The organism is Pseudomonas sp. 31 R 17 (genome assembly GCF_900004915.1).
Lineage (GTDB): Bacteria > Pseudomonadota > Gammaproteobacteria > Pseudomonadales > Pseudomonadaceae > Aquipseudomonas > Aquipseudomonas orientalis_A.
The window spans coordinates 233,539-320,801 of record NZ_CVTN01000079.1; the positions used below are offsets into that span (position 1 = coordinate 233,539).

The window sequence follows — 87,263 nt, forward strand, 5'->3', positions numbered from 1 at the left end:
GGGGCGGCTAACCCGGCGTCCTGCCGGGTTACCCACGGATTCAAGCCTGCGTTCGGCCAGCGTGGTTTAACGGGGCGCCTGAGATCAAGATCAAGATCAAGAGCGGCTCGCTTCGCATCGTGGTTACGGTTGGGCGATACAGAGTTGTGTAGATACCTATAGAGTTGTGTAGATACCTATGCCCCGATGAGGGAGTGCCAGTGAACGCATTTACAGCTGACACACTGCAATCGGGGGCAAGCTCCCTCCCATAGTTGGATCTCCGGTGTTTTCGAGTCCTTTGCTCAGAAGGCAAACGTCCCATCAAATACCGGCTTGTCATCCAGCGCCAACACGCCGCTGGCAAAGATCAGGTCCAGGTGGTGACTGCCTTTCTGCCCGCCGCCCAGGCCCAGATGCAACCCGCAATGGCGTTCTTCAAAGCCCGCATTGCGCGCGTACAAATCCTTCACGCCTTCATTGGTGCCGATGCCCAGTTCTTCCACGCGGCGGTTGGAGGGGTTGGCGTTGAGGTACTTGTTGAAGTCATCCACCAACCCCGGCACGTCGCTGGCCACGCTGCAGATGGTGGAGTTCTCGATCCACAGTTCCAGGGGTGACTCCAGCACGCCGTATTTACGCGCAAAGGGGATGGTGCTGAGGAACGTCCCGACAAACCGCACTTGCCCGTTGATGGCCTCGCTGTGGGTGGCGATCTCGCCAGGGGCCAGGTCGTGGTTGCCGACGCCGTTGATATTGGTCCACTTCTTGATGCTGCTCATCGGTGCTTCCAGGCGTGAGCCGTGCTTGTCGGTGAAGCTCAGCACGGTGGCCTCGGACATGCGCCGGATCAAGGTGGCGTTGAGGTCGGCTATGCGCTGCGGTTCGACGCTGAAGGTGTCGTAGAAGTAGTCGCCATAATCCTTGAACAACAGCGACTTTTTCCAATGTTCGGCCATCACGCCCTGCAATGCGCGGATAAAATCCGGGCCTTCGGCTCGGGGGTTGGGCAGGGTCGAGGAATCGTAGAGAAACAGGTACAGGTCGCAGGCTTCGATGGCCTGGGCCAGGGATTCACTGGCGCTCAGGTCCAGGCGCTGCACCTGGAAATTGAAACGGGCGGCGCTGCCGTGGGTGATTGCCTGGGCGATGGCGTCGTAGCGTTCGGTATGGCCCAGCAGCACGGTAGGGCGGCTCAGGCCCTGGAGGGCCGGGTGATGAGCGAGGTAGTAAAGAAAGTGTTCGACGGCGCGGGCCTTGTCCATGACGGGAGTCCTTCGGTGCCTTGGGTAAGGGGGCAGGTGCCGTGCACGGCACCTGCCGTATGCCTGCCGGGTGTTAGAACGGCCACATCGCGGTGCCAAATGGCACAACGGCGTCGGCTTGCATCATTTCAACGGCGGCCTCATGGGTCGGCGCTTCAAACCAATCGTCGAGTTGCAGTTCGGTTTCCAGGTCTTTTTCCAGTGCTTGCATGGTGTATCTCCTAGATGACGTTGTTTGAGAACGGCTTGCCAACGGGCTTCGCGGGCAAGTGCAGAGAACCTAGGAGAGAGTGTTTCAAAATGCAAAATATTTATTGACACGGTTTCATTTGGACTTTTTCTTCGGTTTTTTTGAAGAGATTTTTTATCGAGAAAAAACAGTTGATTGGCTGAACCGATTCTTCAGTCAGGTCTGACCGACAATTTTCCGTAGACCGCCTCCTGAGCGTGGCCGTAAAGACAATGTTCCGCACCGTAACGTCAGGTTTACGCCGATGGTCGCGTAACGCTGGGTAGAAAATCCCTGTAAGGAATACCTGACAGATTGCCGAGTGCGCGTTGGTGGTGCGTGCCGAACCTGTCGAGCGGTGTACAATGCGCCGCGTTTTACTGTGACCCCCCTTTGCGTAACCACGCAAAAGGCCAAGACCCAGGGTTTACCTTCCCTGATCACTCCGCCTGGCCACGAGCCAGACGGGTTCGATTTCGTCACAGATAAAAACAAACAGGTGACGCATGACCGTTAGAAAGACGCTGTACTCCTGGTACCTGCGCTGGGGTTTGAGCGGCGCTGCTTGAGGCGGTAATTCAAGGCAGCAACCTGCATTCAACATTCTCAAACCTTGCGTGAGACTCTTTTCATGAGTGGACCCCATTCCTCTTCAGGCGAGCTGAAACGCGGCCTGAAAAATCGGCATATCCAGTTGATCGCCCTCGGTGGCGCCATCGGCACCGGCCTGTTCCTCGGCTCGGCCGGGGTGCTCAAGTCCGCCGGCCCGTCGATGATCCTGGGCTATGCCATCTGCGGCTTTATCGCCTTCATGATCATGCGCCAGCTCGGTGAAATGATCGTCGAAGAGCCGGTCGCCGGCTCCTTCAGCCATTTCGCCCATAAATACTGGGGCGGGTTTGCCGGCTTCCTGTCGGGCTGGAACTGCTGGATCCTGTACATCCTGGTGGGCATGTCGGAGCTGACGGCCGTCGGTAAATACGTGCACTTCTGGTGGCCGCAGATTCCGACCTGGGCCTCGGCGGCGGCCTTCTTCGTGCTGATCAACCTGATCAACCTGGCCAATGTCAAAGTCTTCGGTGAGGCCGAGTTCTGGTTTGCGATCATCAAGGTGGTGGCGATTGTCGGCATGATCGCCCTGGGCAGCTATCTGCTGGTCAGCGGCAGCGGCGGGCCACAGGCATCGGTGACCAACCTGTGGGAGCACGGCGGCTTCTTCCCCCATGGCGTGGGTGGGTTGGTGATGGCCATGGCGATTATCATGTTCTCCTTCGGCGGCCTGGAAATGCTCGGGTTTACCGCTGCCGAAGCCGACCAGCCACGCACGGTGATCCCCAAGGCCATCAATCAGGTGATCTACCGCATCCTGATTTTCTACATCGGTGCCCTGGTGGTGCTGTTGTCGCTGATCCCGTGGGACAGCCTGCTGGCCACCCTTAACGCCTCCGGCGATCCCTACAGTGGCAGCCCGTTCGTCCAGGTGTTCTCGATGCTGGGCAGTAAAACGGCCGCGCATATCCTCAACTTCGTGGTGTTGACCGCAGCGCTGTCGGTGTACAACAGCGGCACCTACTGCAACAGCCGCATGTTGCTGGGCATGGCCGAGCAGGGCGATGCGCCCAGGGCCCTGGCGAAGATCGACAAGCGCGGCGTACCGGTGCGTTCGATCCTCGCGTCGGCCGCAGTGACCCTGGTGGCGGTGCTGATGAACTACTTCATCCCGCAGCATGCGCTGGAGTTGCTGATGTCGCTGGTGGTGGCCACGTTGGTGATCAACTGGGCGATGATCAGTTATTCCCACTTCAAGTTCCGCCAGCACATGGACCGTACCGGCCAGGTGCCGTTGTTCAAGGCGCTGTGGTATCCCTACGGCAACTTTATCTGCCTGGCGTTCGTGGTGTTTATCCTGGCGATCATGCTGATGATTCCGGGGATCCAGGTGTCGGTGTATGCGATCCCGGTCTGGGTGGCGTTCATGGGGGTGTGCTACTGGATCAAGAACAAGCGCAAGGCGCAAGCGGCCTTGGGCACAGCAGGGACGGTTCTGGAGTAGGACGGTTCCGGTAAATGGAAAACCCGGCCGTGTGCCGGGTTTTTTGTGGGCGCGGGCAGGTTAGACTCCACCCCCCGTTTTTATCGATCCTTGCCCGGAGGCCCTATGCAGCACACCGAGATTGACGGCGGCGCCCTGCAGCGCGACGCGCTGGAAGACCTGATCGAGCAGCACCGCAGCCCTTTGCGCTTGCTCGGCGTCGACCTGAGTGGTGCCGATCTGTCGCGCATGCAATTGGACCACTGGGTGTTTGAGCGGTGCATTCTGACTCAGACGTCCTTCCTCGGTTCGCGCCTGGAAGGCACGCAATGGAAAAGCTGCCGGGCCGGCCACGCCATCTTCGAGGCTGCGAACCTGTTGGAAGCGCAGTTCAGCAGTTGCGACCTGAATAACACGCGCTGGCAGCGCAGCAAGCTGTCCCAGGCGAATTTCACCCAGTGCAAGCTGACCGGCGCCAACTTCACCCATTGCGCGTCCCTCGGCCTGAGCTTCAGCGAAAGCCTGCTCAACAGCGCCTTTTTGTCCGGGTTGTCGTTTACCCGAACCCTGCTTAACAACCTGGATTTTTCCGATAGCGATTTGTCGGATGCCGACTTTCGCAAGGCAGAGCTGGTGGATTGCAGCCTGGCCCATGCCCGTATCAACGGTGCCAATTTTGCCGGTGCCGACCTGCGCGGTGCAGATTTGAGCGGCTTTCGTCTCAATGATGCCAAACTGTTCAAAGGCGCCGTGATTTCCAAAGCCCAGGCGTCGATGTTGTTGTCTGAGTTGGGCTTGTCCGTTGCCTAGGGTTTTTGATTGATGCTGGTAATTTCCAACAATGTGCACCTGCCTGACGCCGAAATCGAACTGACCGCCGTTCGCGCCCAGGGCGCCGGCGGGCAGAACGTCAACAAGGTGTCGAGTGCGGTGCACCTGCGCTTTGACATTCCGGCGTCGTCGTTGCCGCAGTTCTACAAGGAGCGCCTGCTGGCGCTGCGTGACAGCCGCATCACCAGCGAGGGCGTGCTGGTGCTCAAGGCCCAGCAATACCGGACCCAGGAACAGAACCGTGCGGATGCGCTGGAGCGTCTGGTGGAATTGATCCTCAGCGCCACCAAGGTCGAAAAGAAGCGCCGGCCGACCAAACCCACCCTGGGTTCAAAGAAGCGCCGGCTGGAGTCAAAAACCAAGCGCGGCAGCATCAAGGCCGGGCGTGGCAAGGTCGACTTTTAAGCGTCGCGAGACTCGCGGGCCTGAGGTGCCTGGCGATACAGATAGAGGCTCAGCAACAAGCCACCGCAGGCGGCGAGGGCGGCGAAGAGGAAGATCGACGCAAAGCCGAAACCTGCCGCGACGGCGCCGGCCAGTGGGCCGGTGATCCCCAGTGACAGGTCAATGAACAACGAATAAGCGCCCACCGCCGCACCACGGCTGGAGGCCGGCACCAGGTTGACGGCCTCAACGCCCAGCGCCGGAAACACCAGGGAAAAACCGAAGCCGCTCAAGGCCGCGCCGGCCAGCGCCCAGGGAGCATCCGGCGCCAGCCACAGCAACAGCAGCCCCAGTATCTCAACCGACAGGCAGGCGATTGCCACGCGGAAACCGCCGATCCGGTTGATCAGATTGCCGAACAGCAGGCGCGCGCCGATAAAACTGGCACCGAACAGGCTCAGAGCCCATACCGCGTTGTCCCAGTGCTGGGTGGTGTAATACAGGGTGATAAAGGTGGCAATGGTGCCAAAGCCGATGGAGCCCAACGCCAATGCGCACCCATGGGGCAGCACGCGGCCCAGCACATTCATGAACGGCAGGCGTACACCGGCCACAATGGGTGCCGCTTCTTTGTTCCACGCCAACAGCACGCCCACAAGCGCCAGCACAATGATGCTGACGCCCATGCTCCACAGGCCGAACCGGCTGACCAGCAGCACGCCCAGCGGTGCCCCGACGGCCAGCGCGCCATAGCTGGCGATGCCGTTCCACGAGATGACCTTGGCGGTATTCGCCGCACCGACACGCCCTATGCCCCAACCAATCGCACCGGAACCCACCAGGCTTTCAGCGCTGCCCAGCACCAGTCGACCGATCAGCAGACAACCGAGACTGAAGGCCGGCAGGCTGGAAAAACCGGCGGCGAGCAACATGAACACGCCGCTCAAGCCGCAACCGACCAGACCGATGAGCACCGCGCGCTTACTGCCCAGGTTATCGATGATTTTGCCTGCATACGGACGGCTCAGCAGGGTCGCCAGGTATTGCACGCTGATCACCAGCCCGGCGATAACCGCGCCATAGCCCAGTTGGCTATGCACATAGCCCGGCAACACCGCCAGGGGGATGCCGATGTTCAGGTAGCCGATAAAGGTGAACAGCACGATGGAAACGACTTGCAGCGTGACCGCCATGGGTCGCTGGGTATCTTGCATGGGAGAGGTCCACTGTCGCAGCAGGTAAAGATAGGCTGCTAATGATACCGGTGGTTTGGTTCGCGCAGGGCGCTAAAGCGCAAAAACCTCAGCGCAGGAACGCTTCAGGCTTGCTCAGGGGCCAGCAATTGGGTGGTGACCAGGGCGGCCAGGGCGTTTTCCTGGGTGCCGAAGCGCTTGAGCAACACGGCTTGTTTGTCCGCGCTAAGGCGGTTCCAGACCTCGACCATCTGCAGGGCAGCGTCGAGTACGGCGGTATCCGGGGTATCGGTCATTTTTACAGGGGTCTCGAATGATTCAGGCAGTGTGGAAAGCGCTCAAAGCTGCGCTTTCCACACGGTCTGGTACGGCGTCAGTCCTGGCTTTCGCTGTCGACTGGTTTTGCTTCTTTGGCTTCGGGCCGTGTGTCGCTGGCCTGTTGCGGTGCTGGCTGCTCTGTAGGCTGCAGGCTTGGGAAGGGGAGATTAGGTATCTCGTGCATCGTCGTCGCTCCTCGCAAGGTCTGTTTCAATCGCAGGTGATTGCGCGCTCTCAAAAAGCCTTGGCAGGATACAGCACTATAAATGACAAATAGACTTTTATATCGACCGTGCCTAGAACGCCACTTTGCCCAGGATCATGTCGCGATACATCACAAAATCACCGAGCAGGCTGTAAAACGGGTGCTGGAAGGTGGCCGGACGGTTCTTCTCGAAGAAGAAATGGCCGATCCAGGCGAAGCTGTAGCCGGCGATCGGCACGGCCAGCAACAGGCCTGGCGAGCCTCGGCCAATGGCATAGGCCAGGATGCCGATCACCAGCGTAGTGCCGATAAAATGCAGGCGCCGGCAGGTGCTGTTGCCGTGCTCCGCCAGGTAGTACGGGTAAAACTCGGCGAAGCTGTTGAATCGCTTGACGTTTTCCACGGTGACAAGCCCTCTGATTGTTGTGCGGCCCAACAGATGTTCGGCGGGGAGCTTATTTGAGTCTAGAGTGATCAGTGGTGACAGCCAGTGACAATAGATGCCACTTTAGTATCCTTGGCCTCCTGGCTACCGTTTAAGCCTGCCAGCACAAGAAGACGCCATGAGCGAACGAACAACGTCTGCAAGCTGGGCGATGGGGATAGTCAAGGCCCTGGAAATGGACGGCCTGGATTGCCGGGCCCTGTTCAAACAACTGGGATTGGACTATGCCGATCTCAGTAACCCCGACGCGCGTTTTGCGCAGGATGCCATGACCCGTTTATGGCAGCGCGCAGTGGAGTTATCGGGCAACCCGGCCATTGGCCTGAACATGGGCAAAGTGGCGCGTCCGGCCTCGTTTCATGTCGCCGGTTATGCCTTGATGTCCAGCAACACCCTGGCCGACGGCTTCAGGCGCCTGGTACGTTACCAGCGCATCATCGCCGAAAGCGCCGACTTGAGTTTCCGCCTGCTACCCGAGGGCTACGCGCTGATCCTGACGGTGCACGGCGACCACCTGCCGCCCACCCGGCAAAGCGCCGAGGCCTCGCTGGCCAGTGCGTTGGCGCTGTGCGGTTGGCTCACAGGACGAACCCTGCAACCGCATAAGGTGATGCTGCAGGGCGATCAACCGGTCGATCTGGCGCCCTACAAAGAGGTGTTCCATGCGCCGCTGGAATTCAATGCGCCGTATGACGCGCTGATTTTCGAGCAGGCCGACATGGATGCGCCATTGCCCACGGCCAACGAGGCCATGGCGCAGTTGCACGATCGTTTTGCCGGTGAATACCTGGCGCGCTTTTCCGAAAGCCGTGTGACCCACAAGGCACGGCAGGTATTGTGCCGCCTGCTGCCCCAGGGCGAACCCAAGCGCGAAGTGGTGGCGCAGACGTTGCATCTGTCCCAGCGTACCTTGCAGCGGCGTTTGCAGGAGGAGGGCACCCGCTTCCAGGCCCTGCTTGACGACACCCGCCGTGAGCTGGCCGAGCAATACCTGGCGCAGCCGAGCATGACCTTGCTGGAAATCGCCTACCTGTTGGGGTTCGCCGACCCCAGCAACTTCTTTCGCGCGTTTCGCCGCTGGTTCGACGCCACGCCCGGCGAATACCGGGCGCGGTTGCAGCAGACGTCGACCGTCAGTGACGCCAGAACGCCGGAATACAGAGCACAAACACCGTAATGATTTCCAGCCGTCCCAACAGCATGCCCAGCGACAGAATCCACTTGGCCGCATCCGGCAGGCTGGCGAAGTTGCCGGCCGGGCCGATGGTTTCACCCAGGCCCGGCCCGACGCCGGATACGGTACTGGCCGCGCCGGTCAGCGCGGTCATCCAGTCCAGGCCCAGCAGTGACAGGGCCAGCGCGATGGCGCAAATGGTGATGGCGAAGAAAAACGAAAAGGTCAGGATCGACCGCACGATTTCCTCGTCGAGACGATGACCGTTGTACTTCTGTTTGATCACCGCGCGCGGGTGAATCAACTGGTTCAGGTTGGCCTTGAGCAGGATATAGGCGACCTGGAAGCGGAAGATCTTGATCCCGCCGGCGGTAGAGCCCGAACAGCCGCCGATAAAGCCCAGGTAGAAGAACAGCATCAGTGAGAAGTTGCCCCAGAGGCTGTAGTCCCCCAGCGCAAAACCGGTGGTGGTCACCACCGAGGTGACGTTCAGCGCCACGTGGCGCAGGGCATCCAGCCAGTGCAGGTTGGTGGTCCACCAATACCAGGTGCCGAGCACCAGCCAGGTCACCACCAGCAGACCGAGCAAACCCTGTACCTGCTGGTCCCTGAGCAGCGCGCGACGGTTGCCGCGCAAGGTCGCCACGTACAGGGTGAACGGCAGGCTGCCCAGGATCATCACCACCACCGCCACCCAGTGCACCGCCGGTTGCTTCCAGTGCGCCAGGGATTCATCGGAGGTGGAAAACCCGCCGGTGGAAATCGCCGACATGGCGTGGTTGATCGCATCGAACAGCCCCATCCCGGCCCACCAGAACGCCAGGCTGCCAAGGATGGTGATGCCCACATACGCCGCCACGATCAACCGCGCGACCATATGGGAGCGCGGCATGACCTTTTCCGAACGGTCCGACGACTCGGTCTGGAACAGGCGCATGCCACCGATGCGCAGCAGCGGCAGGATCGCCACCGCCATGCCGATAAACCCGATACCGCCGAGCCAGTGCAACAGCGAGCGCCACATCAGGATGCCCGGCGACATGTTGTCCAGCCCGCTCAACACCGTGGACCCGGTGGCCGTGATGCCGGACATGCTTTCAAAAAACGAGTCGGTGTAGCTGATGTGCTGAGTCAGCAGGAACGGCAGCGCGGCGAAGACGCACACCACGACCCAGCTGGTGACGGTCAGCAGGTACATGTCCCGGGGGCGCAGGTGCACATGCTCCGGGCGCCCGGGAATCACCAGGGCCAGGCCGGCGATAAAGGTGATCATGCTGGCCCACAGGAACGAGGGCAGGTCGCTGGTGCGTTCGAAGATCACCAGGGTGGCCATGGGCACGACCATGGCGATCGCAAGCGTGATCAGGAAGATGCCGATGATGAAACCGATGATGCGCAGGGTCGGCAACGCCATGAAATTCGCTCGGGTGGTTTGGGCAGAGGCGCCATTCTACCTGCGGTGGAGGTCTTGTAAACCAAGGGCTGGGGCAACCTGTGGGAGGAGGCTTGCCCTGATACCGATCAGTTAGCGCAGAGCCCCTGTGGGAGGGGGCTTGCCCCCGATGGCGGCCTCAGGACCGACCAGGATGTTGGATCGATCCCGGTCCAGATGTGGGAGGGGGCTTGCTCCCGATGGTGGCCTCAGGACCGACCAGGACGTTGGATCGATCCCGGTCCAGATGTGGGAGGGGGCTTGCTCCCGATGGCGGCCTCAGGACCGACCAGGATGTTGGATCGATCCCGGTCCAGATGTGGGAGGGGGCTTGCTCCCGATGGCGGCCTCAGGACCGACCAGGATGTTGGATCGATCGCGGTCCAAATGTGGGAGGGGGCTTGCTCCCGATGGCGGCCTCAGGACCGACCAGGATGTTGGATCGATCCCGGTCCAGATGTGGGAGGGGGCTTGCCCCCGATGGCGGCCTCAGGACCGACCAGGATGTTGGATCAGATCGCGTACATATCCGTTTCTGCGGTCATGGCCACTTAGGGTTCCGCCCTGACGGCGGGTCACTTTGGAAAAGCCCCAAAGTAACCAAAGGGCTCTTGCCCCACCACTCGGCACCTCGCTTAGGCTCGGTGTGCCCGAACGCAGGCTTGAATCCGTGGGCCGCCGCCACGCGCCATCCATGGCGCGGGGCGGCTAACCCGGCGTCCTGCCGGGTTACCCACGGATTCAAGCCTGCGTTCGGCCAGCGTGGTTTAACGGGGCGCCTGAGATCAAGATCAAAAGCCAGATCAAGATCACGAGCGACTCGCTTCGCATCGTGGTTACGGATACCTATGCCCCGATAGCAGAGTGTCAGTCGGTCAATTCTTGGCTGATACACCGCTATCGGGGGCAAGCCCCCTCCCACAGGGGATCTGCGGTGTTTGAAACAGGTATGAAAAAGGCGACCCGAAGGTCGCCTCGTTCAACTGCGCCTTGATCAGAACTCGTGATCGGCGCTGTCCGGGTTCAGGTCGCTGATGCCCAGCTTGCCGGCGGCGGCTTCGATCGAACCGGTCTGCTTGACCAGCGCAGCGATGGCGTCACGCACGATCTGGTTGCCTGCATCGTTACCGGCTGCGATCAACTGGTCGTAGTGCTCGCCTTTGTCGGCGTGGTCGACCATCACCTGGATCTTCGCTTCGGTCGCCGCCAGGTCAGCCTTGAGGGCGGCATCGGCTGCCGGGTCGGCTTTGGCGACCAGGGACGACAGGCTCGGGCCGGTCAGCTTGTTGCCGTCGACGCGGGTGTACTCGCCCAGGTAGACGTTGCGGATGCCTTTGGCGTCATAGAAGTGCGAGTAGTGGGTGTTGTCGCTGAAGCAGTCCTGCTCGTCTTCCGGCGAGTTGGCCTCCAGGGATACCTTCATGCGTTCGCCGGCCAACTCGCCAAGCGACAGGCTGCCCATGCCGAACAACATCTTGCGCAGGCCGTCGGTAGCCGGTTCCGACTCCAGGGTGGCGCGGTAGTTGTCTTCGACGTTGGGCTTCCAGTTGCCGACCATTTCCTGCAGGTCGCTGACCAGCAGTTGGGTCACGGCACGCAGGTAGGTGCGACGACGCTCGTTATGGCCGCCGGTTGCACCGTCACCGGTCATGTAGTCCGAGGCCGGACGGTTGCCCGCGCCTGGGCCGGTGCCGTTGAGGTCCTGGCCCCAGAGCAGGAATTCGATGGCGTGATAGCCGGTGGCGACGTTCGCTTCGGAGCCGCCCAGCTCATTGAGGCTGGCGAGTTTTTCCGGGGTGATCTCCTTGACGTCGACCTTGTCTTCGCCGACCTGGATTTCGTTGTTGGCGATGATATTGGCGCTGGCGCCCGGGTTACCCAGTGCGTGTTCGTAGGATTTGTCGACGTAGTCGATCAGCCCCTCGTCCAGGGGCCAGGCGTTCACCTGGCCTTCCCAGTCGTCGATGATGGTGTTGCCGAAGCGGAACACTTCACTCTGCAGGTAAGGCACGCGCGCGGCAATCCAGGCGGTACGGGCTGCCTTGAGCGTGTCATCGTTAGGGTTGGCCAGGAAGGTGTCGATGGCGGTCTGCAGGGTTTTCGCGGTGGACTCGGCGTCGCTGTACACCGCAAATACCATGTCGGCGTAATGCGCGACCACGGCCTTGGCGGCGGCTTCGTCGACCTGGCCTGCAGGCGTGGCAGCCGCTGGAGCGGTAGTGCTGGCAGCGGCAGGCGCCTGAGGCGCGGCGGCCTTGTCTTTACCTTCGCCGCAACCGGCGAGAGAAATAGCAATGGCCAGCAGACTGGCGGTGGCCAGGGGCATACGAATCATGGCGAACATCCTGCTTCGGTTGTTGATGGGGCGCGCGGGGGGGCGCAAAAGCTGCGACATAATGCGAAAGATTTGCATTTTGTGTAAAGGCTTATACGCGGGAAATATTTGGTATCGTTCTGCCCGCTCAAAGAATCGCCGCGTTATCGCGTTCCGATTGCTTCAGGAAAGCCGCCAACTCCCGGGCCTGCAGCGGTTTGCTGTAGTGGTAGCCCTGGCCTTCATGGCAACCCTCGGAGATGATGTAGGCCTCTTGCTCGGCGGTCTCCACGCCCTCGGCAATCACCTGCATGCCCAGGCTTTTGCCCAGTTGGATGATCGCTCGCACGATGGTCGCGTCGTCGTCATCGTCCAGCAGGTCCTGGACGAAGCTCTTGTCGATCTTGATCTTGTCCAGCGGCAGGCTTTTGAGGTAGCTCAGGGATGAGTAACCGGTGCCGAAGTCATCGATGGCGATCAGCGCCCCCGAACGGCGCAGGCTCAACAGGTGCTGGGCGGCGGTGCTGATGTCTTCCATCAGGCCGGTTTCGGTGACTTCCAGCTCCAGGCTGCGCGGCGGCAGGCGGTAAATCTGCATCAGGTTGTTGACCACGCGCGGCAACTCGGTGTGGTGCAGTTGCACCGTGGACAGGTTGACCGCCATGCGCAGTTCGGTGAAGCCCAGGTCATGCCATTCGCGCAGTTGGCGGCACGCCTGATCCAGCACCCATTCACCGATGGGAATGATGGTGCCGTTCTGTTCCGCCAACGGGATGAACAGGTCCGGTGGAACCAGCCCGTGTTCCGGGTGCTGCCAGCGAATCAGCGCTTCGACACCGACCACACGGTGATCGCGGTAACTGATCTGCGGTTGATACACCAGGTGAAACTGGTCACGGCTCAGGGCATCGCGCAGGTCTTTCTCCAGCTCGCGGCGCCGACGCATTTCGCTGTCGACGCTGGCGATGTAGAACTGGTAGCGATTGCGCGAGCGGCTTTTGGCCAGGGTCATGGTCTGTTCGGCTTTTTGCAGCAGTTTCTCCGTGCTGTCGCCATCTTCCGGGAACAGGGTGATGCCGATGGTGGCGCGCAGGCGAATCTGGTCCTGATCCAGGGCAAACTCCGCTTCCAGGTCATCCAGAATACTTTGCGCCAGTTCCGCCGCTTCGTAGGGCTGGTCGATATCGGCTTGCACCAGGGCGAACTGGTCGCCCCCCAGGCGGGCCAGCGCGCCCAGGCGCCCACTGTGGGCGCGCAGACGATCGGCCAGGGCCAGCAGCAGTTTGTCGCCATTCTGATAGGTGAACTGCTCGTTGACGCTCTTGAAGTCATCCAGCCCCACGCACAACACCGCTACGCGACGCTGGCGCCGGCCGGCATCGGTGAGGATCCGGTCCAATTGCTCCTGCAGCTTCTGGCGGTTCGGCAGGCCGGTGAGAAAATCATACTGGGCCATGCGCAACAGGCTGGACTCGGCCTCGTGGCGCAGATGGGTATTGCGTTCGATGGATTCGAGCAACTGGTTGGCGGTGTTTATCCACAGCCCCAACTCGTCGCGCTCATGGCCCTTGATCTGCGGGATCTTGTGCTCGCTGGGCCGGTCCGGGTTGATCGACGTCAAGTGCCCGATAATCCGCGACAGCGGTTTGGTCAGCAGCCAGTGATACACCAGGTACAGCACCAGCCCCATGGCCAGGGCGCGCAGCACCCCGGAAATAAAGATGATCACCGAACTGACCAGGAAGCCTTCGCCGTAGGTGGCGGTGTCGAGGGTAATGCTCAGGTCGCCGTAATACTCGCTGTAGGGGCCCTTGCCTACCAGCGGGGTGGTAAAGGTGCGTTCCTGCCCAAGAATCAGGTCGGTCAACCAGCGGCTGGAAGAAGGCTGCAAGGTGCGGCTTTTTTCCGCGAGCATGGTCTCGTTGGGATGACCGATGGATGCGATGCGTACGGCGTCATCCTGAAACAAGCCTTCGATCACCTGCATGCCCATTTCGCGGTCCAGGCTGTAGACGGCCTGGGTCGAGGGGTCGCGAAACATGTCGAGGATACGTTGGGCATCGCCGGCTACGGCCTGGCGCGTCTTGTAGGCATCGAAAACGATCTGCGCCACGCTCAGCGCCACGCCCACGATCAGTGCCGAGAGCAAGACAACCCGTAGCAACTTCACCGACAAGCTGTTTTTGAGTTCCAGCTTCAAAGGGGCATTCCTTGTCTCATGCGGGTGGCCTTCAATATGCCATGAGTATTGGCAATCTGGGGAGGGCAGTCAAAGGAACATTGGAGCTGCAGGCACCTTCAAGGCTGGAGGGGAGAAAAAAGCAAAAAAACGGCGGATGTGCTCCGCCGTCTGATTGTTCGACCAACGTGCCGCGTGCCAATGGTTGGCATCGCGGGCGCAGTTATCAACTCACTGAAAAGTCAATCTTTGACGGCGCCGGTGGCATGTTGTCCTCGCCGGGGCGCTCTGGTGCTTTCGCGGCACCTTCGTCGCCACCACCACCTGCACCACCGGCAAGACCTTTCATGAGGCCGCTGATGAGTTGCATCGCCATCTGCCCGCCTGCTTTTCCGATTTCTTCCATCTTTTTTCTCCAGAAGAGCGCGAGAGGGTTATTCCTCTCACTCACTGCGTGGCAATTTCTCTTCTGCGAGTTCCACCAGGACCAGTAGCTTGCTGCTTGTTAGCGCCCATGAAAAAGCCCGGCAATGGCCGGGCTTTTTCTACTGCAAGCGTTGCTTAGGCAGTGAAGGTCTTGCCTTCGAACTGCTCAGCCACGAACTTCCAGTTGACCAGGTTCCAGAACGCTTCCACATACTTTGGACGCACGTTGCGGTAGTCGATGTAGTAGGCGTGTTCCCAGACATCGCAGGTCAGCAGCGGGGTGTCGCCGTTGGTCAGCGGGTTGCCGGCGCCGATGGTGCTGGCCAGGGCCAGGGAACCGTCAGCCTTTTTCACCAGCCAGCCCCAGCCGGAACCGAAGGTGCCGACCGACGTCTTGGTGAACTCTTCCTTGAACTTGTCGAACGAACCGAACGCAGCGTTGATGGCTTCAGCCAGAGCGCCGGTAGGTTGGCCGCCGGCGTTTGGCGCCAGGCAGTTCCAGTAGAAGGTGTGGTTCCAGACCTGAGCGGCGTTGTTGAAGATACCGCCCGAAGAAGACTTGACGATTTCTTCCAGGGTCTTGCCTTCGAACTCGGTGCCTGGCACCAGGTTGTTCAGGTTCACGACATAGGTGTTGTGGTGCTTGTCGTGGTGATACTCCAGGGTTTCCTTGGAGATGTGCGGCTGCAGGGCATCGTGTGCGTAGGGCAGCGGCGGCAATTCGAAAGCCATGATGATTCTCCTAATCAGGTCAGTTGCGGTGAGCGCAAGGCCGATCACGGGCGGCCAAACAAGCGCCGGCGAGTCTGTACTCTTTGCGGCGCAAGTCCGGGATCATAGCACCGGGGGTGCGGCAAAACCACGCAACAACTGTGTGGGATAGAGGTTCCAGAGCCTTTTGGAATAAGTTCATGGCGCGCTGATCAGTTGGTAGGCCACGGTGAACATCATCACGGCCACCAGCAGGTCGAGCAGACGCCAGGTAGCCGGGCGCGCCAGCCACGGCGCCAACCACGCTGCGCCAAGGGCGAGGGTGGTAAACCACAGGAACGACGCACTGGCCGCGCCGGCGACGTAGGCCCCCGGCTCCGTTTGTTGCGCGCCCAGTGAGCCGATCAGCAGCACGGTATCCAGATAAACGTGGGGATTGAGCAGGGTCACCGCCAGCGCGCTCAACAGCACGGCGCGCAATGAGCGGGTCTTGAGGCTGGCGTCCTGATCCAGACGTTGTGTCGAACAGGCCCTGCGCAGCGCGCACGCGCCGTACCACAGCAGAAACGCCGCGCCGCCCCAGCGCGCCACCCCAAGCAGTATCGGGCTCTGCGCCAGCACGGTGGCCAAGCCGAATACCCCGGCCGCAACCAGCAGCGCATCGCAGATCACACACAGGGCGGCGACCGGCAAGTGATGTTCGCGGCGCAGGCTTTGCGCCAGGACGAACGCATTCTGCGTGCCGATTGCCATGATCAGTCCCAGGGCCACCAGCAACCCGTTCATATAGCTTTGCCACATAGCGCCAATCCTCAAGTCATGCTCAAACGATGCTGGCTAGGGTGGCGGTCGAGCCTGTATAAGAAAAACCAATATTGCTGATCGCTCATTAGGAAAACTGATGTTCGACTATAAATTGCTTTCCGCTTTGGCGGCCGTGGTGGAGCAGGCCGGCTTCGAGCGCGGCGCACAGGTGCTGGGGCTGTCGCAGTCGGCCGTGTCCCAGCGCATCAAGTTGCTGGAGGCGCGCGTCGGCCAGCCGGTACTGGTGCGCGCGACGCCGCCGACGCCCACCGATATCGGCCGACGCCTGCTTAACCATGTGCAGCAGGTGCGCCTGCTGGAGCGCGACCTGCAAAGCCAGGTGCCGGCGTTGGACGAAGAGGGCATGCCCGAGCGCCTGCGCATTGCGCTGAATGCCGACAGCCTCGCCACCTGGTGGGCGCTGGCGGTCAGCGATTTCTGCAGCGAACAGCACCTGCTGCTGGACCTGGTGGTGGAAGACCAGACCGTGGGCCTCAAACGCATGCGTGCTGGTGAAGTGGCGGCCTGTATCTGCGCCAGCGAGCGCCCGGTTGCCGGCGCCCGCAGCCTGGCCCTTGGCGCCATGCGTTACCGCGCATTGGCCAGCCCCGCGTTTATAACGCGGCACTTCCCGGCCGGGGTACAGGCCGACCAACTGGCCGGTACCCCGGCGCTCGTATTCGGTCCGGATGATTTCCTGCAACACCGTTATCTGGCTTCGCTGGGGGTGAACGGCGGTTTCGAGCACCATTTATGCCCGTCATCCGAAGGTTTTATCCGCCTGATGGAAGCTGGCCTCGGCTGGGGCCTGGTGCCCGAATTGCAGGTGCGCGACGCGCTGGAAAAAGGCCTGCTGGTCGAATTACTGCCAGATAAGCCCATCGATGTGCCGCTGTACTGGCATCATTGGCGCAGTGGCGGGCACCTGTTGGGCCTGTTGACCGAGCATCTGGCCCGGGTCTGTGGGCAATGGTTGGTGCCGTTGAAGTGATGGCGTGCGTCAAGGCAACAGCGATGAAAAACGAAAGAACATGGGGTAGTGCATGAAAATTCTGGTCACCGGCGCAAGCGGCTTCATCGGCGGGCGCTTTGCGCGTTTCGCCCTGGAGCAGGGCCTGGACGTGCGGGTCAACGGGCGACGGGCCGAGGGTGTCGAGCACCTGGTACGACGCGGTGCCGAGTTTATCCAGGGTGATCTGAACGATGCCGACCTGGTGCGCACCCTGTGCCGTGACGTCGAGGCCGTGGTGCACTGTGCCGGTGCGGTCGGGCTGTGGGGCAAGTATCAGGATTTCCATCAAGGCAATGTGCTGGTCACCGAGAACGTCGTCGAAGCGTGCCTCAAGCAGCGCGTCGGACGCTTGGTGCACCTGTCCTCGCCCTCCATCTACTTCGATGGGCGCGACCACCTGGGGCTGACCGAAGAGCAAGTCCCCAAGCGCTTCAGGCATCCCTATGCCGCGACCAAATACCTGGCGGAGCAGAAGGTGTTCGGCGCCCAGGAATTCGGCCTCGAGGTGCTGGCCCTGCGCCCGCGTTTCGTCACCGGTGCCGGTGACATGAGCATCTTCCCGCGCCTGTTGAAGATGCAGCGCAAGAACCGCCTGGCCATCGTCGGTGACGGCCTTAACAAGGTCGACTTCACCAGCGTGCACAATCTCAACGAGGCGCTGCTCAGCAGCTTGCTGGCTCCCGGTTCCGCACTGGGCAGGGCCTACAACATCAGCAACGGCACGCCGGTACCGGTGTGGGACGTGGTCAACTATGTGATGCGACAAATGGACATGCCTCAGGTCACGCGCTACCGCTCCTATGGCGTGTCCTACAGTGTGGCGGCCTTGAACGAGGCGTTCTGTGCGCTGTGGCCGGGGCGGCCGGAACCGTCGTTGACGCGCCTGGGCATGCAGGTCATGAACAAGGATTTCACCCTCGACATCAGCCGGGCGCGGCATTATCTCGATTACGAGCCCAAGGTCAGTCTGTGGAGCGCCCTCGACGAGTTCTGCCTGTGGTGGAAAGCCCAGGCTCCGGGCCACTCATAAGCCACAACCTGCAACATATCGGGAACCGAGTGGCGCAGCGCTTGTTGACCCATGCACCGGGAGCACGGTTTATACTCCCGCCGCTCGGCCCCTCGGTCGGCCATCTTATTGATTCAGGATAGATTCATGCGTAACGATGCTAAAGACGATTTCGACAACGTTCCCAGCCTGCGGGCCGATACCGGGGACGATGATGATTTCGTGCCGACAGCCGCCACCTCGGTGCGCTCGCGCACGACGCCTGTGGTCAAGGTGAAAAGGGCCAGCAACGGTCCGTTGTGGGCGTTGGTCGGCGCGTTGCTGATCGCCTTTGCGGGCCTGGCCTGGTGGAGCTTCCAGCAGATTTCCCTGATGGGCCAGCAACTGGTCGCCACCCAGGAAAGCTTTGCGCGTATCAGCGAAGAAGCGGCGGGGCGCCTGCAGGATATTTCCGGCAAGGTCGTGGCCAGCGAGGCCAATGTGAACAACGGCAGCGAAGCCCTGAAAGTGCAGATCAAACAGCTGGAAACCCAGTTGCTTGAGCAGGGCAGGCAACAAGTGGGTGTGGCCGGCCAGGCCACCGAACTGGATCAGCGGCTGGCGCAGATGAGCGCCAGCACCGCCGAACTGACGAGCGCCAATGCCAAGTTGCAGGGCCAGGTCCAGGCGCTGACCGATGCCGTTGCCACGCTCAAGGCGGCCCAGGGCGAGATCAAGGATCTGGCCAATGAGGTGGCGGCCCTGAAGAAACAAGGCAATCCGGCTGCCGCCATCGCCCGACTCGAGCAGGACGTGCTGGTGCTCAAGAGTGCACAGGAAAACCAGCCCGCCAACACCGATGCGCCGACCAATAAAGAGTTCGACGTATTCCGCATCCAGACCACGCGCAATATCACCACATTGCAGAGCCAGGTGCAGAATTTGAACCAGCGCCTCAACGCGCCGGCGGCGGCCACACCACTGGGTCAATGACCCGTTCTGTGGACTGTGAATGCAATCAAACTGTGGGAGGGGGCTTGCCCCCGAATGCGGTGTGTCAGTCACCAAAATATTGTCTGACTCACCGCTATCGGGGGCAAGCCCCCTCCCACATTTGAACTGTATTAGTCAGGTAAATCGCTGTCGCTCGCAGCTTTGTCACCGCCCGGTGACATTTATTGTCCCCTTCGTTACTTGCCACTCCCGCGCCCTTGTTTAGACTCCGGTCACCCCACAAAAAACAATAAGGGCCCCCCATGACCATGCAACCACTGCCTCCCAGCAGTTGGCTGAACGCGCCTGCCCATCACGCCTGGCTCGCGGCCGAAGGCCAGCGCCTGTTGACCTTTGCCAAGGCGTCGCGCCTGCCGGACGGCTTCGGCAATCTGGATGACACTGGCCAACTGCCGGCCGGCGCCCGCGCCGAAACCATGAACACCGCCCGCATGACCCACAGCTTCGCCATGGCCCACGCCATGGGGTTGCCGGGTTATGCCGATTTGGTGGCTCACGGCGTGGCGGCCCTGAGCGGCCCGTTGCACGATAGCGAACACGGTGGCTGGTTCGCTACGGCCGATGCCCTGGATGGCAATACCGGCAAGGCCGCTTACCTGCATGCCTTCGTGGCCCTGGCCGCCAGCTCTGCCGTAGTGGCCGGTGCACCCGGCGCGCAGACCCTGTTGAACGATGCGGTGCATATCATCGACCAGTTCTTTTGGAGCGAGGAGGAGGGCGCCATGCTCGAATCCTTTGCCCGGGACTGGAGCGGCGTCGAAGCCTATCGCGGTGCCAACAGCAACATGCACGCCACCGAAGCCTTTCTCGCCCTGGCCGATGTCACGGGCGACACGCGCTGGCTGGACCGCGCGTTGCGGATCGTCGAACGTATCATCCATGCTCACGCCGCCGGTAATCGCTTCATGGTGATCGAGCACTTCGATACCCAGTGGAACCCGCTGCCCGGTTACAACGAAGACAACCCCGCCGACGGTTTCCGTCCCTATGGCATCACCCCCGGCCACGGCTTCGAATGGGCGCGGCTGGTGCTGCACCTGGAAGCGGCGCGGCTGGCCGCCGGGTTGGTCACGCCGCAGTGGTTGCTGACCGATGCCCAAGGGCTGTTTGCCAGTGCCTGCGAGTATGCCTGGGCGGTGGATGGCGCGCCGGGCATTGTCTACACCCTGGACTGGAACCAGCGCCCGGTCGTTCGCGAACGCCTGCACTGGACCCATGCCGAAGCCGGCGCAGCTGCCCAGGCGCTGCTCAAACGCACCGGCCAATTGCATTACGAGACCTGGTACCGGCGGTTCTGGGAGTTTTGCGAAACCCACTTCATCGACCGGCTCCAGGGCAGTTGGCACCACGAACTCAACCCACACAACCAACCCAGCAGCAAAATCTGGGGCGGCAAGCCGGACCTGTACCATGCCTGGCAAGCGGTCGTGCTGCCTGCATTACCCTTGGCACCCAGCCTGGCCAGTGCATTGGGCAGCGGATGCTATGTCACCAGCTGGTGACATTTGTGCGTCCCTTTGTTACCTGCGCCGGGAAAATCCCTGTTTAAACTCCGTGCAGCGCAAGCTCTAGACTTGCATGCATAACAACAAGAAAAGGTACTCAGATGAATGCGATTAATCGCCTCGCCGTTGCTATTTCCATGGCCTCGTTGTTTCCCCTCAGTGCATTTGCCGCCGACTCCAAAGGCACGATTGAAGTAGTGCATTGGTGGACGTCGGGCGGTGAAAAGGCGGCAGTGGATGTCCTGAAGGCCCAAGTTGAGAAAGACGGCTTCACCTGGAAAGACGGCGCAGTCGCAGGTGGCGGTGGCGCCACGGCCATGACCGTGCTGAAAAGCCGCGCGGTAGCCGGCAACCCGCCAGGCGTTGCCCAGATCAAGGGCCCCGACATCCAGGAATGGGCGTCCACCGGCCTGCTCGACACCGACGCGCTCAAAGACGTCGCCAAAGAAGAAAAGTGGGACTCCCTGCTCGACAAGAAAGTCTCCGACACCGTCAAGTACGAAGGTGACTACGTGGCCGTTCCGGTCAACATCCACCGCGTGAACTGGCTGTGGATCAACCCGGAAGTCTTCAAGAAAGCCGGTATCACCAAGAACCCGACCACCCTCGAAGAATTCTATGCCGCCGGCGACAAGCTGAAAGCGGCGGGTTTCATCGCGCTTGCTCACGGCGGCCAGCCTTGGCAGGACAGCACCGTGTTCGAAGCGGTGGTCCTCTCGGTCATGGGTGCCGATGGCTACAAGAAAGCCCTGGTCGACCTGGATAACGCTGCGCTGACCGGCCCGGAAATGGTCAAGTCGCTGACTGAGCTGAAAAAGGTCGCGACCTATATGGACGTCGACGGCAAAGGTCAGGACTGGAACCTGGAAGCCGGGAAAGTCATCAACGGCAAGGCCGGCATGCAGATCATGGGTGACTGGGCCAAGTCCGAATGGACCGCCGCCAAGAAAGTCGCCGGCAAGGACTACGAGTGCGTAGCCTTCCCGGGCACCGACAAGGCCTTCACCTACAACATCGACTCCCTGGCCGTGTTCAAGCAGAAAGACAAAGGCACCGCTGCCGGTCAGCAGGACATTGCCAAAGTCGCGCTGGGTGAAAACTTCCAGAAAATCTTCAGCATCAACAAGGGTTCGATCCCGGTGCGCACTGACATGCTCACTCAAATGGATAAACTGGGCTTCGACTCCTGCGCCCAGGCCGCCGCCAAGGACTTCCTGGCCGACGCCAAGACCGGCGGACTGCAGCCAAGCATGGCGCACAGCATGGCCACCAACCTGGCGGTGCAAGGCGCGTTCTTTGACGTGGTGACCAACTACATCAACGACCCGAAAGCCGACCCGGCCGACACGGCCAAGAAATTGGGCGCTGCGATCAAGTCGGCCAAGTAACGCTGCTGCTATCTGTAGGAGCGAGCTCGCTCGCGAAAAACTCAAGGTCACCGCGTTCATCCTCTATGCACGCGCTATCGTTGAAGTCCTTTGCGAACACGCTCGCTCCTGCAGGGTTCGGTTCACCTGTCAGTCCTTTTTCCCTGTACTGGATTTTCCCATGAGTTCTGTTGCTGTGTTCAGCAAGGCCTCGCCGTTCGATGCATTGCAGCGCTGGCTCCCCAAACTGGTGCTGGCGCCGAGCATGTTCATCGTGCTGGTGGGCTTCTACGGCTACATCCTGTGGACGTTCGTGTTGTCGTTCACCACCTCCACGTTTCTGCCCAACTACAAGTGGGCGGGCCTGGCGCAATACGAGCGCTTGTTCGACAACGACCGTTGGTGGGTGGCGAGCAAGAACCTGGCCGTGTTCGGCGGGATGTTCATCGGCATCACCCTGGTGATCGGTGTGACGCTGGCGATTTTCCTCGACCAGAAAATCCGCCGCGAAGGTTTCATTCGCACGATCTACCTGTACCCGATGGCGCTCTCGATGATCGTCACCGGTACTGCGTGGAAATGGCTGCTCAACCCGGGCATGGGCCTGGACAAATTATTGCGCGACTGGGGCTGGGAAGGCTTCCGTCTCGACTGGCTGATCGACCCCGATCGCGTGGTCTACTGCCTGGTGATCGCCGCTGTGTGGCAAGCCTCGGGCTTTATCATGGCGATGTTCCTGGCGGGCCTGCGTGGCGTTGATCAGTCAATCATCCGCGCCGCGCAGATCGACGGCGCGAGCCTGCCGCGCATCTACTGGAGCGTGGTGCTGCCAAGCCTGCGCCCGGTGTTTTTCAGTGCGGTGATGATCCTGGCGCACATTGCGATCAAGAGCTTCGACCTGGTGGCGGCGATGACGGCCGGCGGCCCGGGCTATTCGTCCGACCTGCCTGCCATGTTCATGTACTCGTTTACCTTCAGCCGCGGCCAGATGGGCATGGGCTCGGCCAGTGCAATCCTGATGCTCGGTGCGATCCTCGCGATCATCGTGCCGTACCTGTATTCCGAGCTGAGGACCAAGCGTAATGACTAGTCTCGCCGCTAAACCTGCCATCAGCCTGAGTCGCATCGCGATCTACGCGGTGCTGATCCTCGCGGTGCTGCTGTACCTGGTGCCGCTGGTGGTGATGCTGCTCACCAGCTTCAAGACCCCGGAAGACATCAGCACCGGCAACCTGCTGAGCTGGCCAACCGTGGTCAGTGGCATCGGCTGGGTCAAGGCCTGGGGCACCGTGGACGGCTACTTCTGGAACTCGATCAAGATCACCGTGCCGGCTGTGCTGATCTCCACGGCCATCGGCGCGTTGAACGGCTACGTACTGTCGTTCTGGCGCTTCCGGGGTTCGCAGTTGTTCTTCGGCCTGTTGCTGTTCGGCTGCTTCCTGCCGTTCCAGACGGTGCTGCTGCCGGCCTCGTTCACCCTCGGCAAGATGGGCATGGCCAATACCACCACGGGCCTGGTGTTTGTGCATGTGGTCTACGGCCTGGCGTTTACCACGCTGTTCTTTCGTAACTACTACGTGAGCATTCCGGATGCGCTGATCAAGGCGGCCCGCCTGGACGGTGCCGGTTTCTTCACCATCTTCCGTCAGATCATTCTGCCGATGTCGACGCCGATCATCATGGTCTGCCTGATCTGGCAGTTCACCCAGATCTGGAACGACTTCCTGTTCGGCGTGGTGTTTTCCAGCGGCGACTCCCAGCCCATCACGGTGGCGCTGAACAACCTGGTCAACACCAGCACCGGGGCCAAGGAATATAACGTGGATATGGCGGCGGCGATGATCGCCGGGCTGCCGACCCTGCTGGTCTATGTGATCGCAGGCAAGTATTTCGTGCGCGGCCTCACGGCCGGCGCGGTCAAGGGGTAATCATGGCTACGCTTGAACTTCGCAATGTAAACAAGACCTATGGTGCCGGCCTGCCCGACACCTTGAAGAACATCGAACTGTCGATCAAGGAAGGCGAATTCCTGATCCTGGTCGGCCCTTCGGGTTGCGGCAAGTCCACCTTGATGAACTGCATCGCGGGCCTTGAGACCATCTCCGGCGGGGCCATCATGATCGGTGATCAGGATGTGAGCGGCATGAGCCCCAAGGACCGTGACATCGCCATGGTGTTCCAGTCCTACGCGCTGTACCCGACCATGAGCGTGCGCGAGAACATCGAGTTCGGCCTGAAGATTCGCAAGATGCCCCAGGCCGACATCGACACCGAAGTGGCACGCGTGGCCAAGCTGCTGCAGATCGAGCACCTGCTCAACCGCAAGCCGGGCCAGCTCTCCGGCGGTCAGCAACAGCGCGTGGCCATGGGCCGGGCGTTGGCGCGCCGGCCGAAGATCTACCTGTTCGACGAGCCGCTGTCGAACCTCGACGCCAAGCTGCGCGTCGAGATGCGTACCGAAATGAAGCTGATGCACCAGCGCCTGAAAACCACCACCGTCTACGTGACCCACGACCAGATCGAAGCGATGACCCTGGGCGACAAAGTGGCGGTGATGAAGGACGGAATCATCCAGCAATTCGGTACGCCGAAGGAAATTTACAACGATCCTGCTAACCTGTTTGTGGCAAGCTTTATCGGTTCACCACCAATGAACTTCGTTCCCATGCGCCTAAAACGCCAGAACGGTGGTCTGGTGGCGGTGCTCGACAGCGGCCAGGCCCGTTGCGAGCTGGCGCTGAACATGAATGACGCAGGTCTGGAAGATCGCGATGTGATCCTGGGCCTGCGCCCGGAGCAGATCGTGCTGGCGGCGGGCGAGGGCAATGGCGCGTCGAGTATTCGCGCCGAAGTCCAGGTGACCGAGCCGACCGGCCCGGACACCCTGGTGTTCGTGCAGCTCAACGACACCAAAGTCTGCTGCCGTCTGGCACCGGACGTGGCACCGCAGGTGGGCGAGACCCTGACCCTGCAGTTCGACCCGGCCAAGGTGTTGCTGTTCGACGCCAAGACCGGTGAGCGATTGGGTACCGCAGCTGCATCGCCGGCACAGGGGCATGCTGGCAACGTGACCCAGTTCAAGGGCCGTTGAAGCATTTGTAGGAGCGAGCTTGCTCGCGAAGGTCGTTAACGATGACGCAGCGCTCCTGGTTTAGCGTGGCGCTCTCGGGTTTTTCGCGAGCAAGCTCGCTCCTGCAGTACTGTGATTAATGGTTAACTTGTTGTTTTAGCTAAAAAATGTAACCCGCGTTAGATAAAAACAGTTTAATAACAATAAAGACGAGGATGTAGGGATGAAAAAGCAACACAACAACACTCGGCTGTTCTGCCAACTGTCAGCAGCAGCAGCCCTTGTATTGTCCGCCAATGCGATGGCGGCCGATGCGTTCAGCGCCGATTCCAAGTGGATGACCGGCGATTGGGGCGGCGAGCGTACCAAGCTGATCGAGCAAGGTATCGACATCAAGGCCGATTACGTAGGGGAAATGGGCTACAACGCCCACGGTGGCTACAACGACGACAAGACCGGTCGATACTCCGACCAGTTCGGTCTGGGCGTAGCGCTGGACCTGCAAAAGCTGTGGGGCTGGGATAACACCCAGGCCAAGATCCAGTTCACCAACCGTAATGGCCAGAACATCTCCAATGACCGCATCGGCGACCCGCGTGCCGGCACCTTGAGTTCGTCCCAGGAAGTGTACGGCCGTGGCCACATGGTGCGCCTGACCCAGTTCTGGGTTCAGCACCAGATGTTCGACAACAAGCTGGACGTGAAACTCGGTTACTTTGGCGAAGGCGAAGACTTCAACACCTTCCCGTGCGACTTCCAGAACCTGTCGTTCTGTGGCTCCCAGGTCGGCAACTATGTAAACACCTGGTACAACTGGCCGGTCGCCCAGGCCGCGATCCGCGTGAAGTACAACATTACGCCTGAGCTGTATGCGCAGATTGGTGCCTACAACCAGAACCCATCGCAGTTGGAGCACGGCAACGGCTTCAAACTCAGCGGCAGCGGTACCAAGGGTACTGTGATTCCGGTGGAATTGGTCTGGTCGCCGAAGGTCAACAACCTGCCGGGCGAATACCGCGTGGGTTACTACAAGAGCGCGGCCGATGCTCCGGATGTACGTGAAGACGTCAACGGCAACGATGCGGTCCTCACTGGCGCAAACTTGCGCACCCGCAGCAGCAAGAAAGGCTACTGGTTCGTTGCCCAACAGCAACTCACCACGCATAACGGCGACGCTACCCGTGGCCTGAACATTGCGGCCAACGCGACCTTCCACGACAAGGAAACCAACCTGGTCGACAACTACCAGTCGTTGATGCTGGTGTACAAGGGCCCATTCGACGCACGTCCAAAAGATGACGTCGGCATTGGCGTCGCGCGCCTGCACGTCAACGATGACGTGAAGAAGAACTCGGAGCTGCTCAATGCCGCCAATGGCATCAGCGACTACGACAATCCGCTGTACACGCCGATTCGCGAGACTGAGTACAACGTCGAACTGAACTACGGTTTCCACGTTACCAACTGGCTGACCGTGCGTCCTAACTTGCAGTACGTCGTCCAGCCGGGCGGCGTGGACAAAGTCGACAACGCGCTGGTAGCGGGCCTGAAGATTCAGTCTACGTTCTAACGCGGTTGCGATAAGCTCCTTCTCTCTGTGCGCATTTTGCGGGTAGCCATGGCTATCCGCTTTTTTTTGGGTGGCACTGTGATATTCGGAACCTGTGCACATGCATGAGCAACCGCTGCAACGCTTTTTCAAGTCCCTGCGCGAGCGCCCGGTGTTCGCCTGGGAGCGCTTTCAGATGCGCGATGTGTTGGTGATCGACCACCCGTTGTGCCAGGCGGTATTCAGTCGTCAGGGCGCGCAACTGCTGCACTTTCAGCCCACCGGCCAGAAACCCTGGCTGTGGTGTGCGGCCAAATGGCCGCAAGTCGGCGCGATACGCGGCGGCGTACCGGTCTGCTGGCCGTGGTATGGCCGTCATCCCAGCGAAAACGCCTGGCCTTCCCACGGCTGGGCGCGCTTGATCGACTGGAAACTGCTCGACAGCAGCACCGATGACGATGGCGTGCGCCTGCATTGGCAGTTGCAGTTGTGCGACTGGCAGGTGGACCTGCACGCGCAATTGGGCGACACCCTGGAACTGCGCCTGAGCACCGAGCATCAGGACGAGCTGCCGTGCCAGTTGAGCCATGCTTTGCATGCTTATTGGCGTATTGGTCACGTTGACGAGGTAGCGCTGTCTGGGCTCGACGGCGCGCAGGGTTATGACCAGCTCAATCGCCAGGTTTGCCAGCAGGAAGGTGAGTTGCGCGTCGATGGCGGGTGCCAGCGGGTGTTCCAGCACGAGGGCGAATTGCAGCTCAAGGACCATGCCTGGCAGCGTGAACTGTGCATCGATACCGGCGACAGCGCCGACACGGTGGTGTGGCACCCCGGTAGCCGGCCGCTATTGGGCGTGAGTTTTAACGAAGCGTCAGGATTTGTGTGCGTGGAGTCGGCGATGGCCGGGGCGAGCCTGGCGCCGGGGGAGCGGGCGCATTTGAGTCTGCAGGCCAGGGCAGGGGTCTAGTGGTGTGGCTGATGGCCTCATCGGGGGCAAGCCCCCTCCCACTTTTGAATGGGTTCACAAATCATATGTGGGAGGGGGCTTGCCCCCGATGAGGCCAGTAAAGCCAACACAGATGCCGGCTTAGTTGAACTCATCCCCCACCGGATACCGGCTGTCATTCAAGCTCTCTTTGATCTTGCGCAAGTGCGGCTGGAAATCCACGCCACGGCGCAAGGTCATGCCGGTCGCCAGCACATCCAGCACCGTCAGCTGAATGATCCGCGACGTCATCGGCATGTAGATGTCGGTGTCTTCCGGCAACGGAATGTTCAGGCTCACGGTACTGGCCTTGGCCAGCGGTGAGTTCTCGGCCGTCACCCCCAGCACCGACGCGCCGTTTTCCCGCGCGATACGCGCCACTTCCACCAACTCGCGGGTACGCCCGGTGTAGGAAATGATCACGAACAACTCACCCGTGTGGGCGACCGAGGCGATCATGCGTTGCATCAGCACGTCGGCGTGGGCGGTCACCGCCAGGTTGAAACGGAAGAATTTGTGCAGTGCGTCCATCGCCACCGGTGCCGAGGCGCCGAGGCCGAAAAAGTGGATCTGCCGCGCCTGGATCAACAAGTCCACGGCCTTGCTGATCAGGGCCGGGTCCAGGGCCTGGCAGGCGCTGTCCAGGGAGGCGATGGCGCTGCCAAAGATCTTCTGGGTGTAGGCCTCGGGGTTATCATCGGCTTCCACGGCGCGGCTGACATAGGCCGCGCCGCTGGCCAGACTTTGCGCCAGCTGCAATTTAAGTTCAGGGTAACCGCTGACGCCGAACGAACGGCAGAAACGGTTGACCGTCGGTTCACTGACCGAGGCGGCCTGGGCGAGGGCGGCGATCGAGAAGCGGGTGGCCTGCTGCGGGTTGAGCAGGATGACCTCGGCGACTTTTTTCTCGGCCTTGTTCAATTCTTCGAGGCGGTTCCGGATCTGTTCCAGAAGATTTCGCACGCGGTCCATTCAGTCTTTCCTTCGGGCGACGATGCAAATAAAAAGGCGGTAACCAATCGATGAGTGGCTTCTCGCGGTGGCCTATCCTACTGAGGGTAGCGGAACACCACCACTCGCAATGCGTATTGGCGGAAAATGTTGTGGTTATTACTACATTTTTCCTTGAGTGATGCCTTGAAAAAAGGTATTTGTAGCTTAACTTGATAAAAGAACAAACATCATGCCTTCGATAACCGTAGAACCCTGCACCTTTGCCCTGTTTGGCGCCTTGGGTGATCTGGCGCTGCGCAAGTTATTTCCTGCTCTCTATCAACTCGATGGCGCCGGCCTGCTGCACGATGACACGCGCATCCTGGCCCTGGCCCGCGAAGCCGGGTCCGAGCAGCAGCACATGGCCCATATCGAACAAGAACTGCGCAAATACGTCGGCAAGGAACTCGACGAAGCCGTGGCCCAGCGTTTCCTGGCGCGCCTGGCGTATGTGCATGTCGACTTCATGAAGGCTGACGACTACGTCGGCCTTGCCGAAAAGGTCGGTAGCGAACAGCGCCTCATCGCCTACTTCGCCACTCCGGCTGCCGTCTATGGCGCGATCTGCGAGAACCTGTCGAAGGTCGGCCTGGCGGAAAACACCCGTGTGGTGCTGGAAAAACCGATTGGTTCGGACCTGGAATCCTCACGCAAGGTCAACGACGCCGTCGCGCAGTTTTTCCCGGAAAACCGCACCTATCGCATCGACCACTACCTGGGTAAAGAGACGGTACAGAACCTGATCGCCCTGCGTTTCGCCAACAGCCTGTTCGAAACCCAGTGGAACCAGAACTACATTTCCCACGTGGAAATCACCGTGGCCGAGCAGGTCGGCATCGAAGGCCGTTGGGGCTACTTCGACAAGGCCGGCCAACTGCGCGACATGATCCAGAACCACCTGCTGCAGTTGCTCTGCCTGATCGCCATGGACCCGCCGGCCGACCTGTCCGCCGACAGCATCCGTGACGAGAAGGTCAAGGTGCTCAAGGCCCTGGCGCCGATCAGCCCGGAAGGCCTGACCACTCAGGTGGTGCGCGGCCAGTACATCGCCGGCTACAGCGCCGGTAAAGCCGTGCCGGGCTACCTGGAAGAAGAGAATTCCAACACCCAGAGCGACACCGAGACCTTCGTTGCCCTGCGCGCCGATATCCGTAACTGGCGTTGGGCCGGGGTGCCGTTCTACCTGCGCACCGGCAAGCGCATGCCGCAAAAGCTGTCGCAGATCGTCATCCACTTCAAGGAACCGTCCCACTATATTTTCGCCCCCGAGCAGCGCTTGCAGATCAGCAACAAGCTGATCATCCGTCTGCAGCCGGACGAAGGTATCTCCTTGCGCGTGATGACCAAGGAGCAGGGCCTGGACAAGGGCATGCAACTGCGCAGCGGTCCGCTGCAACTGAATTTTTCCGACACCTATCGCAGCGCACGCATCCCCGATGCCTACGAGCGTTTGCTGTTGGAAGTGATGCGCGGCAATCAGAACCTGTTTGTTCGCAAAGATGAAATCGAAGCCGCGTGGAAGTGGTGTGACCAGTTGATCGCCGGGTGGAAAAAATCCGGTGATGCGCCCAAGCCGTACGCGGCGGGTTCCTGGGGGCCGATGAGCTCGATTGCACTGATCACGCGGGATGGGAGGTCGTGGTATGGCGATATCTGAATTGAAACTGCCTCAGGGCGTCACTGCCCATGAGTACCGCACGCCCGTGCTGTTGGCGGACGGCCTGGCCCATGACGTGGCCGAGCAACTGCGCGCGGCCATCAGCGCGCGTGGCGCGGCGACGTTGGTCGTGTCCGGCGGCCGCAGCCCCGTGGCGTTCCTCCAGAACCTGGCCAGGCAGGTCCTGGACTGGTCCAAAGTCACCATCACCCTGGCCGACGAGCGCTGGGTGCCGGTGGAACACGCCGACAGCAACGCCGGCCTGTTAAAGCAGCACCTGTTGCAAGGCCCTGCGGTCGAGGCCCGGTTCCTCAGCCTGTACAGCGCTGCCGCCAACCTGGAAGACGCTGCCGAGCAGGCCGATCGCCTGCTGGCCGAGTTGCCGGCGATCGATGTGCTGGTGCTGGGCATGGGCGATGACGGCCACACCGCTTCGCTGTTTCCCGACAGCCCGAACCTTGCCCAGGCCTTGCAGGCCGACGGTACCCGCCGTTGCTGGCCGATGCTGGCGCCGACCGTGCCGCACCAGCGCCTGACCATGAGTCGCGCATTGCTGGCGACGGCCCACTACACCGTACTGTCGATTTCCGGCAGTTCGAAGTTGACCACCTTGAGCGCCGCGCTGGCCGGTGACGATGTCGCCGCCATGCCGATTCGCGCGTTTTTGCAACCTACATTAGAGATTTACTGGTGCCCATGAGCCAAGGATCAGCCGCTATGAAAAGCCCTCAACCGACCGTGTCCATGGCGGATAAAGTTGCCCTGATCGACAGCCTCTGCGCCAAGGCGCGGATCCTGCCGGTGATCACCATCGCCCGTGAACAGGACATCCTGCCGCTGGCCGATGCCCTGGCCGCCGGTGGCCTGACCGCATTGGAAGTGACCCTGCGTTCCGAGTTCGGGCTCAAGGCTATCCAGGTGCTGCGCGAGCAGCGCCCTGAACTGTGCACCGGTGCCGGCACTGTGCTGGACCGTCATATGCTCGAAGCGGCAGAAGTGGCCGGCTCGCAGTTTATCGTCACCCCCGGCATCACCCGCGACCTGCTGGAAGCTTCGGTACACAGCCCGATCCCGCTGCTGCCCGGCATCAGCAATGCGTCCGGCATCATGGAAGGCTATAGCCTGGGGTATCGCCGCTTCAAGCTTTTCCCGGCCGAGGTCAGCGGCGGTGTGGCGGCGATCAAGGCCTTGGGTGGCCCGTTCGTTGAAGTGAAATTCTGCCCGACCGGCGGCGTCGGCCCGGCCAACATCAAAAACTACATGGCGTTGAAAAACGTCATGTGCGTGGGCGGTAGCTGGATGCTTGATCCCGAGTGGGTCAGGAATGGCGACTGGGCGCGCATCCAGGAAGTCACCGCCGAGGCGCTGGCGCTGCTGGATTGATCTGATTTATCGAATCGTTGTTGCTGTGCTTAACGGCATTTTTGCGGTGCACTTGGTCGGTGTACCGCTTTTTTTTGCCTGTAGATCCAGGCCACCACACATTCCAATGTGGGAGGGGGCTTGCCCCCGATGGGCCGACCAGGATGTTGTGTCGATCCTGACCCAAGTGTGGGAGGGGGCTTGCCCCCGATGACGGCCTCAGAGCCGACCAGGATGTTGTGTCGATCCTGACTCAAATGTGGGAGGGGGCTTGCCCCCGATGGCGGCCTCTGGGCCGACCAGATGTTGGATCAGATCGAGTACATATCCGTTTCTGCGGTAACGGCTGCTAACGGTTCCGCTTTTACAGCGGCTCACTTTTGAAAAGCGCAAAAGTAAGCAAAACGCTCTTGCCCCACCACTCGGCACCTCGCCTGGGCTCGGTGTGCCCTCTCTCCGGCTTGAATCCGTGGGCCACGGATTCAAGCCTGCGTTCGGCCAGCGTGGTTTAACGGGGCACCTGAGATCAAGATCAAAAGCCAGATCAAGAGCGACTCGCTTCGCATCGTGGTTACGGTTGGCGCTACAGAGTTGTGTGGATACCTATGGCCATCGGGGGCAAGCCCCCTCCCACATTTTAATCTGCGTTTAGTTGGGTAATTGCGTGGACCAACACATCGATGTCCGCAGTGGTAGTCACCAACCCCGGCGTCACTCGAATACAGGTGCCAAACGCCGCGCCTGAGCGGGTCGTGGTGAACACGTCATGCTCCTTCAGCATGCGGTCAACCATCACCTGCTGATCGCGGCCGATGAACTTGAATGCGGTAATCGCGCAATACAGCCTCGGATCATCCGGGGTCAGCACCTCAATGCCCGGCAACTCGCGCACCTGGCTCACCCACATGTCCCGCAGATAGTTGACCCGTGCACCCTTGGCCGCCGCGCCGCCCAGTTCCCGATGTTCTTCAAGCACCAGTGGCAAGCTCATCAATGCCGGAAAGTTCGGTGTGCTGTAGGACGTACGTGCCCGCACATCCGTGGCGGGGTAGTGGAATTCGCCCATGTCCGGGTCGATATCCGGCAGGCGTTCGGGGGCAATGTAGAGAAAGCCCAGGGTCAGCGGCGCGCCGATCCATTTGTGCAGGTTGAAGCCGGCGAATTGAATGCCCAGTTCGCCAAGGTCGAAATCGATCTGGCCCAGGGCGTGGGCGCCGTCGAGGATCACGTCGACCCCCTGATCACGTGCAGCCCTGGCAATCGCCGCCACCGGCATCACCAGGCCGGTACGGTGGGTGACATGGGTCAGCGCCATCAGCTTCAGGCGCGGGTATTGATCGAAGGTGTCGCGATAGGTCTGCACCAGGCTGTCGAAACTGGCCGGGTGGGCGTGGGAAATTTCGATCACTTCGACACCGCGCACGCCGGCCAGCCAGCGCATCGCACCTTTGACCGTGTCGTACTCCAGATCACTGATCAGCACCTGGTCGCCCGGTTGCAGGCGGTTGTAGTTGCGGATCAGCGACTGCAAGGCTTCGGTAGCGTTACGGGTGAAGGCCACCGAGTCGGAGTCTGCATTGATCAACGCGGCCAGTTGGCGGCGAATCTGGTTATTTTCCCCTTGCTCGAAGCGCTGACGCACATACACCGAGTTGCTGCGGTTGATAAACGCCACGTGCTCCAGGTACTGCGCCTGGACTGCACGGCTCATGCGCCCGAAGTAACCGTTTTCCAGATTGATCGGGCCCGGCTCCAGCGCATAGCGCTGGGCGATGACCTGCCAGTGAGGTTCGTTGTTTGCATTCCTTGGCATGGTGTGGCGCTCAGTTAATTAATGGCGAGGGGCGGGCTTACCGTGTTTAACGCGCAACGGTTCGAGCAATTCGGCCAGGCCGTTGTGGTCGATTTCCTGCATCAGTGCCAGCAAGCCGCCCAGTTCTCCGTGGGGAAATCCCTCGCGAGCGAACCAGTTCAGGTAAGGGCCGGGCAGGTCGGCGATGATCCGGCCCTTGTATTTGCCAAACGGCATTTGGCGGGTGATCAGCAATTCGAGCTTTTCAGGGTTCATGGTTTCGAGCAGTGAAGGCGGGGTCTTCGAAAATACAGGCATTCTGCATGAAGGCCAAATGACAGATCATGCAAATAACATACATACAGATGGTTCAATTATTCGTAACTTATTGAATTTATTAACAAAAATAATTTTTCAAAACCTGGCACGGGCGCTGCAATCATTAAGGCAACCTTCATCAATCCACACAAGGAATTGAAAAATGACTGACATCAACAAAGAATCGATCTCTGTACTCAACGACCTGATCGAGACCAGCATCGATGGCCAGAAAGGTTTCAAAGAGTGCGCAGAAGACATCAAGCACCCTGAACTCAAAGCGCTGTTCGCCAAGCGCTCCGCTGATTGCGGCACTGCTGCCGCAGAGCTGAAAACCGCCGTACGTGCCCTGGGTGGCGATCCTGAAGATTCCGGCAGCGTGGCCGGTGCCCTGCATCGCGGTTGGGTTGACGTGAAGTCCATGGTGACCGGCAAGGACGAAGAGTCCGTGCTGAACGAAGCCGAGCGCGGTGAAGATCACGCACTGAAGGCTTACCGTGAAGCGATCGAGAAGATCAACAAGCACAACCTGCTGGGCATTCGTGACCTGGTTGAACGTCAGTACCACGGCGTACAACGTAATCACGATCAGGTCAAAGCCCTGCGTAACCAGGCACGTGCTCAGTCCTGATTCGAGCGCTGTAGGGTTGCAAGCGCGTTGACTGATGTGTAATGCGCTATAAAAAATCCGAGGTCCCCTTTGGGCCTCGGATTTTTTTCGCCTGCACCCAGCATCGCCAGCCTTCAAGGCTCAAGACAGACCACGTTGCCAGGTTTTGGTAGGCGTGACCTCAGCGCTTGCGGCTCAGCTCCTGTGCTTTTTATAGGCGTACACGGGGTGGAAATCTTTGGATATCTGGTCGATTGGCGGGGGAAGGGTGGCAGTGCTGATGGGTTTGAGTCGAAACTTGTTCCTGATTTGAAACATCTCCCGCTCCTTATCAGCCGGTGCAAATAAAAACACCATGCCCTCAATGTCGAGTACTCGGCCTATTTCATCCGCGACGCGTTCGGTAATAGGCGCCCCCATCAAAGTAATAATTTTAACGTGCTCGCAGGCTATGGGAAAATCGGGGTCTTCGTAAGTAGCGACCGGCATAATGTTCGGGATTGCACTGTGGCGATTGACGCCATTGGAGACGGGTTGTCTGTATAAATTCAGATTAACGGCCGCGTCGAAACCGGATATCAAGTTACCTGCATGAATGCGTCCTTCTCCCCAGACATCGAGTAGCGGCACGGTTCGGTTAAGGACTTGATAATGCTGGAAGGCATAGGACAGGGAGTGGTCATTATTTCGATAGAAGCAATAAAGCAGCCCTTCATACTCGACCAGGCACGGACTGTTCGAGATGCCGTCCTTCACGATGGTCTTGTCAGGGCACCAGGTCCCATTGTCCAGATAGTTTACGCAGAGGCTGGCGTGTTCGGATTTGACGGTACGTGCGCTGAAGAGGCTGTCGTTGTAAACATAGAGGGATGGACTTTCCGAAACGTTGGCAGACAGACTCATTTCATGAGACCACTGCATACCGTCAAATTTAATACACCAGGCGCTTTGGGTGCTTGCCTTGTGGTAGGCGCAGTAGAGTTCACCCTTGTACACGGCAAGGGTGGGGGATTCAGTTATCTCAAGGCCGCGAACATGCTTATCCTGGTCCCAGTCGGCGCCATTGAACGTCGAATACCACAGGGTGCCACGGTCTTCCTCCCAGCCTTGATGAAAGCAATATAATTTATCCTGGTAAACCGCCAGGGAGGGGGAGGTCAAGATGCCTTTGCTGGTAGTGATGACGCTTGACCAGGCGCTTCCGTCAAAGGTCGTGTACGTTAACTTTTGCGAGTTTCCACCGGGCCTGAACGCGCAATAAATTTTATTGTCGTACACCGCTACTGCAGGCGTACCGGTGACATATATATGGGGGATGGTGCGTTTGACAGTGTTTTTCAGTTGGCCCGAGGGCGTACGCTGGAAGATCAGGTAATCAACTTTGCCATTATCGATGCTGCCGTAATGTTGAATAAATACATACAGGTCGCCTTTAAAGACCACCGCACTGATACTGGCCGACGATCTATCCGGCAGGTGTGTGCCGCTGAACCAGGTTCCCGATTCCTTGAACGTGTTGTTTTCATAAATCACATTATCGAGTGGGTTCTTCATTTTTATAATTTCCTGGCGTGTTCTGGATACGTTGTCAGTCGTAAAGTTGAGAGGACGACTGAATAGGCAACTGGCAATACATATTGAAAGCCTGTCGATTTTTATCCAACGTACAGGACCAGGCCAGCCCCTATCGTGGGCGCTGGACGTGGGACAACGCCCTGTTCACTGAGGGTTGTTGCGAAGGTGTAGGTGTACTGGCTTAGTTGCACTGTATGAATAAGACGGATGTAAAGCAGGTGCCGCAAGTGAAGTGTGGGGTATCGCTCAGGACGGCCAATGGACGGCCGTCCCTTACCCGATGCGATGGGTCAGCCGATGCTGATCGGCGGCAGTTCGGTCAGCGTTACAACCTGCTGCTTACGCGGCGCAAGGATCTCCGCTTCGCCATCCACCACCAATTCATCACGCTGGTTGAACACGCGAGTGGCAATGCGTACCCGGAACTTGGGCAGTTTTTCGAGAATTTCCAGGCGCACCGTCAGGGTGTCGCCGATTTTGACCGGCTTTTGAAAGCTCATCTGCTGGCCGATATAAATCGTGCCCGGTCCCGGCAGTTCGCAGGCAACCGCCGCACTGATCAGCGCGCCGCTGAACATGCCGTGGGCGATACGCTCCTTGAACATGGTGGCCTTGGCATATTCGGCATCCAGGTGCACCGGGTTGTGATCGCCGGACATGGCGGCGAACAGCTGGATATCGCGTTCTTCGACGGTCTTGCTGAAGCTGGCGGTCTGGCCGACTTCAAGGGCCTCGTAGGGGGTGTTGGTTACCTGGGTCATCTAAACGTGCATCCTGTGGCTAATCGGAAATTTAATCGGCTGATTTTAAACGCAAAGTCATTCGCAGCGGGTGGGCCTGCGCAATGCCTGGGTGTGCTCGAGCCACGTCAGGACATCCGCGGTGACGTCGTCGCGGTTGGTTTCGTTGAATACCTCATGACGCGCCTGCGGGTAGAGTGTCAATTGCAGGTGCTGGCAGCCGGCCTCACGCAGGGCGCGGGCCAGGCTCTTGAGACGCTTGCCTTCACTCACCGGATCACATTCACCGCCGATTATCAGAATCGGCAGGCCCGGATCGATCTGCGCGAGATTGGACGCTTTGCTGATGTGCTGCAAACCGCCGAGCAGGTCAACCCAGAGTTGATTGGTGCAGCGAAAACCGCATAGCGGGTCATGGATGTACTTGTCGACTTCAACCGGGTCGCGGCTGAGCCAGTCGAAGGCGGTGCGATTGGGTTTGAACGCCTTGTTGAATGAGCCGAACGACAGAAAATCAATCAACCCACTGCGCCCGCGCCGGCCCTGGCGCGCGCGCTCGATACGTGCAATCAGCCGCGCTGCGCGATACAGCGCCACCGGCTGGAAATTCGAACCGCTCAGAATGGCGCCGTGCAAGCTGGCGCTGTGATGCAGCAGGTACGCCTGGGCGATATAGCTGCCCATGCTGTGGCCCAGCAAGATGATCGGCAGCCCCGGATGCTGCTGGCCGATGTGCTGGTTGAGGCTGGCCAGGTCGCCCACCACCTTGTTCCAGCCATCGTTCTCGGCATACAGCCCCAGGGTGCCCTCGTCGGCGGTGCGGCCATGCCCGCGTTGGTCCAGCGCATATAAACCGTAGCCGGCGCCGCACAATGCCCGGGCCAGGCGTGCGTAGCGACCACTGTGCTCGGCCATGCCGTGGGACAGCATCACCACGGCCTTGGGGAGCGCGTCAGGCATCCATTGATTGACGAACAGCCGGCTGTGGTCGTTCGCGGTCAGCCAGAAAGTGCTGTGGTTCATGGCGGTTCCTTTGCTCAGGGTCGTTGCAGTGTATAGCTCATCTCTCCGAGGGCGGGGTATCTGCCTGCGCCTTAGCGACAAGATTCATACAATCAATGACACAGTTCAGCGTATTTGCCTGTTTGGCCATTACTGCTAACGTCCTCAAGGCTCCGCTCTTTGTAGCTGCATAGAAAAGCGGCCGGACCTGTTCAGGTAAAGAGGACAAGAATAATGCAACCTGATTTCTGGAATGACAAACGCGCCGCGGGCGTTCCCAATGAGATTGATCTGACCAGCTACACATCGGTGATCGAAGTTTTCGAGCGCTCCTGCAAAACCTTTGCCGACCGTCCGGCGTTCAGCAACATGGGCATTACCCTGACCTACGCCGAGCTTGAGCGCTACAGCGCGGCGTTCGCCGGTTACCTGCAACAGCACACCGATCTCAAGCCCGGCGAGCGCATCGCGGTGCAGATGCCCAATGTGTTGCATTACCCGATTGCCGTGTTTGGCGCACTGCGCGCCGGGCTGATCGTGGTCAATACCAACCCCTTGTACACCCCGCGTGAAATGCGCCACCAGTTCAAGGACGCCGGCGTGCGCGCGCTGGTCTACCTCAATCTGTTCGGTTCGCGGGTTCAGGAGGTGTGTGCCGACACCGAGATCGACTACCTGATCGAAGCCCGGATGGGCGACTTCATGCCCGCCGCCAAGGGCTGGCTGGTCAATACAGTGGTCGATAAGGTGAAGAAGATGGTCCCGGCGTACCACCTGCCGCGTGCGCTGTCGTTCAAGCGTGCCCTGCGCATGGGCGGTGGCCTGGGCGTGACCCGCCATCCGGTGACCCTCGACGACATCGCGGTGCTGCAATACACCGGTGGCACCACGGGCCTGGCCAAGGGCGCGATGCTCACCCACGGCAACCTGGTGGCGAACATGCAGCAGGTGCGGGCGTGCATGTCCCAGACCGGCGACGATGGTCACCCGCTGGTCAAGGAAGGGCAGGAGGTGATGATTGCGCCGCTGCCGCTGTACCACATCTATGCATTCACCGCGAACTGCATGTGCATGATGGTATCCGGCAACCACAACGTGCTGATTACCAACCCGCGGGACATTGGCGGGTTCATCAAGGAGCTGAAGAAGTGGCGGTTCACCGGGTTGCTGGGGCTCAACACGTTGTTTGTGGCGCTGATGGACCATCCGGACTTCAAGCACCTGGACTTTTCCCATCTCAAGCTGACCAACTCCGGTGGCACGGCGTTGATCAAGGCCACCGCCGAGCGCTGGCAGCACATCACCGGTTGTGCGATCGGTGAGGGCTACGGCCTGACCGAAACCTCGCCGGTGGCCAGCACCAACCCGTATGGCAATAAGTCGCGACTGGGCACCGTCGGCATTCCGGTGCCGGCCACGGCCATGAAAGTGATCGATGACGAGGGCACCGAGCTGCCGCTGGGCGAGCGCGGTGAGCTGTGCATCAAGGGCCCGCAGGTGATGAAGGGCTATTGGCAGCAACCGCAGGCCACCGCCGAAGCGCTGGACGCCGAAGGCTGGTTCAAGACCGGCGATATCGCGGTGATCGATGCCGACGGTTTTATCCGTATTGTGGACCGTAAGAAAGACTTGATTATCGTGTCGGGCTTCAACGTGTACCCCAACGAAATCGAGGACGTGGTGATGGCGCATCCGGCCGTGGCCAACTGTGCGGTGATCGGTGTGCCGGACGAGCGTACCGGGGAGGCGGTGAAGCTGTTTGTGGTGGCGCGTGCCGAGGGGGTGAGCGTTGAGGAGTTGAAGGCGTACTGCAAGACCAATTTCACCGGGTACAAGGTGCCCAAGCATATTGTGCTCAGGGATTCGCTGCCGATGACGCCGGTAGGCAAGATTCTGCGCCGGGAGTTGCGCGACATCGCCTGAACCTTGAATTGAAATGCAATTAAAAATGTGGGAGGGGGCTTGCCCCCGATAGCAGTGGTCCAGTCAACACATTGAGTGACTGACACACCGCCATCGGGGGGGCAAGCCCCCTCCCACATGTGTTATTTGTCGCCCGGTATGGCTCATTCCAGAGCGGATTCTGCATGTATAGAATCTTTGCTCTAAAAATGACCACTGGATATTCTTGAGTCATGTTTATGACTGTAGGGCCCTCTTTTGGCTCTAGGCGGGCCTTGGCAAAGCTGCTACTCTCGGCGCGCTTTGTGACGTCTAGGCCTGCTTGAAAGCGCCAGATTCACCTTAAAACACACACCAATAATAATCGCATCAAATGCGATGATGAATTCGCGTCGCTGAGGAGTGGGCTTCCATGAACGAAGACTTTTGGAAGGATAAGTACCCCGCCGGGATTGCTGCACAAATCAATCCAGACGAGTATCCGAATATTCAGGCGGTATTGAAGCAGTCCTGCCAGCGCTTCGCCAACAAACCGGCTTTCAGCAACCTGGGCAAGACCATCACCTACGGTCAATTGTACGAATTGTCCGGCGCATTTGCCGCCTACCTGCAACAGCATACCGACTTGAAGCCCGGCGATCGAATTGCCGTGCAACTGCCCAACGTACTGCAGTACCCGGTCGCCGTATTCGGCGCCATCCGTGCCGGGCTGATCGTGGTCAACACCAACCCGCTGTACACCGCGCGGGAAATGGAACATCAATTCAACGACTCCGGAGCCAAGGCCCTGGTCTGCCTGGCCAACATGGCGCACCTGGCTGAAAAAGTCGTGCCCAAGACCGCCGTCAAGCACGTGATCGTGACCGAAGTGGCCGACTTGTTGTCGCCGTTCAAGCGCCTGTTGATCAACAGCGTGATCAAGTACGTGAAGAAAATGGTCCCGGCGTATCACTTGCCGCAAGCGATCAAGTTCAATGACGTGCTGGCCAAGGGGCACGGCCAGGCGGTCAGCGATGCCAACCCGGCCAGCGGCGATGTGGCTGTTCTGCAATACACCGGCGGCACCACCGGGGTGGCCAAGGGCGCGATGCTGACTCACCGCAACCTGGTCGCCAACATGCTGCAATGCAAGGCGCTGATGGGCTCCAACCTCAATGAAGGGTGCGAAATCCTGATCACGCCGCTGCCGCTGTATCACATCTATGCGTTCACCTTTCATTGCATGGCGATGATGCTGATCGGCAACCACAATATCCTGATCAGCAACCCGCGCGACCTGCCGGCGATGGTCAAGGAACTGTCGAAGTGGAAGTTCAGCGGCTTTGTCGGCCTTAACACCCTGTTCGTGGCGCTGTGCAATAACGAAGGTTTCCGCAAGCTGGATTTCTCCGCGCTGAAGGTCACCCTGTCCGGCGGCATGGCGCTGCAACTGGCGGCGGCCGAACGCTGGAAGGCCGTAACCGGTTGTGCCATCTGCGAGGGCTACGGCATGACCGAAACCAGCCCGGTGGCCACCGTGAACCCGATCCAGCATATCCAGATCGGCACCATCGGCATTCCGGTGCCTTCCACCGTGTGCAAGGTTATTGCCGACGACGGCACCGAGCTGGCGCTGGGCGAAACCGGCGAGCTGTGCGTCAAGGGCCCGCAAGTGATGAAGGGCTACTGGCAGCGTGAAGACGCCACCGCCGAGATGCTCGACAGCGAAGGCTGGCTGAAGACCGGTGACATCGCGATCATCCAGCCCGATGGCTACATGCGTATTGTCGACCGCAAGAAGGACATGATTCTGGTCTCGGGCTTCAACGTGTACCCCAACGAACTGGAAGACGTCCTGGCAGGCCTGCCGGGTGTGTTGCAGTGCGCGGCCATCGGCGTACCGGATGAGAAGTCCGGGGAGCACATCAAGCTGTTCATTGTGGTCAAGCCGGGGGCTACCCTGACCAAGGAGCAGGTGATGGAGCACATGCGCGCCAATGTCACCGGCTACAAGGTGCCCAGGGCGGTTGAGTTCCGCGATGCATTGCCGACCACCAACGTGGGCAAGATCCTGCGGCGTGAATTGCGTGATGAAGAACTGAAGAAGCTCGGCCTTAAAAAGTAACGCAAACCAAATGTGGGAGGGGGCTTGCTCCCGATAGCGGTGGATCAGTCACCAGACTCAGTGACTGACACCCTGCTATCGGGGGCAAGTCGAATCGTCGCACCGCCCCTCCCACATTTTTTGATCGCGTTCTTACAGAGCGAACTGGGCGAAGCTGATTCCTGCACCGGCCGGCCGCACGTCCTTGAGGAACGAGTCCTTGTCGGCGCTCAACTCCAGGGTGATCTCCGGCTTGCGTTTGCCGGCATTGCGCACCACCAACCCTTCGAGGTTTTCGCGCAGGAACAGGGTCGGTACCTTCAGGTGCAGCAACTGGTCGGTGTCGGCGTTGTGCATCAACAGGTGAATCCACTCGTACTGGCCCACGCCGATCCGCACCACGGGCAGGTCGAACCACCAGATGTTGCGTTTGCGGTCCAGGTCGGTGAAATGACAGTTGTTGACGCCGAGTACGGCACCCCCCAGTTCCTGGTTTCTGCGGGCGATGGCCTTTGCTTTATCGAGTTTCATAACCTTCCTACGGGATCTGTTATTCAGCGTGTGAGCCTGAATGTGCCGGGCATTCTCGTGGGTTGGCCACAAAACATAAAGGCAAACCTGCCCCTTTCGATGAAATGCCCGCTGAAAATAATTGAAACTCTGGCGCATGGCGTCGAGTCAACCGCTGCGTAGTGACCAAAAACCATTTGATTGTTATCAGGAGTAATACCATGGGCAGCACTTCCGATAAGGTAAAAGGCATGGCCAACGAAGCCGTCGGTAACGTCAAGCAAGGCGTCGGCAAGGCTACCGATAACGACAAGCTGCGTGCTGAAGGCGTGATCCAGGAAAAGAAAGGCGAAGCACAGCAGGCAGTGGGCAAGACCAAGGATGCGGTGAAAAAAGCCACCGAGTAACACGGCTTGGCTGGCTCCCCTCCAGCAGCCCGACGGCCATCCACGGATGGCCGTTTTTGCAGGTACTGGCGCAACTAAACCTCAGAAATTGTTTCAAAGTCGCCAAATGGGCTACTTTGATGTAGAAAACGGCCCCTGAGTCGCCCACGACTTCAACTCTTTGCGGCGAAAGGAGACGCTAATGATTTTTCCGGTCCTCGATGGTCTCAAGCTGCACAAGGTGCTGGTGCGCACCGTCACCGAATTCGTCGACGACGAGATGCCCACCTATGCCTCGGCGCTGGCGTACCAGATGCTGTTCTCGCTGTTTCCCTTCCTGCTGTTCCTGATTGCGCTGATCGGTTTCCTGCACCTGCCGGACTTTTTCACCTGGCTGCGCCTGCAGTCGGAGCTGGTATTGCCGCCCCAGGCCCTGGAGCAGGTCAACCCGGTGATCGACCAACTGCAGCAATCCAAGGGTGGGCTGCTGTCGGTGGGTATCGTGATCGCCCTGTGGACCGCTTCCGCCGGTGTGCGCCTGATGATGAGTGCGATGAACGCGGCGTATGACGTGGTGGAGGGGCGGCCGATCTGGAAGCGTTTTCCGCTGTCGATTTTCTACACTGTCGGCATCGCCGGCATGCTGCTGGCCGCCGCCGCGCTGATGGTGCTCGGCCCGCAAGTGATGGAGTGGCTGGCGGGGCAGATCGGCATGCAGGAGTTCGTCGTCACCCTGTGGACCATCCTGCGCTGGCCGCTGATCGTGATCCTGCTGATGTTTGCCGTGGCCCTCATGTACTACGTGATGCCGGACGTGGAACAGGAGTTTCGCTTTATCACTCCTGGTTCCGTGCTCGCGGTGGTGGTGTGGATCGTCGCTTCCCTCGGCTTTGGCTACTACGTCAAGACCTTCGCCGACTACAACGCCATGTACGGCAGTATCGGTGCGATCATCGTCCTGCTGCTGTACTTCTATATTTCCGCTGCCGTGCTGTTGCTCGGTGCGGAGATGAATGCCGTGATCGAACACATGTCCGCCGAGGGCAAGGACCCTGGCGAGAAGGAAATCGACGAACCGGGCCATCCCTCTGAAAAACAGCATGTCTCAGGCCTCGGCCGGGACCACTCCAAGCCCCTCGCCGAGCCTGAACAATGATCCGTGAAATCCTCAAAATGGGCGATGAACGCCTGCTGCGCATCGCCCCGCCGGTACCGCCGGAAATGTTCGACAGCCCCGAGTTGTGGCAACTGATTGATGACATGTTCCAGACCATGGAGCATGTGGGCGGCGTCGGCCTGGCCGCGCCGCAGATCGGCGTCGACCTGCAACTGGTGATCTTCGGTTTCGAGGCCAGCGAGCGCTACCCGGACGCGCCGCCGGTACCGCAGACCATCCTGATCAATCCACTGATCACCCCGCTCAGCCCGGTACTGGAAGAGGGCTACGAGGGTTGCCTGTCGGTTCCCGGCCTGCGCGGCGCCGTGGACCGTTACCAGCAGATCCGCTACGAAGGTTTCGACCCCAAGGGCGAGCCGATCGTACGCTTCGCCGACGGCTTCCATGCACGGGTGGTGCAGCATGAATGCGACCACCTGATTGGGCGCTTGTACCCGTCGCGGATTACCGACTTCAGCAAATTCGGGTTTATCGAGGTGATGTTCCCCGACATGGACCCGACCGCTGACGAATAATCGCCAGACTACAGCAGGGTCCAAATGTGGGAGGGGGCTTGCCCCCGATAGCCGTCGATCAGTCAATATGTTCATTGACTGACACACCGCCATCGGGAGCAAGCCCCCTCCCACATGGGTTGTGTCATCCAGGTTATTGCAGTCCCATCGCGATCATTGGCTTGTTGCGCTTGTAACGCACCAACCGCTCACTGAGCGATTGCGGCAACACGGTGTCTTGAGAAAACCCCATGCGCTGGTACAGCGTTTCAAGGTCCGGATGGCACAGTAACCAGACCGTGCCGTCCCTATCCGCCACTGCCTGTTGAACCAATCGCGCCGCCAGCCCCTGGCCGCGATAGGCCGGGTCAACGAACACCCCCGTCAGCCACTGCCCACCGACCACAGGTGTCAGGCACAACCCGGCCACAATCTCAGCGTCTCTGGCCACCCACAACTGCCCGCCCTTGAGCGCCTTCATCGACGAGTTGTGATTGCGGTAAAACTTGTTCAGCAACGGCCATAGCGGCGCTGCCAGCCGTTCGATGTGCATGGTCAAACCAAATGAAAAGGGCAAGGCGCGCATTGTAACCGGTGCCGACGAAGCACCGACAACGGCTGCGCTGATCATGCATAAAGTTATAAGCAGATGACTTTTAAATATTATTAAAGAATAAGAGGGCTTGTTAGGATCGCTCCCAACCTGCACCCGCCGCCAAGGCCAAGGAAGCGCTCTTATGCTGAAAATAATTGTTGTCGCCGTTCTTTCGCTGCTCGCTGCCAACGTGCTGGCCGCCGATCCCTCCACCTTGCGCATTGGCTATCAGAAAAGCTCGGTGAGCATGGTGCTCGCCCGTGAGCACAAGCTCTTCGAAGCCGCGCTGCCCGGCACCCAGGTGCAGTGGACCGAGTTCCTCGGGGGCCCGCCGCTGATCGAGGCGCTGAACGCCGGCAGCCTGGACATTGGCAATATCGGCGACATCCCGCCCATTTTCGCCCAGGCCGCCGGTATCGAGTTGCAGTACATCGCTGTCGAGCCCAATGACGGCAAGACCGAAGCCGTGCTCGTGCCCAAAGCCAGTACGATTCAGAGCGTGGCCGAACTCAAGGGCAAGCGTGTGGCCCTGCTCAAGGGGTCAAGCGCGCACAACCTGTTCCTCAAGAGCCTGCTGCGCGCCGGCTTGCAGTGGAAGGATGTGAACGTGGTGTACCTGTCGCCGTCCGACGGCCGCGCCGCATTCGAGCAGGGCAAGGTGGACGCCTGGGTCGTGTGGGACCCGTATTACTCGGCCGCCGTGGTCGACGGTGCCGCCCGTGTGTTGGGCACCGGCGAAGGCCTCAATCCGGCCGGCAGCTTCTTCGTGACCAGCGGCGCGTTTGCCCGGCAAAACCCCCAGGCCATCGCCACCATCATCCAGACCCTCGGCAAGGCGCAGCGTCTGTCGCTGGACCAGCCCGAGGACAGCATCGCGCTGATGGCCAAGACCCTGGGCTTGCAACCGGCCGTGGTCAAAAGCTACTTCGAGCACCGCTCGCCGGCGCCGATCCGGCCGCTGCAGGGGGGCGACATCGCCACTCAGCAAGGCACCGCCGACCTGTTTTTCGCCAATGGCCTGATCCCGAAAAAGATCGATGTACAGCAGGTTGTGTTCAAAGGTCCATAAGCCCACGGTGAGTTCAAAGTGTGGCTTAGATGGCTGCCAGGGTGTCTTTCAGTGCCTGGGTTTGTGGAGCAGCCGTCTTCGCCGCTACCTGCTGCTGTTGCTGCTCCTTCAGGCGCTCCGCCACTTGGCTGGCAATGGCGTCTTGCCTTTCCTGCGGCAGGGCCTGCACTTGTTCCTCGGTCATCCCCTGCTCCTTGAGCAACTGTTCGCGGATGCGTTCGGCCGGGGATTTGCTCATGTATTCGGTGAATTCAGCCCGCGCCCCCGAGGTCGGTGCTGTGGTCTGCAGTTGCACGCGAGTCTTGGCGAACGCCTCGTCGATGCGGTCGCCCGCCTTGTCCAGCTCCTTCTGCGCGGCCGGCATCGCCGTACCTGGCTGCGCACCCTGCAGGGCGCCGCTGTACAACGCGCTGGCGGCGGCATTGGCCGGGTCCATGTCGGGCCGTTTGATCTGTTGAACCGTCGAAACGGCTTGGGTGTTGGTGTTAACCAGCATGATCGGTCACCTGTGCAAATACGCGGTGTGACAGCTGGAGCAATTAGCATGCCGGGCGCAGGGTGCGCGTTTTTACTGGGGGAGAGGCCGCCGTCGCGGCAAACACTGTCCCGCCGACGGCCAAGTGTTGCCGTCAGTGGGCGATATGCTCCAACGCCAGGTTGCGCGTACGCGGCCCGAACCAACTGATGGTAATCATCACGATCAACATGCTGCTGGCGATAAACGCCAGCACGCCCGGCGTGCCCAGGTGCTCGAGGATAAAGCCGATCAGCAGGCTGCTGAACACCGTGGACAAGCGGCTGAACGAATAACAGAACCCAACCGCCCGCGCGCGGATATTGGTGGGGAACAACTCGCTCTGATACGAGTGATAGCTGAAGCTCAGCCAGGCATTGCAGAAGGTGATCATCACCCCGCAGAAAATCAGCCCCACCGCCGTGGTTTGCAGGGCAAACAGGCTGCCGAAGATCACCGCGCCCATGGCCGAGCCGACGATCTGCCATTTGTTTTCAAAACGGTTGGCGACCTTGACGAACAGCAACGGGCCCAGCGGGTAGGCGAGGGTGATGATAAAGGCATAGAGCAGACTGTGGGTCACGCTGACGCCCTGGCCCGACAGCAAGGCCGGCAGCCAGTTGCCAAAGCCGAAGAAACCAATCGCCTGGAACACGTGGAACACGATCAGCATCAAGGCGCGGCGACGGTAGGGCGGCTGCCAGATATCGGCGAAACGGCCGCTGCCCTGCACGCTGACAGCCTCCGGCTCCGGCGCATCCAGGGGTTTGCCGTGATCCTTCAGGCAGCGCGCCTCCAGGTTGTCCATGATCGCGCCGGCTTCCTCGAAACGACCTTTCTGTGCCAGCCAGCGCGGTGACTCCGGCAGGCGCTTGCGCAGTTGCCAGATAAACAGCGCGAACACCGCACTGCTGAGCACCACCCAGCGCCAACCGGAGATGCCGAACGGTGCCTGGGGCACCAGCCACCACGACATCAGCGCCACCGCCGGTACCGACAGGAACTGGATGAAAAACGCAAAGGCAAACGCCGAACTGCGCATGCGCTTGGGCACCAGTTCCGACAGGTAGGCGTCGATCGTCACCAGCTCGATGCCCAGGCCAATGCCCACCAGAAAGCGCATGCAGATAATGCCCACGGCCGACGTCTGGATGCCCATCAACACCGTGGCGATGGTGTACCAGATCAACGCAAAGGTGAAAATCGCCCGGCGTCCGAAACGGTCGGCGAAGGGGCTTAGCAGGCTGGCACCGAGGAACAGGCCGAGGAAAGTCGCCGAGGCGAACGCGGCCTGGTCAGAGAAGCCAAACACGCCCGCGTTGCCGGTGTGGAAGATCCCGTCGCTGATCAGTCCGGGGCTGATATAGGCCGTTTGGAACAGGTCATACAGCTCGAAGAAACCGCCGATCGACAGCAATGCCACCAGGCGCCAGATGCTGGCGACTGCGGGCAGGCGGTCGATGCGCGCGCTGATGTGGGCGGCGCGGGTCGGGTCGATGCCGTCGATGGCAGCGGCGCTGAGGTTGGGCATGGGAGAAGTTCCAGAAGCAGTGAGCTGGAATCTTAACCTGCAACTGACAGTGAGCAATTGTGCAATGTAGGGCGAAAGCCGCTGTTTTGGCGATTTATTGCGTGCGGGTTCATCGACGACCAATAATGGCCGTCGATGGGCTTATGCACAGTAAAACAGCGGACCTTGAGTCACGCTTTCTTACGAGGAAGAGGCTGCCCGCATATGCTTGAAGTTCTCTACCGTATAAGCGCCAGATGAGAAGCTCATTTGCTGCACGCGGCGACTTCTCGTTTCAGCCTCGAAGTGAAATTTTGCAGTCAGGACACCGTCCTGTAATTGCAAGACGGTGAATTCTCCCCGGCTTGCAAAATAAGTACCCTGATTACCCGCGCGCGTATCATCAAATTCCAGCCTTACCTTGTGATCGGTGTCCGTTGCACCAATCGCGTAGGTCTCGCCTGAGCGAATATCCTGGTCAATGCTCATTTTGAGCAATGCGTGGTCAGTCATGATTCCGACGGTCGAATTAAAGCCGGCCTCTCCATTTAAATGAGCGACAAAGCTCGTCTGGAAGGGGACAGACCATCCGGAAACAGTTCCCGAGATTTTATCGTTTGGGCCCAGTATGTTAGTCATTTGTTTTTTCCGTATTCAAAGGGGAGCAATGGGTTGTCAGTGCCGCCCGATATGAATAAGCGAAGAGAAAAACCAGATCTACTGTCAAATCTGACAGGTATAGCGCGTTTCCGACTAATGGGCCGGCTGGTTCAATAAGTTATCGGTATCCCAAACTGTGCGAATGCATCGTCCATCGGTTGGTAGTCAAGCACACGCACTGTCTCGCTCAGGTCCAGGCGTTTGAAACGGTTATTGGAGATGCCATGGGCGATCAAGTGTTTCACGCCTTTGGCCTCAACCGAACGCTGTAATAATTGCACGGCATCGCGGGGGCTGAGCCAGGCGCTGAGGTCGCGGGCGTTGTTCAGGTCGTGGGTTTCGGGAAATTCAAACGCGCCGATGCGCACGGCAATGGTCGACAGCGGCGTCTTGGCGGCATAGTAGCCACATAGCGCCTCGCCGTAGCATTTGCTCACGCCATACAGGTTGGCGGGCATCACCGGCATGCCTGGCGTGATCTGGCGATCCACCGGGTAGCCTTCGATGGTTTGCGCGCTGCTGGCGAATACCAGGCGCTGCACGCCGGCGTTCACAGCGGCCTCGAACAGGTAGGTAGTGGCGAGGATGTTGTTGGGCAGCAGTTCGTCGAATGAGGCGCTGGCATGGGGAATGCCCGACAGGTGTACGATCACATCGATGCCTTCGAGCAGGGCTGCGAGGCTGGATTTATCACTGAGGTCAGCGTGTATGAAGCGGTGTCCAGCCAAATCGAAATCAGGCGCGATGCGGTCAGTGAGGGTGAAACGGTAGCGATCTTTCGACGCCTGGAAAAATGTCTTGCCGATTCTGCCGCAGGCGCCGGTGAGGAGTACGTTGAGTCCGTTCAAGAGGGTGTCCCTGTATTCAGTTGTGGCCGTCGAGGGCGAAAGTGTTGAAACCGGCATGTTGGCTGAGCCGCTGGTAGTAGGCGGCGATGGCCGGGTAGGGCGGACGCTCCATGGGCGTCACCTGCCAGCGGTGCACCGAGAGGCCGATCAGGATATCGGCGAGGGTGAACTCGTCGCCGGCTACGTAGGCGCCGGTCCTGGCCAGCTGTTGTTCGAGAATGCCCATCTTGTCGTTCCAGATCTGCACGGCGGCGGCTATTTGGGCCGCGTCCAGGCCGTCCGGGTTGTTACGCACCAAAGCCGGGAAGGCGTCGCCCCAGGCGCGGTTGAGTTCAATGGCTTGCCAGTCGATCCATTGTTCAACGCGGGCCCGTGGCGCGGGCTCGAAGGGCAGCAGGTCAGCGCGTTGATACAGGCCGACGAGGTAGCGGCAGATGGTATTGGACTCCCACAGCACGCCGTGGTCATCGATCAGTACCGGCACCTGGGCGTTGGGGTTCAGTGCGAGAAACTCGGCGGATTGGGTGGGCTTGAAGCCGATGCCCCAGTCCTCGCGGACATAGTCGATGCCCAGTTCCTGGCAGGTCCAGAGTACTTTGCGCACGTTGATGGAGGATGCGCGACCCAAGATTTTCAGTGAGTGTCCCATGGTGCTTCCCTGGCGATTCAAAGCAACCAATCTAGCAGGGGATGAGAGGGGGAGGTAGCGTTAGCATTCATGACAAGCGGGTGCTGGTCGTGTGGCTTGTATTCAGGGGCTCGCAGGGTCAATACAGGCACTTGTGATGATACGAGGTAAGTGAATAGCCGAGTAAAGCCCACAAGAGCCTTTCAATGTCTGCCGGCTCTTGTCGGGTCAAGTTATGTAACGTGACGGGGTCATGTATTTTTAGTGCCGTTGAGTTTGATAACCCCGTCCGTTACATAATGCTCGTCGTCGCGTTTGAAGTGGAATGTCGCATCGATTTCATTGTTCGCCAGGTTGATGCTTTTCACATATAACTTGCCACTGCTGGCTTGGAGGTAAAACGGTTCGCCCTCAATTTCGCCGGAGCAAGAGGCGCGCACTCCAATGTCGCCTTCTTTGATATCGTGCTCGCCAGCGGCAAGATCGTGTTTAAGATAAAGAACGACTGAGTGAGCATTGTCGTCGAAGGTTTCGATTACCTGTTCGTCGCCTGAGTCCCTTGACTCAATAGTTGTTGCTTTAAACTGGATGGAAGATGATCCGACGGTTAGTTCGCAGGTGAAGCTTCCTTCGACGGAAACAAGTTCAATTGGCGTTGGAGTACTCATCTTGAAAATCCTCTTGAATGAACATTTGAATACGCCGACGGCGCAGTCAGCGTGTTCAGTTATAGGCATCGGATGAACGAGCGTCTACTGTCAAGGTTGACAGGTACGGGAAGCTGCCCTTGTTCAGGAACTCCAAAGTGGGCACGATTAAAAAATGTGGGACTTAAGCGCGTGGTGTGTGCTGGTCCATGGCTTTGCCCACCAGCAGGACGCTCAGCTCGCTCAGTTGATGAATGGCCAGGGCTACGTCACGGTGTTTGCCGGTAAGGTCATCGGACAGGTCGAGCAGCAAGGTACTGACGGAGCATACGGTTTCGTAGCTGTTGATCAGCAGGGTTTCGGTGGAAACATCGGGGACGAGGGTGAAGAGGGTGGTTGGCGGCGTATCGATTTTTTTGATCATGAGAGCATCCCGGAATGGGCTGCCGCCGTATCGCTACTAAACGGGGGTGGCAGCTGTACGCAGGTTAGTAGACCGGTGGACACTCAAAGCCGGCGCACTCGAAAGTGCCCTACGCACAGCCGCCATTAACGCGGGCAGACTTATGCACTTGGAGTGACCAAACTCAGGCTACTAAACCCGATCACCGAGAAATTCAGCGACCGGCAAACCTTAAAGATCGCCACCCAGGCACACAAGCCGGCCGATTCTGACGTAAGCGTAGGTAACGGAGCAAGGCGCTCGCCTTAATGTCAGTCGCTTCCTACAGCCGTCCTACGTACTCTCCCGCACCTGCAACTCAAATCCCATATCCACCACCGGCTTGGCGATCCGGTTGCCCGCCATGATGGTCAGCAAGTGCTCCGCCGCACGGCGGCCAATGGCTTCGCGCGGCGTGCTGATGCTGCTCAGGCGCGGCACCATGAACGACGAGGCCGGCAGGTCGTTGAAACCCAGCACGGCCACACGCTCTGGCACTTTGATGCCGTGGCGCATGGCTTCGAGCAAGGCGCCCTGGGCCAGGTCGTCGTTGCCGAAGAAAATCGCATCCACGTCCGGATGCGCCGCCAGCAATTGCAGGAACAGTTCGCCACCCAGGCCCACGGAAGAAGGGCGCGGCGTCAGCAATTCCAGCGCCGGGTCGTACAGGCCCGCTTGCTGCAAGGCCCGGCGGAAACCTTCACCGCGCAACAAGGTGCGCTGGTCCAACTGCGCACCGATGTAGGCCAGGCGCTTGCGCCCACGGGACAGTAAATGCGCCGCCGCTGTTTCGCCTGCGGCCAGCTGTGAGAAGCCCACGCAGTTCACCCCGGCATTAGGGTCCAAATCCATCATGTATACGCACGGCACATTGCTGGCCTCGACCATCCGTCGCGCGCTTTCGGTGCGGTCGAACCCGGTCAGCAGCAAGCCGCGAGGCTGGTAAGCCATGTAGTTGCGCAGCAGGTTTTCTTCTTCGTCGCGGCAGTAGTGGGAGTTGCCGATCAGCACTTCAAAGCCCTTGGGCCGCAGCACCTGGTGGATGGCTTCGAGGGTTTCGATAAACAGCAGGTTGGACAATGACGGCACCAGGACCACCACCGAATGGCTCTGGGCCGACGCCAGGGCGCGGGCGGCGGGGTTGACCACGTAGCTGAGTTCGGCGGCGGCCTGCTGCACTTTCTCCACCAGTTCGGTAGCGACCGTGCTGATGCCACGCAGGGCGCGGGAGGCGGTGATCGGGCTGACGCCGGCCAGACGGGCAACTTCATTCAAGGTGGGGCGACCGGTGGTGCGGGTATTTTTATCGTTCTTGGAGGTCATCAGGCGGCTTGCCAAACAAAAATCGAGGCACTAAGGTAGCGCTGTCTCCAAACGGCTGCAAATGCTTGAACGTTGGGTTGCCTGATCCCGTTCGAATGATTGGAGCGGATGCACGCGTCACTCCATAAAAAAAGACAAGACGGCGCGGGAAAAGCCTGTTTTTGCACTAGCCTTAGGCTGTGCAAAGGTAGCGCTATCTGCGTCCTGAGGTGTTTCATGAGTCAACCTGTTACCGCCCTGGTCATCATGGGTGTTTCCGGCTGTGGCAAGTCCAGCGTCAGCGAGGCCTTGTGCCGCCTGAACGGTGCCACCGCCATCGAAGGCGACAGCTTTCACCCCGCCGCGAACATCGAAAAGATGAGCGCCGGCCACCCCCTCAACGACGACGACCGCGCCGGCTGGCTCGACATCCTCTGCGATGAATTGCGCCGCTCGCTCAAGGCCGGTGAACATCCGGTGCTCACCTGTTCGGCGCTGAAAAGGAAATACCGCGACCACCTGCGCGAAGCCGCGCCCGGCCTTGGCTTTGTATTCCTGGAGCTGACCCGTGAAGTGGCCGCCGACCGCGTGTCCCATCGCCCCGGCCATTTCATGCCGGCAAGCCTGATCGACAGCCAGTTCGCCACCCTCGAGTCGCCCAAGGGCGAGCCGCTGACCCTGGCCCTCAATGCCAGCGAAGACAGCGTCGAGGCATTGGCCGAGCAGACCAATGCCTGGTGGCGCGAGCACGGTTTTGAACCTACCCATTAATTTTTTGCCGGAAAGATAGCGCTATCCCCGGCAGGAAGTTCAACACCCGCTTTAATAACAACAACAAACAGGAGAGATCCCCATGTTTGGCATGTCCCACGAGTCGTATCTGCTGCTGGATGCAGTCGTCACTATCATTGGCCTGATCGTTCTGATCACCAAGTTCAAGGTGCACCCGTTCATCGCACTGATCATCGCGGCCGGCTTCCTCGGCCTGACCTCGGGCATGCCCGTGGAGAAGATCATCAAGGCGTTCCAGGACGGCTTCGGCGGCGTGCTCGGTTTTGTTGGCATCATCCTTGCGCTGGGGACCATGCTCGGCAAGATGATGGCCGAGTCCGGCGGTGCCGATCAGATCGCCCAGACGCTGATCCGCGCCTTCGGCAAGGAAAAGGTCCAGTGGGCCATGATGTTCGCCGCGTTCCTGGTGGGCATCCCGCTGTTCTTCGAGATCGGCTTTGTGCTGCTGATCCCCCTGGTGTTCATCGTGGCGCGGCGTACCGGTGTGTCGCTGATCAAGATCGGCATCCCGTTGCTGGCCGGCCTGTCGGCCGTACACGGCCTGGTACCCCCGCACCCGGGCCCGCTGCTGGCCATCGGCGTGTTTGGCGCGGACATCGGCAAGACCATTCTGTACGGCCTGATCGTCGCTTTGCCCACTGCCATCATTGCCGGCCCGATCTTCGGTACGTTCATCGCCAAGTACATCCCGGGCAACCCGTCCCAGGAACTGGTCGACCAACTGGCCCGCGAGACCGATAACAAGGCGCTGCCCAGCTTCGCCATCACCCTGGTCACCGTGCTGCTGCCGGTGTTCCTGATGCTGCTCAAAACCTTCGCCGACATCGCCTTTGCCGAAGGCAACGTGGTGCGCAACTGGATGGACATGATCGGTCACCCGATCACCGCCCTGTTGCTGGCATTGCTGCTGTCGCTGTACACCTTCGGCCATCGCCAGGGTATCCATTCCAAGCAGATCCTCAAACTGCTCGACGCCAGCCTTGCGCCGACCGCCGCAATCATCCTGATCATCGGTGCCGGTGGTGGCTTCAAGCAGATGCTGGTGACCAGCGGCGTGGGTGACGTCATCGGCCACATGGCGGTAAACGCCCAGATCAACCCGATTCTGCTGGCGTGGCTGGTGGCGGCGGTCATTCGCGTGGCCACCGGTTCGGCCACCGTGGCGACCATTACCGGCGCGGGCATCGTGGTGCCGGTGGTGGGCATGATTCCAGGGGTTAACCGTGAACTGCTGGTGCTGGCGACGGGGGCGGGATCGTTGATCCTGTCTCACGTCAACGATGCGGGGTTCTGGCTGGTCAAGCAGTACTTCAACATGACCGTGGCCGAGACCTTCAAGACCTGGACGGCGATGGAAACCATTCTGTCGGTGGTGGCGCTGATCTTCATCATGTTGCTGTCGTTGGTGGTGTAGGCCTCAACCACCTGTCGCAACTGGTAGTTTTCACAGTAGCGAGTGATCACGAAGACTTCTAAAACGACTCCGAAGCTCGTCATTTTTGACGAGCACTGGAGGAAAAATCATGGAAAACGACAGTTCTAAGCCAAAAAGTGACTCAAAAGTCTTAGTGCCGACGCCTCTTATTCAAAACCTGAAGGAGGGGGACAGGGTCGCTGCTGATTTCGTGATAAGAGGGTGGGCTTCTCCTGGCGGAGCGACAGTCGTGGTGAAAAATAGCAACGCGCCCTATCAACAATTTGGTACTGCGCAGGTTACGTTTCCGACTGTGTGGGAGTTTTCCTTGAGCAAGCATTCCATGGGGCCGGGGTCGTACAAGATCAGTGCTTATACGCATGCTGGACCGCAGATTTCCCATCCAACGAACCCGCTGTCATTTGAAGTGAGTTGAACGGGCGTTTTCATACGGCCACTCTTTAATCTGTCAGGCCCGCGCCAGGAAGGGCCTGACAGAACCCTCATTGCGTCGCTTACCCGCCTGTTTTTTTAACTAACCCATCGCCCCTGAACATCCCGCGAATCCCCCGCACCGCCTGGCGAATCCTGGCCCAGCTACACATCGACGCCTTGGGATTCTCCACCACTGTCGTTGGTGGTGTAGGCCGCACCGCAGCATTCCATGTGGTCACCCAGTCAAATGTGGGAGGGGGCTTGCCCCCGATGGCGGAGTGTCAGTCACTGTATCTGGAGACTGAAGCACTGCCATCGGGGGCAAGCCCCCTCCCACATGTTGACCGAGTCAGACGCTGGCTTTCGGTGCTATTCCATCGGCCCTGAACATCCCGCGAATACCCCGCACCGCCTGGCGAATCCGGTCCTGGTTTTCGATCAGGGCAAAGCGCACGTGATCATCGCCATACTCACCAAAGCCGATCCCCGGCGACACACACACCTTGGCTTCCAGCAGCAGTTTCTTGGCAAACTCCAGCGAACCCAGGGCGGCATACTGCTCGGGAATCTTGGCCCAGACATACATCGACGCTTTGGGATTCTCCACCATCCAGCCCAGCTCATGCAGGCCCTTGACCAACACATTGCGGCGCTGGCGATACTGCTCGGCGATGTCTTTCACGCACTGTTGATCGCCTTCCAGCGCCGCAATTGCCGCCACCTGCAACGGGGTGAAGGTACCGTAGTCGTGGTAACTCTTGATCCGCGCGAGGGCGTTGACCAGTTCCGGGTTGCCCACCATGAAGCCGATGCGCCAGCCGGCCATGTTGTAGCTCTTGGACAGGGTGAAAAACTCCACCGCAATGTCCTTGGCGCCCGGCACTTGCATGATCGACGGGGCTTTCCAGCCGTCGTAGACGATGTCGGCGTAGGCCAGGTCGTGCACCACCAGTACGTCGTACTGCTTGGCCAGGGCGATCACGCGCTCGAAGAAGTCCAGCTCCACGCACTGCGCGGTGGGGTTGGACGGAAAGCCGAGGATCATCATCTTCGGCTTGGGGATCGAACCGCGAATCGCCCGCTCCAGTTCGGCGAAGAAGTCCACGCCGGGCACCAGCGGCACCGAGCGCACCTGGGCGCCGGCAATCACGGCACCGTAGATGTGAATCGGGTAGCTCGGGTTGGGCACCAGTACGGTGTCGCCCTGGTCGAGGGTGGCCAGCATCAAGTGCGCCAGGCCTTCCTTGGAACCGATGGTGACGATGGCCTCGGTTTCAGGGTCGATATCCACTTCATAACGGTCCTTGTACCAGCGCGAAATCGCCCGGCGCAGGCGCGGAATGCCTTTGGAGGTGGAGTAGCCGTGGGTGTCTTCGCGCTGGGCGACGGTGACCATCTTCTCGACGATGTGCGGTGGTGTGGCGCCGTCGGGGTTACCCATGCTCAAGTCGATGATGTCTTCGCCGCGCCGACGCGCAGCCATCTTCAGCTCGGCAGTGATATTGAACACGTAGGGGGGGAGTCGATCTATGCGCGCAAAGCGGCGCGGCGAACCTTGGTCTGCCATTGTTGCCTCGAGGTACGTAAGCGCCCGGAACCGTCCGAGCGACGTCGGCCACTGCGGTGGCCTGCGGGGCAGACAATACGGTCGATGATGGCAAGTTGTCCATATGCGTAGGAAAAATTTCTGCATGGAGTACGGCGCGGATATGCCCCTATACTCGTTGCGGGTTTGTTCCCTCATAAGAAGGAGACTGTTCGTATGGATCAGCAGACAAGACAACCGTTGGAACCACGCATGGAAGCCGGCGAGGCCCTGGTTATCGCAGGTGTCCAGGGGCGTTATTCGAAAGCCACCGCGGGCGATATTCCGCAGCTATGGGAATTGTTCAACAGCTGTATCAAGGACATCAAGAAGCGCATCGGCAGCGTCACCTATGGTGTTTGCCATAATCCCAGGCATGGCGAATTCGACTACATGGCCGGTGTTGAAGTCCCCAGCAAAAGCGATGTACCGGGCAATTTCCAGTGCATTGAAATTCCACCACTGAACTATGCCGTGTTCCCTCATCACGGGGCGGTGCAGGCGCTTGAGCAAACCTACGAGCGCATCATGTTCGAGTGGCTGCCGCACTCGGGCTACAAGGTGATGGGGGCGGATTTCGAGCGCTACAGTGCGGATTTTGATGCAAGGAAGGGCACCGGGACGGTGGAGATCTGGTTGCCGGTCGGGCAGAAAGTCTGAGCGCCAAGTCCGGGGGCGATTCAGCCCCCGAAGCTAGTTTGAAACCCCTGAGCGGATTGGCGTATGGCGCCCGCCACCTCGGGCGCCAACCTGCAGTAGTCGTCTTCGCGCTTGAGCACCACTTCAAGGGTCTGGAGCAGCGCCTGAATACGCCTTTCGGGATGTTCGACTTCGCAGGTCCTGGCAAATTCGAGAATGCCCAGGCGCGAGGCGAATAACGATTTATTTCCGCTCAGGTCCAGGGCCAGTGAGTCCTCGCGCAGGTAAGCGGTGGTGTTGACGATGTCGTAAGTCGGTGCCAGCCGCGTATCTGATTTAAGTGGATCGCTATAGAGCACGCCGAAATTCTTCAAATGGGCATCGCCATTACCCACGATGCAACTCAACGCCACGCTGTCGAATAATTGGTCCAGCGAACTGCGTTGATAGGCCGGGGCGCAGAACACGCGTACAGCCTTGGCGATGGCGGCGTAACTCTTGGTGTACTTTTGCTCGGCGGACAGTCCCATCAGTGCGGTCATGTCTTCGAAGCCCAGAGGGTTGAGCTGTGCGTCCCGATCAAAGCGCCGCATGATGAACAGCTTATGGTTGCGCGACAGATAAAACGGCGGTACGGGCAGGCCCGCATCCCTGGCAATGGACATGCACAGGTATTCATTGATGGCCAGCCCGGGAAACTCGTCCCGCCCGCTTTTAATGATCAGGTCGTCGGTTTTCGAGGTGAATTTCTGTTCGGGGGTTTGTGGTTTCTCCGGCACCAGTACTTTGGGTTGCACACCGGAAATACCCGCTCGCAGGATATAGCGATCTACCAGTTCGACGAACAGATCCTCCGTGCCGTCCCAGGCAAGAATTTCGTCGAGGTTTTCTCCGCTTGTGTGAGGGCTGTTGCGATGGATCAGACTGTTCACTTGTTCAGAAGACACAAAAACCCTACCAATTGGCGCGCTGCTGCCCGATAGCGCCAGCAATAGCATCGGGTCTACCCTGACCGTTTTGGCGAGGCGATTGCGCAATTGTTCAAGCACATAACCTTCCGGCAAATTCATCTGAAAGATGGGATGCAAGTCCCGGCGCCGGTATTCGTCCGCGCGTACGGGCATCGTCAGGCTAATTGCGCTGGCGGCCTTTGCCTCATCGCTGTAGCGAAACAAATAGTCTTCAGCACCAATCCGCACGCTGCCGCTGTCTCCTTGAGGCGTGTGAACGCGTAGCGTGGGGCTATTCATTGAACACGTCCTCCAGTTCCTCCAGAGTCGGCAAGGTCACGGGTACCAGCTTGAATTCGCTGCCCAAGGCGGCTACCACCCGAGCATAGGCATTCATCGAGACCGAGAGGCTGCCTTTTTCTATTTCGATCAGTTTTTGCCGAGTAACCCCGGCCAACTTCGCCAGATCCGCCTGTTTATAGCCGCGATTGGAGCGCATGGTGCGCAGGTGCACGCCGAGACGTTGGGTGATTACGGTAGGGTCCATGTCTTATATAGGTTACTTTTCTGATGTTAGGTTATGTATACGTTACATTTCGACGATGTCAACGGTGTCCTGATCAAACGCCCGTCTCAACCTGCGCTCATGCCCAATCCTTCCTCTGTAAGCCTCACCGCTGTCCACCCAACCAGCCCCCAGATACAACCCCATCGCCGCCACATTGTCCGCATCCACCGACAATTCCAGCGCCTTGATCTGCGGCCATGCCTGTAGCGCCGCTGCAGGCAGCATCTGCAGACAGATTTTGCCGTAGCCGCGCCCTTGCTGGTGCCGATCCACCTGCAATGCATGCAAGGTGGCGCTGTGTTCATCTGCCCAATGGGGCAGGCACGGCGGGCGTTTGAGCAACAGGAACGCCACGGGCACGTCGCCCGCGAGCAGGGCGAAGCCTTTGACGCTGTCGGGGTTGGGATTGACCAGCAGGCTGTTCAGCGCGCAATAGATATCACCGGAGTACGCCAGTTGCTCGGGGTGCACCGTCAGGCCGTCCAGTTGCTGTTTTTGTAGAACGTTCAGCGTTTCGTAGGGGACGAGGCGGGTTTGCATGGGCGGCATATCCAAAAATCCTACCAAGGGGCGGGAATTCTACCTCATCCGGTTATAGCGCCTGTGCCCCTTGCCTACGTCACTCGAGCATCTTTGCCAACAACCAACTCCCCGCCGGGCCCGGCGGTTGTTGTCGCGACCACAGCGCATCCACCGCCACCGAACGCGGCCAACCGCGCACCTTGAGCTCGACCAACTGGTCGCCGCCGAAGCGCTCCACCAACCAGCGCGGTATGGGCGCCCAACCAAAGCCCAGTTGCGCCATCTCCATCAGCATCAGGTAGCTCGGTGCCGACCACACGCGTTGAGCGCCACGGTTTTCGTCAGGGTTGATGATGCTGGCCAGGCGCAGCTCCCGATGTGCTTGCAGGGTGTGCGGATCAAGACGGGCCTGGCTCGCCAGCGGGTGTCTGGGCGAGACGAACAAGGCGATCTCGGTGCGTTCCTCGACCGCCGAGCAACTGAGGTCCGGGGGGTAAACTTCCTGCTGCTCGATAAACGCGATGTGCGCCCGGCCACTTTGCACCAGGGCGATCAGGTCCTCGCATTCGGCGATCAGGCATTCCAACTCAAGGTCCGGGTAGCGTTGTTCAAAAGCGCTGAGGGCGACTTCGAAACGGTCGGACTGGTAGGTGTCGGACATGGCGATACTCAGCTTCGGCTCCAGTCCCCGGGCCAATTGACTGGCCGCCAGTTCCAGCCGGCTGCTGGCCTCCAGCACCTGTTCGGCACGCTGCAACAACACCTGGCCGGCCGGGGTCAGCGTCGGCTTGCGGCTGCTGCGATCGAACAACACCACATCCAGATCGATTTCCAGGCTGGCCACTGCCGCGCTGATGGTGGATTGGCTCTTGCCCAGCTTGCGTGCGGCGGCGGAAAACGACCCCTGGGTGGCGGCCTGGACAAACGCCTGGAGCACTTCATGGGAGGCCATGACTATCGCCTTGATCGATGGTTATTGGTTATGAAGTATCGGCCTGGGACGTGATCATGGCAACCATCGTCACTCACGGAGCCGGGCCATGCACCCTACCAAGTCGATTACTGAACGTGTTTTCCAGGCCTTGGGGTTTGAAGGTTTGGCCTTATTGATCTGCACGCCTTTGCTGGTCTGGGTGACCGGCCGACCGGCCCTGGAAATGGGCGCGGTGACCTTGGGCATCAGCGTGCTGGCGCTGAGCTGGAACGTCATTTTCAACAGCCTGTTCGACCGCCTTAAAGTGCGCCTGCACCTGTCCAGCGGGGGCCGCACGCGAGTGCTGCACGCGCTGCTGTTCGAAGGCGGGTTGATCCTGCTGGCGGTGCCGTTGATTGCCGCATTGATGAAGACCAGCCTGTTGGAGGCGTTCATCCTCGACATTGGCGTGCTGCTGTTCTTCCTGCCGTACACCTATGTGTACCACTGGGCGTATGACGTGATTCGGGAACGAGTCACCCGCAAAACGCCAATCGCCCTGTAGTCGCCAGGCGCTTACAGAAACATGCCGCCCGAGGCCTCGATCCGCTGGCCGGTGATCCATTGGCCGCCATCGGCCAGCAGCAGCGCCACGGCCCCGCCAATATCGTCGGGCAAACCGGCGCGGCCCAGGGCGGTGTTGTTGGCGACCATGGCATTGAGGCTAGCGTTATCGCGTACCGCTCCGCCGCCGAAGTCGGTTTCAATCGCGCCAGGGGCGAGGATATTCACGCTGATGCCACGCGCGCCGAGCTCCTTGGCCTGGTAGCGGGTTAGCACTTCCATCGCGCCTTTCATCGCCGCGTAGGCCGCGTAGCCCGGCAGGCTGAAGCGCGCCAGGCCGCTGGACACATTGAGAATTCGCCCACCGTCGCGAATCAACGGCAACAGCTTCTGGGTCAGAAAAAATGGCCCCTTGAATTGGATAGCGACCAGTTGGTCGAACTGGGCTTCGGTGGTTTCGGCAAAGCTTGCATGAATACCGATACCGGCGTTGTTGACCAGAAAATCAAACTGATCCTGTGCGAACACATCCTTGAGCGCGTCAGTCACGTGATTGGCGAAACCTGCAAACGTCGCGCTCTGGCTCACATCCAGTTGCAACATCGCCGCGCGGCCGCCCAGTTGTTCGATTTGCGTCACTAACGCCTGCGCCTCATCGGCCCTGCTGTGGTAAGTGCCGAGGATATCGACACCCTGGGCGGCAAGGTGCAGTGCAGCGCTTTTGCCCAGGCCGCGGCTGGCGCCGGTGATCAGTGCGATTTTACGTGGGGTCATGGTGCAGTCCTCTTGGGTGATGATGGGACTGAGTGTATTTGTCCGCCCATAACGTGATAAACAGTGCCGTACCGGAATCACTGGTCGGACAGGGCGAACAATCCCATGAATAAACTTGAGCTACTGCGCACGTTTGTACGCGTGACCGAGCTGTCGAGCTTTACCCAGGCCGGTGAAAGCCTTGGCTTGCCGCGCTCCACCGTGTCCGAGCAGGTGCGCGCCCTGGAGGAACTGCTCGGTGCACGCCTGTTGCAACGCACCACGCGCAAGGTGCAGGCCACCCAGGACGGCCAGGTGTTGTATGAGCGCAGCAAGGATTTGCTGGCGCACATGGAGGAACTCGAGGGGCTGTTTCGACAGGACGAGACCCAGTTGGCCGGGCGCATACGGGTGGACATGCCCAACGTGATAGCGCGCACGCTGATCGTGCCCAACTTGCCCCCGTTCATGGAGCGCCACCCCCTGATCGAGATGCAAATCGGCAGCTCGGACCGCCAGGTGGACCTGATCGCCGAGGGCTTCGACTGTGTTGTGCGCGTGGGTGCCCAGCCCGACCAGAGCGTGGTGGCGCGGCGGGTGTGCAGCATGCCGATGGTCAATTGTGTGAGCGCGGGGTACGTGCAGCGCCACGGCATGCCGCGCACCCTGGCGGACCTGGAACAGCATCAGCTGGTGCATTACGTACGGCCGCTGGGCGCACGCTCGGCGGGATTCGAGTACCTGCAAGGCAACAAGGTGCTGCGGCTGCCAATGGCCGGGCGGGTGACCGTCAACAGCACCGATGCGTACCAGGCGGCGTGCCTGGGCGGCTTTGGCATTATCCAAGTGCCGCGGCTGGGCATTCGCGACTTGCTGGCCAGTGGCGAATTGGTCGAGGTGCTGGCCGATTACCCGGCGCCGCCTCTGGACGTGTCATTGCTCTACGCCGGCCAGCGGCATTTGCCGTTGCGCGTGCGGGTGTTCATGGAGTGGTTGGCGGCCACCCTGCAAGCCCACCTTTAACTGCGCGCCGATAACCATGTGGGGGGAGGGCTCGCCCTAATAACGCTTTTTTGTAGGAGCGAGCTTGCTCGCGAAAAACTTACAGGCACCGCGCTCATTCAGAAGGCACGCGTTATCGTTGACGTTTTTCGCGAGCAAGCTCGCTCCTACAGTCGATTGAGGGGGGGTCAGAACAGTTGGGTGAACAACCAGTAAAGGCTGCCCGACAACACAATCGCCGCCGGCAACGTCAATACCCAGGCCATCAACAAGTTGCGGATGGTGCGCATCTGCAGGCCGCCGCCGTTGGCCACCATAGTCCCGGCCACGCCCGATGACAACACATGGGTGGTCGATACCGGCAAACCGAACATGTCCGCCGCGCCAATGGTCAGCATCGCCACGGTCTCGGCCGAGGCGCCCTGGGCGTACGTCAGGTGGGTCTTGCCGATCTTCTCGCCCACCGTCACCACGATGCGCTTCCAGCCGACCATGGTGCCGAGCCCCAGGGCGATGGCCACTGCGATCTTGACCCACAGCGGGATAAAGCGCGTGGCGCTGTCGATCTGTTGCTTGAACAACTGCAGCTTGCCCTGGGTGTCGGCGTCGAAATTGCCGACCTTGCCCTTGTCCATCAGGCGAATGGTTTCGCTGGTCAGGTACATGTCGTTACGCACGTTGCCCACCGCTTCAGCCGGTACCGCGGCAAGGGAGCCATAGCCTTTGACTTCGGCGCCGATGTGCCCGGTGATGGCGGCAAGGGCGGGCACCAGTTCCGGGGTGGCTTCTTTGGTGCGCACGTAGGTGGATAAGGTTGCTCGTGAATCGCCGGGAGCCGGCTGCGGTGCGGATTTCACCAATGCGGCCTGGGTGACTTCCGCCACCGCTGCAAATTGCAGTGACTGATCGGCCGGCATGGTGCGGTTCAGCGCGTAGGCCATCGGCAACGTGCCCACCAGGATCAGCATGATCAGGCCCATGCCTTTTTGCCCATCGTTGGAGCCGTGGGCGAACGACACACCGGTGCACGTGACGATCAGCATGCCGCGAATCCACCACGGCGGCGGGGTGTCGCCCTTGGGCGCTTTGTACAGCGCGCGGTTCTTCACGAAGGCGCGCAGCGCCAGCAACAGCAAGGCGGCAAACGCGAAGCCGATCAGCGGCGACAACAGCAGCGCGTAACCGATCTTGGCCGCCTGGCTCCAATCCACGCCACTGGTGCCATCGCGGCCATGCATCAAGGCATTCGCCACGCCGACACCAATGATCGAGCCGATCAGCGTGTGGGACGACGACGCCGGCAAACCCAGCCACCAGGTGCCGAGGTTCCACAGGATCGCGGCGATCAGCAGGGCGAAGATCATGGCGAAGCCGGCCGAAGAGCCCACCTGCAGAATCAACTCCACCGGCAGCAGGGCAATGATGCCGAACGCCACCGCGCCGCTGGACAGCAGCACGCCGAGAAAATTGAAAAAGCCCGACCACACCACCGCGAAATGCGGCGGCAGCGAGTTGGTGTAGATCACCGTGGCCACCGCATTGGCGGTGTCGTGAAAGCCGTTGACGAACTCAAAGCCCAGGGCGATCAGCAGCGCCACGCCGAGCAACAGGAAGGGCGTCCAGGTGGTGAGCTGGGCGCCCATTTCGTGCATGTCGTGCATCAGGCTGTAAGCGGTGAACAGCAGGCCCATGGCGAGCACGGCGAAAAACATGATCACCGTGACCAGGCCGGGCTTGGTGTCCAGGCGCGGTTTGGGGGCGGAGGGTGAGACTGTCAGGGAAGGGGTGGCCATGCCGGAGCATCCAGTGTGAGGAGGATGGCGTTCATGATCATTGCAAATTGTTACAGAGATGCTGCGGCAGGTCAGTGTTCATGTGGGGGAGTGCGTTTCAATTCATCAAGTCCTTACGCTTTCTGAATGCCCAGCGCCCGGCAATCAGGGTGAAGGTCGCCACCAGCGCGACCAGTATCCAAAAGCCTTCCGGGTCCTGGGACAGCGGCACCCCACCCACATTCATGCCGAAAAAGCCGGCGATGATGTTGATCGGCAGCGCCAGCACCGTCACCACCGTGAGGGTGAACAGCGTGCGGTTGCTCTGCTCGTTGAGATTGGCGGCGATCTCTTCCTGCAACAGCTTGATGCGTTCGCCCAGGGCCGTCAGGTCGTTGATGATCAGCGCAAACTCTTCGGTGGATTTGCGCAACTCCTTCACGTCTTCCTTTTGCAGCCATTGCGGCGGCCGGTTGAGCAGGCGCAGCAGCGAACCCGGTTCCAGCGCCAGCAGGCGTTGCAAACGCACCAGCACGCGGCGCGCGGCACCGAGTTCGGCGCGGTTGGTGGACAGGCGCGAGGACAGCAACTGGTCTTCGATATGATCGACGCTGAGGCTGGTCTTGCGCACGATCTGGGTCAGCACTTCGCCCTGGTCGCGCAGCAAATGCACCAGCAACTCCAGCGGCGAGCGAAAACGTTCACCGGCCTTTACCGACGAGCGCAACTTATCCACCGAGTGCAGCGGTTGCAGGCGCGCACTGATCAGCAAGCGACTGCGCGCGCACACCCACAAGGTGGATATATCCGAGGAGACCATGCTGCTGAAGTTGAACACCACATCGTTGACCACCGCCAGCAGGGCCGAATCGACATGCTCGATGCGCGTGGAGCGCGAACCTTCGTGCAGCGCTTCGAAGAACTCCTCGGGCAGTTCCAGGTGCGCTTGCATCCAGCGTTCACAGGCGGCATGGGCCAGGTTCAGGTGCAGCCAGAGAAATTCCTGCGGGTCACCGGGTTGTTGCAGGCATTGCAGGGCGGTAGCGGAATCAATCTGCTGGCCTTTTTCGCCGGGCAGAAAGCGGAAACCGTAAAGCAGGCCAAACAGGTCGGGATCCTGGTGGGCGTGGTCAATGCTGTGGTTCATGGGGGCTCGCACAGAAAGCGCCTGTAGGATATTTCACAGGTTCGCATGCTCGAATCATTGCAAGGCGTGATGACGATTATGTGACAGCACGGCGCGCGCCCATAAAAAAAAGCGCCACCCGAAGGTGGCGCTTTTTTTTGGATTGAACTCAGGTATCGAGTTTGTCTTCCAGCACAGCGCCGGTCTTGGCGTCGAGCTTCACTTCGTAGTTCTTGCCGGCGGTGTCGGTCAGGTCAACTTCATAGACCAGTACGCCGCTGTTGTTGTGGTCCAACTCGGTGTCGTTGATCGTTGCGCCAGCGTGTTTGGCCACGGCCGCAGCGTTGAGTTTTTCGAATGGCATCACGGCACCGGACTTGAGCAGGCCTTCAATCTGGTCCGGACGAATATCCGCCTGGGCCAGGCCCGCAGTCAGTGTCAGGGCAGTGGCGGCGAACAAAGCGGTCAGGGTTTTCATGGTGTGTGTCCTTCTGGTTGAGCTGTTTAAGTGGCGCCAGATTAACCGGCGCAACTTAACTCATCCTTAATGGCTCACTGACACCAACGCCTCAGTATTTATGATCGCTCAGCAGGTCCTGCACGCTGGACGACGGCCAGCGCTTGTAGAACTTCAACAGTTCGGCGGCACGGTTGGTGAAGATGCCATCGACACCGGCCTTCATCACCTTGTCGAAGTCGACCGGCTCGTCGACGGTGTACACGTGCACCAACAGGCCCTTGTCGTGGGTCAGCTTGTTCATCTCAGGCTTGACCAGGTCGGTGTAGCTCTGGTCGCCATGGTCGGTCAGCTCTGCCGAAGGGCCGGTGCCGATGGCGCCGAGGCTTTTGGCCTGGTCGACCCATTTTTCGAATTCGGCCGCGTCTTTCGGTTCCTGCTTGGCGTAATAGGCCGCTTTGGTCGCTTCGCCGGACTCGGCGAATGTCACCTTGGACTTGGGCTCAATGCTGCCTTCACCGACCCACAACAGCAGGATCTTCGGCGTGTTGGGCATTTCTTTTTGCAGTTCTTTCAGGCTGGCCACCTCAAAGGTTTGCAGCACCACACGGCCCTTGCCCTGGCCGACGCCGGTGTTGCTCTTGCCCAGCTTGGAGCCGGCGGAGCTCAACCAGCCCTTGTCGAGCAACTTGTTTTTCAGGTCGGCCTCGATGCCCGGGAATTGCTTGGGCTCCTTGGTCTCGATGTACAGGCCCGGCTTATGTTGCGGATTGCCTTCGGCGATCTTGATGATGTCATCCAGGCTCTGGATTTTCAGGCCGACGAAACCCGGGCGTGCACGGTCCGGGTAGGCGGCGTTGAACCAGCTGCCGGCGTCCAGGCTTTGCAGTTCTTTCCAGGTGAATTCGTTGGCCGGCGCGTCTTTGCGCTCGGGGAACTTGGTCGCCACGTCGGTAGTGCGCTGCAGGTTGTTGTCGTGCAGGGCGAACAATACGCCGTCCTTGCTGCGCTGCAGGTCCAGTTCCAGGTAGTCGGCGCCCAGGTCGCGCGCGACCTTGTAAGCGGCGGCGGTGGACTCGGGAGCGTCATAGGACGCGCCACGGTGGGCGATCACCGCAGGGTAGGGGATGCCTTCGTTTGTCGCCAATTCAGCCGGGCTGATCGGGTCGGCAGCCTGTGCGGGAGCAAGGCCGAGCATTAGCGCCAGCAGCACGGCACTCCCTATCGTGGTGCGCACCAGGCCGTTGGTTAACGTGACAGGCATATGGGAAGTCCTTTCGTGGAGGTAACTTTGAGAAGGCGTCCTTTTTAACAATTGATTGCGAAAGGCGCTATCACCAAACCGACATTAACCTGCGCGCGGACCAACTTTTAGGGTTTTTCTGTGATGTATTGCAGTACTCTTGCCCGCAACTGCCCCGTCAGAGGGCGGTATTTTTTGCCACGCGTGTAAACCATCTTTCCAGTCCCTGTGGGACTTTTCAGTGAGGTTTACCATGCGCATCACTTCCGAGCTTATCTGCCAGGCCGCCGACCAACTCCACGGTTTTGTTGGCCTGAATCGCAAGACTGGCCAGTACATCGTGCGTTTCAGCGAAGATGCCTTCGGCATGGACGTGGCCGATGACGGCATCATTCCCACCGCCGAGTTCGTCTGGGTCCCGGCTGCCGACCACAGCATGCTCCTGTCACGCGCGCGCATTCAGTTACTGCTGGAGCAGAATATCGACGACCGGCTCAACATCAGCGAACCGTTGCGGGTGTATATGCGTCGGGTCGAGATCGCGCAGATCAGTGCGTTGCGTAGCCTGGTCGGCTAGGCCTGTGTAATCGCGCTACCCTGGTCGCCATCGGTGCGCAGTGAGCTGAAAATCACTGCGTAGTAAGGCGCTGCCGGTGTCCTGGCGATCATGCCGAAGCCTCCCGGCACGCCTTGAGCAGGGCTATCGCCAGCGGCGGCGTCGTGCCTTTGAGGGCGGCGCGTTCGGGTTGGAACAGCGTGGCGACGAAAAATGGATGGCCCAGCAGCTCTATTGCGCGAAGCTCGCCAGCCGCGTCATGGCCGCCGGGGATCAACGCCCCGTCGAGCAGTGCGCCAGCGAACTCTGGATTGATACCGTAGCTGCAACGATAACCTTCGTGGATATCCAGGCCGCCGTAGGCTTGGGCGATACGCGTATTGGCTAGCAGGCGCACGGTGTCGCTGGCTTCCACCAGCGCACAGCTCAATGGCGTAATGACCGCGCGTTCGGCGTCCGGTACCAACTCGCCGTGTTCGGCATCCGCCCATCCCAGCACGTTGCGGGCATATTCGAGTACCACGTGCTGAAAACCACCGCAGGTGCCGAGGAAAGGTCGCCGCTGTTCGCGGGCAAAGCGGATGGCTCGCAGCGCGCCTTCGATGTCGCGATAAGGGCTGGCAGGCACGCACCAGAAGCCGTCAAACCCGTGCAGCGAGGCCGTGGAGGTGAGGGTGTCGGTGCCGAGCCAGTGCAGGTTGACGTCAAGCTTCAGGGCTTGGGCCGCTTGTTGCAGCGCTACCGGGATGGCCTGGTGCGCAATCACGTCGGGGTTGTAATCGCCGATCAGAGCGAGGTGCAGCGGGGTGTCGTTCATCGTGTGCATCCCATGGCTTGTGGTGTCCTGGTGGGCACTATAGATTGGCGTTCACGCAATCGATATTGGCGTTTTACCACATGGTCAATGCAGCCACGCACTATCAGCTCGACTATAACGACCTGTCGCTGGTCCTCGCTCTGGTGCGTGGCGGCACGCTGGCGCGGGCGGCGGGATTGCTGCGCGTGGATGTGTCCACGGTGTTCCGCGCAGTACGGCGCCTGGAAGCAGCCCTGGGCCAACCGCTGTTTGAAAAAAGCCGCGCCGGCTATCTGCCTACCAGTCTGGCCAACCACTTGGCGCAACAGGCCGAGCGCGCAGAGCTTGCCCTGGAGGCTGCACGCATCGGTGTGGAGCAGGGCGGTGAAGTGATCAGCGGCACGGTGCGCCTGACCTGTTCCGACTCGGTGCTGCAAGGTCTGCTGCTACCCGCCCTGGCCGGCTTCATGGCGGACTATCCGGCGTTGATCCTGGAGCTGAGCACCTCCAACGATTTCGCCAACCTCAGCCGCCGCGATGCGGATATCGCGCTGCGCCTGACCAGGAACCCGCCGGAGCATCTTGTCGGACGTTGCCTGGGCACGGTGACGTATCAGGTGTGCGCCAGTGCCGACTACGCCCGTCGGCATGCAGGCCATGAACTGGCCGATCTGACCTGGATCGCGCCGGATGACTTCTTGCCCGACCACCCCACCGTGGCCTGGCGCCGCGAGCATCTGCCGGGCGTGCGTCCCGGTTATCGCTGCAACAGCATGCAGTCGGTGACGGCATTGGTACGCGCCGGGCTTGGGGTGGCGGCGTTGCCGGATTTCCTGATCGACGATGGCTTGCAACGGCTGGGCCCCGCTTTGGCAGGATATGACACGGCGCTGTGGCTGTTGACGCGCCCTGATTGCCGGGCGTTGCGTTCGGTGGTGACGCTGTTTGATGAGCTGGGGCGACACGTGCGCTGGCTGCGCCGTTAGGTTTTGCGCACAAAGTGCTCATGCATTTCACTGGTCAGGGTTTCGATACGCTCGGTCAGCTGTTTGGTCATTTGCGTCAACCGCGTGTTCTGCTCCAACAGCTCCAGCAGCTGTTGGGTGGTCTGTTCCGCCTGGGCCTGGCGTGCGGTATTGGCGGTGGCCAGGGCTTCGCGGTGCTGCGCGTCGGCGTCGGACTGGGCTTTGTCGCGTGCTGCCTGGCGCGTCTGGGCCAGCAGGATCAGCGGCGCGGCATAGGCCGATTGCAGGCTGAAGGCCAGGTTGAGCAGGATGAAGGGGTAGACGTCGAAGTGGGTGATGCCGGTCGCGTTCAGCACCACCCACAGCACCACAATGGCGGTTTGCGCGCCAAGGAACGTTGGGGTGCCAAAGAAGCGCGCGAAGGCCTCGGCCTTGAGGGCAAAGGTATCGTTGCCAAAGGTCGGCGCCAGGTGAGCGTGGTGGCGATGGAAACGCAGGTGGTCGACAGCGATCGGGTCGGGTTTATCTGAGGTCATGGCAGGCTCGAGTCGATGGCGTAGGGCTTACGCACTATAGACCGAGCCTCCCGGCCAGGCACATGAAGAAGCCGTCAGCGATTGCCTCGCTCGTTGGCGAACGCGCTCACCGCCTGCACCGCCTCGCTGGTGCCTTCACGAATCTGCAGGATCACCGTACCGGCCTGGTTGGCCAGCTCCACGCCCTGAGCCGCACGGTCGCGGGTGGCGTCCATGCTGTCGATGGCCTGGCGGGTTTCGTCCTGGATCATGGCGATCATGCCGGAAATTTCCGCCGTGGAGCCGCTGGTGCGCGCCGCCAATTGGCGGACCTCATCGGCGACCACGGCAAAGCCACGGCCTTGCTCGCCGGCGCGGGCGGCCTCGATGGCGGCGTTGAGGGCCAGCAGGTTGGTCTGGTCGGCGATCCCGCGAATGGTGTTGACGATGGTGGTGATCTGCTGCGACCGCTCGCCCAGCTTGGCGATCAGTTGCGAGGATGCGTCAATATCCACGGCAATGTCGCGCATGCCGGTGGCGGTTTTCTGAATCACGTCGGCGCCTTTTTCGGCCATGTCCTGGGTATTGAGCGACAGGTGATACGCCTGCGCAGCGCTTTGCGCGTCAGCGGCATGCTGTTGCACACGGGCGGTGACGTCCGACGCAAACTTCACCACCTTGCACAGACGCCCGCTGGCGTCGTACACCGGGTTGTAGTTGGCTTCGAGCCACAGCGTGTTGCCGTGTTTGTCCACACGCTCGAACTGGCCGTTGAACAGTTCACCCTGGTTCAGACGTTTCCAGAATTCGCTGTAGGCGGCGCTGCCGGCCAGCTCTGGTGTGCAGAACAGGCGGTGATGCTTGCCCTGGATCTGCGCCAGGCTGTAGCCCATGCGCTGCAGGAAGTTCGCATTGGCGGTGATGATGGTGCCATCGAGGTTGAACTCGATCATCGCCATGGCGCGGTCGATGGCTTGCAGCTTGGCGTTGGCTTCACTTTCGGCCTGCAGGCGCGGGGTGACGTCCATCGCGTATTTCACGACTTTGATCACGCGGCCGGCTTCATCCTTTACCGGGTTGTAACTGGCTTCCAGCCACACCGATTGGCCATTGGCGCCCACTCGCTCAACGGTGCCCGACTCGAATTGGCCGTTGCGTAGATGCGTCCACAGGTGGTTGTACTCGGCGCTGCGGGCGAACGCCGGTGTGCAGAACAGGCGGTGGGGTTGGCCCAGGATCTGTTCGGCGCGATAGCCCATGGTCTTGAGGAAATTGTCATTGGCGCGCAGCACCGTGCCCTGCGTGTCGAATTCGATGACCGCCATGGAGCGCTCGATCGCGTCCAGCAGGCTGGCTTGTTGGGCATTGGTGTGTTGCAAGGCGGTGATGGTTTTTTTGTAAGCATTGAATAGCATGGTCGGAAGCTCGAGCAGGCATGCGTATGAGGATTCCATGTAGATGCGCCTGACCCCGTAGGGCATCTGGGCCTTACGGTTGACTTGCTCATTGCCAGCTTCCTTGTGCTGACAGAGGGGTGGAACAACGGGTTCAGAGTGATCGGCCAGCCGAGAAGTTCGCCGCGTTGGGGGCGTATTTCATGACCATGCGACCAATGGCGGCATTATGCTATCGCGGCAGGCTGGCGGAAGAAAATTCAGACGAAGCGTTGTAAGACGACTCAGGCCGGACGGCTTAGCGTCAGCGGTGAGCATTGACCTCATAACCTGCCAGGAACAGATCGATCGCCGATTCGATCACATGGGCCTGAGACGCTGCATCGAGGGTAGGTTGGCCAAGGGTAATCTGCGGCCAGAATGCGAAGGCCTTGAGCAGGCTTTGTACCTGGTGAGCGGCGAACGCCGGGTCGTTGCCACTCAACCGGCCATCTTCCTGGGCGGCGCGTATCCACAGGGTAAAGCCTTCTTCACGGGCGCTCAGGCGGTTGACCATGTCCTGGGCGCGTGCCGGCGAATGAATGGTGGCCGCAATGGCCACGCGCGCCAGGTCGAGGAAGTTGGTATCCGACATCATCTTCATTTTCGCTTCCAGCAACTGGCGCAATTGATCGCGCAGGGGTTGGTCGCGGCTGTAGGCCACATCCAGTTGCGCGGCGCTGCTGACCCACAATTTGTGCATGATTTCGGCAAACAGCTCTTCTTTACTGGGGAAGTGGTTGTACACCGTACGCTTGGAAACCCCGGCAGTGGCGGCGATCCTGTCCATGCTGGTGACCTCGAAGCCATTTGCGCGAAATTCGGCAATGGCCGCCGTCACGATAGCTTCGCGTTTACGGTCGGTGAGGCGTGGGGAGGCATTCATGGAGGGCGTTCGGCTCGAAGATGAAGTTACACTCGGCAGTTTACTTGTTCAGGATTTTGTTGCAATGTAGAAACTACACTGTGCAGTGTAATTCATCCGCAGACGTAGGAGTCACTGTGTAATGGGCACCCTTTCAACCCGTCTCGATCCCGCACCCACTGCGCGCAAGCCTGCCGAGCGGGAGCAGGGGCATTTTCATAACGATGCGCCGGTGCCGCACGGTGGCTTTGGCAAGACCTTGCGTATCTTTTGGAACATGTTGTTCAACAAACCGCGTACGACACGGCCTGTGGGCAATATCCCGGTACAGCGCCTGACGCGCGAACACCTGATGGCAGCCCCCGATCACAGCGTGTTCCGCCTGGGCCATTCAACCGTGTTGCTGAAAATGCGCGGTAAGTTCTGGATCACCGACCCGGTATTTGCCGAGCGCGCCTCGCCGTTCAGTTGGGCCGGCCCCAAGCGTTTCCACCAGCCGCCTATCAGCCTTGAAGAGTTGCCGCCGTTGGAGGCGGTGATCCTGTCCCACAATCACTACGACCACCTTGACCGCGCGGCTGTCGTGCAACTGGCCGACAAGACGCGTTACTTCCTGGCGCCTTTGGGGGTGGGAGACACGCTGGTCAAATGGGGTGTGGATGCCGACAAAGTGCGGCAACTGGACTGGTGGCAGGGCACCGAGGTCGATGGCATTCGCTTTGTTGCCACGCCGGCGCAGCATTTTTCCGGGCGTGGCCTGTTTGACGGCAACCAGACCCTGTGGTGTTCCTGGGTGATGATCGATGACGCGCGGCGGATTTTTTTCAGCGGCGACACGGGGTATTTCGACGGTTTCAAGCGGATCGGCGAGCAATACGGGCCGTTTGACCTGACCCTCATGGAGACCGGGGCCTACAACGTCGACTGGCCTCACGTGCATATGCAGCCGGAGCAGACATTGCAGGCGCATATCGACCTCAAGGGCCGTTGGCTGCTACCGATTCACAACGGTACGTTCGACCTGGCGTTCCACGCCTGGCACGAGCCGTTCGACCGCATCATGGCACTGGCCTGGGAGCGCAATGTGTCGATCACCACGCCGGCCATGGGCCAGGCGTTCAGGCTCAACCAGCCCGAGCGAGGGCATGCGTGGTGGCTGGAAGTAGAGAGTCATGATGCAAAAGAACACGCTGCGGGCTAATTGACGAGCGTGTGGAAAAAGGTATTTTCAGGGTGTTTCAACGCTGCGACAAACGTCGGAAGGGAGTGCGATGATCCCTCGGAAATTCAATTTCGGGGAGACGTTGTCATGAGCGACGACTGCAAGAAACTATGGCGATTGGGCATACCCTGCTTCTCGGCGGCGTCGCATGCCGTTGAGCAGGGGAGCGTTGATCCTGGCTCTGCCAGCACCACGGCGGCGCGTACCGATAACGCCAACCCCGGTGCTATCGTCTTCGGTGCCGCACGCGCTGAGGGCGCGGTGGTCATACCCGGTTACAACGCTTTGGCGCCCATGATCAAACCCCCGCGCGACCCGGCTTTATCACTGATCGCCATCAGTGGTGTCGACCCCACTGAGCCCGTGATGGTTGAAGTCCCCCTGGTGCAAAACAACAGCGCTTCGCGTGCATCCCTGGTACTGGAGGGGTGGCGCATCGGTTATGCCAGCCGCTATGTACGCGATGGTCTTATCGAGCCCGCCGACCACAGTGCGACCCTGCAGCGAGCGTTCGTCATCCTGCGCCAGGCGGGCGTGCAGTTGGTGGCAGTGGACGTGCAGTGTACGAGCGACCCGCTTGAATCCGGCACGGCCATTGATGAGCTTGCGACCCGCCATCGTCTGGATGCCTTGATATCAGACGAGCAAAGCCAGGCGTTTCATGCCGCGTGTGCAAGCGGCTACCCCAGTGGCTGCCAGGCACTGGAAGATGGGGCCAGGCTTTGGTTTTATGGGGCCCGCTGGGCGGGCGAGCGGGTGAGGGTTGTACTGCGAGCTTATGCTCAGCTCATATCACCCAGCGCACCTACAGCGGTTATGGAATGATCATACCGGGCGGTAGGATTAGCGCTGTACAGCGCTGCCGGAACAACCTCTTAGACTGCTGCCGGGTTATCGCAAGATAACTCTCATTCAGTCACTTACAGGGGTATTTCATGATCGGACCCGTTTCGGCAGGTGGGTGGGCGTCAGGCCTGTTGCAAGAACTTTCAAATCCGCCGCAGGGCTTCAAGGGCGCCTGTCAAATGGCAGGGGAGATGGCCAGCCAGGGTGGGGTCACCTCAGAGTCGCTGGTGAAGGACTCATTCAGACAAATCGCTACTATTGACCGTGGCCTGCAGGGCGGTAACGCGTTTGTAGAAACCAACCCGGATGCCCTCAACGACGCCAGGGCTCGCGATCTGGAGCGTAAAAGAGGTCATGTGCGCGGGTATCTGCACGGCGTTCCCATTGCCCTCAAGGACGTGTTCGAAACCAGGGACCGTATGCAAACAAGCGGTGGTTCCAGGGCTTTGGTGGGAAAGGCAGCGACTAAAAATGCCAGGGTTGTGGATAACTTGCTGGGGGCGGGGGTGGTGGTTGTCGGTAAAACCAATATGAGCGAACTGGCCAACTTCCGCTCTGAACTGCCCGTGGATGGCTGGAGTTCGCGAGGCGGCCAAACGCTGAACCCACATCGCCTGGGCGGGGTGGTAGCAGGGTCGAGTTCAGGCTCCGCCGTGGCAGTTGCCCAGGGGCATGTCCCGCTGGCGTTGGGGCTGGAAACCAGCGGATCGGTCATTACGCCAGCGGCTTATAACGGCGTGTTTGGCTTGAAAACCTCCGTAGGCTTGCTGAGCAACGAAGGTGTCATGACCAGTTCACGCATGGATACGATTGGCACATTCACCCGCAATGTCTGCGACGCGGCAGAAGCGCTCAACGCCATGGCCGAGACCCGTGTCTACACCGAAGGCCTGCGCTCCGATGCGTTGAAGGGCAAGCGCATCGGCTACACGCCGGTGCCTGAATTGTCCGAAGAGGATGCAAAGGACCCCGCGAAGCGCGCCGACAGCAAGCATTACGCAGAGGCGCTTGAGGTGCTGCGGTCTCAAGGTGCGATCCTGGTGCCCGTCGGCACCCTCGAGGCGGGCGTCGAAGAGCAAACCTACAGCGATTACAACGAAGCGTTGTTTTCAGACGTCAAGCATCACTTGGAGGAGTATCTCGCCGGACGCGAAGGCTTGCCGGTCAAATCGATTAGCGATCTGATTGCATTCAATCAGCGTACCCAGCAACCGGGTGAGCCTGATCACAAGCTGCTTGAGATTATCAATGGCCTGGAAACGACTCAGGACCAGCGCGATGAGCTGTGGGAGAGCGTCCTCCCTCTTTTTCAGAAAACCATCGATGATCCGATGAAAGAGCACAAGCTCGACGCCATGGTGTCGAATTTCCTCTCGAACAATTATTTTTTCACCGCAGCGGCAGGCTACCCCGGAATGTCCGTTCCGTCCGGCATGGATGATGAAGGTATGCCAACTGCACTTTACCTTTACGGGGCAGCCAACAGCGAGGCGACATTACTGTCGGCTGCCTACGTTTATGAGCAAGCCACACAGGCGATCAAAGAACCGGCATTCCTCCCCGGCACTCCGTTTACGCCAGCGCCCGTAACGGCAGATAACGCCGCTGAGGTACCTGCAGGCAACGTCTGAATGTGATCCAACCTCTGCCCGATGGCATACGGCAGAGGTTGTTCCTGTGCGGCCAATCGACAAATAATGCATAGGGCTGCGCCACTGCTGGCCCAACGTCGGCGTGGCTTGAACTCAATGTCATGGAGAGAAAACCATGGCCTGTAGAATTCACATCCTTGGCGCTGCGGGCGCCGGTACGTCCACCCTGGGCAAGGCGTTGGCCGACCGCCTGAATGTGGCCTTTTTCGACTCGGACTTCTATTACTGGCAGCAAACCCCGGAGCCATTCTCTGCTGCCCGACCCAAAGGTGAGCGCATCCGCCTGCTGCAGGAACACACCGCACGCCATGAAGGTTGGGTGTTGTCCGGCTCGCTATGCGGATGGGGGGATACCATGATCCCACTGTTCACCCACGTGGTCTTTCTGCGCCTGGACCCCGACGTCCGCCTGCATCGCCTGCGCGTGCGAGAACAACAGCGCTACGGCGACCAGATACTCGAAGGTGGCAGCCGCCATGCAAACAGCGCTGCATTTCTTGACTGGGCCGCGCGTTACGACGACGGCAACCACAGCCTGCGCAGTTTGCGTCGGCATGAAAGCTGGTTGAAACCACTGAGTTGCCCGGTGATCCGGCTGGACTCTACGCGCCATTCGGTTGAGGCGTTGTTGACTCAATTGATGCAGTGGGTGAGCCCAGCAACCGGGAGATAATGCCAGGTGTGGCAGGCTCGGCCGATACGACGTCGAACCGGCGTTTGCTCATTCCCCATCCGGGTGCAAACCCCGGGAAAAACACCAGCCCTTGGGCCTCCAGACAAAACGCCAGGGCCAGTCGAGTTTCATCATCCACGTCGCCGTGGCTCTCCAGTTGTTGAACGGCCTGCACCGCCACGTCAGCCTGGCGGGCCAGTTCTTCGCGGCTCCAGCCCAACATGACACGGGCCTGGGCGCTGTGTTTGGCGGTGAATTGATGAAGGACGATCTGCTGTTCTACGAAAGAGCTCATTGCCAGAGAGGACATGGGGATTTCTCCAGGTTCGACAGGGGAGGCACAACTATACTGTGTTTTTATACAGTTGTTCCTACCGCTCATCAACTCGGGGCAATGGCTGGCGTTCCAGCTTGCGCCTATTCCACGCCGGGCGCCTCGCGAATGATCAGGTGATCCAGGTTTTCAATATTGGCACTGAATACCCCGAACGTCTGCTCGGGGTTCTTCTTGCTCGGCACGTGCTTGAGCTGCGGCGTGACGCCATAGAAAAAGCAATACAGCGCTTGTTCGCTGGCTGCTGCGGCCTTGATCTGCTCCAGAAATGCCGTGCGCTTGCGATAGTTCTCGATGAGCTTTTTGCTCAGGTAGACGTTGACGGCGTAGGGCTTTTTGTCGAGCCATACCTTCTTTTCGAAGTCGATGCGAAAGCTGCTGGTGTAGTCCTTGATGGCCTTGATCCTGCCCCAGTAGATCAGGCCCTTGTTGTCCTGCAGGTATTCGATTTTTTTGAAGAACGTCCAGTACGTCGCCGTGTGCTCGCCGATTTTCAACGGCATTGATTTGAGCTTGTCCTTGTCATCGATATTTGACACGTAGCACTCCACCGGGTGGGCGAATACGCTGGTTTTGTCCGGGGTGGTGTCGTTGTTGCCGTGGGATGTGGTGACGCGATTTGAAGGGGTCTTCGTTGATTCTTGCAGGGCGACGTTCTCGGTGCCTGTCAGATGGCTCTTACGTTCGTATTGACGCCGTGTCAGCACAAACTCCGACGGGAAGTTTTCCTCGCGATCGTCATCGCTTTCTCCGGTCGCGTTCCGGTGCGCGCTGGCGTAGCGGCAACCTTCGATATGCCGGGTGCCGGTCTTGTTCTTGAAGTGCGGCGTGCGCTTGTAGTTGAGGTTCTTTGCGTTGAACGTACTCAGGGTATTGCCGGTATCGAACGCCGCGCGGCAGACATCGTTGGGGCACAGAAAGTGGTCTGTGTCGGAATCGAAATCGGCGGTTTCGTCGAAATTCAGGTCTCGTACGTCATAGATCGACAGCTTGTCATCGAGACTCAGGCTGTAGGCCGTATCGAATTTCATGGGGCTCGGGTCCGTGAGAGGTTTGGCTATTAATAGCGAGAACCTGCGCAAATATCAGCAAGAACTTGCAACCCGTCGCCCACTCAGGAAACACAGGGTTCCACCGGCTGCGGTCAATGCCGCCAGGGCATAAAACATGCTGGCCGGCGTCGCATTGATCAGCAGGTACCCACACATCACCGGGCTCATCGCTCCGCCAAACGCCGCCAGGTTCTGCGCGCCGTAGTAGCTGCCCCGCAGTGCATCGGGGGCGATGGTGTCGATAAACAGGAACTCTGCGGGGTAGATAATCATCTCGCCCAAGGTGAATACGAACATCGCCAGGCACCAACTGACCAGGCTGTCGGCCAGGCTGAACCCCATCAACCCGAGAATAAACAGCAAGGTGCCCAGCGCAATCCAGTGGCGTAACTGCTCGCGTTTGAGAAAACGGCCAATCTGGTACTGCAGCAAAATCACCGTGATGGCGTTGCAGGCCAACACGGCGGACAGAATCTTCAAGGCGGCTGCGGGCTTGTAGGCAACCAGTAGAAACTGCGACAGATACAGGGTGTAGCGCCCGTGGACAATGGTGCTCAACAAACTGCCGCTGGTGAAGAGGATCAGCGTGCGGTCGCTGCGCAAGGTCTGCAGGGTGCGCAGAAAGCTTTGCGGTTTATGACGGGTATCCCGTGCGGTCGGGGCAATGCCTACCATCAGGAACAGGCTGCCAAAAGCAATCGCGCTGGCGATCAGGAACGGCGCCCAGGGCAGTTGGCCGGCAATCACCACGCCGACCATGGGGCCTGTGGCATAGCCGACGTTGGTCAGGGTGTAGCGCAGGGAAAACACTTTGGCGCGCTCACCCACCGCGAGGTTTTCGCTGATGATCGCCTTGGAACCGATCAGGAACAGCGCCGACGCGGCTTCAGTGATCACCAGGGTCAGCGTGGTGAGGTAGAGGTTGCTGGCAAACGTCAGCAACAGAAAACCGATGGAGCTGGAGAGCATGGCCAGGATCAGCAGCTTGCGCTTTTCCAGGCGGTCGATGATGTAGCCGCCGTACAAACCGAGCAACGTGGCGATAAACACGGCAACGCCCATCAGCAGGCCGATGTCCTGCTGGTTGAGGCCCAGGCGGGTGCTCAGCCAGAGGGCCAGCAGCGGGCTGGTCATGGACCGGCTGACCACGATGGTCACCGAGCAAATCAACAGGCGACGAATTACCAGGGAGTAGGTGGCCACGGTGGGGGAGAGCATCCTTGTTTTTGCTTATGAACACACAGATCCAATGTGGGAGGGGGCTTGCCCTCCCACATTTTCAGACCTTGTTTCTACTGGCCCGCATTGATGCTGATCTTCTCGACCGCACCTTGCTCCAGATCCCACTTCTTCAAAATCTTGCCGTAGGTCCCGTCATCAATCATGCCCTGCAACGCTTCACTGATCGCGGCGACCAACTCCGTATTGCTCTTCTCGATCCCAAGCCCGGTGAACTGTTTGGAAATCGCCAGCCCCACCGGCTTGTACTTGCCTTTGTCCAGCGACATCAGATAAGGAATCGTCTCGCTGCCCTGCATCGCCGCATCCAGGCGGTTCTGCTGCAACTGCGCGCGCGCATCGGCCGAGCCTTCGGTGCCGATCACCACGATCGCCGGCTTACCCGCCGCTTCGCAGTTTTCCTTGCTCCACGCGGCAATTTCCGACGGCCAGGTGGTACGGCGGCTGGTGCCGACTTTTTTACCGCACAGGTCAGTCAATTCCTTGATCTCTTCACGCTTGGCCAGGGTGTACAGCTGCGGGCCACTGGTGAAGTAGTCGATAAAGGTCACCGATTTCTGACGCTCGGCGGTGTCGGTCATGCCCGACAGCACAATGTCGACGCGCTTGGTGGTCAGGCCGCTGAGCATCTGCTCGAAGCCGGTTTCCTGCCATTTGATCTTCACACCCAGACGTTCGGCCAGGGCGTTGCCCAGGTCGAAATCAAAGCCGGTGAGCTTATTGGTGGCCGGGTCCTTGAAATCCATCGGCGGGTAGTTCGGCACGATGGCCGCGCTGATCTCACCCTTGTCCTTGATGGCTGCGGGCAAGGCCGCGAACACCGCGCTGGAAGCCATCAGGCCGGCGAGCAACGAAGGAATAAACATCTTTTTCATGGGGGCGTTCTCGTTAGTTTTTTAGTTAAGTGCGAACGGCAGAAATAAAGCTTTGGGTGCGCGGGTTTTGTGGGCTTATTAGAATGTCTTCGGGGCTGCCGGCTTCCACAATCTGGCCGGCATCCATAAACACCATGCGGTTGGACACTTCACGGGCAAAGCCCAACTCATGGGTGACCACGATCATGGTCATGCCGGTGGTGGCCAAATCGCGCATCACCGACAGCACTTCGCCTACCAGCTCCGGGTCGAGGGCTGACGTGGGTTCGTCAAACAGCATCAGCTTGGGGCGCATCGCCAACGCACGGGCGATTGCCACACGCTGCTGCTGGCCGCCGGACAACTCCACCGGGTAGGCATTGCGCTTGTCCGCCAGGCCCACGCGGGCCAGCAACTCCAGCGCATCCTCGGTGGCCTCCTTGGGCGAGCGCTTGAGCACCTGGCACGGGCCTTCGATGATGTTTTGCAGCACGGTCATGTGCGGGAACAAATTGAAACGCTGGAACACCATGCCGGTGGCCAGGCGCTGCCGGGCGATCTGCACTTCGTTCATCTCGTGCAGTTTGTTGCCGACCACCCGGTAACCGACCAGTTCGCCGTCGACCCACAGGCCGCCCTTGTCGATTTTTTCCAACTGGTTGACGCAACGCAGCAGGGTGCTTTTACCCGATCCTGATGGGCCGATGATGCACATCACTTCGCCTTGCTCGACCTCGATATTGATGTCGCGCAGCGCGTGATACTGGTCGTAATACTTGTTCAGGTTGACGGCCTTGACGATGCTTCTCATGGGGGCAAATCTCCTCAACCCAGACTTACGAACGCTTGCCGGCGCCGCGGGCAAAACGACGCTCGAGGCGGCTTTGACCAAATGAAAGAACCGTCACCACCGCCAGGTACCAGATGCCGGCCACCATCAGCAGCTCCATGACCCGCGCGTTGGCGTAGTAGATGTTTTGCGCGTTGTGCAGCAGCTCCGAGTACTGGATCACGCTGGCCAGGCTGGTCATTTTCACCATGCTGATGAACTCGTTGCCTACCGGCGGAATGATCACGCGCATGGCCTGCGGCAGAATGATCCTGCGCAGCGCCTGCAGGCTCGGCATGCCGATCGACTTGGCCGCTTCGTACTGGCCGGTGTCCACCGACAACAGCCCGGCGCGCACCACCTCGGCGGTGTAGGCGCCCTGGTTGATGCTGAGGCCGAGCAGGGCGGCCACAAACGGCGTCATCAGGTCAACGGTGTCGAGGCTGAACAGGCCGGGAATGGCGATCACCGGGAAGATCAGCGCCAGGTTGAACCACAACAGCAGTTGCAGAATCAACGGCGTACCGCGAAACAACCAGGTGTAAGTGATCGCCACGTAGCGCAGGATCGGGTTGGCCGACATGCGCATGATCGCCGTGATTACCCCGATGACCACGCCCAGCGCCATCGCCAGGATCGACATGATGATGGTATTGGCCAGGCCCCAAAGAATGGCTTCAGATGTCAGGAACTGCCCGATGTAGGACCATTCGATCTGACCATTGGCAAACGCACGCAACAGCGCCGCCAACGCAATCACGATCAACGTGGCAAAAAACATCCGCCCGTAATAACGCCGCGGTACGTGCTCGTACTGGGTGATATCGAACTGATTCTCGGACAACTTGCGCTCTATCGCCAAGCGCTCGGCCGGGGTTTGGTTCATGGTGATTCTCCGAAACTATTAACGCTCTAACGGGTGTACGCGGTCCAAGTGTGGGAGCTGGCTTGCCTGCGAAGAGGCCGGCCCAGACGCCACAAAGTCCACAGACTCAAATCCGAAACCCCTGATATCCCTCAGCCCACTTGTGCTGCTCAGCCAACGCCACCTTCAACCGCCCAATCTGCTCCTTCACCCGCTCCGGCGCCGTGCCACCCCACCCGCTGCGCGCCGCAATCGCCGCCTCCAGGGTCAAGCAATCGCGCACCTCAGGTGTGAGTCGCGTATCCACCTGCGCCAACATTGCCGGTGAGGCTTCCCACAACTCAATCTCATGCTTCTCACAGGCCTGCACCAACGCGCCGGTAATCTCATGCGCTTCTTTAAACGGCACGCCCCGGGTGGCCAGCCAATCCGCCACCTCAGTGGCCAGGGTAAAACCCATCGGCGCCTGCCGCCGCAGCTCGTCGACCTGCACCTTCATGGTCGCGACCATCCCGGCCATCGCCGGCAACACCAGCAGCAAGGTGTCCACACTGTCCAGCACGCTGTGCTTGTCTTCGCTCAAGTCCCGGTTGTACGACAGCGGCAACGACTTGAGCGTCGACATCAACCCGGTCAGGTTGCCAATCAAACGCCCGGCCTTGCCCCGCGCCAGTTCGGCAATGTCCGGGTTCTTTTTCTGCGGCATGATCGAGCTACCGGTAGCGTAGGCATCATCCAATACCACCCAGCGAAACTGGCGCGACGACCACAGGCAAAACTCCTCCGACAGCCGCGAAATATTCACCCCGAGCATGCCCGCCACAAACAGAAACTCTGCGACATGGTCGCGGCTGGCGACAGCGTCGATGGAGTTTTCGCACGGGCCGGTGTAACCCATTTCCTTGGCCGAATACTGCGGCTGGCGTGCAATCGCCGAACCCGCCATCGCCGCCGCGCCGAGGGGCGACAACGCCGTACGCGCATCCCAATCCACCAGGCGCTGCACATCGCGCAGCATCGACTGCGCATGGGCCAGCAAGTGGTGGGCGAACACAATCGGCTGCGCCTGCTGCAGATGGGTGAAGCCGGGGCAGATGCTCTCAATATGCTGCTCGGCCTGCTCGACCAGTGCCTGCTGCAAACCCAGCACCTCGGTGGCGATGGTGCGCGCATGGTCACGCAGGAACAGGCGCAGGTCGTTGGCCGTCTGGTCATTGCGCGAACGCCCGGCGCGCAGCTTGCCGCCCAGGGCGCCGAGGCGCTCGGTCAATACGCGTTCGATAAAGGTGTGTACGTCTTCGTCATCCAGGGTTGGATGCAGGCGGCCGGCGGCGAAGTCATCGCCGATACGGTCCAGGGCTTCCAGCGTGCGCAGGGTCTCCGACTCATCCAGCAACCCGGCGCGCTGCAACTCACGGGCATGGGCACGGGAGCCGGCCAGGTCGTAGGGCGTGAGGCGAAAATAGCGCTCGGGGCAGCGCGACAACGCGGCCAATGCCGCAGACGGACCGGTCTTGAAACGAGCGCCCCAAAGGCGGTCGGTGGGCTGGGACATGGGTATTCCTCACGCTTGTTTTTAGAAGAGTCGGAGGCAGTAACAAGAAAATTTCAACGCGTTGGAACCGGCGTCTGACGCGCCGTATTCAAGGTTGCCAAGGGCGGATGTTTATGTTCATTATCGCCGCCTGGCTATGTTCAAGGATTGGGTTCAAGCCTGTTGAATATGGCACTCGAGGTCAACGCGCATTATGGAAACCCCACTTTCCACTTCTGGAAACCTGCCCCCCAAACCCGGCACACGACCACCGCTGCAACTGAGCGGGCTGGACTTCAAGTTGCTGCGGGTATTCATGGCCGTGGTCGAGGCCGGCGGTTTCAGTGCCGCGCAAAACGAGTTGAACGTGGGCCTGGCGGCCATCAGCAAACAGATCTCCGACCTCGAGATTCGCATCGGCATGCGCCTGTGCACACGGGGCCGGGAAGGCTTCGGGCTGACCGAAGAAGGCAAGTTGGTGTATCAAGCGTCCATTGAGTTATTTACCTCAGTGGACAGTTTTCGCGACAAGCTTAGTTCAGCGCAAAACGAGCTTATTGGTGACCTTAGTGTGGGCGTTATTGATAACACCGTCTCCGACATTAACTCGCCGCTTATTGCCGCCTTGCGCACCTTGCACAGCGAATCGCCAAAGATCAGATTGCGCCTGCACGCCTCGCAATTGGATGAAGTTGAGCGCGGCGTCGTGGAAGGGCGCCTGGTCGCCGGCATCGTCCCGGTGTACCAACGTCGCGAAGAATTCGACTACTTCCCACTCTACGAAGAAAAGGCCCACGCCTACTGCGCCGTAGGACATCCGCTGTTCACCGCAAACGACATCCCGCCCGAGGTACTGCGCCAATACGAAGTGGTCAACCACCGCTACGCCATCCACCGCGACAAGCCCAACTTCGTCAACCATGACAGCCAGTCCGCCTCGGCCTCCCAAGTGGAAGCCGTCGCCATCCTGATCCTCACCGGCCGCTTCCTGGGTTTCCTGCCGGAACACTACGCCGCGCCGTTGGTAAGGGAAGGGCGCCTGCGCGTACTGTGCCCGGAGCTGGTCCACCTGAGTACCGCGTTCAACCTGATCCTGCGCCACAACGCGCCAAGAAGTCCGATGGTCAAAGCCTTTGCAACGGCGCTGGGCGTGGACCTGAAGACGCCGCTCTAAGCCCCGTCAAAGATCAAATGTGGGAGGGGTGGAGCTTTAGCGAGGCAGCGATGGGATCGACTAGGTTCTCCAGCCGATCCCAATCACCCGCATCACCGCTGCAACCGAGCCCGCCTTTTCTTCTTCGCATGAAAATGCCGAAAATGCGCATCCTGCGCCGCCGCCAGCAACTCCCGATCCCCACGCGTATCGCCCCAGGCCCTGAGCCGATACTCCCCCAGGTCCCCATATACCGCTTCAAGCCGCAGCACCTTGTTCTCACAGCGGCAATTATTTCCCGTGAGCTTACCGGTCAGCACCCCATCCACCACCTCAAGCTCAGTCCCGATCAAGCGGATCCCCAGCCGATCGGCAAACGGCTGCAACACCAACGCCGGCGACGCCGAACACAGCGTCACCACCGCGCCCGAGCCCAACTCCTGCTCCACCGACAACACCCCCGCTGGACGCATCAACCGCGCCCAATTGCGCTGGCAGTACTCCTCGGCCTTCTGCTGCACCCACGCCTTCTCCACCCCGGTCATAAAGGTGCGAATCAACTGCGCCTTCAACTCATCCCGGCTGATCTGCCGCACCAAAAAACGCAGCCCCGGCACGGCCAGCTTCACCATCCGGCCATAAAACGCGCCAGTGCCAAAGGCAAACTTGAGGAAGGGCACGAAACTGTCGTGGTGGGTGAGGGTGCCGTCGAAGTCAAAGACGGAGAGTACTTTGGCGTCGATGGGGCCGGCTTCGAGCATGTCTGGGTTCACGGGTTGGCCTCGGTCCTATCTAGTATTTTTTGAATGTGCATCAGGTGTGACAGCAGGAGTCTACTCCCGTGCCAATCTTCCGATTTTGGCGTAAAGCTCTTCGGTGAAAGCCTCCCGATCACTCGACCGGTGACAACGCTGATGGCAATTGGGGCACAAGGCTACAGCATTGGAGATGCGATCCGAACCCTTCTGGGCGAGGTGCTTGACGTGATGTACTTCAAGAAATGGCAGGCCGTCGACCTCGAACGGCGCGTTTGAACCGCAGCCTTCGCAGATGCCGTTGGCCTCTTTCAGCACCCAGGCGCGTACTTTTGGATCGCGAACGAACGCTGTGCTGACGGTAGATACTTTCTGCGGTTGGACAATGCCGTCCGGTCTTTTCAGGGAGGATTGTTGCTGCAGCTTGGACGCGCGGCGGATAAGCGTTTGCTCGTCTGCTGTTTGGGCAGCGTCCTCGGATTCGAACACACCCTGCGCGGCGAGCGCTTGGCGGATGCGTTGTTCTACGCCCGTGCCCACGTTCTTCGCAGGCTTATAGCCTTCGATGCGCTCCAGGCCCATACGGTCTAGCACGGTGGAGATGTTTTGCATGCGGAACTCGATGGAGCCCTTCGCACGACTTGCCACCGGGCCTTCGCGCAGAAGTCGGTTCTCGAGGGCTTTGTTGAAAGACTGACCGCTCTGTTCCCAGGCCAGCATCTTTAGGTAAGCCTCAACCGCCGCTGCCAGCTCCGCGTCGCTCCAGTCCGTTTTGTCTTTCGTAATATCCATACAGCCGCCGAGGGTAGAAAACTCTCGGACGATACTGAGTAGCCATTATGGCGTCTATGAAATTTCCTACGTGGCGGTCGGAGTTGGCGGGCGTCTTCATCAGAAGGATCCCTTTCAATTTAGTGAACATAAAAAAGCCCTGAGCAAGTCAGGGCTTTTTAGTATTGCTCGGATCAGTCCCAGCTCAGCGCACCGCCAGTCTGGTACTCGATTACACGGGTTTCGAAGAAATTCTTCTCTTTCTTCAAATCCATAATCTCACTCATCCACGGAAACGGATTCGTCGTCCCCGGATACTCTTCCTTCAACCCAATCTGTGACAGGCGACGGTTAGCGATGAACTTGAGGTAGTCCTCCATCATCGCCGCATTCATCCCCAGCACCCCACGCGGCATGGTATCCCGCGCGTATTCAATCTCCAGCTGCGTCCCCTGCAGAATCATCTGGGTCGCTTCTTCCTTCATCTCGGCATCCCACAAGTGCGGGTTTTCGATTTTGATCTGGTTGATCACATCGATCCCGAAGTTCAGGTGCATCGACTCATCGCGCAGGATGTACTGGAACTGTTCGGCCACGCCGGTCATTTTGTTGCGGCGGCCCATGGACAGGATCTGGGTGAAGCCGCAGTAGAAGAAGATGCCTTCCAGTACGCAGTAGTAGGCGACCAGGTTGCGCAGCAACTCTTTGTCGGTGTCGACGGTGCCGGTTTCGAACTTCGGATCGGAGATCGAACGGGTGTATTTCAGGCCCCAGGCGGCTTTTTTAGCGACCGATGGGATCTCGTGGTACATGTTGAAGATCTCGCCTTCATCCATGGCCAACGATTCGATGCAGTACTGGTAGGCGTGGGTGTGGATCGCTTCTTCGAAGGCCTGGCGCAGGATGTACTGGCGGCATTCGGGGTTGGTGATCAGGCGGTACACGGCCAGCACCAGGTTGTTGGCGACCAGGGAGTCGGCGGTGGAGAAGAAACCGAGGTTGCGCATGACGATGCGACGTTCGTCATCGGTCAGGCCTTCGGGGTTTTTCCACAGGGCGATGTCGGCGGTCATGTTGACCTCTTGCGGCATCCAGTGGTTGGCGCAGCCGTCGAGGTATTTCTGCCAGGCCCAGTCGTACTTGAAGGGCACGAGCTGGTTGAGGTCGGCGCGGCAGTTGATCATGCGCTTTTCGTCGACGGCGACGCGGGCGGAGGCGCCTTCGAGTTCGGCGAGGCCTTCGGCGACGTCGAGTTTGTCCAGTTCGGCCTTGGCGCGTGCGATGGCGGCCGAATCACTGGCGGTGACGGCGCGGGCTTCGATGGCGGCGGCGGCGCCGGCTCCGTCGAGGCGGTCCATGTTGGCTTCGGTGGCGTGGCCGGCGTTGGCGCCT

At 59.9% G+C, this 87,263-nt stretch carries 88 protein-coding genes and 1 pseudogene; 37 read left to right on the plus strand and 52 right to left on the minus strand.

All coding sequences use genetic code 11. The features are described 5' to 3' along the window. Window positions 1-284: 284 nt before the first annotated feature. Both BFP89_RS22570 and BFP89_RS29035 read right to left on the minus strand, forming a co-directional pair. Window positions 285-1,244 (minus strand): leucyl aminopeptidase, encoded by a 960-nt coding sequence (locus tag BFP89_RS22570; protein ID WP_065887641.1) that lies wholly within the window; start codon window positions 1,242-1,244, stop codon window positions 285-287. A gap of 73 nt (window positions 1,245-1,317) precedes the next feature. Further along, window positions 1,318-1,455, minus strand: a complete 138-nt coding sequence (locus tag BFP89_RS29035) for a hypothetical protein (protein WP_003237751.1) — start codon at window positions 1,453-1,455, stop codon at window positions 1,318-1,320. A gap of 649 nt (window positions 1,456-2,104) precedes the next feature. Between BFP89_RS29035 and BFP89_RS22575 the strand changes: the two genes are divergently transcribed. The 3 genes from BFP89_RS22575 (at window position 2,105) to arfB (ending at window position 4,741) form a co-directional block, all read left to right on the plus strand. Next, a complete protein-coding gene (locus BFP89_RS22575; RefSeq protein ID WP_065887642.1) occupies window positions 2,105-3,526 on the plus strand; it encodes an amino acid permease in 1,422 nt (473 codons plus the stop codon). A gap of 105 nt (window positions 3,527-3,631) precedes the next feature. Then, window positions 3,632-4,315, plus strand: coding sequence for a pentapeptide repeat-containing protein (locus tag BFP89_RS22580; RefSeq protein WP_065887645.1), 684 nt, complete (start codon window positions 3,632-3,634; stop codon window positions 4,313-4,315). 12 nt (window positions 4,316-4,327) lie between these two features. Then, window positions 4,328-4,741, plus strand: coding sequence for an alternative ribosome rescue aminoacyl-tRNA hydrolase ArfB (arfB, locus tag BFP89_RS22585; protein WP_065887646.1), 414 nt, complete (start codon window positions 4,328-4,330; stop codon window positions 4,739-4,741). Here arfB and BFP89_RS22590 read toward each other — a convergent pair. The 3 genes from BFP89_RS22590 to BFP89_RS22595 form a co-directional block, all read right to left on the minus strand. Then, window positions 4,738-5,934: an MFS transporter gene (locus tag BFP89_RS22590; protein WP_065887648.1), complete on the minus strand. Its 1,197-nt coding sequence runs from the start codon at window positions 5,932-5,934 to the stop codon at window positions 4,738-4,740. The two genes, arfB and BFP89_RS22590, sit on opposite strands and share 4 nt — an antisense overlap. A gap of 104 nt (window positions 5,935-6,038) precedes the next feature. Then, complete coding sequence (locus tag BFP89_RS29040; RefSeq protein ID WP_163001606.1) at window positions 6,039-6,209, minus strand: hypothetical protein; 171 nt, start codon at window positions 6,207-6,209, stop codon at window positions 6,039-6,041. 318 nt (window positions 6,210-6,527) lie between these two features. After that, entirely contained in the window at window positions 6,528-6,839 is a 312-nt protein-coding gene (locus BFP89_RS22595) for a DUF962 domain-containing protein (RefSeq protein ID WP_065887649.1), read from the minus strand. Window positions 6,840-6,999: 160 nt separating this feature from the next. Between BFP89_RS22595 and BFP89_RS22600 the strand changes: the two genes are divergently transcribed. Beyond that, the gene (locus tag BFP89_RS22600) at window positions 7,000-8,058 is read left to right on the plus strand and encodes an AraC family transcriptional regulator (protein WP_065887652.1); all 1,059 of its coding nucleotides are present in this window, start codon (window positions 7,000-7,002) and stop codon (window positions 8,056-8,058) included. Here the strand turns inward: BFP89_RS22600 and BFP89_RS22605 are convergent. From BFP89_RS22605 to BFP89_RS22630, 6 genes are all read right to left on the minus strand, one after another. Continuing rightward, a complete protein-coding gene (locus tag BFP89_RS22605; RefSeq protein ID WP_065887653.1) occupies window positions 8,015-9,469 on the minus strand; it encodes a TrkH family potassium uptake protein in 1,455 nt (484 codons plus the stop codon). The two genes, BFP89_RS22600 and BFP89_RS22605, sit on opposite strands and share 44 nt — an antisense overlap. A gap of 1,012 nt (window positions 9,470-10,481) precedes the next feature. Further along, window positions 10,482-11,822: an imelysin family protein gene (locus BFP89_RS22610; protein ID WP_065887655.1), complete on the minus strand. Its 1,341-nt coding sequence runs from the start codon at window positions 11,820-11,822 to the stop codon at window positions 10,482-10,484. Between the two features lie 127 nt (window positions 11,823-11,949). Next, on the minus strand, window positions 11,950-14,001 hold the full coding sequence (locus BFP89_RS22615; protein WP_065887660.1) for a putative bifunctional diguanylate cyclase/phosphodiesterase: 2,052 nt from the start codon (window positions 13,999-14,001) through the stop codon (window positions 11,950-11,952). A gap of 205 nt (window positions 14,002-14,206) precedes the next feature. Beyond that, window positions 14,207-14,386, minus strand: a complete 180-nt coding sequence (locus BFP89_RS22620) for a hypothetical protein (protein WP_065887661.1) — start codon at window positions 14,384-14,386, stop codon at window positions 14,207-14,209. A 155-nt stretch (window positions 14,387-14,541) separates the two neighbouring features. Then, window positions 14,542-15,138 (minus strand): superoxide dismutase, encoded by a 597-nt coding sequence (locus tag BFP89_RS22625; RefSeq protein WP_003175739.1) that lies wholly within the window; start codon window positions 15,136-15,138, stop codon window positions 14,542-14,544. Between the two features lie 177 nt (window positions 15,139-15,315). Next, complete coding sequence (locus BFP89_RS22630; RefSeq protein WP_065887663.1) at window positions 15,316-15,918, minus strand: LysE/ArgO family amino acid transporter; 603 nt, start codon at window positions 15,916-15,918, stop codon at window positions 15,316-15,318. A 100-nt stretch (window positions 15,919-16,018) separates the two neighbouring features. Between BFP89_RS22630 and BFP89_RS22635 the strand changes: the two genes are divergently transcribed. From BFP89_RS22635 to BFP89_RS22680, 10 genes are all read left to right on the plus strand, one after another. After that, window positions 16,019-16,912: a LysR family transcriptional regulator ArgP gene (locus tag BFP89_RS22635; RefSeq protein WP_065887665.1), complete on the plus strand. Its 894-nt coding sequence runs from the start codon at window positions 16,019-16,021 to the stop codon at window positions 16,910-16,912. 52 nt (window positions 16,913-16,964) lie between these two features. Beyond that, window positions 16,965-17,963, plus strand: coding sequence for an NAD-dependent epimerase/dehydratase family protein (locus BFP89_RS22640; protein WP_065887667.1), 999 nt, complete (start codon window positions 16,965-16,967; stop codon window positions 17,961-17,963). A 126-nt stretch (window positions 17,964-18,089) separates the two neighbouring features. After that, on the plus strand, window positions 18,090-18,914 hold the full coding sequence (locus BFP89_RS22645) for an ATPase (protein ID WP_065887668.1): 825 nt from the start codon (window positions 18,090-18,092) through the stop codon (window positions 18,912-18,914). Window positions 18,915-19,177: 263 nt separating this feature from the next. Next, a complete protein-coding gene (locus BFP89_RS22650; protein WP_065887670.1) occupies window positions 19,178-20,437 on the plus strand; it encodes a D-mannose isomerase in 1,260 nt (419 codons plus the stop codon). Between the two features lie 104 nt (window positions 20,438-20,541). Continuing rightward, window positions 20,542-21,828 (plus strand): ABC transporter substrate-binding protein, encoded by a 1,287-nt coding sequence (locus BFP89_RS22655; RefSeq protein ID WP_065887671.1) that lies wholly within the window; start codon window positions 20,542-20,544, stop codon window positions 21,826-21,828. A gap of 160 nt (window positions 21,829-21,988) precedes the next feature. Continuing rightward, on the plus strand, window positions 21,989-22,897 hold the full coding sequence (locus BFP89_RS22660) for a carbohydrate ABC transporter permease (RefSeq protein WP_065887673.1): 909 nt from the start codon (window positions 21,989-21,991) through the stop codon (window positions 22,895-22,897). Beyond that, window positions 22,890-23,735: a carbohydrate ABC transporter permease gene (locus BFP89_RS22665; RefSeq protein WP_065887675.1), complete on the plus strand. Its 846-nt coding sequence runs from the start codon at window positions 22,890-22,892 to the stop codon at window positions 23,733-23,735. Before BFP89_RS22660 ends, BFP89_RS22665 begins: the two co-directional genes overlap by 8 nt. Before the next feature lie 2 nt (window positions 23,736-23,737). Beyond that, a complete protein-coding gene (locus BFP89_RS22670) occupies window positions 23,738-24,898 on the plus strand; it encodes an ABC transporter ATP-binding protein (RefSeq protein WP_065887678.1) in 1,161 nt (386 codons plus the stop codon). Between the two features lie 202 nt (window positions 24,899-25,100). Beyond that, a complete protein-coding gene (locus BFP89_RS22675; protein ID WP_065887680.1) occupies window positions 25,101-26,447 on the plus strand; it encodes a carbohydrate porin in 1,347 nt (448 codons plus the stop codon). Between the two features lie 100 nt (window positions 26,448-26,547). Beyond that, complete coding sequence (locus tag BFP89_RS22680) at window positions 26,548-27,393, plus strand: D-hexose-6-phosphate mutarotase (protein ID WP_065887682.1); 846 nt, start codon at window positions 26,548-26,550, stop codon at window positions 27,391-27,393. Window positions 27,394-27,513: 120 nt separating this feature from the next. Here the strand turns inward: BFP89_RS22680 and BFP89_RS22685 are convergent, their stop codons facing one another. Then, complete coding sequence (locus BFP89_RS22685; protein ID WP_170039859.1) at window positions 27,514-28,374, minus strand: MurR/RpiR family transcriptional regulator; 861 nt, start codon at window positions 28,372-28,374, stop codon at window positions 27,514-27,516. A gap of 220 nt (window positions 28,375-28,594) precedes the next feature. Between BFP89_RS22685 and zwf the strand changes: the two genes are divergently transcribed. Genes zwf through BFP89_RS22700 form a run of 3 tightly spaced genes read left to right on the plus strand, consistent with a single transcriptional unit; the run spans window position 28,595 to window position 31,444 of the window. Next, window positions 28,595-30,061, plus strand: coding sequence for a glucose-6-phosphate dehydrogenase (gene zwf, locus BFP89_RS22690; RefSeq protein WP_065887684.1), 1,467 nt, complete (start codon window positions 28,595-28,597; stop codon window positions 30,059-30,061). Then, a complete protein-coding gene (gene pgl, locus BFP89_RS22695; protein WP_065887685.1) occupies window positions 30,048-30,761 on the plus strand; it encodes a 6-phosphogluconolactonase in 714 nt (237 codons plus the stop codon). Before zwf ends, pgl begins: the two co-directional genes overlap by 14 nt. A gap of 17 nt (window positions 30,762-30,778) precedes the next feature. Beyond that, window positions 30,779-31,444 carry a bifunctional 4-hydroxy-2-oxoglutarate aldolase/2-dehydro-3-deoxy-phosphogluconate aldolase gene (locus BFP89_RS22700; RefSeq protein ID WP_065887687.1) on the plus strand — a complete coding sequence of 222 codons (666 nt, stop codon included), beginning with the start codon at window positions 30,779-30,781 and terminating at the stop codon, window positions 31,442-31,444. Between the two features lie 616 nt (window positions 31,445-32,060). Here BFP89_RS22700 and BFP89_RS22705 read toward each other — a convergent pair. Continuing rightward, window positions 32,061-33,236 (minus strand): aminotransferase class V-fold PLP-dependent enzyme, encoded by a 1,176-nt coding sequence (locus BFP89_RS22705; protein WP_065887689.1) that lies wholly within the window; start codon window positions 33,234-33,236, stop codon window positions 32,061-32,063. Window positions 33,237-33,254: 18 nt separating this feature from the next. After that, window positions 33,255-33,491 carry a DUF3820 family protein gene (locus tag BFP89_RS22710; RefSeq protein ID WP_065887770.1) on the minus strand — a complete coding sequence of 79 codons (237 nt, stop codon included), beginning with the start codon at window positions 33,489-33,491 and terminating at the stop codon, window positions 33,255-33,257. Window positions 33,492-33,696: 205 nt separating this feature from the next. Between BFP89_RS22710 and BFP89_RS22715 the strand changes: the two genes are divergently transcribed. Continuing rightward, entirely contained in the window at window positions 33,697-34,164 is a 468-nt protein-coding gene (locus BFP89_RS22715; protein ID WP_065887693.1) for a ferritin-like domain-containing protein, read from the plus strand. A 174-nt stretch (window positions 34,165-34,338) separates the two neighbouring features. On the opposite strand, the gene BFP89_RS22720 is transcribed toward BFP89_RS22715, so the two are convergent. The 3 genes from BFP89_RS22720 to BFP89_RS22730 all read right to left on the minus strand — a co-directional run bounded on the left by BFP89_RS22720 (window position 34,339) and on the right by BFP89_RS22730 (window position 37,481). After that, window positions 34,339-35,697 (minus strand): hypothetical protein, encoded by a 1,359-nt coding sequence (locus BFP89_RS22720; protein WP_065887695.1) that lies wholly within the window; start codon window positions 35,695-35,697, stop codon window positions 34,339-34,341. A gap of 311 nt (window positions 35,698-36,008) precedes the next feature. Further along, on the minus strand, window positions 36,009-36,479 hold the full coding sequence (locus BFP89_RS22725; protein WP_034115694.1) for a MaoC family dehydratase: 471 nt from the start codon (window positions 36,477-36,479) through the stop codon (window positions 36,009-36,011). Between the two features lie 57 nt (window positions 36,480-36,536). Next, window positions 36,537-37,481: an alpha/beta hydrolase gene (locus tag BFP89_RS22730; protein ID WP_065887697.1), complete on the minus strand. Its 945-nt coding sequence runs from the start codon at window positions 37,479-37,481 to the stop codon at window positions 36,537-36,539. 213 nt (window positions 37,482-37,694) lie between these two features. Between BFP89_RS22730 and fadD2 the strand changes: the two genes are divergently transcribed. Beyond that, window positions 37,695-39,383, plus strand: a complete 1,689-nt coding sequence (gene fadD2, locus BFP89_RS22735) for a long-chain-fatty-acid--CoA ligase FadD2 (protein ID WP_065887699.1) — start codon at window positions 37,695-37,697, stop codon at window positions 39,381-39,383. A gap of 391 nt (window positions 39,384-39,774) precedes the next feature. After that, window positions 39,775-41,466: a long-chain-fatty-acid--CoA ligase FadD1 gene (fadD1, locus tag BFP89_RS22740; RefSeq protein ID WP_065887701.1), complete on the plus strand. Its 1,692-nt coding sequence runs from the start codon at window positions 39,775-39,777 to the stop codon at window positions 41,464-41,466. A 132-nt stretch (window positions 41,467-41,598) separates the two neighbouring features. On the opposite strand, the gene BFP89_RS22745 is transcribed toward fadD1, so the two are convergent. Further along, window positions 41,599-41,976: a hypothetical protein gene (locus BFP89_RS22745; protein ID WP_065887703.1), complete on the minus strand. Its 378-nt coding sequence runs from the start codon at window positions 41,974-41,976 to the stop codon at window positions 41,599-41,601. Window positions 41,977-42,176: 200 nt separating this feature from the next. Here BFP89_RS22745 and BFP89_RS22750 point away from each other — a divergent pair, with 200 nt between their 5' ends. From BFP89_RS22750 to def, 3 genes are all read left to right on the plus strand, one after another. After that, window positions 42,177-42,362, plus strand: coding sequence for a CsbD family protein (locus tag BFP89_RS22750; RefSeq protein WP_065887705.1), 186 nt, complete (start codon window positions 42,177-42,179; stop codon window positions 42,360-42,362). A 181-nt stretch (window positions 42,363-42,543) separates the two neighbouring features. Further along, the gene (locus BFP89_RS22755) at window positions 42,544-43,497 is read left to right on the plus strand and encodes a YihY/virulence factor BrkB family protein (protein ID WP_065887707.1); all 954 of its coding nucleotides are present in this window, start codon (window positions 42,544-42,546) and stop codon (window positions 43,495-43,497) included. Beyond that, window positions 43,494-44,033 (plus strand): peptide deformylase, encoded by a 540-nt coding sequence (gene def, locus BFP89_RS22760; protein ID WP_027605605.1) that lies wholly within the window; start codon window positions 43,494-43,496, stop codon window positions 44,031-44,033. Before BFP89_RS22755 ends, def begins: the two co-directional genes overlap by 4 nt. A gap of 133 nt (window positions 44,034-44,166) precedes the next feature. On the opposite strand, the gene BFP89_RS22765 is transcribed toward def, so the two are convergent. Next, window positions 44,167-44,565, minus strand: coding sequence for a GNAT family N-acetyltransferase (locus BFP89_RS22765; protein ID WP_065887771.1), 399 nt, complete (start codon window positions 44,563-44,565; stop codon window positions 44,167-44,169). A 184-nt stretch (window positions 44,566-44,749) separates the two neighbouring features. Here BFP89_RS22765 and BFP89_RS22770 point away from each other — a divergent pair, with 184 nt between their 5' ends. Next, complete coding sequence (locus BFP89_RS22770) at window positions 44,750-45,676, plus strand: aliphatic sulfonate ABC transporter substrate-binding protein (RefSeq protein ID WP_065887709.1); 927 nt, start codon at window positions 44,750-44,752, stop codon at window positions 45,674-45,676. Window positions 45,677-45,701: 25 nt separating this feature from the next. On the opposite strand, the gene BFP89_RS22775 is transcribed toward BFP89_RS22770, so the two are convergent. From BFP89_RS22775 to BFP89_RS22810, 8 genes are all read right to left on the minus strand, one after another. Beyond that, window positions 45,702-46,172 (minus strand): hypothetical protein, encoded by a 471-nt coding sequence (locus BFP89_RS22775; RefSeq protein ID WP_065887711.1) that lies wholly within the window; start codon window positions 46,170-46,172, stop codon window positions 45,702-45,704. A 133-nt stretch (window positions 46,173-46,305) separates the two neighbouring features. Further along, the gene (locus tag BFP89_RS22780) at window positions 46,306-47,721 is read right to left on the minus strand and encodes an MFS transporter (protein WP_065887713.1); all 1,416 of its coding nucleotides are present in this window, start codon (window positions 47,719-47,721) and stop codon (window positions 46,306-46,308) included. 180 nt (window positions 47,722-47,901) lie between these two features. Beyond that, window positions 47,902-48,339 (minus strand): hypothetical protein, encoded by a 438-nt coding sequence (locus BFP89_RS22785; protein WP_065887715.1) that lies wholly within the window; start codon window positions 48,337-48,339, stop codon window positions 47,902-47,904. 131 nt (window positions 48,340-48,470) lie between these two features. Further along, window positions 48,471-49,208 (minus strand): NAD-dependent epimerase/dehydratase family protein, encoded by a 738-nt coding sequence (locus BFP89_RS22790; RefSeq protein WP_065887717.1) that lies wholly within the window; start codon window positions 49,206-49,208, stop codon window positions 48,471-48,473. 16 nt (window positions 49,209-49,224) lie between these two features. After that, on the minus strand, window positions 49,225-49,857 hold the full coding sequence (locus tag BFP89_RS22795) for a glutathione S-transferase family protein (protein WP_065887718.1): 633 nt from the start codon (window positions 49,855-49,857) through the stop codon (window positions 49,225-49,227). 230 nt (window positions 49,858-50,087) lie between these two features. Further along, the gene (locus BFP89_RS22800; RefSeq protein ID WP_065887720.1) at window positions 50,088-50,504 is read right to left on the minus strand and encodes a hypothetical protein; all 417 of its coding nucleotides are present in this window, start codon (window positions 50,502-50,504) and stop codon (window positions 50,088-50,090) included. A 163-nt stretch (window positions 50,505-50,667) separates the two neighbouring features. Then, entirely contained in the window at window positions 50,668-50,907 is a 240-nt protein-coding gene (locus BFP89_RS22805; RefSeq protein WP_065887722.1) for a DUF6124 family protein, read from the minus strand. 312 nt (window positions 50,908-51,219) lie between these two features. After that, on the minus strand, window positions 51,220-52,251 hold the full coding sequence (locus BFP89_RS22810) for a LacI family DNA-binding transcriptional regulator (RefSeq protein ID WP_165386131.1): 1,032 nt from the start codon (window positions 52,249-52,251) through the stop codon (window positions 51,220-51,222). 213 nt (window positions 52,252-52,464) lie between these two features. Between BFP89_RS22810 and BFP89_RS22815 the strand changes: the two genes are divergently transcribed. The 3 genes from BFP89_RS22815 (at window position 52,465) to BFP89_RS22825 (ending at window position 54,869) form a co-directional block, all read left to right on the plus strand. Further along, a complete protein-coding gene (locus BFP89_RS22815) occupies window positions 52,465-52,998 on the plus strand; it encodes a gluconokinase (protein ID WP_065887724.1) in 534 nt (177 codons plus the stop codon). Between the two features lie 82 nt (window positions 52,999-53,080). After that, a complete protein-coding gene (locus BFP89_RS22820) occupies window positions 53,081-54,433 on the plus strand; it encodes a GntP family permease (RefSeq protein ID WP_065887726.1) in 1,353 nt (450 codons plus the stop codon). A gap of 109 nt (window positions 54,434-54,542) precedes the next feature. Next, window positions 54,543-54,869: a hypothetical protein gene (locus tag BFP89_RS22825; RefSeq protein ID WP_065887728.1), complete on the plus strand. Its 327-nt coding sequence runs from the start codon at window positions 54,543-54,545 to the stop codon at window positions 54,867-54,869. 348 nt (window positions 54,870-55,217) lie between these two features. Here the strand turns inward: BFP89_RS22825 and alaC are convergent, their stop codons facing one another. Next, a complete protein-coding gene (gene alaC, locus BFP89_RS22830) occupies window positions 55,218-56,435 on the minus strand; it encodes an alanine transaminase (protein WP_065887729.1) in 1,218 nt (405 codons plus the stop codon). A gap of 195 nt (window positions 56,436-56,630) precedes the next feature. Here alaC and BFP89_RS22835 point away from each other — a divergent pair, with 195 nt between their 5' ends. After that, complete coding sequence (locus tag BFP89_RS22835; protein WP_065887731.1) at window positions 56,631-57,113, plus strand: GyrI-like domain-containing protein; 483 nt, start codon at window positions 56,631-56,633, stop codon at window positions 57,111-57,113. 20 nt (window positions 57,114-57,133) lie between these two features. Here BFP89_RS22835 and BFP89_RS22840 read toward each other — a convergent pair whose 3' ends face one another. From BFP89_RS22840 to BFP89_RS22855, 4 genes are all read right to left on the minus strand, one after another. After that, window positions 57,134-58,342: a type II toxin-antitoxin system HipA family toxin gene (locus BFP89_RS22840; RefSeq protein WP_065887733.1), complete on the minus strand. Its 1,209-nt coding sequence runs from the start codon at window positions 58,340-58,342 to the stop codon at window positions 57,134-57,136. After that, window positions 58,335-58,589, minus strand: a complete 255-nt coding sequence (locus BFP89_RS22845; RefSeq protein ID WP_065887735.1) for a helix-turn-helix domain-containing protein — start codon at window positions 58,587-58,589, stop codon at window positions 58,335-58,337. The genes BFP89_RS22840 and BFP89_RS22845 overlap by 8 nt, the downstream gene beginning before the upstream one ends. A gap of 42 nt (window positions 58,590-58,631) precedes the next feature. Then, the gene (locus tag BFP89_RS22850; RefSeq protein WP_065887773.1) at window positions 58,632-59,150 is read right to left on the minus strand and encodes a GNAT family N-acetyltransferase; all 519 of its coding nucleotides are present in this window, start codon (window positions 59,148-59,150) and stop codon (window positions 58,632-58,634) included. Between the two features lie 79 nt (window positions 59,151-59,229). Continuing rightward, window positions 59,230-60,084, minus strand: coding sequence for a LysR family transcriptional regulator (locus BFP89_RS22855; RefSeq protein ID WP_065887736.1), 855 nt, complete (start codon window positions 60,082-60,084; stop codon window positions 59,230-59,232). 88 nt (window positions 60,085-60,172) lie between these two features. Here BFP89_RS22855 and BFP89_RS22860 point away from each other — a divergent pair, with 88 nt between their 5' ends. Then, window positions 60,173-60,610 (plus strand): multidrug/biocide efflux PACE transporter, encoded by a 438-nt coding sequence (locus tag BFP89_RS22860; protein ID WP_065887737.1) that lies wholly within the window; start codon window positions 60,173-60,175, stop codon window positions 60,608-60,610. Window positions 60,611-60,621: 11 nt separating this feature from the next. Here the strand turns inward: BFP89_RS22860 and BFP89_RS22865 are convergent, their stop codons facing one another. Continuing rightward, complete coding sequence (locus BFP89_RS22865; RefSeq protein ID WP_065887740.1) at window positions 60,622-61,383, minus strand: SDR family NAD(P)-dependent oxidoreductase; 762 nt, start codon at window positions 61,381-61,383, stop codon at window positions 60,622-60,624. 105 nt (window positions 61,384-61,488) lie between these two features. Between BFP89_RS22865 and BFP89_RS22870 the strand changes: the two genes are divergently transcribed. After that, window positions 61,489-62,385 (plus strand): LysR family transcriptional regulator, encoded by an 897-nt coding sequence (locus tag BFP89_RS22870; RefSeq protein WP_065887741.1) that lies wholly within the window; start codon window positions 61,489-61,491, stop codon window positions 62,383-62,385. A 167-nt stretch (window positions 62,386-62,552) separates the two neighbouring features. Here BFP89_RS22870 and BFP89_RS22875 read toward each other — a convergent pair whose 3' ends face one another. From BFP89_RS22875 to BFP89_RS22890, 4 genes are all read right to left on the minus strand, one after another. Continuing rightward, the gene (locus BFP89_RS22875; protein WP_065887743.1) at window positions 62,553-64,157 is read right to left on the minus strand and encodes an inorganic phosphate transporter; all 1,605 of its coding nucleotides are present in this window, start codon (window positions 64,155-64,157) and stop codon (window positions 62,553-62,555) included. Between the two features lie 97 nt (window positions 64,158-64,254). After that, the gene (locus tag BFP89_RS22880; protein WP_065887744.1) at window positions 64,255-65,283 is read right to left on the minus strand and encodes a transporter; all 1,029 of its coding nucleotides are present in this window, start codon (window positions 65,281-65,283) and stop codon (window positions 64,255-64,257) included. A gap of 148 nt (window positions 65,284-65,431) precedes the next feature. After that, complete coding sequence (locus BFP89_RS22885; RefSeq protein WP_065887745.1) at window positions 65,432-65,740, minus strand: PepSY domain-containing protein; 309 nt, start codon at window positions 65,738-65,740, stop codon at window positions 65,432-65,434. 91 nt (window positions 65,741-65,831) lie between these two features. Further along, window positions 65,832-66,983, minus strand: a complete 1,152-nt coding sequence (locus BFP89_RS22890; RefSeq protein WP_065887746.1) for a glycerophosphodiester phosphodiesterase family protein — start codon at window positions 66,981-66,983, stop codon at window positions 65,832-65,834. 232 nt (window positions 66,984-67,215) lie between these two features. On the opposite strand from BFP89_RS22890, the gene BFP89_RS22895 reads away from it, so the two are divergent. Further along, complete coding sequence (locus BFP89_RS22895; protein ID WP_065887747.1) at window positions 67,216-67,539, plus strand: DUF2025 family protein; 324 nt, start codon at window positions 67,216-67,218, stop codon at window positions 67,537-67,539. A 17-nt stretch (window positions 67,540-67,556) separates the two neighbouring features. Here BFP89_RS22895 and BFP89_RS28755 read toward each other — a convergent pair. Together BFP89_RS28755 and BFP89_RS22900 are read right to left on the minus strand one after the other, a co-directional pair. Then, a pseudogene (locus BFP89_RS28755) lies at window positions 67,557-67,631 on the minus strand (antibiotic biosynthesis monooxygenase); the annotation flags it as partial. Next, window positions 67,628-68,335 carry a CTP synthase C-terminal region-related (seleno)protein gene (locus BFP89_RS22900; protein WP_065887748.1) on the minus strand — a complete coding sequence of 236 codons (708 nt, stop codon included), beginning with the start codon at window positions 68,333-68,335 and terminating at the stop codon, window positions 67,628-67,630. The pseudogene BFP89_RS28755 and the gene BFP89_RS22900, both read right to left, overlap by 4 nt. 80 nt (window positions 68,336-68,415) lie before the next feature. On the opposite strand from BFP89_RS22900, the gene BFP89_RS22905 reads away from it, so the two are divergent. After that, window positions 68,416-69,300, plus strand: a complete 885-nt coding sequence (locus BFP89_RS22905) for a LysR family transcriptional regulator (protein WP_065887749.1) — start codon at window positions 68,416-68,418, stop codon at window positions 69,298-69,300. Here the strand turns inward: BFP89_RS22905 and BFP89_RS22910 are convergent. From BFP89_RS22910 to BFP89_RS22920, 3 genes are all read right to left on the minus strand, one after another. After that, complete coding sequence (locus tag BFP89_RS22910) at window positions 69,297-69,815, minus strand: DUF1003 domain-containing protein (protein WP_065887750.1); 519 nt, start codon at window positions 69,813-69,815, stop codon at window positions 69,297-69,299. The genes BFP89_RS22905 and BFP89_RS22910 overlap by 4 nt on opposite strands. 74 nt (window positions 69,816-69,889) lie before the next feature. Next, window positions 69,890-71,209: a methyl-accepting chemotaxis protein gene (locus BFP89_RS22915; protein ID WP_065887751.1), complete on the minus strand. Its 1,320-nt coding sequence runs from the start codon at window positions 71,207-71,209 to the stop codon at window positions 69,890-69,892. A 283-nt stretch (window positions 71,210-71,492) separates the two neighbouring features. After that, window positions 71,493-72,113 (minus strand): TetR/AcrR family transcriptional regulator, encoded by a 621-nt coding sequence (locus tag BFP89_RS22920; protein ID WP_065887752.1) that lies wholly within the window; start codon window positions 72,111-72,113, stop codon window positions 71,493-71,495. Window positions 72,114-72,234: 121 nt separating this feature from the next. Between BFP89_RS22920 and BFP89_RS22925 the strand changes: the two genes are divergently transcribed. The 4 genes from BFP89_RS22925 to BFP89_RS22940 all read left to right on the plus strand — a co-directional run bounded on the left by BFP89_RS22925 (window position 72,235) and on the right by BFP89_RS22940 (window position 76,485). Continuing rightward, window positions 72,235-73,293, plus strand: coding sequence for an MBL fold metallo-hydrolase (locus BFP89_RS22925; RefSeq protein ID WP_065887753.1), 1,059 nt, complete (start codon window positions 72,235-72,237; stop codon window positions 73,291-73,293). Window positions 73,294-73,401: 108 nt separating this feature from the next. Further along, a complete protein-coding gene (locus BFP89_RS22930) occupies window positions 73,402-74,139 on the plus strand; it encodes a hypothetical protein (RefSeq protein WP_176718439.1) in 738 nt (245 codons plus the stop codon). A gap of 200 nt (window positions 74,140-74,339) precedes the next feature. Then, a complete protein-coding gene (locus BFP89_RS22935; protein WP_065887775.1) occupies window positions 74,340-75,791 on the plus strand; it encodes an amidase family protein in 1,452 nt (483 codons plus the stop codon). A 136-nt stretch (window positions 75,792-75,927) separates the two neighbouring features. After that, window positions 75,928-76,485 carry an AAA family ATPase gene (locus tag BFP89_RS22940; protein ID WP_065887754.1) on the plus strand — a complete coding sequence of 186 codons (558 nt, stop codon included), beginning with the start codon at window positions 75,928-75,930 and terminating at the stop codon, window positions 76,483-76,485. Here BFP89_RS22940 and BFP89_RS27920 read toward each other — a convergent pair. The 7 genes from BFP89_RS27920 to argH all read right to left on the minus strand — a co-directional run bounded on the left by BFP89_RS27920 (window position 76,415) and on the right by argH (window position 83,213). Then, window positions 76,415-76,795, minus strand: coding sequence for a helix-turn-helix domain-containing protein (locus tag BFP89_RS27920; RefSeq protein ID WP_083208132.1), 381 nt, complete (start codon window positions 76,793-76,795; stop codon window positions 76,415-76,417). The two genes, BFP89_RS22940 and BFP89_RS27920, sit on opposite strands and share 71 nt — an antisense overlap. A gap of 107 nt (window positions 76,796-76,902) precedes the next feature. After that, a complete protein-coding gene (locus BFP89_RS22950) occupies window positions 76,903-77,850 on the minus strand; it encodes a hypothetical protein (RefSeq protein ID WP_065887756.1) in 948 nt (315 codons plus the stop codon). A gap of 54 nt (window positions 77,851-77,904) precedes the next feature. Continuing rightward, window positions 77,905-79,074 (minus strand): MFS transporter, encoded by a 1,170-nt coding sequence (locus tag BFP89_RS22955; RefSeq protein ID WP_065887776.1) that lies wholly within the window; start codon window positions 79,072-79,074, stop codon window positions 77,905-77,907. A gap of 89 nt (window positions 79,075-79,163) precedes the next feature. Then, window positions 79,164-79,985, minus strand: coding sequence for an ABC transporter substrate-binding protein (locus BFP89_RS22960; RefSeq protein WP_065887757.1), 822 nt, complete (start codon window positions 79,983-79,985; stop codon window positions 79,164-79,166). Window positions 79,986-80,010: 25 nt separating this feature from the next. After that, a complete protein-coding gene (locus tag BFP89_RS22965; protein WP_065887758.1) occupies window positions 80,011-80,775 on the minus strand; it encodes an amino acid ABC transporter ATP-binding protein in 765 nt (254 codons plus the stop codon). Between the two features lie 25 nt (window positions 80,776-80,800). Further along, complete coding sequence (locus BFP89_RS22970) at window positions 80,801-81,679, minus strand: amino acid ABC transporter permease (RefSeq protein ID WP_065887759.1); 879 nt, start codon at window positions 81,677-81,679, stop codon at window positions 80,801-80,803. 106 nt (window positions 81,680-81,785) lie between these two features. Then, window positions 81,786-83,213 (minus strand): argininosuccinate lyase, encoded by a 1,428-nt coding sequence (gene argH, locus BFP89_RS22975; RefSeq protein WP_065887760.1) that lies wholly within the window; start codon window positions 83,211-83,213, stop codon window positions 81,786-81,788. A 193-nt stretch (window positions 83,214-83,406) separates the two neighbouring features. Between argH and BFP89_RS22980 the strand changes: the two genes are divergently transcribed. Then, window positions 83,407-84,366, plus strand: a complete 960-nt coding sequence (locus BFP89_RS22980; RefSeq protein ID WP_065887761.1) for a LysR family transcriptional regulator — start codon at window positions 83,407-83,409, stop codon at window positions 84,364-84,366. A gap of 92 nt (window positions 84,367-84,458) precedes the next feature. On the opposite strand, the gene BFP89_RS22985 is transcribed toward BFP89_RS22980, so the two are convergent. The 3 genes from BFP89_RS22985 to BFP89_RS22995 form a co-directional block, all read right to left on the minus strand. Then, the gene (locus BFP89_RS22985; RefSeq protein WP_065887762.1) at window positions 84,459-85,106 is read right to left on the minus strand and encodes an HAD-IB family hydrolase; all 648 of its coding nucleotides are present in this window, start codon (window positions 85,104-85,106) and stop codon (window positions 84,459-84,461) included. A gap of 72 nt (window positions 85,107-85,178) precedes the next feature. Then, window positions 85,179-85,892, minus strand: a complete 714-nt coding sequence (locus BFP89_RS22990) for an HNH endonuclease (protein ID WP_065887763.1) — start codon at window positions 85,890-85,892, stop codon at window positions 85,179-85,181. Window positions 85,893-86,065: 173 nt separating this feature from the next. Further along, entirely contained in the window at window positions 86,066-87,229 is a 1,164-nt protein-coding gene (locus BFP89_RS22995; RefSeq protein ID WP_176718027.1) for a ribonucleotide-diphosphate reductase subunit beta, read from the minus strand. Window positions 87,230-87,263 lie beyond the last annotated feature (34 nt).

Bases quoted from the DNA above. Each gene is read 5' to 3' on its own strand.
- BFP89_RS22570 (WP_065887641.1), bottom strand. From the start codon at position 1,244: ATGGACAAGGCCCGCGCCGTCGAACACTTTCTTTACTACCTCGCTCAT.
- BFP89_RS29035 (WP_003237751.1), bottom strand. From the start codon at position 1,455: ATGCAAGCACTGGAAAAAGACCTGGAAACCGAACTGCAACTCGACGAT.
- BFP89_RS22575 (WP_065887642.1), top strand. From the start codon at position 2,105: ATGAGTGGACCCCATTCCTCTTCAGGCGAGCTGAAACGCGGCCTGAAA.
- BFP89_RS22580 (WP_065887645.1), top strand. From the start codon at position 3,632: ATGCAGCACACCGAGATTGACGGCGGCGCCCTGCAGCGCGACGCGCTG.
- arfB (WP_065887646.1), top strand. From the start codon at position 4,328: ATGCTGGTAATTTCCAACAATGTGCACCTGCCTGACGCCGAAATCGAA.
- BFP89_RS22590 (WP_065887648.1), bottom strand. From the start codon at position 5,934: ATGCAAGATACCCAGCGACCCATGGCGGTCACGCTGCAAGTCGTTTCC.
- BFP89_RS29040 (WP_163001606.1), bottom strand. From the start codon at position 6,209: ATGACCGATACCCCGGATACCGCCGTACTCGACGCTGCCCTGCAGATG.
- BFP89_RS22600 (WP_065887652.1), top strand. From the start codon at position 7,000: ATGAGCGAACGAACAACGTCTGCAAGCTGGGCGATGGGGATAGTCAAG.
- BFP89_RS22605 (WP_065887653.1), bottom strand. From the start codon at position 9,469: ATGGCGTTGCCGACCCTGCGCATCATCGGTTTCATCATCGGCATCTTC.
- BFP89_RS22610 (WP_065887655.1), bottom strand. From the start codon at position 11,822: ATGATTCGTATGCCCCTGGCCACCGCCAGTCTGCTGGCCATTGCTATT.
- BFP89_RS22620 (WP_065887661.1), bottom strand. From the start codon at position 14,386: ATGGAAGAAATCGGAAAAGCAGGCGGGCAGATGGCGATGCAACTCATC.
- BFP89_RS22625 (WP_003175739.1), bottom strand. From the start codon at position 15,138: ATGGCTTTCGAATTGCCGCCGCTGCCCTACGCACACGATGCCCTGCAG.
- BFP89_RS22630 (WP_065887663.1), bottom strand. From the start codon at position 15,918: ATGTGGCAAAGCTATATGAACGGGTTGCTGGTGGCCCTGGGACTGATC.
- BFP89_RS22635 (WP_065887665.1), top strand. From the start codon at position 16,019: ATGTTCGACTATAAATTGCTTTCCGCTTTGGCGGCCGTGGTGGAGCAG.
- BFP89_RS22640 (WP_065887667.1), top strand. From the start codon at position 16,965: ATGAAAATTCTGGTCACCGGCGCAAGCGGCTTCATCGGCGGGCGCTTT.
- BFP89_RS22645 (WP_065887668.1), top strand. From the start codon at position 18,090: ATGCGTAACGATGCTAAAGACGATTTCGACAACGTTCCCAGCCTGCGG.
- BFP89_RS22650 (WP_065887670.1), top strand. From the start codon at position 19,178: ATGACCATGCAACCACTGCCTCCCAGCAGTTGGCTGAACGCGCCTGCC.
- BFP89_RS22655 (WP_065887671.1), top strand. From the start codon at position 20,542: ATGAATGCGATTAATCGCCTCGCCGTTGCTATTTCCATGGCCTCGTTG.
- BFP89_RS22660 (WP_065887673.1), top strand. From the start codon at position 21,989: ATGAGTTCTGTTGCTGTGTTCAGCAAGGCCTCGCCGTTCGATGCATTG.
- BFP89_RS22665 (WP_065887675.1), top strand. From the start codon at position 22,890: ATGACTAGTCTCGCCGCTAAACCTGCCATCAGCCTGAGTCGCATCGCG.
- BFP89_RS22670 (WP_065887678.1), top strand. From the start codon at position 23,738: ATGGCTACGCTTGAACTTCGCAATGTAAACAAGACCTATGGTGCCGGC.
- BFP89_RS22675 (WP_065887680.1), top strand. From the start codon at position 25,101: ATGAAAAAGCAACACAACAACACTCGGCTGTTCTGCCAACTGTCAGCA.
- BFP89_RS22680 (WP_065887682.1), top strand. From the start codon at position 26,548: ATGCATGAGCAACCGCTGCAACGCTTTTTCAAGTCCCTGCGCGAGCGC.
- zwf (WP_065887684.1), top strand. From the start codon at position 28,595: ATGCCTTCGATAACCGTAGAACCCTGCACCTTTGCCCTGTTTGGCGCC.
- pgl (WP_065887685.1), top strand. From the start codon at position 30,048: ATGGCGATATCTGAATTGAAACTGCCTCAGGGCGTCACTGCCCATGAG.
- BFP89_RS22700 (WP_065887687.1), top strand. From the start codon at position 30,779: ATGAAAAGCCCTCAACCGACCGTGTCCATGGCGGATAAAGTTGCCCTG.
- BFP89_RS22705 (WP_065887689.1), bottom strand. From the start codon at position 33,236: ATGCCAAGGAATGCAAACAACGAACCTCACTGGCAGGTCATCGCCCAG.
- BFP89_RS22710 (WP_065887770.1), bottom strand. From the start codon at position 33,491: ATGAACCCTGAAAAGCTCGAATTGCTGATCACCCGCCAAATGCCGTTT.
- BFP89_RS22715 (WP_065887693.1), top strand. From the start codon at position 33,697: ATGACTGACATCAACAAAGAATCGATCTCTGTACTCAACGACCTGATC.
- BFP89_RS22720 (WP_065887695.1), bottom strand. From the start codon at position 35,697: ATGAAGAACCCACTCGATAATGTGATTTATGAAAACAACACGTTCAAG.
- BFP89_RS22725 (WP_034115694.1), bottom strand. From the start codon at position 36,479: ATGACCCAGGTAACCAACACCCCCTACGAGGCCCTTGAAGTCGGCCAG.
- BFP89_RS22730 (WP_065887697.1), bottom strand. From the start codon at position 37,481: ATGAACCACAGCACTTTCTGGCTGACCGCGAACGACCACAGCCGGCTG.
- fadD2 (WP_065887699.1), top strand. From the start codon at position 37,695: ATGCAACCTGATTTCTGGAATGACAAACGCGCCGCGGGCGTTCCCAAT.
- fadD1 (WP_065887701.1), top strand. From the start codon at position 39,775: ATGAACGAAGACTTTTGGAAGGATAAGTACCCCGCCGGGATTGCTGCA.
- BFP89_RS22745 (WP_065887703.1), bottom strand. From the start codon at position 41,976: ATGAAACTCGATAAAGCAAAGGCCATCGCCCGCAGAAACCAGGAACTG.
- BFP89_RS22750 (WP_065887705.1), top strand. From the start codon at position 42,177: ATGGGCAGCACTTCCGATAAGGTAAAAGGCATGGCCAACGAAGCCGTC.
- BFP89_RS22755 (WP_065887707.1), top strand. From the start codon at position 42,544: ATGATTTTTCCGGTCCTCGATGGTCTCAAGCTGCACAAGGTGCTGGTG.
- def (WP_027605605.1), top strand. From the start codon at position 43,494: ATGATCCGTGAAATCCTCAAAATGGGCGATGAACGCCTGCTGCGCATC.
- BFP89_RS22765 (WP_065887771.1), bottom strand. From the start codon at position 44,565: ATGCACATCGAACGGCTGGCAGCGCCGCTATGGCCGTTGCTGAACAAG.
- BFP89_RS22770 (WP_065887709.1), top strand. From the start codon at position 44,750: ATGCTGAAAATAATTGTTGTCGCCGTTCTTTCGCTGCTCGCTGCCAAC.
- BFP89_RS22775 (WP_065887711.1), bottom strand. From the start codon at position 46,172: ATGCTGGTTAACACCAACACCCAAGCCGTTTCGACGGTTCAACAGATC.
- BFP89_RS22780 (WP_065887713.1), bottom strand. From the start codon at position 47,721: ATGCCCAACCTCAGCGCCGCTGCCATCGACGGCATCGACCCGACCCGC.
- BFP89_RS22785 (WP_065887715.1), bottom strand. From the start codon at position 48,339: ATGACTAACATACTGGGCCCAAACGATAAAATCTCGGGAACTGTTTCC.
- BFP89_RS22795 (WP_065887718.1), bottom strand. From the start codon at position 49,857: ATGGGACACTCACTGAAAATCTTGGGTCGCGCATCCTCCATCAACGTG.
- BFP89_RS22800 (WP_065887720.1), bottom strand. From the start codon at position 50,504: ATGAGTACTCCAACGCCAATTGAACTTGTTTCCGTCGAAGGAAGCTTC.
- BFP89_RS22805 (WP_065887722.1), bottom strand. From the start codon at position 50,907: ATGATCAAAAAAATCGATACGCCGCCAACCACCCTCTTCACCCTCGTC.
- BFP89_RS22815 (WP_065887724.1), top strand. From the start codon at position 52,465: ATGAGTCAACCTGTTACCGCCCTGGTCATCATGGGTGTTTCCGGCTGT.
- BFP89_RS22820 (WP_065887726.1), top strand. From the start codon at position 53,081: ATGTTTGGCATGTCCCACGAGTCGTATCTGCTGCTGGATGCAGTCGTC.
- BFP89_RS22825 (WP_065887728.1), top strand. From the start codon at position 54,543: ATGGAAAACGACAGTTCTAAGCCAAAAAGTGACTCAAAAGTCTTAGTG.
- alaC (WP_065887729.1), bottom strand. From the start codon at position 56,435: ATGGCAGACCAAGGTTCGCCGCGCCGCTTTGCGCGCATAGATCGACTC.
- BFP89_RS22835 (WP_065887731.1), top strand. From the start codon at position 56,631: ATGGATCAGCAGACAAGACAACCGTTGGAACCACGCATGGAAGCCGGC.
- BFP89_RS22840 (WP_065887733.1), bottom strand. From the start codon at position 58,342: ATGAATAGCCCCACGCTACGCGTTCACACGCCTCAAGGAGACAGCGGC.
- BFP89_RS22845 (WP_065887735.1), bottom strand. From the start codon at position 58,589: ATGGACCCTACCGTAATCACCCAACGTCTCGGCGTGCACCTGCGCACC.
- BFP89_RS22850 (WP_065887773.1), bottom strand. From the start codon at position 59,150: ATGCAAACCCGCCTCGTCCCCTACGAAACGCTGAACGTTCTACAAAAA.
- BFP89_RS22855 (WP_065887736.1), bottom strand. From the start codon at position 60,084: ATGGCCTCCCATGAAGTGCTCCAGGCGTTTGTCCAGGCCGCCACCCAG.
- BFP89_RS22860 (WP_065887737.1), top strand. From the start codon at position 60,173: ATGCACCCTACCAAGTCGATTACTGAACGTGTTTTCCAGGCCTTGGGG.
- BFP89_RS22865 (WP_065887740.1), bottom strand. From the start codon at position 61,383: ATGACCCCACGTAAAATCGCACTGATCACCGGCGCCAGCCGCGGCCTG.
- BFP89_RS22870 (WP_065887741.1), top strand. From the start codon at position 61,489: ATGAATAAACTTGAGCTACTGCGCACGTTTGTACGCGTGACCGAGCTG.
- BFP89_RS22875 (WP_065887743.1), bottom strand. From the start codon at position 64,157: ATGGCCACCCCTTCCCTGACAGTCTCACCCTCCGCCCCCAAACCGCGC.
- BFP89_RS22880 (WP_065887744.1), bottom strand. From the start codon at position 65,283: ATGAACCACAGCATTGACCACGCCCACCAGGATCCCGACCTGTTTGGC.
- BFP89_RS22885 (WP_065887745.1), bottom strand. From the start codon at position 65,740: ATGAAAACCCTGACCGCTTTGTTCGCCGCCACTGCCCTGACACTGACT.
- BFP89_RS22890 (WP_065887746.1), bottom strand. From the start codon at position 66,983: ATGCCTGTCACGTTAACCAACGGCCTGGTGCGCACCACGATAGGGAGT.
- BFP89_RS22895 (WP_065887747.1), top strand. From the start codon at position 67,216: ATGCGCATCACTTCCGAGCTTATCTGCCAGGCCGCCGACCAACTCCAC.
- BFP89_RS22900 (WP_065887748.1), bottom strand. From the start codon at position 68,335: ATGAACGACACCCCGCTGCACCTCGCTCTGATCGGCGATTACAACCCC.
- BFP89_RS22905 (WP_065887749.1), top strand. From the start codon at position 68,416: ATGGTCAATGCAGCCACGCACTATCAGCTCGACTATAACGACCTGTCG.
- BFP89_RS22910 (WP_065887750.1), bottom strand. From the start codon at position 69,815: ATGACCTCAGATAAACCCGACCCGATCGCTGTCGACCACCTGCGTTTC.
- BFP89_RS22915 (WP_065887751.1), bottom strand. From the start codon at position 71,209: ATGCTATTCAATGCTTACAAAAAAACCATCACCGCCTTGCAACACACC.
- BFP89_RS22920 (WP_065887752.1), bottom strand. From the start codon at position 72,113: ATGAATGCCTCCCCACGCCTCACCGACCGTAAACGCGAAGCTATCGTG.
- BFP89_RS22925 (WP_065887753.1), top strand. From the start codon at position 72,235: ATGGGCACCCTTTCAACCCGTCTCGATCCCGCACCCACTGCGCGCAAG.
- BFP89_RS22930 (WP_176718439.1), top strand. From the start codon at position 73,402: ATGAGCGACGACTGCAAGAAACTATGGCGATTGGGCATACCCTGCTTC.
- BFP89_RS22935 (WP_065887775.1), top strand. From the start codon at position 74,340: ATGGCAGGGGAGATGGCCAGCCAGGGTGGGGTCACCTCAGAGTCGCTG.
- BFP89_RS22940 (WP_065887754.1), top strand. From the start codon at position 75,928: ATGGCCTGTAGAATTCACATCCTTGGCGCTGCGGGCGCCGGTACGTCC.
- BFP89_RS27920 (WP_083208132.1), bottom strand. From the start codon at position 76,795: ATGTCCTCTCTGGCAATGAGCTCTTTCGTAGAACAGCAGATCGTCCTT.
- BFP89_RS22950 (WP_065887756.1), bottom strand. From the start codon at position 77,850: ATGAAATTCGATACGGCCTACAGCCTGAGTCTCGATGACAAGCTGTCG.
- BFP89_RS22960 (WP_065887757.1), bottom strand. From the start codon at position 79,985: ATGAAAAAGATGTTTATTCCTTCGTTGCTCGCCGGCCTGATGGCTTCC.
- BFP89_RS22965 (WP_065887758.1), bottom strand. From the start codon at position 80,775: ATGAGAAGCATCGTCAAGGCCGTCAACCTGAACAAGTATTACGACCAG.
- BFP89_RS22970 (WP_065887759.1), bottom strand. From the start codon at position 81,679: ATGAACCAAACCCCGGCCGAGCGCTTGGCGATAGAGCGCAAGTTGTCC.
- argH (WP_065887760.1), bottom strand. From the start codon at position 83,213: ATGTCCCAGCCCACCGACCGCCTTTGGGGCGCTCGTTTCAAGACCGGT.
- BFP89_RS22980 (WP_065887761.1), top strand. From the start codon at position 83,407: ATGGAAACCCCACTTTCCACTTCTGGAAACCTGCCCCCCAAACCCGGC.
- BFP89_RS22985 (WP_065887762.1), bottom strand. From the start codon at position 85,106: ATGCTCGAAGCCGGCCCCATCGACGCCAAAGTACTCTCCGTCTTTGAC.
- BFP89_RS22990 (WP_065887763.1), bottom strand. From the start codon at position 85,892: ATGGATATTACGAAAGACAAAACGGACTGGAGCGACGCGGAGCTGGCA.
- BFP89_RS22995 (WP_176718027.1), bottom strand. From the start codon at position 87,229: ATGGACCGCCTCGACGGAGCCGGCGCCGCCGCCGCCATCGAAGCCCGC.